General features: G+C 65.5%; 94 protein-coding genes and 7 tRNA genes. 64 read left to right on the forward strand and 37 right to left on the reverse strand.

Annotated elements, in window-relative coordinates; genetic code table 11:
- Positions 1-23: 23 nt before the first annotated feature.
- The 10 genes from CAG31_RS07620 to CAG31_RS07665 all read left to right on the forward strand — a co-directional run bounded on the left by CAG31_RS07620 (position 24) and on the right by CAG31_RS07665 (position 7,668).
- A tRNA-Glu gene (locus tag CAG31_RS07620) sits at positions 24-99 on the forward strand.
- A 53-nt stretch (positions 100-152) separates the two neighbouring features.
- A tRNA-Ala gene (locus CAG31_RS07625) sits at positions 153-228 on the forward strand.
- 77 nt (positions 229-305) lie between these two features.
- Positions 306-381, forward strand: a tRNA-Glu gene (locus CAG31_RS07630).
- 181 nt (positions 382-562) lie between these two features.
- A complete protein-coding gene (locus CAG31_RS07635) occupies positions 563-1,102 on the forward strand; it encodes a TetR/AcrR family transcriptional regulator (protein ID WP_085579529.1) in 540 nt (179 codons plus the stop codon).
- A 30-nt stretch (positions 1,103-1,132) separates the two neighbouring features.
- Entirely contained in the window at positions 1,133-1,966 is an 834-nt protein-coding gene (locus CAG31_RS07640) for an alpha/beta fold hydrolase (RefSeq protein WP_085579531.1), read from the forward strand.
- A 48-nt stretch (positions 1,967-2,014) separates the two neighbouring features.
- Positions 2,015-2,464, forward strand: a complete 450-nt coding sequence (locus CAG31_RS07645) for a thioesterase family protein (RefSeq protein WP_085579533.1) — start codon at positions 2,015-2,017, stop codon at positions 2,462-2,464.
- Between the two features lie 91 nt (positions 2,465-2,555).
- A complete protein-coding gene (locus CAG31_RS07650; RefSeq protein WP_085579535.1) occupies positions 2,556-3,515 on the forward strand; it encodes a tRNA-dihydrouridine synthase in 960 nt (319 codons plus the stop codon).
- 119 nt (positions 3,516-3,634) lie between these two features.
- Positions 3,635-4,081 carry an Hsp20 family protein gene (locus CAG31_RS07655; protein WP_085579537.1) on the forward strand — a complete coding sequence of 149 codons (447 nt, stop codon included), beginning with the start codon at positions 3,635-3,637 and terminating at the stop codon, positions 4,079-4,081.
- 186 nt (positions 4,082-4,267) lie between these two features.
- Positions 4,268-4,963 carry a DUF1266 domain-containing protein gene (locus CAG31_RS07660; RefSeq protein WP_085579539.1) on the forward strand — a complete coding sequence of 232 codons (696 nt, stop codon included), beginning with the start codon at positions 4,268-4,270 and terminating at the stop codon, positions 4,961-4,963.
- A complete protein-coding gene (locus CAG31_RS07665) occupies positions 4,960-7,668 on the forward strand; it encodes a DUF805 domain-containing protein (RefSeq protein ID WP_085579541.1) in 2,709 nt (902 codons plus the stop codon). Before CAG31_RS07660 ends, CAG31_RS07665 begins: the two co-directional genes overlap by 4 nt.
- Here the strand turns inward: CAG31_RS07665 and CAG31_RS07670 are convergent.
- From CAG31_RS07670 to CAG31_RS07680, 3 genes are all read right to left on the reverse strand, one after another.
- Complete coding sequence (locus CAG31_RS07670) at positions 7,653-9,344, reverse strand: molecular chaperone HscC (RefSeq protein WP_085579543.1); 1,692 nt, start codon at positions 9,342-9,344, stop codon at positions 7,653-7,655. The two genes, CAG31_RS07665 and CAG31_RS07670, sit on opposite strands and share 16 nt — an antisense overlap.
- A gap of 110 nt (positions 9,345-9,454) precedes the next feature.
- Positions 9,455-12,733, reverse strand: coding sequence for a PAS domain S-box protein (locus tag CAG31_RS07675; RefSeq protein ID WP_085579545.1), 3,279 nt, complete (start codon positions 12,731-12,733; stop codon positions 9,455-9,457).
- Between the two features lie 69 nt (positions 12,734-12,802).
- Complete coding sequence (locus CAG31_RS07680; RefSeq protein ID WP_085579547.1) at positions 12,803-13,693, reverse strand: LysR family transcriptional regulator; 891 nt, start codon at positions 13,691-13,693, stop codon at positions 12,803-12,805.
- 141 nt (positions 13,694-13,834) lie between these two features.
- Between CAG31_RS07680 and leuC the strand changes: the two genes are divergently transcribed.
- The 5 genes from leuC (at position 13,835) to asd (ending at position 19,132) form a co-directional block, all read left to right on the forward strand.
- Positions 13,835-15,265 (forward strand): 3-isopropylmalate dehydratase large subunit, encoded by a 1,431-nt coding sequence (gene leuC / locus CAG31_RS07685; RefSeq protein ID WP_085579549.1) that lies wholly within the window; start codon positions 13,835-13,837, stop codon positions 15,263-15,265.
- A gap of 2 nt (positions 15,266-15,267) precedes the next feature.
- Positions 15,268-15,912 carry a 3-isopropylmalate dehydratase small subunit gene (leuD, locus tag CAG31_RS07690; protein ID WP_085579551.1) on the forward strand — a complete coding sequence of 215 codons (645 nt, stop codon included), beginning with the start codon at positions 15,268-15,270 and terminating at the stop codon, positions 15,910-15,912.
- 133 nt (positions 15,913-16,045) lie between these two features.
- Entirely contained in the window at positions 16,046-16,813 is a 768-nt protein-coding gene (locus CAG31_RS07695; protein WP_085579553.1) for a class I SAM-dependent methyltransferase, read from the forward strand.
- A 57-nt stretch (positions 16,814-16,870) separates the two neighbouring features.
- Positions 16,871-17,953, forward strand: coding sequence for a 3-isopropylmalate dehydrogenase (gene leuB / locus CAG31_RS07700; RefSeq protein ID WP_085579555.1), 1,083 nt, complete (start codon positions 16,871-16,873; stop codon positions 17,951-17,953).
- A 66-nt stretch (positions 17,954-18,019) separates the two neighbouring features.
- Positions 18,020-19,132 carry an aspartate-semialdehyde dehydrogenase gene (asd, locus tag CAG31_RS07705; protein WP_085579557.1) on the forward strand — a complete coding sequence of 371 codons (1,113 nt, stop codon included), beginning with the start codon at positions 18,020-18,022 and terminating at the stop codon, positions 19,130-19,132.
- Positions 19,133-19,195: 63 nt separating this feature from the next.
- Here asd and CAG31_RS07710 read toward each other — a convergent pair whose 3' ends face one another.
- Positions 19,196-20,233 carry a purine nucleoside permease gene (locus tag CAG31_RS07710; RefSeq protein WP_085579559.1) on the reverse strand — a complete coding sequence of 346 codons (1,038 nt, stop codon included), beginning with the start codon at positions 20,231-20,233 and terminating at the stop codon, positions 19,196-19,198.
- Between the two features lie 15 nt (positions 20,234-20,248).
- Positions 20,249-21,208, reverse strand: coding sequence for a nucleoside-specific channel-forming protein Tsx (locus CAG31_RS07715; RefSeq protein ID WP_085579561.1), 960 nt, complete (start codon positions 21,206-21,208; stop codon positions 20,249-20,251).
- A 688-nt stretch (positions 21,209-21,896) separates the two neighbouring features.
- Here CAG31_RS07715 and CAG31_RS07720 point away from each other — a divergent pair.
- The 3 genes from CAG31_RS07720 to mnmH all read left to right on the forward strand — a co-directional run bounded on the left by CAG31_RS07720 (position 21,897) and on the right by mnmH (position 34,747).
- On the forward strand, positions 21,897-32,414 hold the full coding sequence (locus tag CAG31_RS07720; protein WP_085579564.1) for an autotransporter-associated beta strand repeat-containing protein: 10,518 nt from the start codon (positions 21,897-21,899) through the stop codon (positions 32,412-32,414).
- Positions 32,415-32,609: 195 nt separating this feature from the next.
- Positions 32,610-33,644 carry a selenide, water dikinase SelD gene (selD, locus tag CAG31_RS07725; RefSeq protein WP_085579566.1) on the forward strand — a complete coding sequence of 345 codons (1,035 nt, stop codon included), beginning with the start codon at positions 32,610-32,612 and terminating at the stop codon, positions 33,642-33,644.
- A complete protein-coding gene (gene mnmH, locus CAG31_RS07730; RefSeq protein ID WP_085579568.1) occupies positions 33,644-34,747 on the forward strand; it encodes a tRNA 2-selenouridine(34) synthase MnmH in 1,104 nt (367 codons plus the stop codon). The genes selD and mnmH overlap by 1 nt, the downstream gene beginning before the upstream one ends.
- Positions 34,748-34,980: 233 nt before the next feature.
- Here the strand turns inward: mnmH and CAG31_RS07735 are convergent, their stop codons facing one another.
- Complete coding sequence (locus CAG31_RS07735; RefSeq protein WP_085579570.1) at positions 34,981-35,655, reverse strand: histidine phosphatase family protein; 675 nt, start codon at positions 35,653-35,655, stop codon at positions 34,981-34,983.
- Positions 35,656-35,888: 233 nt separating this feature from the next.
- Between CAG31_RS07735 and CAG31_RS07740 the strand changes: the two genes are divergently transcribed.
- Together CAG31_RS07740 and hemB are read left to right on the forward strand one after the other, a co-directional pair.
- Positions 35,889-36,587 carry a glutathione S-transferase family protein gene (locus tag CAG31_RS07740; protein ID WP_085579572.1) on the forward strand — a complete coding sequence of 233 codons (699 nt, stop codon included), beginning with the start codon at positions 35,889-35,891 and terminating at the stop codon, positions 36,585-36,587.
- A 194-nt stretch (positions 36,588-36,781) separates the two neighbouring features.
- A complete protein-coding gene (hemB, locus tag CAG31_RS07745; protein ID WP_085579574.1) occupies positions 36,782-37,756 on the forward strand; it encodes a porphobilinogen synthase in 975 nt (324 codons plus the stop codon).
- Between the two features lie 383 nt (positions 37,757-38,139).
- On the opposite strand, the gene CAG31_RS07750 is transcribed toward hemB, so the two are convergent.
- Positions 38,140-39,669, reverse strand: coding sequence for an FAD-dependent oxidoreductase (locus tag CAG31_RS07750; protein WP_085579576.1), 1,530 nt, complete (start codon positions 39,667-39,669; stop codon positions 38,140-38,142).
- Positions 39,670-39,820: 151 nt separating this feature from the next.
- Between CAG31_RS07750 and CAG31_RS07755 the strand changes: the two genes are divergently transcribed.
- The gene (locus tag CAG31_RS07755) at positions 39,821-40,906 is read left to right on the forward strand and encodes a DUF1615 domain-containing protein (protein ID WP_085579578.1); all 1,086 of its coding nucleotides are present in this window, start codon (positions 39,821-39,823) and stop codon (positions 40,904-40,906) included.
- A 74-nt stretch (positions 40,907-40,980) separates the two neighbouring features.
- Here CAG31_RS07755 and CAG31_RS07760 read toward each other — a convergent pair whose 3' ends face one another.
- Positions 40,981-41,421, reverse strand: coding sequence for a phage infection protein (locus tag CAG31_RS07760; RefSeq protein WP_085579580.1), 441 nt, complete (start codon positions 41,419-41,421; stop codon positions 40,981-40,983).
- A gap of 218 nt (positions 41,422-41,639) precedes the next feature.
- On the opposite strand from CAG31_RS07760, the gene CAG31_RS07765 reads away from it, so the two are divergent.
- Entirely contained in the window at positions 41,640-42,263 is a 624-nt protein-coding gene (locus CAG31_RS07765) for a glutathione S-transferase N-terminal domain-containing protein (protein WP_085579582.1), read from the forward strand.
- A 508-nt stretch (positions 42,264-42,771) separates the two neighbouring features.
- Here CAG31_RS07765 and CAG31_RS07770 read toward each other — a convergent pair.
- Complete coding sequence (locus CAG31_RS07770) at positions 42,772-43,212, reverse strand: CBS domain-containing protein (RefSeq protein WP_085579584.1); 441 nt, start codon at positions 43,210-43,212, stop codon at positions 42,772-42,774.
- Between the two features lie 218 nt (positions 43,213-43,430).
- Here CAG31_RS07770 and CAG31_RS07775 point away from each other — a divergent pair, with 218 nt between their 5' ends.
- A complete protein-coding gene (locus CAG31_RS07775; protein WP_176243864.1) occupies positions 43,431-45,791 on the forward strand; it encodes a DNA polymerase II in 2,361 nt (786 codons plus the stop codon).
- On the opposite strand, the gene CAG31_RS07780 is transcribed toward CAG31_RS07775, so the two are convergent.
- From CAG31_RS07780 to CAG31_RS07790, 3 genes are all read right to left on the reverse strand, one after another.
- A complete protein-coding gene (locus tag CAG31_RS07780) occupies positions 45,756-46,226 on the reverse strand; it encodes a DUF1810 domain-containing protein (RefSeq protein WP_085579588.1) in 471 nt (156 codons plus the stop codon). The two genes, CAG31_RS07775 and CAG31_RS07780, sit on opposite strands and share 36 nt — an antisense overlap.
- Before the next feature lie 29 nt (positions 46,227-46,255).
- Entirely contained in the window at positions 46,256-47,077 is an 822-nt protein-coding gene (locus CAG31_RS07785) for an aldo/keto reductase (RefSeq protein WP_085579590.1), read from the reverse strand.
- A 92-nt stretch (positions 47,078-47,169) separates the two neighbouring features.
- Positions 47,170-48,318 carry an aldose epimerase family protein gene (locus CAG31_RS07790; RefSeq protein WP_085579592.1) on the reverse strand — a complete coding sequence of 383 codons (1,149 nt, stop codon included), beginning with the start codon at positions 48,316-48,318 and terminating at the stop codon, positions 47,170-47,172.
- Positions 48,319-48,591: 273 nt separating this feature from the next.
- On the opposite strand from CAG31_RS07790, the gene CAG31_RS07795 reads away from it, so the two are divergent.
- Entirely contained in the window at positions 48,592-49,329 is a 738-nt protein-coding gene (locus CAG31_RS07795; RefSeq protein ID WP_085579594.1) for a hypothetical protein, read from the forward strand.
- Between the two features lie 201 nt (positions 49,330-49,530).
- On the forward strand, positions 49,531-50,316 hold the full coding sequence (locus tag CAG31_RS07800) for a sulfite exporter TauE/SafE family protein (RefSeq protein WP_085580081.1): 786 nt from the start codon (positions 49,531-49,533) through the stop codon (positions 50,314-50,316).
- A gap of 24 nt (positions 50,317-50,340) precedes the next feature.
- Here the strand turns inward: CAG31_RS07800 and CAG31_RS07805 are convergent, their stop codons facing one another.
- Positions 50,341-50,805 (reverse strand): GNAT family N-acetyltransferase, encoded by a 465-nt coding sequence (locus tag CAG31_RS07805; RefSeq protein ID WP_085579597.1) that lies wholly within the window; start codon positions 50,803-50,805, stop codon positions 50,341-50,343.
- Positions 50,806-51,016: 211 nt separating this feature from the next.
- Between CAG31_RS07805 and CAG31_RS07810 the strand changes: the two genes are divergently transcribed.
- On the forward strand, positions 51,017-51,586 hold the full coding sequence (locus CAG31_RS07810) for a DUF4174 domain-containing protein (protein ID WP_085579599.1): 570 nt from the start codon (positions 51,017-51,019) through the stop codon (positions 51,584-51,586).
- A 69-nt stretch (positions 51,587-51,655) separates the two neighbouring features.
- Here the strand turns inward: CAG31_RS07810 and ampC are convergent, their stop codons facing one another.
- Positions 51,656-52,822, reverse strand: coding sequence for a class C beta-lactamase (gene ampC / locus CAG31_RS07815; RefSeq protein ID WP_085579600.1), 1,167 nt, complete (start codon positions 52,820-52,822; stop codon positions 51,656-51,658).
- A gap of 160 nt (positions 52,823-52,982) precedes the next feature.
- Here ampC and CAG31_RS07820 point away from each other — a divergent pair, with 160 nt between their 5' ends.
- On the forward strand, positions 52,983-53,855 hold the full coding sequence (locus CAG31_RS07820) for a LysR family transcriptional regulator (RefSeq protein WP_085579602.1): 873 nt from the start codon (positions 52,983-52,985) through the stop codon (positions 53,853-53,855).
- Between the two features lie 116 nt (positions 53,856-53,971).
- Here the strand turns inward: CAG31_RS07820 and gudD are convergent, their stop codons facing one another.
- Positions 53,972-55,315, reverse strand: coding sequence for a glucarate dehydratase (gudD, locus tag CAG31_RS07825; RefSeq protein ID WP_085579604.1), 1,344 nt, complete (start codon positions 55,313-55,315; stop codon positions 53,972-53,974).
- Positions 55,316-55,328: 13 nt separating this feature from the next.
- Positions 55,329-56,675: an MFS transporter gene (locus CAG31_RS07830; protein ID WP_085579606.1), complete on the reverse strand. Its 1,347-nt coding sequence runs from the start codon at positions 56,673-56,675 to the stop codon at positions 55,329-55,331.
- Between the two features lie 356 nt (positions 56,676-57,031).
- Here CAG31_RS07830 and CAG31_RS07835 point away from each other — a divergent pair, with 356 nt between their 5' ends.
- Positions 57,032-57,745: a FadR/GntR family transcriptional regulator gene (locus tag CAG31_RS07835; protein ID WP_085579608.1), complete on the forward strand. Its 714-nt coding sequence runs from the start codon at positions 57,032-57,034 to the stop codon at positions 57,743-57,745.
- Positions 57,746-58,204: 459 nt separating this feature from the next.
- Here CAG31_RS07835 and yegQ read toward each other — a convergent pair whose 3' ends face one another.
- Complete coding sequence (yegQ, locus tag CAG31_RS07840) at positions 58,205-59,542, reverse strand: tRNA 5-hydroxyuridine modification protein YegQ (RefSeq protein WP_085579610.1); 1,338 nt, start codon at positions 59,540-59,542, stop codon at positions 58,205-58,207.
- A 158-nt stretch (positions 59,543-59,700) separates the two neighbouring features.
- Between yegQ and CAG31_RS07845 the strand changes: the two genes are divergently transcribed.
- Complete coding sequence (locus tag CAG31_RS07845; protein ID WP_085579612.1) at positions 59,701-60,762, forward strand: AI-2E family transporter; 1,062 nt, start codon at positions 59,701-59,703, stop codon at positions 60,760-60,762.
- On the opposite strand, the gene CAG31_RS07850 is transcribed toward CAG31_RS07845, so the two are convergent.
- From CAG31_RS07850 to CAG31_RS07860, 3 genes are all read right to left on the reverse strand, one after another.
- Positions 60,759-60,941: a hypothetical protein gene (locus CAG31_RS07850; RefSeq protein ID WP_085579614.1), complete on the reverse strand. Its 183-nt coding sequence runs from the start codon at positions 60,939-60,941 to the stop codon at positions 60,759-60,761. The genes CAG31_RS07845 and CAG31_RS07850 overlap by 4 nt on opposite strands.
- 102 nt (positions 60,942-61,043) lie before the next feature.
- The gene (locus tag CAG31_RS07855; RefSeq protein ID WP_085579616.1) at positions 61,044-61,238 is read right to left on the reverse strand and encodes a hypothetical protein; all 195 of its coding nucleotides are present in this window, start codon (positions 61,236-61,238) and stop codon (positions 61,044-61,046) included.
- A 232-nt stretch (positions 61,239-61,470) separates the two neighbouring features.
- On the reverse strand, positions 61,471-61,818 hold the full coding sequence (locus CAG31_RS07860; RefSeq protein ID WP_085579618.1) for a hypothetical protein: 348 nt from the start codon (positions 61,816-61,818) through the stop codon (positions 61,471-61,473).
- A 256-nt stretch (positions 61,819-62,074) separates the two neighbouring features.
- Between CAG31_RS07860 and CAG31_RS07865 the strand changes: the two genes are divergently transcribed.
- Positions 62,075-62,893, forward strand: coding sequence for a shikimate 5-dehydrogenase (locus CAG31_RS07865; protein ID WP_085579620.1), 819 nt, complete (start codon positions 62,075-62,077; stop codon positions 62,891-62,893).
- 369 nt (positions 62,894-63,262) lie between these two features.
- Here the strand turns inward: CAG31_RS07865 and CAG31_RS07870 are convergent, their stop codons facing one another.
- Complete coding sequence (locus tag CAG31_RS07870) at positions 63,263-63,910, reverse strand: YceH family protein (RefSeq protein ID WP_085579622.1); 648 nt, start codon at positions 63,908-63,910, stop codon at positions 63,263-63,265.
- Between the two features lie 125 nt (positions 63,911-64,035).
- On the opposite strand from CAG31_RS07870, the gene CAG31_RS07875 reads away from it, so the two are divergent.
- Positions 64,036-64,545 (forward strand): DUF1993 family protein, encoded by a 510-nt coding sequence (locus CAG31_RS07875; protein WP_085579624.1) that lies wholly within the window; start codon positions 64,036-64,038, stop codon positions 64,543-64,545.
- 156 nt (positions 64,546-64,701) lie between these two features.
- Here CAG31_RS07875 and sstT read toward each other — a convergent pair whose 3' ends face one another.
- A complete protein-coding gene (gene sstT / locus CAG31_RS07880; protein WP_085579626.1) occupies positions 64,702-65,934 on the reverse strand; it encodes a serine/threonine transporter SstT in 1,233 nt (410 codons plus the stop codon).
- Between the two features lie 336 nt (positions 65,935-66,270).
- Between sstT and CAG31_RS07885 the strand changes: the two genes are divergently transcribed.
- A complete protein-coding gene (locus tag CAG31_RS07885) occupies positions 66,271-67,431 on the forward strand; it encodes an MFS transporter (protein WP_085579628.1) in 1,161 nt (386 codons plus the stop codon).
- Here CAG31_RS07885 and nhaR read toward each other — a convergent pair.
- Entirely contained in the window at positions 67,428-68,327 is a 900-nt protein-coding gene (gene nhaR, locus CAG31_RS07890) for a transcriptional activator NhaR (protein ID WP_085579630.1), read from the reverse strand. The two genes, CAG31_RS07885 and nhaR, sit on opposite strands and share 4 nt — an antisense overlap.
- A 150-nt stretch (positions 68,328-68,477) precedes the next feature.
- Between nhaR and CAG31_RS07895 the strand changes: the two genes are divergently transcribed.
- Positions 68,478-68,717, forward strand: coding sequence for a hypothetical protein (locus tag CAG31_RS07895; protein ID WP_085579632.1), 240 nt, complete (start codon positions 68,478-68,480; stop codon positions 68,715-68,717).
- 28 nt (positions 68,718-68,745) lie between these two features.
- Positions 68,746-69,495 (forward strand): TerC family protein, encoded by a 750-nt coding sequence (locus CAG31_RS07900; RefSeq protein ID WP_085579634.1) that lies wholly within the window; start codon positions 68,746-68,748, stop codon positions 69,493-69,495.
- A gap of 77 nt (positions 69,496-69,572) precedes the next feature.
- Here CAG31_RS07900 and CAG31_RS28405 read toward each other — a convergent pair whose 3' ends face one another.
- Positions 69,573-69,743: a hypothetical protein gene (locus CAG31_RS28405; RefSeq protein ID WP_170930378.1), complete on the reverse strand. Its 171-nt coding sequence runs from the start codon at positions 69,741-69,743 to the stop codon at positions 69,573-69,575.
- A 228-nt stretch (positions 69,744-69,971) separates the two neighbouring features.
- Here CAG31_RS28405 and CAG31_RS07905 point away from each other — a divergent pair, with 228 nt between their 5' ends.
- The gene (locus CAG31_RS07905; RefSeq protein WP_085579636.1) at positions 69,972-70,643 is read left to right on the forward strand and encodes a hypothetical protein; all 672 of its coding nucleotides are present in this window, start codon (positions 69,972-69,974) and stop codon (positions 70,641-70,643) included.
- Positions 70,644-70,741: 98 nt separating this feature from the next.
- A complete protein-coding gene (locus tag CAG31_RS07910) occupies positions 70,742-70,945 on the forward strand; it encodes a hypothetical protein (protein WP_085579638.1) in 204 nt (67 codons plus the stop codon).
- 52 nt (positions 70,946-70,997) lie between these two features.
- On the opposite strand, the gene pbpG is transcribed toward CAG31_RS07910, so the two are convergent.
- Positions 70,998-71,936 carry a D-alanyl-D-alanine endopeptidase gene (pbpG, locus tag CAG31_RS07915; protein ID WP_085580083.1) on the reverse strand — a complete coding sequence of 313 codons (939 nt, stop codon included), beginning with the start codon at positions 71,934-71,936 and terminating at the stop codon, positions 70,998-71,000.
- A 228-nt stretch (positions 71,937-72,164) separates the two neighbouring features.
- The gene (folD, locus tag CAG31_RS07920) at positions 72,165-73,019 is read right to left on the reverse strand and encodes a bifunctional methylenetetrahydrofolate dehydrogenase/methenyltetrahydrofolate cyclohydrolase FolD (protein WP_085579640.1); all 855 of its coding nucleotides are present in this window, start codon (positions 73,017-73,019) and stop codon (positions 72,165-72,167) included.
- A 275-nt stretch (positions 73,020-73,294) separates the two neighbouring features.
- Here folD and CAG31_RS07925 point away from each other — a divergent pair.
- From CAG31_RS07925 to CAG31_RS07975, 11 genes are all read left to right on the forward strand, one after another.
- A tRNA-Arg gene (locus CAG31_RS07925) sits at positions 73,295-73,371 on the forward strand.
- Between the two features lie 32 nt (positions 73,372-73,403).
- Positions 73,404-73,479, forward strand: a tRNA-His gene (locus tag CAG31_RS07930).
- Between the two features lie 57 nt (positions 73,480-73,536).
- Positions 73,537-73,621: transfer RNA gene (locus CAG31_RS07935), tRNA-Leu, on the forward strand.
- 77 nt (positions 73,622-73,698) lie between these two features.
- A tRNA-His gene (locus CAG31_RS07940) sits at positions 73,699-73,774 on the forward strand.
- 309 nt (positions 73,775-74,083) lie between these two features.
- Positions 74,084-75,394, forward strand: a complete 1,311-nt coding sequence (gene tig / locus CAG31_RS07945; protein ID WP_085579642.1) for a trigger factor — start codon at positions 74,084-74,086, stop codon at positions 75,392-75,394.
- A 92-nt stretch (positions 75,395-75,486) separates the two neighbouring features.
- Positions 75,487-76,122, forward strand: coding sequence for an ATP-dependent Clp endopeptidase proteolytic subunit ClpP (gene clpP, locus CAG31_RS07950; RefSeq protein WP_085579644.1), 636 nt, complete (start codon positions 75,487-75,489; stop codon positions 76,120-76,122).
- Positions 76,123-76,235: 113 nt separating this feature from the next.
- The gene (gene clpX, locus CAG31_RS07955; protein ID WP_085579646.1) at positions 76,236-77,519 is read left to right on the forward strand and encodes an ATP-dependent Clp protease ATP-binding subunit ClpX; all 1,284 of its coding nucleotides are present in this window, start codon (positions 76,236-76,238) and stop codon (positions 77,517-77,519) included.
- Between the two features lie 242 nt (positions 77,520-77,761).
- Positions 77,762-80,158, forward strand: coding sequence for an endopeptidase La (gene lon / locus CAG31_RS07960; RefSeq protein ID WP_085579648.1), 2,397 nt, complete (start codon positions 77,762-77,764; stop codon positions 80,156-80,158).
- A 148-nt stretch (positions 80,159-80,306) separates the two neighbouring features.
- On the forward strand, positions 80,307-80,579 hold the full coding sequence (locus CAG31_RS07965) for an HU family DNA-binding protein (RefSeq protein WP_008077714.1): 273 nt from the start codon (positions 80,307-80,309) through the stop codon (positions 80,577-80,579).
- Positions 80,580-80,809: 230 nt separating this feature from the next.
- Positions 80,810-82,681 carry a SurA N-terminal domain-containing protein gene (locus tag CAG31_RS07970; protein WP_085579650.1) on the forward strand — a complete coding sequence of 624 codons (1,872 nt, stop codon included), beginning with the start codon at positions 80,810-80,812 and terminating at the stop codon, positions 82,679-82,681.
- Between the two features lie 226 nt (positions 82,682-82,907).
- Positions 82,908-83,783, forward strand: a complete 876-nt coding sequence (locus CAG31_RS07975; protein ID WP_085579652.1) for a DUF2242 domain-containing protein — start codon at positions 82,908-82,910, stop codon at positions 83,781-83,783.
- Between the two features lie 286 nt (positions 83,784-84,069).
- Here CAG31_RS07975 and CAG31_RS07980 read toward each other — a convergent pair whose 3' ends face one another.
- On the reverse strand, positions 84,070-85,110 hold the full coding sequence (locus tag CAG31_RS07980; protein WP_085579654.1) for an AraC family transcriptional regulator: 1,041 nt from the start codon (positions 85,108-85,110) through the stop codon (positions 84,070-84,072).
- 2 nt (positions 85,111-85,112) lie between these two features.
- Positions 85,113-86,243, reverse strand: coding sequence for a nitrilase-related carbon-nitrogen hydrolase (locus CAG31_RS07985; RefSeq protein WP_085580085.1), 1,131 nt, complete (start codon positions 86,241-86,243; stop codon positions 85,113-85,115).
- 206 nt (positions 86,244-86,449) lie between these two features.
- Here CAG31_RS07985 and CAG31_RS07990 point away from each other — a divergent pair, with 206 nt between their 5' ends.
- Positions 86,450-88,489 (forward strand): FAD-dependent oxidoreductase, encoded by a 2,040-nt coding sequence (locus CAG31_RS07990; RefSeq protein ID WP_085579656.1) that lies wholly within the window; start codon positions 86,450-86,452, stop codon positions 88,487-88,489.
- 218 nt (positions 88,490-88,707) lie between these two features.
- Positions 88,708-89,631, forward strand: a complete 924-nt coding sequence (locus CAG31_RS07995; protein WP_085579658.1) for a 1-aminocyclopropane-1-carboxylate deaminase/D-cysteine desulfhydrase — start codon at positions 88,708-88,710, stop codon at positions 89,629-89,631.
- Positions 89,632-89,664: 33 nt separating this feature from the next.
- On the opposite strand, the gene CAG31_RS08000 is transcribed toward CAG31_RS07995, so the two are convergent.
- On the reverse strand, positions 89,665-90,213 hold the full coding sequence (locus CAG31_RS08000) for a cytochrome b (protein ID WP_085579660.1): 549 nt from the start codon (positions 90,211-90,213) through the stop codon (positions 89,665-89,667).
- 322 nt (positions 90,214-90,535) lie between these two features.
- On the opposite strand from CAG31_RS08000, the gene CAG31_RS28095 reads away from it, so the two are divergent.
- On the forward strand, positions 90,536-91,198 hold the full coding sequence (locus CAG31_RS28095; protein ID WP_139831328.1) for a hypothetical protein: 663 nt from the start codon (positions 90,536-90,538) through the stop codon (positions 91,196-91,198).
- A gap of 126 nt (positions 91,199-91,324) precedes the next feature.
- Here the strand turns inward: CAG31_RS28095 and phnX are convergent, their stop codons facing one another.
- Together phnX and CAG31_RS08020 are read right to left on the reverse strand one after the other, a co-directional pair.
- Positions 91,325-92,152 (reverse strand): phosphonoacetaldehyde hydrolase, encoded by an 828-nt coding sequence (gene phnX / locus CAG31_RS08015; protein ID WP_085579666.1) that lies wholly within the window; start codon positions 92,150-92,152, stop codon positions 91,325-91,327.
- Between the two features lie 141 nt (positions 92,153-92,293).
- Positions 92,294-93,403 (reverse strand): 2-aminoethylphosphonate--pyruvate transaminase, encoded by a 1,110-nt coding sequence (locus CAG31_RS08020; RefSeq protein ID WP_085579668.1) that lies wholly within the window; start codon positions 93,401-93,403, stop codon positions 92,294-92,296.
- Positions 93,404-93,515: 112 nt separating this feature from the next.
- On the opposite strand from CAG31_RS08020, the gene CAG31_RS08025 reads away from it, so the two are divergent.
- Positions 93,516-94,376, forward strand: a complete 861-nt coding sequence (locus CAG31_RS08025; RefSeq protein ID WP_085579669.1) for a LysR substrate-binding domain-containing protein — start codon at positions 93,516-93,518, stop codon at positions 94,374-94,376.
- A 19-nt stretch (positions 94,377-94,395) separates the two neighbouring features.
- Here the strand turns inward: CAG31_RS08025 and CAG31_RS08030 are convergent, their stop codons facing one another.
- Entirely contained in the window at positions 94,396-95,799 is a 1,404-nt protein-coding gene (locus CAG31_RS08030; RefSeq protein ID WP_085579671.1) for a type VI secretion system Vgr family protein, read from the reverse strand.
- Between the two features lie 221 nt (positions 95,800-96,020).
- On the opposite strand from CAG31_RS08030, the gene CAG31_RS08035 reads away from it, so the two are divergent.
- The gene (locus tag CAG31_RS08035; RefSeq protein ID WP_085579673.1) at positions 96,021-96,725 is read left to right on the forward strand and encodes a YebC/PmpR family DNA-binding transcriptional regulator; all 705 of its coding nucleotides are present in this window, start codon (positions 96,021-96,023) and stop codon (positions 96,723-96,725) included.
- 111 nt (positions 96,726-96,836) lie between these two features.
- On the opposite strand, the gene CAG31_RS08040 is transcribed toward CAG31_RS08035, so the two are convergent.
- Positions 96,837-98,150, reverse strand: coding sequence for a leucine-rich repeat-containing protein kinase family protein (locus CAG31_RS08040; RefSeq protein WP_085579675.1), 1,314 nt, complete (start codon positions 98,148-98,150; stop codon positions 96,837-96,839).
- Positions 98,151-98,359: 209 nt separating this feature from the next.
- Positions 98,360-99,490 carry a cell division protein ZapE gene (gene zapE / locus CAG31_RS08045; protein WP_085579677.1) on the reverse strand — a complete coding sequence of 377 codons (1,131 nt, stop codon included), beginning with the start codon at positions 99,488-99,490 and terminating at the stop codon, positions 98,360-98,362.
- 279 nt (positions 99,491-99,769) lie between these two features.
- Between zapE and CAG31_RS08050 the strand changes: the two genes are divergently transcribed.
- The 7 genes from CAG31_RS08050 (at position 99,770) to CAG31_RS08080 (ending at position 106,238) form a co-directional block, all read left to right on the forward strand.
- Entirely contained in the window at positions 99,770-100,303 is a 534-nt protein-coding gene (locus CAG31_RS08050) for a spore coat U domain-containing protein (RefSeq protein ID WP_371856104.1), read from the forward strand.
- Positions 100,304-100,419: 116 nt separating this feature from the next.
- Complete coding sequence (locus CAG31_RS08055) at positions 100,420-100,953, forward strand: spore coat U domain-containing protein (RefSeq protein WP_085579679.1); 534 nt, start codon at positions 100,420-100,422, stop codon at positions 100,951-100,953.
- Between the two features lie 19 nt (positions 100,954-100,972).
- Positions 100,973-101,509: a spore coat protein U domain-containing protein gene (locus CAG31_RS08060; RefSeq protein WP_085579681.1), complete on the forward strand. Its 537-nt coding sequence runs from the start codon at positions 100,973-100,975 to the stop codon at positions 101,507-101,509.
- A gap of 3 nt (positions 101,510-101,512) precedes the next feature.
- Positions 101,513-102,013, forward strand: coding sequence for a spore coat U domain-containing protein (locus CAG31_RS08065; RefSeq protein WP_085579683.1), 501 nt, complete (start codon positions 101,513-101,515; stop codon positions 102,011-102,013).
- 34 nt (positions 102,014-102,047) lie between these two features.
- Positions 102,048-102,830: a molecular chaperone gene (locus CAG31_RS08070; RefSeq protein WP_085579685.1), complete on the forward strand. Its 783-nt coding sequence runs from the start codon at positions 102,048-102,050 to the stop codon at positions 102,828-102,830.
- An 82-nt stretch (positions 102,831-102,912) separates the two neighbouring features.
- Complete coding sequence (locus CAG31_RS08075; RefSeq protein ID WP_085579687.1) at positions 102,913-105,270, forward strand: fimbria/pilus outer membrane usher protein; 2,358 nt, start codon at positions 102,913-102,915, stop codon at positions 105,268-105,270.
- Complete coding sequence (locus CAG31_RS08080) at positions 105,267-106,238, forward strand: spore coat U domain-containing protein (RefSeq protein ID WP_085579689.1); 972 nt, start codon at positions 105,267-105,269, stop codon at positions 106,236-106,238. Before CAG31_RS08075 ends, CAG31_RS08080 begins: the two co-directional genes overlap by 4 nt.
- Positions 106,239-106,418: 180 nt before the next feature.
- Here the strand turns inward: CAG31_RS08080 and CAG31_RS08085 are convergent, their stop codons facing one another.
- Positions 106,419-107,171 (reverse strand): anti-sigma factor, encoded by a 753-nt coding sequence (locus CAG31_RS08085; protein ID WP_085579691.1) that lies wholly within the window; start codon positions 107,169-107,171, stop codon positions 106,419-106,421.
- Positions 107,168-107,674, reverse strand: a complete 507-nt coding sequence (locus tag CAG31_RS08090; protein WP_085579693.1) for an RNA polymerase sigma factor — start codon at positions 107,672-107,674, stop codon at positions 107,168-107,170. The genes CAG31_RS08085 and CAG31_RS08090 overlap by 4 nt, the downstream gene beginning before the upstream one ends.
- Before the next feature lie 232 nt (positions 107,675-107,906).
- Here CAG31_RS08090 and CAG31_RS08095 point away from each other — a divergent pair, with 232 nt between their 5' ends.
- The 5 genes from CAG31_RS08095 (at position 107,907) to CAG31_RS08115 (ending at position 113,424) form a co-directional block, all read left to right on the forward strand.
- Positions 107,907-109,502, forward strand: coding sequence for an amino acid adenylation domain-containing protein (locus tag CAG31_RS08095; RefSeq protein ID WP_085580089.1), 1,596 nt, complete (start codon positions 107,907-107,909; stop codon positions 109,500-109,502).
- Entirely contained in the window at positions 109,499-110,824 is a 1,326-nt protein-coding gene (locus CAG31_RS08100; protein WP_085579695.1) for a hypothetical protein, read from the forward strand. The genes CAG31_RS08095 and CAG31_RS08100 overlap by 4 nt, the downstream gene beginning before the upstream one ends.
- 54 nt (positions 110,825-110,878) lie before the next feature.
- A complete protein-coding gene (locus CAG31_RS08105; RefSeq protein WP_085580091.1) occupies positions 110,879-111,643 on the forward strand; it encodes an enoyl-CoA hydratase-related protein in 765 nt (254 codons plus the stop codon).
- 120 nt (positions 111,644-111,763) lie between these two features.
- The gene (locus CAG31_RS08110) at positions 111,764-112,882 is read left to right on the forward strand and encodes a catalase family peroxidase (protein ID WP_085579697.1); all 1,119 of its coding nucleotides are present in this window, start codon (positions 111,764-111,766) and stop codon (positions 112,880-112,882) included.
- Complete coding sequence (locus CAG31_RS08115) at positions 112,879-113,424, forward strand: cytochrome b (protein WP_085579699.1); 546 nt, start codon at positions 112,879-112,881, stop codon at positions 113,422-113,424. The genes CAG31_RS08110 and CAG31_RS08115 overlap by 4 nt, the downstream gene beginning before the upstream one ends.
- A gap of 74 nt (positions 113,425-113,498) precedes the next feature.
- Here CAG31_RS08115 and CAG31_RS08120 read toward each other — a convergent pair whose 3' ends face one another.
- Complete coding sequence (locus tag CAG31_RS08120; protein WP_085579701.1) at positions 113,499-114,650, reverse strand: M14-type cytosolic carboxypeptidase; 1,152 nt, start codon at positions 114,648-114,650, stop codon at positions 113,499-113,501.
- Positions 114,651-114,704: the final 54 nt, after the last annotated feature.

The raw sequence follows: 114,704 nt of genomic DNA on the forward strand, positions 1-114,704 counted from the left end.
ATCAGATGTACAGAAGGGTTTGCGTCCCCTTCGTCTAGTGGCCTAGGACACCGCCCTTTCACGGCGGTAACAGGGGTTCGAGTCCCCTAGGGGACGCCAGTTTCACAGAAGCGATGTCGCAAGATGCCGCTCCGCCGCGAGGCGAAAAATCTGGGGCTATAGCTCAGCTGGGAGAGCGCTTGCATGGCATGCAAGAGGTCGACGGTTCGATCCCGTCTAGCTCCACCAATTTACACTTCAAGGTCTGGCCACTCCGGCCTTGAAGCGATCAGCACTCAGCACTGATCAGTTGTAGAAGGGTTTGCGTCCCCTTCGTCTAGTGGCCTAGGACACCGCCCTTTCACGGCGGTAACAGGGGTTCGAGTCCCCTAGGGGACGCCACGATTACCCGCCTTGCGGGATTTTTAAGGGTCATTCAATCATTGAATGGCCCTTTTGTTTGTCTGGCGTTTGGCCATTTCTCCTTTTTCCTTACACTGTGCTTCAGACCAGCGGTCATATCTGTGACTTGCAGAATATTATTATGAGAATAATATTCTAATCGTAATATTCGGAGGCGACGATGAACGACAAGAAAGCTCAAACCCGCGAACGCATCCTCAAGGCTGCCAGCGCCGCACTGATCCAGCGCGGCCCGGCGGAACCGAGCGTGGGTGAAGTGATGGGCGCGGCCGGCCTGACCGTCGGTGGCTTCTACGCCCACTTCGAAAGCAAGGACGCCATGATGCTCGAAGCGTTCAAGCAACTCCTGGGGCGGCGCCGTGACCTGATCGACGACATGGACGCCGAGTTGACCGGCGAAGAACGCCGCGCCCTGGTCGCCGCCTTCTATCTGTCGCGCAAGCACCGCGATTCCAGCGAGGCAGCGTGCCCGATCCCGGCCTCCATCGGCGAGTTGGGACGGTTGCCGGAGGCTTTCCGGATCGCACTGAACGAACACATGGAGTTGATGGTGGCGCAGTTGGCCTCAAGCCCTGAAGACACCGACAAGGCCTTGGCCGACATGGCCCTGATGGTCGGCGGCCTCGCGCTGGCGAGGGCCTTGGGGCCGGGGGACTTATCCGATCGATTGCTGCGCGCCGCCAAGTCGGCGGTGCGTTGACCTGAAGGCGACAGGCCTGAGGAGAGAGCGATGAACGCGTTGAAGTGGGTTCGCGGCGTTAACGGCACCTTGGGCTGGTTCGCACCGAAACTGGTGGCGAACAAAATGCGTCTGGCGTTCATGACGCCACGGGAACATCCGCCGCGGGACTGGGAATTGCCGCTGCTGGCGAAGTCCGAACGGATCACGCTGCGCTTCGGCCTGTCGGCCTTGCGCTGGGGCCAAGGCCCGACCGTGCTGCTGATGCACGGTTGGGAAGGGCGGCCGACTCAGTTCGCGTCATTGATCAACGCGCTGGTCGATGCCGGCTACACGGTGGTCGCACTGGACGGCCCGGCCCACGGCCGTTCGCCGGGACGTGAAGCCAACGTCGTGCTGTTCGCCCGGGCCATGCTCGAAGCCGCCGCCGAACTGCCGCCGCTGCAGGCCGTCATCGGCCACTCGATGGGCGGCGCCAGCGCCATGCTCGCGGTGCAGCTGGGCTTGCGCACCGAGACGCTGGTGAGCATCGCCGCCCCGGCGCGGATCCTGGGGGTGCTGCGCGGCTTCGCCCGTTACGTCGGCATGCCGCCCAGGGCCCGCTCGGCGTTCATCCGTCAGGTCGAGCGGGACGTCGGCATGCGCGCCGCCACCCTCGATGTCGCCCACTATCAACTGGACATGCCGGGCCTGATCGTCCATGCCGAGGACGACACGTTTGTCCCGGTCAAGGAATCGCAGATGATCCACGAAGCCTGGTTCGACAGCCGCCTGTTGCGCCTTACGGACGGCGGCCATCAGCGCGTGCTGGCCGACCCCCGGGTGATTGATGGGGTGCTATCACTGCTGGCCGGGCGCAGCCTTCAGGCGCGGCAATCGGCCTAGGCATCCGTTACACTGCCCCGGTCGAACACATCTGACCGGGAGAGGGGCATGGGCTGGGATCGGGCAACGCCGTTTACGATTGATCTGCAAGTGGGCGCCGAGGACATCGACGGGCTGGGGCACGCAAACAACGCGGTGTACGTGACCTGGCTCGAACGTTGCGCCTGGCGCCACTCGCAGCGGCTGGGGCTGGATCTGGTCGAGTACCGGCGCCTGGACCGGGCGATGGCGGTGGTGCGGCATGAGATCGACTACCTGGCCGCCGCCTACGAAGGCGACGAACTGCAATTGGCGACCTGGATCGTCGATTGGGACCAGCGCCTGAGGATGACCCGGCAGTTCCAGTTGATCCGCCCCAGCGACAACACCACGCTGCTGCGGGCCCGCACCACGTTCGCCTGCATCGAACTGTCCACCGGTCGGCCCAAGCGCATGCCGGCGGAGTTCATCGAAGGCTACGGCCCGGCGATCCAGGCGTCGGAAAGCCTGCAAAGCTGATGCTTTGCGGGAGCGAGCGTGCTCCCGCACCTGCAGAACCCTTCGATAATCCAGTAAACTGCCGCACGTTTTTCCTTGAGTGTGTTTTTCCATGCAAATTGCCCTGGCGCCGATGGAAGGGTTGGTCGACGACATCCTGCGCGATGTGTTGACCCGTGTCGGCGGTATCGACTGGTGCGTGACCGAGTTCATCCGGGTCAACGACCAACTGCTCACACCGGCCTATTTCCACAAGTTCGGCCCTGAACTGCTCAACGGCGCGCGCACCGCGGCCGGTGTGCCGCTGCGCGTCCAACTGCTGGGTTCCGACCCGGTGTGCCTGGCGGAAAACGCCGCGCTGGCCTGTGAGCTGGGCTCGGAGGTGATCGACCTCAACTTCGGCTGCCCGGCCAAGACCGTCAACAAGTCCCGGGGCGGGGCGGTGCTGCTCAAGGAGCCGGAACTGCTCAACCAGATCGTCGAGCATGTCCGCCGCGCGGTGCCGGCGCACATTCCGGTCACCGCCAAGATGCGCCTGGGCTTCGACAGCCCGGACGGTTCGCTGGTGTGCGCCACGGCGCTGGCCGAAGGCGGCGCCGAACACATCGTCGTCCACGCGCGCACCAAGACCGACGGCTACAAGCCGCCGGCCCACTGGGAGTGGATCCCCCGCGTGCAGGACGTGGTCAAGGTGCCGGTGTTCGCCAACGGCGACATCTGGAGCGTCGAGGACTGGCGCCGTTGCCGCGAAATCAGCGGCGTGGAAGACATCATGCTCGGCCGCGGCCTGGTCTCGCGCCCGGACCTGGCCAAGCAGATCGCCGCCGCCCGGGCTGGTGAGGAGGTCGTCGAGATGACCTGGGCCGAGCTGATGCCGCTGATCCAGGACTTCTGGCTGCAGGCCAAGGCGCAGATGACGCCCCGCCAGTCGCCGGGCCGGCTCAAGCAGTGGCTGGCCATGCTCACGCGCAATTACCCCGAGGCGGTGGAGCTGTTTTCCGTCCTGCGCCGCGAGACCGACGTGGACCAGGTCTCGCGCCTGCTGGGTCTGCCGGTGGCCGAGGCGGCCTGAAAAAATCTTCGCAAGTTCTCTTGAAATGCAAACGGCGGTCCCTATCTAAGGGTTACGCGATGCCGAATTCGGGTCGCGGAGTCAAAAAACTTGCTGATTGTTTTCAGGAGATTTGAACCATGAGTACTGCATTTTCCCTTGCCCCGCTGTTCCGTTCCTCGGTGGGTTTCGACCGTTTCAACGACCTGTTCGAAACCGCCCTGCGCAACGAGCCCGGCAGCACCTACCCGCCCTACAACGTCGAAAAGCACGGTGACGACCAATACCGCATCGTCGTGGCCGCCGCCGGCTTCCAGGAAGAAGACCTGGATCTGCAGGTCGAGAAGGGCGTGCTGACCATCAGCGGCGGCAAGCGTGACGCCAACGAAGGCGTTACCTTCCTGCACCAGGGCATCGCCCAGCGTGCGTTCAAGCTGTCGTTCCGGTTGGCCGACCACATCGAGATCAAGGCCGCCGGCCTGAGCAACGGTCTGCTGAGCATCGACCTGCTGCGCGTGATCCCGGAAGAGGCGAAAGCCAAGCGCATCCCGATCAACGGCGCGCAGAAGCCGGCCCTGCAGCACTGATTCATGTGCTGACACACATTCGTCCAGACGGACGATAAGCCGTGCGATGAAGGCCCCGACACTGTCGGGGCCTTTTTGCATGCGCACGAAAGATCTGCGCACGCTTTGCCGCCTCCCGGCGGTTTCTCTACAATCCGCGCAGTTTTGCCGACCCCATTCCTTACGGTCGGTCTGGAGCCTCTTTTCATGGACGAGATTCAACAGCGCTGGCTGTTCGCCCTTTCAGCGCCGATGGCGGCGCTCAACCCCGGTGCCGGGTACGCGGATCCCGCGTTCTGCGACGATCAATACATCGACCTGCAACGCAGTTGGAGGATCAACGACCGCGCACAATTGCTGGACATGCTCGACGGCATGACCGACGGCGGCCATGCGCGGCATCTCGCCCCGGCCTACCGTGCCTGGCAACGTTGCCTGCCGAGCGAATGGCAGGCGCTGCTCGACACCCTTGAGCCCCGTGAACGCATTCTTCACGAGTTCGCCAGCCGCACGTTCGGCAGTTGCGGGCCGGGCGGGATCCTGTCCTGGGATTACGGGCGCATGGGCTTCCTGCTGCGCTGCGGCGTGCGCAACCTCTGGATCGACGAGGCCGAGAGCCTCTGGCTGCACAGTCGGCTGGCGGTGCGGGCGCAGTTTCACTACGGCAGCTGGTTGGCCTATTTCAACGGTTTCATGGTCGGGCGCTCGTTCTGGGGCTGCCTCGACAACCCTGACGATGAACTGGCCCACGAGCTGGACCGGCAGGGGCAGAACGCCAATACCGCATTGATCGCCAAGGGCCTGGGGCAAAACATGCCGGTCTTCCTCGCGGATTTGCCCTGGCACCTGGATCTGGACTTGCCGCCACGCCCGGCATCGCTTGAGGCATTCGACTGGTCATGAGTTGCTGGATACGTTTGGGCATCGATCCCACCACCGATGAAACGCTGATTCGCAATGCGTACCGGGCACGCCTGCCGGCCCATCATCCGGAAACCGATCCGGAGGGTTTCCAGGCCCTGCGCCAGGCCTACGAAAGCGCGATCCGGCTGGCCCGCGATGATGAGCCGGAAGATGTCGAGGACACGACACCGGACACGACGCCGGATTCGTCACTCGTACGGCAGGTGTTCATCGACTTCGACGGGTTGCTCAAGGATCCGGCGCGACGCTTCAACGCCGATGCCTGGCAAGCCTTTGTCCAAAGCCTGGACCGGTTGCCGCTGGGCGAACTGGACGACCTGCGTTGGGGCCTGTTCCGCAAGCTGAGGGAAAACGGTCCGTTCTCCGCCTCCGGCGCAGGGCTGTTGGCCCGGCGCATGGCCTGGGATCGGCATTTGCTGGAGCTGGGCTTCGATCATGCCCGGGACGTCGAGGATTACCTGGTGCGGCTCGACGATCCCGCGCCGTTCGATACCACAGTCATGGACACCTGGTCGGCGCCCGCGCAGATCGAAAGCCTCTGGTACGCGCGCACCCTCGACTTCATTTTCAACCAGCGTCCGCTCCATGAGTTCGAGTATTTCGCCCGTCAGCACACCTGCCTGCCGCTGCCCAACGACCCTGGGTTCATCCGGCGCCTGCTGGTGCAGTTCACCCAGGCGGGCATCGGCGGCGCGGATTTGCTGCAGATGTGCCTCGAACACTGGCGCGCAGCGCCGGATGACGTGGACGGGCTGTATCTGCTCGCCTGCCAGCACACCCTGCTGGGGCAGGACGATCAGGCATTGCCCCATTGGGTGCGGCTGTGGCGGGAACATCGTCATCCCAAGGCGGAGAGCCAGTTGCTGGCGCTGTGCGCCAAGCGCCAGCCGGATGTCTTGCCGCTGTTGATCCAGGGCTTTGACCGGCTGGGGGATTTCAGCGCATGGTCGGCCGACCTCGGTCACGTCAGCCAGGAATACGGCAGCCCGTCCCAACGCCCCGAAACCCTGGCGCGCTGGATGGGCGCGGGTCGGCTGCCGCTGCAAGGGTTGGCCCAGTGCTTCGTCGACTGGCGCACGGGCGGCGATGAGTGGCCGCTGCTGGCGCTGTTGCTCGGCCATCAAGACGACGCCCGGCTGCAACGCCTGTACCGGCACGCCTGGGCGCTGCACCGGGGTGACGTTGCGTTGCTGCGCCAGGTGCTGGATGAACCGGAACCCATCGATGCCCTTGAAGGGCTGGTGCTGAACGGGTTGCAGCATCAGGCCGAACAGCACGTGCGCTGGCTGACCCGGGCGCCCGTGCCGTTGGCGATGGAACGCTTCGTCGATGGGAACGGGGCGCCCGGCCCGCTGCCGGCCGCGCTCGAAAAAGGCGAAGCGCACAAGATCTGCCGGGTGTGGCTGCGGCGTTGGCGTCCGTACAGCCGCGTCGGCCTGGAGCGCATCGCCCAGGCGTTCAAGTTCAATGACCCGAAGGCCGACAGCGATCTGTCGACCTTGAGCCTGTTGCTGGAACTGAGCGAGAGCGATGTCCTGTTGCCGGCGTCGGGGCAGGGCGAGGCCGTGTGGCAGTGGCACGCCCAAACGGCGTTCCTGTTGGCGCTGCTGGAGCAGCCGGAGCGTTGGCTGGGCATGGTCGATGCGCCGTGCCTGGACCGCCTGGCGTTCGACCCCGCCCACCCGGTCAGCCGGGTGCAGCCGTTGCTGAGCCGCCTGAAGCGCGAGCACGGCGACCTGAGCGCGCTGTTCGCCTGGCTGCAGCCGTCGGATCCGGTGCACGCCGCGCTCGCCCGGCGGTTGCTGGGTGTCCGGCAGGCGCTGGGCAGCCCCCGGTTGCTGGGCAACGACCGTTTGCTCGAATGCCTGCGCAGTGACATCCATGCTTTCGACGATGACTTGCTCGGGCGCATGCTGCTCACCGCCGTGCTGTACCACGACCCGTTGTTCGATGCGCAGCAGCGCCGGTTCCTGCTCGACAGGATCACCGAAGTGGTGAACCCCCAGGACTGGTTCGACGAATTCCGCCACGGCCTGATCAAGGGCGAGCCGCCGCGTCCGCCACGTCAGGCGCTGGAAGACGAAGGGGTCGCCAGCGACGCGTTCTATCTGGCGCTCGATGCGCTCAAGGGATTGGTGCGATACGGCGGCGCGGGCGTGCCGCGCCAGAAAACCCTGCTGCGCCTGCAACAGGCCAAGGACAACCCGGCGCTCGGGCTCGGCCTGCGGTTTGCCTTCAGTGCGTTGCTGTCCCGGTGCGAATGCCTGCTGCTGGCCAAGGGCGACAGCCGTCCGGTGCCCGCCGGCGCCTTCTGGCGGTTGGGTACCCGGTTGGGGCGTGGGGCGTTCATCGGGCAGGTGATCGGTACGCTGCTGGTCACGCCGTTGGCCGCGCTGTTCAGCGGTGTGGCGCTGACCGGGATCGCCGTGTCGCTGCTGGGCCTGGCCTTTCTGGTCGGCGCCGTGCTCCGGCGCCTGCACGACATCGGGCGTGGCATTCCGACATTGCTGGTGCTCGCGTGCCTGTCGCCGTTCTTTCCGTTCCTGCCGCTGATCCTGTTTGCCTTCCCCGGCGACAAGTTGCCCAACCGTTACGGCGTTGCGCCGGACAGCGCGGGTGACGACGCACTGGCCGGCGGTCTGCAAGCCGCGTTACGGCAGCTGGGCGGTCAGAGGCACAACTGATCCAGCGCTTGGTTGAGCCGGTTGCGCTGGCTGGCGATCTCTGACGGTCGCTGGCCGGCGAGCACGGTGGTGAAGGCGTCCAGCCAATCGGCGATCCGTTGGCGCTCGTCCCCCAGGCTTTGCGCCCAGGCCCGCTCCAGGCGGGCCAGCAGCGTCCGGTTGGGCAGCGTGTCGCGGGGGTGAGTCTTGAGGGCGGTCAACCGTTCATGGCTGGCCTGCCTGGCCTGTTCGTCGAGCCCGGTGGGGCTGCGGTCGATGCTGTGGCTGTGGCGCTCGCCGGTGGCGAGCAGGGTCACGTCCACTTCCAGCAGGCCGTTGATGTCGTAGCTGAAGCGCACATCCAGTTCCTGGCTCTGTTCGCTGGGTGCCAGTTCCACATCGAAGGTGTCGATGAAAATGTTGTCGCGCACCCATGGCCGTTCCCCTTGGTACACCTCGATGCGGATCGCGCTCTGATACGCATGGGTGGTGTGGAACCTCTGCACCCGGGACGTCGGGATCACCGTGTTGCGCTCGATGATCGGCGCGAAGGCGCCGGTGATTTCGTCGCTGCGGCGGGTGGAGATGCCCAGGGTGTAAGGGCAGACGTCGGTCAGGATCAGCTCTTCGATGGCGCCGTCGCGGGCCTTGCAGGCCGCCTGCGTGGCGGCGCCCAGGGCGACGATGGTGTCCGGGTCCAGGTGGCGGTGGGGCAGGCGGCCGAACAGCGTCGCCACCATCTGCTGCACCGCCGGCATGCGCGTCGCGCCGCCCACCAGTACCAGGCTGTCGAGGTCGCGGGGCTTGAGGCGGGCGTCGCGCAGGGCCTGTTCGATGGGGGCGCGCAAGCGGGCCAGCAGCGGCTCCCAGATTTTCAGTGCGCCGGCTTCGTCCAGCGTCCATTCGTACGGTGTGTCGCCATGGCGCCAGCTCAGTGACTGCGGGCCGTCGGCGAGTTTGCGCTTGAGCTGTTCCAGGGCGTCGCCGAGGCTGGCCATGGCCTGGGCGTCGATCTGCGCCGGCGTGAGCTGCCAGTCCTTGAGGCAGGCCTGCCGCAACGCTTCGGTGAAGTCTTCGCCGCCCAGGAAGTTGTCGCCGGTGGAGGCGTGGACTTCGATCAGCGGCAGCGCGTATTCCAGCACCGTCACGTCGAACGTGCCGCCGCCCAGGTCGAAGATCAGCGTGCGCTCGAACGCCTGCTCATGCAGGCCGTAGGCCATGGCGGCGGCCGTGGGTTCGTTGATCAACCGCGACACTTTCAGGCCGGCCAGTTCGGCGGCAAACAGCGTGCGTTTGCGTTGTTCGTCGCTGAAGTACGCCGGCACCGAAATCACCGCTTCGTCAACGGGATGGCCGAGCCAGGCTTCGGCGTCCTGCTTGAGCGCGCCGATCACCAGGGCCGAGAGCTCCTCGGGGCTGAACGAGCGGTCGCCCAATTCGAGGCGCTTTTCGCTGCCCATGAAGCGCTTGAAGGCCGCCGCCGTGCGCTGCGGATGGGTGGTCAGGCGGGCGCGGGCGGCCTTGCCCACCAGGACGCTGTCGTCCTCGTCGAGGCTGACCACCGACGGGGTCAGCACATCGCCCAGGGCATTGGGGATCAGCCGGGCCTGGCCGTCCTGCCAGACGGCGATGAGGCTGTTGGTGGTGCCAAGGTCAATGCCCAGCATGGCCGGGCGGGGGAGGGTTGCATCCTGCATGATCGATCTCGTTGGAGCCGGGTGAAAGACCGCGACCCTACAGGTTGCGGCAGGCACTGGCAAATGCCGGCCCGGCACAGACGCAGGCGGTTACAAAACGCTCCCGAACCTCACTTGAGCAACGTCTTCAGCGCCTCCAGCGGCAACGGCCGGCTGTACAGGTAACCCTGATACAGGTGGCAACCCAAGCCTTGCAGGAACTCCAGCTGTTCCGGGGTCTCGACGCCCTCGGCGATGATCTCCAGCGCCAGGCTGCGGGCCATGGCGACGATGGCGCGGATGATCTCGGCGTCGTTGGGGTCGCTGGTGGCGTCGCGGATGAACGACTGGTCGATCTTCAGCGTGTCCACCGGCAGGCGCTTGAGGTAGGTCAGGGACGAATAGCCGGTGCCGAAGTCGTCCATGGCGAAGGTCACGCCGAGCTTCTTGAGGCGGCGCATCTTGCTGATGGTGTCTTCCAGGTTCTGGATCACGATGCCTTCGGTGATCTCCAGCTTCAGCAGCGAGCAGGGCAGGCCGTGGCCGGTCATGCTCTGTTCGATGCGTTCGACGAAGTCGTTCTGGCGGAACTGGCGCGGGCTGATGTTCACGCACAGGGTGAAATTGAGCGGGTCGATCAGGGTTTCGGCGATCAGTTGCTTGAAGGCGTCGCAGGCCTCGTCGAGGATCCAGGTGCCGACCTCAAGGATCAGCCCGCTGTCCTCCAGCACCTTGATGAATTCGGCGGGGGACTGCGCGCCGAGCTCCGGGTGGCTCCAGCGCACCAGGGCCTCGGCGCCGATGATGCGGTTGTCCTTGGCGTCGATCTGCGGCTGGTAGTGCATGGTGAATTCGTTGCGCGACAGCGCCAGGCGCAGGTCGGTTTCCATGCGCTGGCGCTCGCTGGCCGCCTTCTGCATGGTGTTGTGGTACATCTGCGTGGTGTTGCGGCCGGAGTCCTTGGCCCGGTACAGCGCGATGTCGGCACGCTTGAGCAGGTCGGTCGGGGTCGAGCCGTGGTCGGGGATCAGCGCCACGCCGATGCTCGGCGTCACTTGCAGGCGCTGGCCGTCGAGGAACATGGGCTCCGACAGCAGCTCGCGGATGGTGTCGGACAGCTCCCGCACCTGGCTGCTGACTTCGTTGCGCGTGCCTTCCAGGCCGCTGAGCAGCACCACGAACTCGTCGCCGCCCAGGCGCGCGACAGTGTCTTCCATGCGCACGCTGGCCTCCAGGCGTGCGGTGATGATCTTGAGCACCGTGTCGCCGACCGGGTGCCCGAGGGAATCGTTGATGTGCTTGAAGTGGTCAAGGTCCAGGAACAGCAGCGCGCCGCGCAGGTTGTGGCGCTTGAGCAGGGCGATCTGCTGGCTCAGGCGATCCATCAGCAGCGCGCGGTTGGGCAGGTTGGTCAGCGGGTCGTGGTAGGCCAGGTGGCGGATCTGCGCCTCGGCGTTCTTGAGCAGGCTGACGTCCCGGGCGGTCAGCAGCAGGCAGGCGGTTTCGTTGAGGGTGATCGGCTCCACCGAGACCTCCACCGTCAGCAGTTCGCCGCGCTTGTTGCGCCCGAGCATTTCCTGGTGGTGCACGCGGCCCTTGATCTGCAGTTCGGCCAACAGGGCCGAGCGCTGTTTCTCTTCGGCCCAGATGCCCACCTGGTACATGGTCTTGCCGATCACTTCGTCGGCGCGGTAGCCGGTGAGGCGGCAGAAGCCGTCGTTGACCTCCAGGTAGCGCCCGGTGTCGCGCTCGCTGATGGTGATGGCGTCGGGGCTGGAGTGGAACGCCTTGGCGAATTTCTCTTCGCTGGCCTTGAGCGCCGCTTCAGAGCGCTGCTGCTGGGTGATGTCGCGCAGGGTGGTGACGATGCAGGGCTGGTTGCCGACGCTGATCTGGCGGCTGGAGATCACGCAGGTCAGGGACTGGCCGTCCTTGTGCTGGACGATGATCGCCACGTTGCTCAGGCCCTGCTCGCGGATCACCCGCTCGATGCGTTGCAGGCTTTTCGCCGAGGCGTCCCACAGGCCGATGTCCTCGGCGGTGCGGCCGATCACGTCGGCGGCGCTCCAGCCGAAGGTCTGGCTGAAGCTGGAGTTGATCTCGATGAATTCCCCGGTTTCCTGGCGGGTCACGCAGATCGGGTCGGGGCTGACCTGGAACAGCGTGGCGAATTTCTCCTCGGACGCCACCAGGCGCTGTTCCCGTTCGACCTGGTCGGTGATGTCCAGCAGGGTGCCGGCCATGCGCAGGGGCACGCCGTTCTCGTCGCGGTAGAGGCGGGCGCGGCTTTCCAGGTAGCGGGAGCTGCCGTCGGGCAACTGCACGCGGTAGGTCAGCTGGTAATTGCCGGCCGGGCCTTCGCGCAGGCTGCGGTAGGCGTCGCGCATGCTGTCGCGCTCTTCGCCGGGCACGCCTTCGAAGAATTCCTCGAACGATTCGTGGAAAGGCTTGGGCTCCAGGCCGTGCAGTTGCGCCGCCCGGGCGGAGCCGTAGAGCATGCCGGTGGGGATGTCCCAGTCCCAGGTGCCCAGCTGCGCGGAGTCCAGGGCCAGGTCCAGGCGTTCCTGGCTGTCCTTGAGGGCGTGCTCGGCGGCTTTGCGTTCGGTGGTGTCGAGGAAGGTGCTGAGCAGGTACGGCTGGCCTTCGAGCTCGACCTTCTGCGCGCTGAGGATGCCGTCGTGGATCTGGCCGTTGCTGGCGCGGAACTGCACCTCGCGGCTGACCAGCTCGCCCTTGGCCTTGGTGGCCTTGACCAGCTCCGCCCGCTGCTCCGGGTGCACCCACAGGCCCAGTTCCAGGGTGGTGCGGCCGATGGCGTCCTGCACCGGCCAGCCGAACAGGCTTTCGAAATACTGGTTGGCCTCGCTGATCAGGCCGTCTTCCTGGCGGGTCAGCAGCACCATGTTGGGGCACAGGTGAAACAGTGTGGCGAAACGTTTCTCGGAACTGGTGAGGGCCTGTTCCCGCTGGCGCTGGTGGGTGATTTCGCGGATCACCCCGATCATTCGGGGCCGGCCGTGCTTGTCCGGCAGCAGGCTGCCGTTGATCTCCAGCCAGTGCAGGCTGCCGTCGGGCCAGCGGATGCGGTGGTGCATGGCCTGTTCCAGCGGCGCGCCGGCGATCACGGCGTGGAAGGCGCGGACGGTCTTGGCCCGGTCCTCCGGCGGCAGCAGGTCGAGGTATTCCAGGTCTTCGGGCAGCGGTTGCCGCGGATCGAAGCCGAACAGCGCCTGGGTGCCGCGCGACCAGCTGATCTTGCCGCGCTCGATGTCCCAGTACCAGGCGCCCAGCCGCGCGCCGTTGAGCGCCGCCAACAGCTGCGGCGCGCTTTCCCAGCTCTGCTCGGAACGCCGCGGGTCAATGGCCTGAATGCGTGGCATTGGCGGAATACGGTCGACAGATTTCGGCATTGTTGACGGGCCTTGAGCTGATTTGGGCGTTAGGCACAGGGAAAGGCGGCTCTATAGGAGTAGCACAAGTTAGCCGTGAGTCCCTGGCAGATCGATTTGTGCATCCAGCAGGGCCATGAAGGCCCGCGCGGCGTTCGACAGCGTCCGTTCGGTGTGCAGGATATAGCCTAGCTGGCGACTGAGCTGTATGCCCGGCAAAGGTATGCGCGCCACCTGATCGTCGAGCATGGTGCGCGGCAGCACGCTCCAGGCCAGGCCGATGGAAACCATCATCTTGATGGTTTCCAGGTAGTTGGTGCTCATGGCGATGTTCGGCGTCAGGCCCTGGGCCTCGAACAGCTTCTGCACGATGTGGTGGGTGAAGGTGTTGCCGCCGGGGAACACCGCCGGGTGGCCGGCGATGTCCGCCAGATTGACGGCGCCGTTGCCGAGCAACGAATGCTCCGGGGCGACCACGAAATCCAGGGGGTCGTCCCACACCGGCGTGGCCTTGACCAGCGCGTGGGGCTCCGGCGCCAGGGTGATGACCGCCAGTTCCGCCCGGCCGTGGAGGATTTCCTCGTAGGCCACTTCTGAATCCAGGAACTGAATGTCCAGCGCGACCTGCGGGTAGCGGCGGGTGAATTCGCGCAGCAGCGGCGGCAGGCGGTGCAGGCCGATGTGGTGACTGGTGGCCAGGGTCAGGCGGCCGCCGACCTCGCCGGTCAGGTTAGTCAGGGCCCGGCGGGTGTCGTCCAGCACATTGAGGATCTGGTAGGCCCGCGGCAGCAGGGCCCGGCCGGCCTCGGTCAGGCCGACTTCGCGGCCCAGCCGGTCGAACAGGCGCACCTTCAATTGCTGTTCAAGGCCGGCGATGCGTTTGCTGACCGCCGGTTGCGTCAGGTGCAGGCGTTCCCCGGCGCCGGAGAAGCTGCCGGTCTCGGCGATCGCGATAAAGGCGTTGAGGTTGGCCAGGTCCATTTTAGTATTCCAGTTGGTTATTCAAAGCATAAAAAATATGAATTTGAGTTATTCAATCTAACGCCATAGGATCGGCCTCACAAGCCAAAGGGTTATCGATAAGCCCAGGGCATAGAAACAAGCTGATGAGGAAACCGTCTGATGGCCGGCAAAACGCTCTACGACAAGCTCTGGGATTCGCATTTGGTCAAGCAGCGCGACGATGGTTCGGCGCTGATCTACATCGACCGTCACATCATCCATGAAGTGACCTCGCCGCAAGCCTTCGAAGGCCTGCGTCTGGCCGGGCGCAAGCCGTGGCGCATCGATGCCAACATCGCGACCCCGGACCACAACGTACCGACCACGCCGGAGCGCAAGGGCGGCATCGCCGCCATCGCCGACCAGGTCTCGCGCCTGCAGGTCCAGACCCTCGACGACAACTGCGACGAATATGGCATCGTCGAATTCAAGATGAATGACGTGCGTCAGGGCATCGTGCATGTGATCAGCCCCGAGCAGGGCGCGACCTTGCCGGGCATGACCGTGGTCTGCGGCGACTCCCACACCTCCACCCACGGCGCGTTCGGCGCGCTGGCCCACGGCATCGGCACCTCCGAGGTCGAGCACGTGCTCGCCACCCAGTGCCTGGTCGCCAAGAAAATGAAGAACATGCTGGTGCGCGTCGACGGCCGATTGCCGTTCGGCGTGACCGCCAAGGACATCGTCCTGGCCGTGATCGGCAAGATCGGCACCGCCGGCGGCAACGGCCACGCCATCGAGTTCGCCGGCAGCGCCATCCGCGACCTGTCCATCGAAGGCCGCATGACCATCTGCAACATGTCCATCGAAGCCGGCGCCCGCGTGGGCCTGGTGGCAGCGGACGAAAAGACCGTCGAATACGTCAAAGGCCGCCCGTTCGCGCCCAAGGGCACGCAGTGGGAGCAGGCGGTCGAGGCGTGGAAGGACCTGGTGTCCGACGCCGACGCCCGTTTCGACACGGTGGTCGAGCTCGACGCCGCGCAGATCAAGCCGCAGGTCAGCTGGGGCACATCGCCGGAAATGGTGCTGGCCGTTGACCAGAACGTGCCGGACCCGGCCAAGGAAGCGGATCCTGTCAAGCGCGACTCCATCGTCCGCGCCTTGAAATACATGGGCTTGACCGCCAACCAGGCGATCACCGACATCCAGCTCGACCGCGTGTTCATTGGTTCCTGCACCAACTCGCGGATCGAAGACCTGCGCGCGGCGGCCGAGATCGCCAAGGGCCGCAAGGTGGCCTCGACCATCAAGCAGGCCATCGTGGTGCCGGGCTCGGGCCTGGTGAAGGCCCAGGCCGAAGCCGAAGGCCTGGACAAGATCTTCCTGGAGGCCGGTTTCGAATGGCGCGAGCCGGGCTGCTCGATGTGCCTGGCGATGAACCCGGACCGGCTGGAGTCCGGCGAGCACTGCGCCTCGACCTCCAACCGCAACTTCGAAGGCCGTCAGGGCGCCGGTGGCCGCACCCACCTCGTCAGCCCGGCCATGGCCGCTGCGGCGGCGGTGAACGGTCGTTTCATCGACGTTCGTGAATTGATCCAGGGAGCACAGTAACCATGAAGGCTTTCACTCAACACCAGGGACTCGTCGCGCCGCTGGACCGTGCCAACGTCGACACCGACCAGATCATCCCCAAGCAATTCCTCAAGTCGATCAAGCGCACCGGCTTCGGCCCGAACCTGTTCGACGAATGGCGCTACCTCGACGTGGGCCAGCCGTACCAGGACAACTCCAAGCGGCCGCTGAACAAGGACTTCGTGCTCAACGCCGAGCGCTACCAGGGCGCCAGCGTGCTGTTGGCCCGGGAGAACTTCGGCTGCGGCTCCAGCCGCGAGCACGCGCCATGGGCGCTGGACGAGTACGGTTTCCGCAGCATCATCGCGCCGAGCTACGCCGACATCTTCTTCAACAACAGCTTCAAGAACGGCTTGCTGCCGATCATCCTGAGCGAGGAAGAGGTCGATGAGCTGTTCAAGCAAGTCGAGGCCGAACCGGGCTACCAGCTGAAGATCGACCTGCAGGCGCAGACCGTGACCCGTCCGGACGGCAAGGTGCACCGCTTCGAGATCGACGCGTTCCGCAAGCATTGCCTGCTCAACGGTCTGGACGACATCGGCCTGACCCTGCAGGACGGCGACGCCATCGCCTCGTTCGAAGCGGCGCATCGCAAGAGCCAGCCGTGGTTGTTCCGCGACGCCTGATTTCGAACAGGGCGGATGACGCCATCGCGAGCAGGCTCGCTCCTACATTGAACCGCGTTCCCCTGTAGGAGCGAGCCTGCTCGCGATGGGGCCCAGAAGACAACACAAGGCTCACCCAAAAAGGAAGTCCACCATGAGCACCACCGCCCAGCACACCCAGGTCGTACAGAAGCAGTTCGGTGAACAGGCCGCCGCTTACCTGAGCAGCGCCGTTCACGCCCAAGGCGCCGAGTTCGCGCTGCTGCAGGCCGAACTGGTCGGGCAGGGCGGGGCGCGGGTGCTGGATCTGGGCTGCGGCGCGGGCCATGTGAGCTTTCACGTCGCCGCCCTGGCCAAAGAAGTGGTGGCCTACGACCTGTCGCAGCAGATGCTCGACGTGGTCGCGGCCGCCGCCGTCGACCGGGGCCTGGGCAACATCGTCACGGTGAACGGCGCCGCCGAGCGCCTGCCGTTCGCCGACGGCGAATTCGATTTCGTGTTCAGCCGCTATTCGGCGCACCATTGGAGCGACCTCGGGCTGGCCCTGCGCGAAGTCCGGCGGGTGCTCAAGCCCGGTGGCGTGGCGGCGTTCATCGATGTGCTGTCGCCCGGCAGTCCGCTGTTCGACACGTACCTGCAAAGCGTCGAAGTGCTGCGCGACACCAGCCATGTGCGCGACTATTCGGCCGGCGAGTGGCTGCGCCAGGTCAGCGAGGCCGGTCTGCACACCCGTAGCACCGCGCGTCAGCGCCTGCGTCTGGAATACAACAGCTGGGTCGAGCGCATGCGCACCCCTGAGGTGATGCGCGCCGCGATCCGCGAGCTGCAGCGCTCGATGGGCGACGAAGTGCGCGAATATTTTGAGATTGAGGCCGACGGTTCGTTCAGTACAGATGTACTGGTGCTGATGGCCGAACGCTGAATACATTTTTCCGGGCGCGCCGGTCAGCGGCGCACCGACTGAAGACATGAGGAAAGCATGAGCAAGCAGATTCTGATTCTCCCGGGTGACGGCATCGGTCCGGAAATCATGGCCGAGGCGGTCAAGGTGCTGGAACTGGCCAACGACAAGTACGGCCTGGGCTTCGAGCTGAGCCACGACGTGATCGGCGGCGCCGCCATCGACAAGCACGGCGTGCCGCTGGCCGACGAGACCCTGGAGCGCGCCCGTGCCGCCGACGCGGTGCTGCTGGGCGCCGTGGGCGGCCCGAAGTGGGACACCATCGAGCGTGACATCCGCCCTGAGCGCGGCCTGCTGAAGATCCGCGCGCAACTGGGCCTGTTCGGCAACCTGCGCCCGGCGATCCTCTACCCGCAACTGGCCGACGCGTCGAGCCTGAAGCCTGAGATCGTCGCCGGCCTGGACATCCTGATCGTCCGCGAGCTGACCGGCGGCATCTACTTCGGCGCTCCGCGTGGCACCCGTGAACTGGAGAACGGCGAGCGTCAGTCCTACGACACCCTGCCGTACAGCGAAAGCGAGATCCGCCGCATCGCCCGCGTCGGCTTCGACATGGCCCGCGTGCGCGGCAAGAAACTGTGCTCGGTGGACAAGGCCAACGTCCTGGCCTCCAGCCAGCTGTGGCGCGAAGTGGTCGAGCAGGTGGCCAAGGACTACCCGGACGTCGAGCTGAGCCACATGTACGTCGACAACGCCGCCATGCAGCTGGTGCGCGCACCGAAGCAGTTCGACGTGATCGTCACCGACAACATGTTCGGCGACATCCTGTCCGACGAAGCGTCGATGCTCACCGGCTCCATCGGCATGCTGCCGTCGGCCTCGCTGGACGCCAACAACAAGGGCATGTACGAGCCTTGCCACGGTTCGGCGCCGGACATCGCGGGCAAGGGCATCGCCAACCCGCTGGCGACCATCCTGTCGGTGTCGATGATGCTGCGTTACAGCTTCAATCTGCAGGACGCGGCCGATGCGATCGAGAAGGCCGTCAGCGTGGTCCTGGACCAGGGCCTGCGCACCGGCGACATCTTTTCGACCGGTTGCACTAAAGTCGGTACGCAGGAAATGGGTGACGCAGTAGTCGCCGCGCTGCGGAATCTGTAATCTCTCGGGCCCGCTGCGAAATTCAATGCGAAGCAGCGGCCCACTTTTCAATAAGGTGTAGTTGCGATGAAACGTGTAGGTCTGATCGGTTGGCGCGGCATGGTCGGTTCCGTGCTCATGCAGCGGATGCTGGAAGAGCAGGATTTCGATCTTATCGAGCCGGTGTTTTTCACCACTTCCAATGTCGGTGGCCAAGGCCCGTCCGTGGGCAAGGACATTGCTCCGCTCAAGGACGCTTACAGCATTGAAGAGCTCAAGACCCTCGACGTGATCCTGACCTGCCAGGGCGGCGACTACACCAACGAAGTCTTCCCCAAGCTGCGCGAAGCCGGCTGGCAGGGCTACTGGATCGACGCGGCGTCCAGCCTGCGGATGAACGACGACGCGGTGATCATCCTCGACCCGGTCAACCGCAAGGTCATCGACCAGCAGCTCGACGCGGGCACCAAGAACTACATCGGCGGCAACTGCACCGTCAGCCTGATGCTGATGGGCCTGGGCGGCCTGTTCGAGGCCGGCCTGGTGGAGTGGATGAGCGCCATGACCTATCAGGCGGCGTCCGGCGCCGGCGCGCAGAACATGCGTGAGCTGATCAAGCAGATGGGCGCGACCCACGCCGCCGTGGCCGACCAACTGGCCGACCCGGCCAGCGCGATTCTGGACATCGACCGCCGCGTGGCCGAAACCATGCGCAGCGAAGCCTACCCGACCGAGAACTTCGGCGTGCCGCTGGCCGGCAGCCTGATCCCTTGGATCGACAAGGAACTGCCGAACGGCCAGAGCCGCGAAGAGTGGAAGGCCCAGGCCGAGACCAACAAGATCCTGGGCCGCTTCAAGAGCCCGATCCCGGTCGACGGCATCTGCGTGCGCATCGGCGCCATGCGCTGCCACAGCCAGGCGTTGACCATCAAGCTGAACAAGGACGTGCCGATCGCCGACATCGAAGGGCTGATCAGCCAGCACAACCCTTGGGTCAAGCTGGTGCCGAACAACCGCGACATCAGCATGCAGGAGCTGAGCCCGACCAAGGTCACCGGCACCCTGAACATCCCGGTCGGCCGTCTGCGCAAGCTGAACATGGGTTCGCAGTTCGTCGGCGCGTTCACCGTCGGCGACCAACTGCTGTGGGGCGCGGCCGAGCCGCTGCGCCGCATGCTGCGGATCCTGCTGGAGCGTTGATCCGACGTTGAAACGAACGAACCCGCACCTTGCCAAAGGTGCGGGTTTTTTCTTGCCCGGCGATCAAGCGTCCGGCACGCCCTTTTCCCACACCGGCCAGTGTTCGAGGATGTCCTGCACCAACGGATTGCCCGTGCGGTAGAGGTTTTCCAGGGCCGGCGCGAAACCGCCCTGATCGGCGTACTTGAGCAGGTTGTCCACTTCGCTGCCGCCCGGGGCGGGGCGGTCGAAGTCCGAGCCGGCCCGCACCACCGCCAGGCGCTGCACGTCCACCCGGCCTTCGCGGCTGGCGCGCAGCAGGGCCTCGTAGGTGGAGTTGTCCTCCTGCTGGGTGGTGCAGTATTCGCCCTTGCCGTCGGTCAGCAACCGCGTCCAGACCTCGGCCCGCTCGCTCAGGCGAGTGCCGGAGAACCACGTGTTGCCCGCCAGCGTGTCGCATTGCGTCACCGTCGGCGGCTGGTTGGCCGGGGCCTGCGGGTACTTCAGGCGCCAGGCCGCCGACTCTTTGCTTTCGCTGAGCGCGACGTGGCGGCTCAGGGCAAAGGCCTTGGCCTGGAGCCTCGGGTTGAGCTCGAACACTTCGGTCTTGTAGTCCAGCGGCGGCTTTTCGTTGGGGCCGCGGGTGTTGATGCCCAGGTAGCCGGTCGGCCAGTCCTTGGGCGCGTCACGGGCGTCCAGCTCCCACTGGGTGCCGAACTCCACCAGGTAGTGCGCCCACGCGGCGGTGCCGAGGGTGCCGTGCTTGGGGCTGATGCCGGCGATCCCGGCGATCAGGAAGTAGCTCTTGCGCAGGTCGAACTGCGGCGACAGCGCCAAGGCCAGGGTCGAGGCGGCGGCGTTGGTCTGGCCCATGCCGGTGACCATCAGGCACACCTGCCGGGCATTGCAGCGCACCGTCGGGTACTCGGCCGACAGCCCCGGCACGCGGACTTCCTGGGTCAGGTGCAGGCGGTCGATCCAGTGCTGCGCCTCGGGTGCGAACATGGTGATCAGCACCACCTTGGGCCGCAGCGGCTCGGGCTGGGCAGGCGCAGTCGCCGCCCAGGCGGTGGAAGAGAGCAGGGCCGCAGCGGCCAGGGAAACACGCGTCATTGCCTTCATGAAAACCTCCTGTGATCAGAACTGGTAACCGATGCCGGCGTAGTAGCCCCAGCCGTTTGAGCGTGCACGGAAGTCGCCGTCGCCGAAGTTCAGCTCGCTGCCGTCCTCCCAGTTGCCGCCGTTGTGGAAGTAACGGCCCACCAGGGTGAAGCGCAGGTGGGTGAACGAGTACAGCAGCACGTTGGTCGCCACCGTGGCGTTGGCGGTGCGGGCGGGGTTGTCCTTGTGCAGGTCCGAGCCGAAGTCGAAGTTGGTGAAGCCGATGTAGGTCAGCGACGCGCCGTTGCTGAAGCGGTCGATGGGCACGATGTACTTGAGCTGCGCACGGTAGCCGTCCCACGAGTACTCGTTGCTGGCGCCGTAGTTCTCCCACTGGTAGCGGCCGTACAGGTTGGCCGACAGGTTGACCCGCGAATGGGTGTCGATGTCGGTGCCCAGGCCGCTGTAGAGCGTGTTGGCGCGGTTGGCGCTGTTGCTGCCGTGGTCGTAGATCCAGTCGAAGGCCACGTACCACTCCTTGAACGGGCCGATGGCCAGGCTGCGGCCGGCCAGATAGTCGATGGAGATGCGCGGTTCGTGCTCCATGAACACCGGCGAGCCGTGGTCCCACACGCCTTTGTCGTGGCTGTTGCCGATGTTGAAGATCTTCGGGATGTCGATGTAGCCGTACAGCTCGAACGGGCCCTTGCGGCCGAAGTACTCGTATTCCAGGTAGATGTCGTCGGCCGGACGAGGGCCGAAGCTGATGTCCTTGCTGCCGATCAGGGTCAGGTTCTGGTTGTACCAGTCCGACAGGTAGGCGCCTTTTTTCGGCGGGCTGGCTTCGGGGCTGAGGGTTTCGCCCTGGGCCGACTCTTCGCCCTGCGCAGGCTGCGCCAGAAGGCTGTCGCTGAGAAGTCCGGTAACGCCGGCCAGTAGCAGGGAAACGGCAAACGTGCGCGCGCCGCGGGCAGGGCGGCAGGAGGGAACGTGCATTCAAAGTCCTTTTTTGCGGATCCAGGCCCGGAATTCCGGGCTTGTACGGTTCTGGGTCGAAATGGCCGGGATAAACGGCCCGCAAACGTTTGCACAAGCCATACCAGTTTTCAAAGAGCCCGCAGATCTGGCATCCCAACCCGGCATCGCCGGTGCCTGATCCACCGCCATCGCTGGCAAGCCAGCTCCCACAGGTATCCTGGGTGTTTGCAGGATCTACGTTCACCACAAACCTTGTGGGAGCTGGCTTGCCAGCGATAGGGCCGGGACGGCCGACATCTCTGTTGCCTGACACGCCGCCATCGCCAGCAGGCTGGCTCCCACAGGTCTCCGGGGTGCTGGCAGGGTCTGTGCCCACCACAAAAAACCTGTGGGAGCCGGCTTGCCAGCGATGAGGCCGGGACGGCCGACATCTCTGTTGCCTGACATACCGCCATCGCCACCAGGCAGGCTCCCCAAAAAAGGCCCGAACCCCGCGCAGGCCGTGGATCTGGATCCATATTTCAAAAGCATCTAGCGCCAAAGTATTAACACCATTTGAAGAATGCCCCATCGCGGGGCATCAACTAGCGTGTGTCGGGAATGTCACGGTTTTGTGATGACCGTCGCAGTCTTGATTCGCGTGCGGAATAAGCGATGCGCCAGCACGCCCCTCAAGGAAGATTTTGGCCACGACAAGGAGTAGCCCGTGCACGCAAGGTCCGCTATCGCCCTCGTTTCGCGTTTTTCCCCACTGTCCCTTGCCGTGCACCTGAGCGTCGCCGGATTGCTGTTCGGCGGCGTCAGCCAACCGGCGCTCGCCACCTGTTCGGTGGCCGGCTCCACCGTGACCTGCACCGGCGTGCCGAGCCTGCCGCTGTTCCTCAACAACTACGCCAGCGCGGCCAACGGCCTGACGGTCAACGTCAACGCCGGCGCGCAAATGAACGCCACCCTCGGCGGCCGGGTGCTGGACCTGACCGGGGTCAACATCACCCTGAACAACTCCGGCACCCTGGACCCGGCGCTGCTGGGGCTGGTGTCGGTGCTCAGCGGCGGCGCGTTCATCGGCACCGGCGCGGCGAGCACGGTCAACGTCCTCAACAACGCCAGCGGCATCATCCGCGGCACCGGCATGTTGCTGGGCCTGAACCTGACCAGCATCGACGGCCTGGGCATCGGCGTGAACAACGCCGCCGCCGGCACCACCAGCATCACCAACAACGGCACCATCACCTCCACCGGCCTGTCGGTGGGCGGCATCAGCCTGGCCGATACCCCGGTGGTGGGCGTGTACGGCGGCTCGACGGTGAGCATGACCAACAACGGCAGCGTGCAGGGCCGGGTGGCGTTCGAGACGTCCGCCGCCGGCAACACGTTCACCAACACCGGTAGCATCACCGGCAGCGTGTCGATGGGGGCGAACAGCACCAACACCTTCACCGCGGTGACCGGTTCCAGTGTCAACGTCGGCGACGGCGTGCAGGTCACCGTCGGCCTCGGCGGGCTGATCGGGGTCAACCTGACGTTCGCCCCGACCGGGCAGATCGACGGCGGCGCCGGCGGCACCAACGCCTTGGTGCTGCAGAACACCCTCGGCGTAGGCGGCGGCACCAGCGGCAGCGGCACGGTGTCCAGCGCCACCTACGTCAACTTCAACAACCTCACCGTCAACAGCGGCACCTGGACCTTGCAGGGGCCGGTGGTCAGCGGCAGTTCGACCCTCAACGGCGGGGTGGTGCAGTTCAACAACAACGCGGCGTTCGGCAGCGGCGTATTGACCTCGAACGGTGGGATCCTCCAGGCCAGCAGCGCCGGCCTGAGCCTGGGCAACCTGATCACCCTGGGCGCCGGCGGCCTGACGGTGCAGGGCGCCAACGACCTGAGCCTGACCAGCGTGCTGTCCGGCGCCGGCGGCCTGACCAAGTCCGGCGCCGGCCAATTGAGCCTGGGGGCGGCGAACACCTTCACCGGCAACACCACGATCAACGCCGGCAGCGTGCAGGTGGGCAACGATCAGGCGTTCAGCAGCGGCACCGTCACCATCGGCGGCGCAGCGACCCTGACAGCGCCCGGCACCGTCAACCTGGCCAACGCCATCACCCTCAACAGCACCCTGACCGCCAGCGGCGCCGGGGCGCTGACCCTGAGCGGCGCGCTCACCGGCGCCAGCGGCCTGACCAAGACCGGCAGCGGCAGCCTCACCCTCAGCGGCGTCAACACCGGCTACAGCGGCACCACCACCCTGAGCGCCGGCACGTTGCGGGTCGGCAACAACAACGCCTTGGGCAGCGGCACCCTGAACGCGGCCGCCGGCACCAGCCTGGACAGCACCGCCAACGTCACCCTGAACAACAACGTCGGCCTGACCGGCAGCCTCACCGTGCTGGGCAGCAACAACCTGACCCTGGGCGGCGTGCTCTCCGGCACGGGCGGCCTCACCAAGAGCGGCGCGGCCAGCCTGACCCTGACCGGCAACAACACCCAGAGCGGCGCGACCGCCCTCAACGCCGGCACGCTGTTCGTGGGCAGCAACACCGCCCTGGGCACCGGCGCACTGAACACGGCGGCCGGCACCACACTGGACGCAACCACCGCCGTGAGCCTGGCCAACGCCGTCAACCTGGCGGCGAACCTGGTCATCGGCGGCACCCAGGCCCTGGCCCTCAACGGCGTGGTCAACGGTGCCGGCGGGCTGGTCAAGAACGGCACCGCCGCCCTGACCCTGGGCGGCAGCAACGGGTTCGCCGGCGGCACCTCGCTCAACGCCGGCACGCTGATCGTCGGCGCCAACACGGCGCTGGGCAGCGGCGGCCTGAGCACGGCGGCGGGCACCACGCTTGACGCCAACACCACGGTGTCGCTGGGCAACGCGGTCACCCTGGGCGGCAACCTGAACGTCGGCGGCAGCGCCAACCTGACCCTCGGCGGGGTGGTCGGCGGCAGCGGCGGGCTGACCAAGAACGGCGCCGCCAACCTGATCCTCAACGGCGCCAACACCTTCCTGGCCGGCACCACCCTGAGCGCCGGCACCCTGACCGTCGGCAACGCCGGCGCGCTGGGCAGCGGCGATCTGACGGTCACCGGCGCCGCGACCCTGGACAGCAGCACCAGCGTGGCACTGGCCAACAACGTGGTGCTCAACGCCGACCTGAGCATCGGCGGCAGCAACGGGCTGACCCTGGACGGCGTGGTCAGCGGCGCCAACCGGCTGATCAAGAACGGCACGGCCAACCTGACCCTCAACGGCAGCAACACCTACGGCGGCGGCACCACCCTCAACGCCGGCAGCCTGACCGTCGGCAACGGGGCGGCGCTGGGCAGCGGCGCCCTGACCGTGGGCGGGGCGAGCACCCTCAACAGCAGCGGTGCGGTCACTCTGGGCAACGCCATCACCCTCAACGCCAACCTCTCGGCCGGCGGCAGCAACGCGCTCACCCTGGGCGGCGTCATCGACGGTGCCGGCGGGCTGATCAAGACCGGCACTTCCAGCCTGACCCTGACCGGCAACAACACCTACACCGGCTCCACCTCGCTCAACGCCGGCACGCTGATCGTCGGCTCCGCCACGGCGCTGGGCGTCGGCAACCTGAACGCGGCGGCCGGCACCACGCTGGACGCCAGCACGGCCACGAGCCTGGCCAACAACGTCAGCCTGGGCGGCAACCTGACCGTCGCCGGCAGCAATGCGCTGACCCTCACCGGCACGGTGTCCGGCGTCGGCGGGCTGATCAAGAACGGCGCCGCCGACCTGATCCTCAACGGCGCCAACACCTACTTCGGCAACACCGCGCTCAACGCCGGCAAACTGATCGTCGGCAACAGCACCGCGCTGGGCAGCGGCACGCTGAACGCAGCGGCCAACACCACGCTGGACACCAACACCGCCGTCAGTCTGGGCAACGCCGTGAACGTGGCCGGCGCCCTGAACATCGGCGGCACCGCGGATCTGACCCTGGGCGGTGCGGTGAACGGCGTCGGCAGCCTGGTGAAGAACGGCACGGCCAACCTGACCCTCAACGGCACCAACGCCTACGCGGGCGGCACCACGCTGAACGCCGGCACGCTCACCGTCGGCAACAGCTCGGCGCTGGGCAGCGGCGCGTTGACCGTCGCCGGGGCCGCGACCCTGGACAACAGTTCGGCGCTGGTCAACCTGAACAACGCCGTCACCCTCAACGCCGCCCTGACCGTGGCCGGTTCGCAGAACCTGGCCCTGGGCGGCGTGATCAGCGGCACGGGCTCGCTGGTGAAGAACGGCACGGCCAACCTGACGCTCAACGGCATCAACACCTACCAGGGCGGCACCACCCTCAATGCCGGCACGCTGACCCTCGGCACCCCGGCGGCGCTGGGCAGCGGAGCGCTCACCGTCGGCGGGGCGGCGACGCTGGACAACAGCTCGGCCCTGGTGCTGGGCAACGACATCACCCTCAACGCCGGGCTGACCGTGGCCGGCAACAACAGCCTGGTGCTCAGCGGCGTGGTCAGCGGCGCCGGCGACCTCATCAAGAGCGGCCTCGACGACCTGACGCTGATGGGCAGCAACACCTTCACCGGTGCGCTGAACATCCTCGCCGGCAGTGTCTCGACCCTGAGCAGCGGCGCGCTGGGCAACACCTCGGGCGCGGCCATCAGCGCCGGGGCCAGCCTCAACCTGGGCAGCGACGCGAGCGTGGGCGGCCTGAGCGGCAGCGGCAGCGTGCAGGTCGGCGCCGGCAGCACCCTGACCGTGGGCGGGGTGAGCACCACCAGCACCTTCGACGGCGACGTCAGCGGCAGCGGCGGCCTGACCAAGGTCGGCACCGGCACCCTGAACCTCACCGGGATCAGCGGGCTGACCGGCAACACCCTGGTGAGCGGCGGCACCCTGAACCTCAGCGGCTCGCTGGCCAGCGCCCAGGTGGATGTCGGCAGCGGCGCCACCTTCACCGGCAACGGCACAGTCCTCGGCCAGCTGAACGTCGCCAACGGCGGCCACCTGGCCCTGTCTTCGGGCAACCAACTGTCGGCGAGCGGCTTGATCCTCGGCGCCAGCGGCAACCTCGACGTGGCCCTGGCCGCGCCGTCGACCACCTCGCTGATCGACGTCGGCGGCAACCTGACCCTGAACGGCAACCTCAACGTCACCGACGCCGGCGGTTTCGGCGTCGGCGTGTACCGCCTGATCAACTACACCGGCAGCCTGACGGACCTGGGCCTGGACGTGGCCAGCGTGCCGGTCGGCTTCGGCCTCGGCGACCTGGTGGTGCAGACCTCGGTCGGCAACCAGGTCAACCTGCTGGTGTCGGCGCCGAACGCCAACATCCGCTTCTGGGACGGCAGCCAGACCGTGCCCAACGGCTCGGTGGACGGCGGCAGCGGCACCTGGAACGCCGCCGGCTCCAACTGGACCAACGTCAACGGCACCCTGAACCAGACCTGGGCCGGCGATTTCGGCGTGTTCCAGGGCACGGCCGGCACCGTGACGGTGGACGGCACGCAACTGTTCACCGGCCTGCAGTTCACCACCGACGGCTACAGCCTGGTCAACGGCACGGCGGGGCAACTGACCGCCGTCAACGGCACCGGCGGCACCACGGCGGTGCGGGTCGATCCGGGCGTGACCGCGACAGTCGGCGTCGGCATCAACGGCAGCGGCATCCTCAACAAGCTCGACAGCGGCACCCTCGTCCTCAACGGCGCCAACAGCTACAGCGGCGGCACCGCGCTGGACGGCGGCAAACTGGTGGTCGGCAGCAACACCGCGCTGGGCACCGGCACGCTGACGGCGGCGACCGGCACGCAGTTGGACAGCAACGCGGCGGTCACCCTGGGCAACGCCGTGACCCTCAACGGCAACCTGACCGTGGCGGGCAGCAATGCGCTGACGCTCAACGGTGTGATCGGCGGCACCGGCGGCCTGATCAAGAACGGCGCGGCCAACCTGACCCTCGGCGGCAACAACGCCTTCCTGGGGCCGGTGGCGCTGAACGCCGGGGGGCTGATCCTGGCGTCCAACGCGGCGCTCGGTTCCGCCACCCTCAACGCGGCCGGCGGCACCACGCTGGATGCGGCCAGCGCCGTTTCGGTGAACAACGCGGTGAACCTGGCCGGCAACCTCGCCGTCACCGGCAGCAACAACCTGACGCTGGCCGGGGCCATCAACGGCGCCGGCAGCCTGACCAAGAACGGCACGGCCAACCTGACGCTGTCCGGCGCCAACGGTTTCCTCGGCGGCACCACGCTCAACGCCGGCACCCTGACCGTCGGCAGCGCCACCGCCCTGGGCCTGGGCAACCTGACCGTGGCCGGCGCTTCGAGCCTCGACAGCAGCGGCGCGTTCGCCCTGGGCAACGCGTTGGTGCTCAACGCCAACCTGACGGTGGCCGGCAGCAACAACCTGACCCTGGGCGGCGCCATCAGCGGCACGGGCGGGCTGGTGAAAAACGGCGCGGCCAACCTGACCCTCAACGGCACCGGCACCTACAGCGGCGGCACCACGCTCAACGCCGGCACCCTGACCCTCGGCACCGCCGGCGCACTGGGTTCCGGTGCGTTGACCGTGGCGGGCGCCTCGACTCTCGACAACACCTCGACACTGGTGCTGGGCAACGACGTCAACGTCAACGCCAACCTGACCGTGGCCGGCAGCAACGACCTGACCCTGGGCGGCGTGCTCGCCGGGGCCGGCACGCTGACCAAGAACGGCGCGTCCGACCTGACCCTGACCGGCGCCAACACCTTCAGCGGCACCTTCGACGTGCAGGCCGGCAGCCTCACTACCGTCGGCAACGCGGCGCTGGGCAACAACGCCGGGGTCAACCTCGCGGGCGGCAGCACCCTCAACCTCGGCGGCTCGGCGGCCATCGCCAGTCTCACCGGCAGCGGCACCGCCGACGTCGGCGCCGGCCAGTCGCTGAGCATCGGCGGCAACAACCTGAGCAGCACCTTCGACGGCCTCCTCACCGGCAGCGGCGCCCTGAACAAACTGGGCACCGGCACCCTGACCCTGAGCGGCGCCAGCACCCTGACCGGCGACACCACGGTCGGCGCCGGCACCCTGCGGGTCAACGGTTCGCTGGACAGCGCCAATGTGCAGGTCAACAGCGGCGGCACCCTGGGCGGCTCCGGCAGCCTGGCGGGCGCGGTCACCGTGGCCGACGGCGGGCACCTGGCCCTGGCCACCGGCAGCGCACTGTCGGTGGGCTCGCTGGCGCTCAGCGGCAACTCGAACCTGGATGTCGGCCTCGGCGCGCCGGTGTCCGGCGGCGGCAGCGCGCTGCTCAACGTCAACGGCAACCTGACCCTGGACGGCACCCTCAACGTCAGCGACCTGGGCGGCTTCGGCAGCGGGGTCTACCGGATCATCAACTACACCGGCGGCCTGACCGACAACGGCCTGCTGTTCGGCACCTTGCCGGGCAGCGTCACCCCGGGCGACCTGCAATTGCAGACCAGCGTCGGCAACCAGATCAACCTGCTGGTCACAGCACCAGGCGTCACCGTGCAGTTCTGGGACGGCAGCCAGTTGACCGGCAACGGCACCATCGAAGGCGGCAGCGGCACCTGGGGCAGCGGCACCACCAACTGGACCGACGTCAACGGCACCGTCAACCAGGCCTGGGGCAACAGCTTCGCGGTGTTCCAGGGCAGTGCGGGCACCGTGACGGTCAACGGCGCGCAGACCGTCACCGGCCTGCAGTTCGTCACCGACGGCTACAGCCTGCAGAACGGCACGGCGGGTTCGCTGAATCTGGTCAACGGTTCCTTGGGCAACGCCACCGTGCGGGTCGACCCGAACGCCACCGCCACCCTCGGCGTGGCGCTCAACGGCAGCGGCACCCTGGGCAAATACGACGCCGGCACCCTGGTGCTCAACGCCGCCAACGGCTACACCGGCGGCACCGCCCTCAGCGGCGGCAAACTGGTGGTGGGCAACGACGCGGCCCTCGGCACGGGCACATTGACCGCCGCAGGCGGCACGGCGCTGGACAACAACACCGCCGTCACCCTGGCCAACGCCGTGGTGCTCAACGGCGGGCTGGCCATCGCCGGCAGCAACGCCCTGACCCTCGACGGCACGGTGAGCGGCAGCGGCAGCCTGTCCAAGGCCGGCGCCGCCAGCCTGACCCTCAACGGCAACAACACCTACAGCGGCGGCACGCAACTGTCCGGCGGTTCGCTGATCCTGGGCAACAACAGCGCACTCGGCAGCGGCGCGCTCAGCGTCCTGGGCAACGCCACCCTCGACAGCGCCAGCGCACTGCAACTGGCCAACGCCATCGGCCTGGGCGCGCAGCTCACCCTGGCCGGCAACCAGAACACCAGCCTGATCGGCGCCATCAGCGGCAACGGCAGCCTGGTGAAGAACGGCAGCGGCGACCTGGTGCTCAGCGGCGCCAACAGCTACACCGGCGGCACCACGCTCAATGGCGGCAGCACCCGGGGCGACACCAGCAGCCTGCAAGGGGCCATCGTCAACAACGCGGCGTTGACCTTTGAGCAGAACAGCGACGGCACCTACACCGGCAACCTCACCGGTGCCGGCACCTTGACCAAGACCGGCACCGGCGCGCTGCTGCTGACCGGCACCAACGGCTTCACCGGCAACACCGACGTGCAGGCCGGCACGCTGCGGGTCAACGGCGTGCTCAACAGCGCCAGCGTGAATGTCGCCAGCGGGGCGAAGATCGGCGGCGGCGGGCAGTTCGGCGGCAACGTGCAACTGGCCAACGGCGCGACCCTGCTGGGCGGCGGCACGGCGACGCCGCTGTCGGTCGGATCGCTGGCGCTGTCCTCCGGCAGCGTGCTGGACTTCACCCTCGGCTCGGCCGCCAGTTCCACCACGGTGGTCAACGTCGCCGGCAACCTCACGCTGGACGGCACCCTCAACATCACCAACGCCGGCGGCTTCGGCACGGGGATCTATCAACTGTTCAGCTACGGTGGCACCCTCACCGACAACGGCCTGACCTACGGCAGCCTGCCGGTGCCGACGGGCAACCTGTCGCTGCAGACCGCCTTCGCCAACCAGATCAACCTGCTGGTGCAGGGCTCGCCGGGCGAAGTGCAGTTCTGGAACGGCGGCAAGACCAACCCCGACGGCAGCATCGGCGGCGGCAGCGGCGTGTGGGGCCCGGGCACCAACTGGACCGACCCCACCGGCACCCAGGCGCTGGGCGCCAACGGCCAGTTCGCGGTGTTCGGCGGGCAGGGCGGCACGGTCAGCGTGGTCGGCAACCAAGCCTTCACCGGCCTGCAGTTCCTGGTCGGCGGCTACAGCCTGACGCCGGGTGCCGGCGGCAGCCTGACCCCGGTCAACGGGCCGGACGGCAGCCTGGCGCCGGTGCGGGTCAATGCCGGGGGCAGCGCGGAAATCTCCGCGCCGCTGGTGGGCACCGGCGGCATCGAAAAACTCGACGCCGGCACGCTGGTGCTCAGCGGCGCCAACACCTACAGCGGTGGCACCACGGTCAGCGGCGGCACGTTGATCGGCAACAGCACCAGCCTGCAAGGCAACATCCTCGACAACGCTTCGCTGGTGTTCCAGCAGAACGTCGATGGCCAGTTCAGCGGCCGGCTCAGCGGCATCGGCGCGCTGGCCAAGCGCGGCACCGGCCGCTTGCTGCTGACCGGTGACCAGCCGTTCAGCGGCGCGGTGTCGGTGGATCAAGGCGTGCTGCAGGTCGGCAGCCGCGCGGCACGCGCCTCGCTGGCCGGGCAAGTCACCGTGGCCAACGGCGCAGCGCTGAGCGGCAACGGCAGCGTCGGCGCGATCGTGAACCATGGTGTGGTGGCTTCCGGCGGCACCGACGGCACCTTGAGCGTCACCGGCAACCTGACCAACGCCGCCGACGGCCTACTGGCGCTGACGGTCAGCTCGCCGACCGCAACGCCCCTGGCCGTCGGCGGCACCGCGACCCTCGGCGGCGGCCTGCTGGTCAACAGCCTGGCGCCGTTCTCCGGCAGCACCGTGTATTCGCTGATCACGGCGGGCGGCGGCGTCACCGGCACCTTCAGCTCGGCGGACCTGCCGCAGTACGCGTTCCTCAACACCAGCCTGGTGTACAGCGCCAATGCGGTGAACCTGGCGGTCAGCCGCAACGGCAATTCGTTCGCCGATGTGGCGGCCACCGGCAACCAGCGCAGCACGGCATCGGCCCTGTCGCGCAACGGTGCGGCGGGGGCGGCGTTGCAGAACGAGATCGTCAACCTCAGCGTGGCCGGTGCGCGCAACGCGTTCGACAGCCTGTCCGGGGAGATCCACGCCAGCACCGCCAGCGCCGTGCTGGAGGATTCGCGCTATGTGCGCGACGCGGTCAACGACCGCATGCGCCAGCCGTCGTGCAGCGCAGCGGACGATCCGCGCCGGGCCCTGGCGCCGAGCGACAACCAGTTGAGCAGCAACGGCTGCCACGGCGAGATGGTCGGCTGGATCCGCGCGCTCGGCGCGTGGGGCGAGTCGGACGGCGACAGCAACAGCGCCAAGCTCGACCGCAACCTCTCGGGCTTCCTGCTCGGCACCGACAAGCAGCTCGACGACCAGTGGCGCGCAGGCATGGCCGCCGGTTACACCCGCAGCGACCTCGACGCCCACGACCGGCGCTCGGACGCCACGGTCGAGAGCTACCACTTGGCGGCGTACCTGAGCTCGCAGTTCGATGCCCTGGCGGTGCGCCTCGGCGCGGCTTACAGCTGGCACGACATCGAAACCAAGCGCGACGTCAGCGTCGGCAACTACAACGACCGGTTGAAGGCCCATTACGACGCGCGCAGCGCCCAGGTGTTCGGCGAAGTCGGCTACACGCTTGAGGCCGCCGGCATTGCGCTGGAGCCGTTCGCCGGGCTGGCCTACGTCAACTACGACAGCGACTCGGCCAAGGAAAAGGGCGGGGTGGGGCGGCTTAAGGCCGATGCCGACCAGGACATCACCTTCTCCACCCTCGGCGTGCGCGCCGGCAAGCTGATCACCCTGGCCAATGGCGGGCAGTTCACGCCGCGGGCGGCCATCGGCTGGCGGCATGCCTTCGGCGACACCCAGCCCGACGCCGACCTGACCTTCATCGACGGCGGCGCCTCGTTCAGCACCCAGGGCGTGCCGATCGCCGAGGACAGCGCCATCGTCGAGGCCGGCGTGGACTTCCAGATCAGCCCGACCGGCAAACTGGGGATCGGCTACTCCGGGCAACTGTCCGGCGACGGCAACGACCATGCGATGACCATCAGCTTCAGCCTAGGCTTCTGACTTTCATGGCCGGAGCGCTTCAGCCGCCCGCAAGGGCGGCTTTTTTTTGCCTGTTTCTGGCTGATGTGGCGAGGGAGCTTGCTCCCGCCGGGGCGCGGAGCGGCCCTGAGCCGAGCACAGGTCGGGCAGCGCGTGAAACATTTGCGGCGGGCGCCTCTGCTAGAATCCGCCCCATCCACAGCCTGAGAATTGTCCATGAGCGAGCCGATTCGTCTGACCCAATACAGCCACGGCGCCGGTTGCGGCTGCAAGATTTCCCCCCAGGTGCTGGAAGTGATCCTGGCGGGCAGCGGGGCGCAGAACCTCGATCCGAAACTGTGGGTCGGCAACGCCTCGCGCGACGACGCGGCAGTGTATGAGATCGACGCCGAGCGCGGCGTGGTCTCGACCACCGACTTCTTCATGCCGATCGTCGACGACCCGTTCGACTTCGGCCGCATCGCCGCCACCAATGCCATCAGCGACATCTACGCCATGGGCGGCGACCCGCTGATGGCCATCGCCATCCTGGGCTGGCCGGTCAATGTGCTGGCGGCGGAAGTGGCGCGGGAAGTGATCCGCGGCGGGCGCGCGGTGTGCGACGCGGCGGGCATCCCGCTGGCCGGCGGGCACTCCATCGACGCGCCGGAGCCGATCTTCGGCCTGGCCGTCACCGGCCTGGTGGAAAAGCGCCACATGAAGCGCAACGACACCGCCACCGCCGGCTGCCGGCTGTACCTGACCAAACCCCTGGGCATCGGCATCCTCACCACGGCCGAGAAGAAGGGCAAGCTGCGCCACGCCGACATCGGCCTGGCCCGCGACTGGATGTGCACCCTGAACAAGCCCGGCAGCCGCTTCGGCAAACTGGCCGGCGTCACGGCCATGACCGACGTCACCGGTTTCGGCCTGCTCGGGCACCTGGTGGAAATGGCCGACGGCAGCCACCTGACGGCGCGCATCGCCTATGACCGGGTGCCGCGCCTGGCCGGCATCGAGCATTACCTGGAGCAGGGCTGCGTGCCCGGCGGCACCTTGCGCAACTTCGACAGCTATTCGAGCAAGATCGGCCGCTTGCAGGAGTTGCACAAGCGCGTGCTGTGCGATCCGCAGACCAGCGGTGGCCTGCTGATCGCCGTCACCCCCGAAGGCGACGCCGAGTTCCTCGCGGTGGCGGCGGAACTGGGCCTGAGCCTTGAGCCGATCGGCGAACTGGTCGAGCGACAGACCTACGCGGTCGAGGTGGTTTGATGCGCTTCGACTGCACCGATTACCGCGACATCTTCCTCAACGACCGGCCCCTGATGGATGCGCGCGCGCCGGTCGAGTTTCTCAAGGGCTCGTTCCCGGGCGCGGTCAACCGGCCGCTGATGAACGACCACGAGCGCCAACGGATCGGCACCTGCTACAAGCAGCACGGCCAGCAGGCCGCCATCGAACTGGGTTACCGCCTGGTGTCCGGCGCGGTCAAGGCCGAACGCATCCAGGGCTGGGCCGACTTCGCCCGGGCCCACCCCGATGGCTTGCTGTATTGCTTTCGTGGCGGTCTGCGTTCGCAGATCACTCAGCAATGGCTGCGGGACGAGGCCGGCATCGACTACCCCCGGGTCGGCGGCGGCTACAAGGCGATGCGTACCTTTCTGATCGACACCCTCGAACAGGCCGTGGCCCAGTGCGATTTCGTGCTGCTGGGCGGCATGACCGGCACCGGCAAGACCGAAGCGCTGGCGCGGCTCGACAACGGCCTGGACCTGGAAGGCCACGCCAATCACCGGGGATCGAGCTTCGGCAAGCGCGCCACCGGCCAGCCGTCGAACATCGATTTCGAGAACCGCCTGGCCATCGACATCCTCAAGAAGCGCGACGCCGGCATCGGCCAGTTCGTGCTGGAGGACGAGAGCCGGGTGGTCGGCAGTTGCGCGCTGCCGTTGCCGCTGTACCAGGGCATGCAGCAGTACCCGATGGTCTGGCTGGAGGACCGTTTCGACCACCGAGTGGAGCGCATCCTGCGCGATTACGTGGTGGATCTGTCGGCGGAGTTCACGGCGGTGCACGGCGAGGCGGGGTTCGCGCTGTTCTCGCAACGCCTGCTGGACAGCCTCAACAACGTGCACAAACGCCTGGGCGGCGAGCGGCACCGGCGGATGCTGGAACTGATGGAGCAGGCCCTGGCCGAGCAGGGCCGCAGCGGCGCGGTGGAACTGCACCGCGGCTGGATCGAGGGCTTGCTGCGCGAGTACTACGATCCGATGTACGTGTTCCAGCGCGAGAAGAAGGGCGCACGGATCGAGTTCGCGGGGGAGCGGGAGGCGGTGGTTGAGTACTTGAAGGCGCGGGCGAGTCAGCGGCGCTGATGGTGTGGCCGCCCCATCGCCAGCAGGCTGGCTCCCACCCAGATCGGTGTCGCAGGCAAGAACTGTAGGAGCCAGCCTGCTGGCGATAGCGTCAGTGAGGGAACCGCAGAGCAAGATCAAGACAGCTGACCCCACAGGTTCTGGGGTGACTGCAGACCCTTCATTCACCCGGATCCCTGTGGGAGCCAGCCTGCTGGCGATGGCGTCAGTGGGGGCGCCGCAGATCCGCGAACTCAGGTCGGGCAGGTGGCCTTGCCGTTGTCCAGCCCCTGCTTGTAGCTGTGGCTCTGCAGGCTGGCCTTGCCGTTGTGCCAGGTCAGGGTCAGCACGTACAGCGAGTCGAAGTCCCCGGCGTCCCAGTCGTCGGTGATGGTCTGCCGCTCGCCCACGGCCTTGCCGGCCACCTTGTTGATCAGCTCCGGCAGGTAGCCGTGGGACCAGGCGGTGTAGATGGTCGCGTTGTGGTACTTGTCGTCGATCAGCTCCCGGGCCAGGTCGCTGGTGTCGTTGGCGGAAAACTCGATGTTCACCGGCAGGCCGAGCCGGATCGCGGCGGGGCTGATGGTCATCAGCGGGCGGATGTAGCTGTAGGTGTTGTCCAGCTCGCCTTCCTCGACGTTGCGCGTGGGGTTGGCGGCGAACACGTAGTCGGCCTTGCCGAACTTCTCCGGCAGCAGGGTCGACAGTTCGAGCGCCCGGTTCAGGCCCTGGCAGTTGAGCTGCCCCAGGCCGCCGGCGGGCTTTTCGGCGTGGCGCAGGAACACCAGCGTCTGTGTGCCGTCCACCGGTTGCGCGCGGCTTTCGCTGGACTCAAGCGAAAGGAACAGCGCACTGGCCGCCAGCAGGGAGGGCAGGGCCACGTAGGGGCGGTGCTTGAAGCGTTTGGCGAAGCTCATCAGGTTCGTCATGGGCAAAGGATTCTTCAGCGGATTCGGTCAAGGCGGACAAGCCTGTGCACCTCGGGCTTCCAGCGCCGGGTGTGTTCCCTGTCTTCAATGGCGTTCCTTGCGAAGTGTGTGCGCTCAGAGTCCCCTGAGGCCCGGTTGGTTCGATCCGTGCCCTGGCAGCCTAACCACAAGATGTTACGGTTCGGCGGAGCCTCCATTATGATCGGGGCTTCAATTGTGACTGGATGCTTCCCATGACCGATCTGTCCGCGTTCCCGATCACCCGCAAATGGCCGGCGCAATGCCCCGACTGGATTCAGCTGTACTCCCTGCCGACCCCCAACGGCGTCAAGGTGTCGATCATGCTTGAAGAGATCGGCCTGCCTTACGAGCCGCACCGTGTGGGGTTCGACACCCAGGACCAGATGTCCCCGGAATTCCTGTCGCTGAACCCGAACAACAAGATCCCGGCGATCATCGACCCGCACGGGCCGGATGACCAGCCGCTGCCGCTGTTCGAGTCCGGGGCGATCCTGATCTACCTGGCCGACAAGAGCGGCCAGCTGCTGGCCCACGAAGGCGCGTTGCGTTACGAGACGATCCAGTGGCTGATGTTCCAGATGGGCGGCATCGGCCCGATGTTCGGCCAGCTCGGCTTCTTCAACAAATTCGCCGGCAAGGACTACGAGGACAAGCGCCCCCGCGACCGCTACGTCGAAGAGAGCCGGCGCCTGCTCAGCGTCCTCAATCAGCGGCTCGAAGGCCGCGACTGGATCATGGGCGAGCGCTACACCATCGCCGACATCGCCACGTTCCCGTGGGTGCGCAACCTGATCGGTTTCTACGAGGCGGGGGACCTGGTGGGCATCGGCAATTTCCCCAACGTCACCCGGGTGCTGGAGCGTTTCCTGGCGCGGCCGGCGGTAGTGCGGGGCCTCACGATTCCTTCTTGACGGTCGCCCTGTAGGAGCGAGCCTGCTCACGATGACGGCCCTGACGTCACCGCAACGGGTTCACTCCCGCAGCCCATTGTTGCGCACGCGGTAACGCACTCTTGATTGATCCAGGTTTGTACGCCGCCCTGCGCAAGGCATAAGCTTCGCCCCCTACGACTTTCGTCTCATCCGCCGTTTTCAGGAAAGGCCCCATGTCCAGTCAGTTCCCCGAAGCACGTCCACGCCGTCTGCGCCGCAATGCGAGCCTGCGCAGCCTGTTCCAGGAAACCGAATTCACCCTCAACGATCTGGTGCTGCCGATTTTCGTCGAGGAAGAGATCGACGACTTCGTGCCGATCAAGAGCATGCCCGGCGTGATGCGCATTCCCGAGCGCAAGCTGGCCGGCGAGATCGAGCGTTACGCCCGCGCCGGGATCAAGTCGGTGATGACGTTCGGCGTGTCCCACCACCTGGACGCCAACGGCAGCGACACCTGGCGCGAGAACGGGCTGGTGTCGCGCATGTCGCGGATCGCCAAGGATGCCGTGCCGGAAATGATCGTGATGTCCGACACCTGCTTCTGCGAGTACACCGATCACGGCCATTGCGGCGTGATGCACAACCATGAGGTGGACAACGACCAGACCCTGATCAACCTCGGCAAGCAAGCCGTGGCCGCCGCCCGCGCCGGGGCCGACGTGATCGCGCCGTCGGCGGCGATGGACGGCCAGGTGCAGGCGATCCGCCGGGCGCTGGATGAGGCCGGGTTCGCCCAGACCGCGATCATGGCCTATTCGACCAAGTTCGCCTCGGCCCTCTACGGCCCGTTCCGCGAGGCCGGCGGCAGCGCGCTCAAGGGCGACCGCAAGAGCTACCAGATGAACCCGATGAACCGCCGCGAAGCCCTGCGCGAGTCGCTGCTGGACGAACAGGAAGGCGCCGATGCGCTGATGGTCAAGCCGGCCGGCGCGTACCTGGACATCATCCGCGACATCCGCCAAGCCTCGAACCTGCCGCTGTCGGCGTACCAGGTCAGCGGCGAGTACGCGATGATCAAGTTCGGCGCCCAGGCCGGCGCCATCGACGAAGACCGCGTGGTGCGCGAAAGCCTCGGCGCGATCAAACGGGCCGGTGCGGACCTGATCTTCACCTACTTCGCGATGGATCTGGCCCTGGCCGGGATCTGACCGACCCCTCCATCTTGGATGTGGGAGCCGGCCTGCGGGCGATGGCGGTGGGTCAGGCGACAGAGGTGTCGGCAGTGCCGGCCTCATCGCTTGCAGGCAAGCTCCTACAGGGTTTTGTGGTGGATCCAGATCCTGCAAACACCCGTGATACCTGTGGGAGATCCTGCAAACATCCGGGGTACCTGTGGGAGCTGGCTTGCCAGCGATGGCGGTAGGTCAGGCAACAGAGATGTCGGCTGAACTGGCCTCATCGCTGGCAAGCCAGCTCCCACAAGTTTTGTGGTGTACCTGGATCCTGCAAACACCCGGGGTACCTGTGGGAGCTGCGGTGCGACGATTCGACTTGCCAGCGATGGCGTCAGTCCGGGCGCCGCAAGGCCGGGTCAGTTGAAGAACGGCCGGATCCCGTGATCGCGCAGGTAGCGTTCGATCACTTTCGGGTCGGCGCTGTTGTCGGCAACCGCGACGTAGGTGTCCGGGCGCAGCAGGTAGAAGCCGTTGCGCCCCAGGCCCGCCGCCTCGAAGGCCGGGCGCCAGTCGAACACGTGCAGCGGCAGGTTGTGGGCGTGGCACCAGGCGATCATCTCGTCGCTGGTGTCGCCGTACACATGCACCTGCCAGCCGGGGTGACGCAGCGGTTCGTAGTTGTCGCCTTCGCCGTCGTGGGCCCACGGCAGGCGGTCGCCGCCGTGCACATGGCCGGCCAGCCCTTCGCTCAGCGGCATGCCGCGGTAGTTGAGGGTGATCTGCGACACGGTACGGAACAGGAACTCGCGGCTGGCCTCGAACGACGCCATTTTCGGGATCAGGAACGGCGCCAGCCGCGTGCGCAGCAAGTCGGCCATGCGCCCTTCGGCGGTGACGAAGCTGAACACCTTGTCGGTGGTCGACACCAGGCGCCGGGCGAAGGCGATGCGCTCGGTCTCGTAGCTGTCGAGCAGCTTGGGCGTGGCGCCGCCGCTGAGCACCGCCGCCAGTTTCCAGGCCAGGTTGATCGCATCGCCGATGCCGGTGTTCATGCCCTGGCCGCCGGCGGGGCTGTGCACGTGTGCCGCGTCGCCGAGCAGGAAGGCCCGGCCGCTGCGGAAGAACTCGGCCACCCGGTGGTGGACCCGGTAGGTGGAGAACCAGTGGACGTCGTCGATGTGCACCTTGAGGTGTTCGATGGCACGGCTGCTGACATCGGAGAACTGCAGGGTCTCGGCGCGCTCCGCACGCTCGTCGCGCACGGTGCCGATCAGCCGTGCACGGCCTTCGCCGGCCAGCGGGAACACGGCGAGGAAGTCCGCTTCGTCCAGGTCCAGGTGCAACTCACCATTGAGCGCAGGGCCGCTGGCCTGGACATCGGCGACATAGAAAATCTGCTGATAGGTGCCGCCGGGGAACCCGCTGTCCAGGTTCTTGCGCACCACCGAACGGGCGCCGTCGCACCCGGCCAGGTAGCAGGCCTGGCAGGTTTCCTGTTCGCCGTCGGGCAGGCGCAGGTGGGCGCTGATGCCGTCGCCGGTCTCCTCGAAGCTTTCCAGGGTGGTGTTGCGTTCGACGGTCACGCCGTAGTCTTCCAGGCGCTCGATCAGCAGCCGTTCGTGTTCGTCCTGCGGGTAGATCTCCAGGAACGCATACGGCGTCAGCCCTTCGCCGATGCGGTGCAGCGGCAACTGCGCCACGGGCTTGCCCTTGACCCAGAAATTGGCCGCCTGCACCCGGTGGCCGCTGCGCACCACGGCGTCGGCCAGGTCCAGTTGCCGGTACAGCTCCAGGGTGCGCGCCTGCACCGCCAGCGCCCGGGAGGTGGTGCCGGGGGCGGAGGCCTTGTCGATGATGCGCACGCGGATCGACAGCTTGCTCAGCCACAGGGCCAGCACCAGACCGGTGGGGCCGGCGCCGATGATCAGTACGTCGCTGCGGTTCATGGCGGTTCTCCCAGGCAGGTGCAACGGCAAGTATGGATCAGCCGGGGAGGGTGGCCAGTCGGGCTGCTCAACGGAATCCGGGCAGTCCCGCCACGGAACAGGGCAGAATGCCGGGAGTCATAGCCAGCACCGGATCCTTGGACAGAACCTTATGCCCACCTTTCGAATGCTCATCGGTCTTGCCGTCTTGGCGGTGCTTGCCGGTTGCGCCGGCCAGCGCGGCGAAGGGCCGGCACGCCCGCCGGCCGAGGTCAAGGCGCAGATCGTGCGGCTGTTGCCGGCCGGCACGGCCGACCGTCAGGGCTGGGCCACCGACATCTATGCTGCGTTCGCCGCCCAGAACCTTGACCCGAGTACCGCCAATCTGTGCTCGGTGCTGGCCGTGGCCGAGCAGGAGTCGACCTTCCAGGCGGATCCGCCGGTGCCGGGCCTGGGCAAGATCGCCCGTGACGAAATCGACCGCCGTGCCGCCAAGGCCCACATTCCGGGACTCTTGGTCAGCGGTGCGCTGGCGTTGCGTTCGCCCAACGGCAAGTCCTACAGCGACCGCTTGAGCGCCGCCCGCAGCGAAAAGGAGCTGAGCGGGATCTTCGATGACTTCATCGGCATGGTGCCGATGGGCCGCACGCTGTTCGGCGGCTTCAACCCGGTGCACACCGGCGGGCCCATGCAGGTCAGCATCGAATTCGCCGAGCGGCACGCCAAGGACTATCCCTATCCGGTGGACGGGACGATCCGCCGCGAAGTGTTCAGTCGCCGGGGCGGCATGTATTTCGGCATCGCCCATTTGCTGGGGTATCCGGTGAGCTACCGCGAGCCGCTGTACCGCTTCGCCGATTTCAACGCCGGTTGGTACGCCAGCCGTAACGCGGCGTTCCAGAATGCGGTAAGCCGCGCGTCAGGCATCCCGCTGGCGCTGGACGGCGACCTGATCCGGCCGGGTGCGATCATGCCCGGCAGCACGGAGCTGGCCGTGCGGGCGTTGGGCAAGTCCCTGGGCCTGCGCAATCCGGCGATCCGCGAGCAACTGGAGAAGGGCGACACGCTGGCTTTTGAGGACACCCGGCTGTACCGAAAGGTGTTCGAGTTGGCGGAGCGGGCCGAGGGCAAGCCGCTGCCCCGTGCGGTGTTGCCGGGGATCGTGCTGCAGAGCCCGAAGATCACCCGCAAACTGACCACCGCCTGGTTCGCCAAACGGGTGGACGGGCGCTACCGGCGCTGCATGGCCAAGCAATGAAGAACTGAAAGGCATAAAAAAACCCGGCTGACGGGAGCCGGGTTTTTCCTGGGCTGTTGCGGTGAGGCGAGGCATCAGGCCACGCGACGTTCGATCAGACGGTCCGAGCCACCTTCGGCGACGCGGCGTTCCAGCAGACGGTCCGAGCCGCCTTCGGCGACGCGGCGCTCCAGCAGACGATCCGAGCCACCTTCGGCGACGCGGCGTTCCAGCAGACGGTCCGAGCCGCCTTCGGCGACGCGGCGCTCCAGCAGACGATCCGAGCCGCCTTCGGCGACGCGGCGCTCCAGCAGACGATCCGAGCCACCTTCGGCGACGCGGCGTTCCAGCAGACGGTCAGAACCACCTTCGGCGACGCGGCGTTCCATCAGACGGTCGGAACCGCCTTCGGCCAAACGGCTTTCGATCAGTTTGTCCGAGCCGCCTTCGGCGATCATCGTGTGGGCGGAAGGGGCTGCAAAAGCGTTCAGCGCAAGTACCGAGAAAGCGATGCCGAGGATGGTTTGGCGTTTCATGATCGTGTGCTCCAGAGGGTGTTGTCGGTTGGTATGGAGCAGATGTTACGCCCGGGATTTTTTAAGAGAACTTCATTGCCGTGATGGTGAACATCGACGCCGATGATGGTTTGGCGCACGGGCCGTCGGTCAGCGTGATGGGGCCGCGAGGGCGGCGTTATTCGCCTGGCCTTCTACACTGCAAGCGTGAAGCGGAACCGGCAGCCGGAGGAGGGCGCATGTATCAACTGTACGGGCACAGGAATTCGGGCGCGGCGGCCATCGAGGCGGCGCTGGAGCTGTGCCAGATCGCTTACCGTTTCATCGACGTGGAGGCCAGCAGCGAAGCGGCGCAGGAGCTGGCCCGGCTCAACCCGTTGAAGCAGATCCCGACCCTGCAACTGCCTGACGGTCGCGTCATCACCGAGAGCGCGGCGATCCTGGTGCACCTGGGCCTGAGCTTTCCGGAATCCGGCCTGCTGCCGGCCGATGCCGCCGACCGCGATCAGGCGATCCGCGGCATGGTGTACATCGTCAGCAATTGCTACGCGGCCATCGGCGTCATCGACTACCCGGAACGCTGGCTGGTGATGCCGGACGAGGCCTCGCGGCAGAACCTGATGGCCGGCGCCCGCGAACGGCTGCACTGGATGTGGGAAGTGTTCGCCGACCTGTTTTCCGCCGAGCTGTACCTGGACGACGAAAAGCCGGGGGCGCTGGATCTGCTGGCGGCGGTGGTGACCCGCTGGGCCGGCTCCCGCGAGCATCTGCGCCAGACCCGCCCCGGATTCCATGCCTGGCTGGCGCGCATCGACCGCCACCCCGTGCTGGCGCCGGTGTTTGCGCGGCACTGGCCGGCCTGAACGGGCGGGATTGCCTGCCGACGACTGCGGTGGCTGACCCAACGCCATCGCGGGCAAGCCCGCTCCCACAGGTATCCCGGGTGTTTGCTGGATCCAGGTACACCACAAAACCCTGTGGGAGCTGCGGTGCGACGATTCGACTTGCCAGCGATGAGGCCGGCACTGCCGGTATCAGTGGTGGCTGATCCACCGCCATCGCCAGCAGGCTGGCTCCCACAGGTATCCCGGGTGTTTGCAGGATCTAGGCACACCACAAAATCCTGTGGGAGCTGCGGTGCGACGATTCGACTTGCCAGCGATGAGGCCATCACAGCCGACATCTCTGTTGTCTAATCCACCGCCATCGCTGGCAAGCCAGCTCCCACAGGTATCGCCGGTATCCCCACGATGCAGGCACACCACAAAACCTTGTGGGAGCTTGCCTGCAAGCGATGAGGCCGGCACTGCCGGTATCAGTGGTGGCTGATCCACTGCCATCGCCAGCAGGCTGGCTCTCACAGTGGAGGGCTCATTCCCCGCGGATGTAGCTCTCCAGCTGCCGGATCAGATCCGCCTGTTCGGCCAGGGCTTCCTTGACCAGGTCGCCGATCGACAGCAGGCCGATCAGTTGGCCGTTCTCCACCACGGGCAAGTGGCGCAGGCGCTTGTCGGACATGATGCCCAGGCAGGTGTCGACGGTCTGGTGGGTGTCCACCGTGATCACCGGCGACACCATGATGTCGCGCACCGGCGTGCCCACCGACGAGCGTCCCTTGAGCACCAGCTTGCGCGCGTAGTCGCGCTCGCTGATGATCCCCTCGACCCGGCCGTCCTTGACCACCAGCAACGCACCGACGTTCTTCGCGGCCATGTCCATCAGGGCCTGCAGCACCATGTCGTCCGGCGAGATGGTGTGCACTTTCTGGTTTTTCTCATCTTTGAGCTTGAGCAGCTGGGCGACGGTCTTCATGGCGGTTACTCAGGGGTTGTCGTTGTTCCTGAAGCATCGTAGACGCCGGCGCGCAGGGCAAGGCCGCAAAACGGCAGATAACACGCAAAAAACGTCATCCGGCAAAAAAACGGCCGGTTCTGCCGGTGTGACGGGGCCGTCCCGGGAAACGGGAGCAAGCTCCTGCGCCCCGGCCCGGGTAGAATGGCCGCCAGATTCCGTTTCCCGAGGTTGCAGTGGTGGATGTACAGCAGGGCTTCGTCCTGACCCGGCATTGGCGCGACACCCCGGCCGGCACCGAAGTCGAGTTCTGGCTGGCGACCGATGCCGGCCCGCGCCGCGTGCGCCTGCCGCACCAGCCGTCGGTGGCGTTCATCCCGGCCGAACAGCGGGGGCCGGCCGAGCGCGTGCTGGCGGACGAAAAGAACGTCGAACTGCGCCCCTTGGCCCTGCAGGATTTCGAACACCGCCCGGTGCTGGGGCTGTACTGCCAGCAGCACGGCCAGCTGATGCGCCTGGAGACCGCGCTCAACCGCGCCGGCGTCGACGTGTTCGAAGCCGACGTGCGCCCGCCCGAACGCTACCTGATGGAGCGCTTCATCACCGCACCGGTGCGGTTCGGCGGCACGCCGGACGCCGATGGCGTGCTGACCGACGCCCACCTCAAACCCGCCCCCGGCTATCGGCCCACGCTGCGGTTGGTGTCGCTGGACATCGAGACCACCGAACAGGGCGAGCTGTATTCCATCGCCCTGGAAGGCTGCGGCGAACGGCAGGTGTACATGCTCGGCGCGGCGAACGGCGACGGCAGCGCCGTCGACTTCGACCTCGAATACTGCGACTCGCGCACCCTGATCCTGAAGAGACTCAACGACTGGTTCGCCCGCCACGACCCCGACGCGATCATCGGCTGGAACCTGGTGCAGTTCGACCTGCGCATCCTCCACGAACACGCGCGGCGCCTGGGCGTGCCGCTCAAGCTGGGGCGCGGCGGGGAAGAGATGCAATGGCGCGAGCACGGCAGCCGCACCCATTTCTTCGCCTCGGCGGCGGGGCGGCTGATCATCGACGGCATCGAGTCGTTGCGCTCGGCGACCTGGAGCTTTCCTTCGTTCAGTCTTGAGAACGTCGCCCAGACCCTGCTCGGCGAAGGCAAGTCCATCGACAACCCGTACCAACGCATGGACGAAATCAACCGCATGTTCGCCGAGGACAAGCCGTCGCTGGCCAAGTACAACCTCAAGGACTGCGAGCTGGTGACGCGGATCTTCGCCAAGACCGACCTGCTGGACTTTCTGCTGGAGCGCGCCAGCGTCACCGGCCTGCCGGCCGACCGCAGCGGCGGCTCGGTGGCGGCGTTCACCCATCTGTACATGCCGCTGATGCACCGCCAAGGCTTCGTGGCGCCGAACCTGGGCACCAACCCGCCCCAGGCCAGCCCCGGCGGATTCGTCATGGACTCGCGGCCGGGGCTGTACGAATCGGTGCTGGTGCTGGACTACAAGAGCCTGTACCCGTCGATCATCCGCACGTTCCTGATCGACCCGGTGGGCCTGATCGAAGGCCTGCGTCAGCCCGGCGACGCCGAGTCCGTGCCGGGCTTTCGCGGTGCGCGGTTTTCCCGTACGCGGCATTGCCTGCCGTCCATCGTGGCGCGTGTTGCCGAGGGCCGGGAACAGGCCAAGCGCGAACGCAACGCGCCGCTGTCCCAGGCGCTGAAGATCATCATGAACGCCTTCTACGGCGTGCTCGGCTCCAGCGGCTGCCGGTTCTTCGATACGCGGCTGGCGTCGTCGATCACCCTGCGCGGCCACGAAATCATGCTGCGCACCCGCCAGTTGATCGAAGCCCAAGGCCACGCGGTGATCTACGGCGACACCGATTCCACCTTCGTCTGGCTGCGCCGGCCCCATGGCCAGGAAGAGGTGGCGCAGATCGGCCGGGCGCTGGTGCAGTCGGTCAACGACTGGTGGCGCGGGCACGTGCGTGAGCAGTACGGGCTGGAGAGCGCCCTGGAGCTGCAGTTCGAGACCCATTACAAGCGCTTCCTGATGCCGACCATCCGCGGCGCCGAGGAGGGCAGCAAAAAGCGTTACGCCGGCCTGGTGACCCGGCCCGACGGCCGCGAGGAAATGGTCTACAAGGGCCTGGAGACCGTGCGCACCGACTGGTCGCCGCTGGCCCGGCAGTTCCAGCAGGAACTGTACGAACGGATCTTCCGGCGCGAGCCCTATCAGGATTACGTGCGCGAATACGTGCGCCAGACCCTGGCCGGCGCGTTCGACGACCGGCTGGTCTACCGCAAGCGCCTGCGCCGCACCCTCGACGACTACGAGCGCAACGTCCCGCCCCATGTGCGCGCCGCGCGCCTGGCCGACGACTACAACGCGCAGCACGGCCGGCCCCGGCAATACCAGAACGGCGGCTGGATCAGCTACGTCATCACCCTGGCCGGCCCCGAGCCGCTGGAGGCGCGCCGGGCGGCCATCGATTACGACCATTACCTCACCCGTCAGCTGCAACCGGTGGCGGATGCGATCCTGCCGTTTGTCGACGACGACTTCTCAACCCTGGTCGGGGGGCAGATGGGCCTGTTTTGAGTCCAGCAGCTGCAGCGTCCATTCGTCCTGGATGCCATGGAAATAGCGCTCCAAGGCCTGATGGAACACGCTGCCGGCGTCGGCGAACTGGGCGAAGAGGGTGGTCGAGGAATGGAATTTCAGGTCGTCCGGATGCCCGAAGATCTGCGCCACCGAGCGCTGCGGAACGTTGAGCACCAGTTGCGTGCAGGTGCGCAGCCGGGCGCCGAGCAGGTCATGGGCCAGATAGGCCCGGGCCTCGGCCGCCGAACCGATGGCGAAGCGCCGGGACATTTCGCTGCCGCCGAGCCCGGCGAACTGCGGGAAGACGAACCACATCCAGTGGCTGCGCTTGTGGCCGTCGTCGAGCTCGCGCTGCACCCGCTCGAACACCGGATCCTGGGCCTGGACGAAACGTTGCAGGTTGAACGGGTCGTACTGATCTGTGCTTCTCATGCCGAAGCCCTCGGCCAGTCGGCGGTGGCTCAGACCATGGCCAGCCGCCGCTTGCGGTGTGGCGCCTGAAACACCCGGTCCAGCGCCGCCAGATCCCCGGCGTCCAGTTGAAGCTGCGCCGCCTGTGCATTGAGTCGCACATGCTCGGGGCGCACGGCCTTGGGGATCGCAATCACGCCATCCTGACGCAGAATCCACGCCAGCGAAACCTGTGCGGGGGTGACGCCGTGACGAGCGGCGATCTCTTGCAGCGCGGGCGCCGCCAGCAGCGCGCCGCCCTGGCCGATCGGACAATACGCCATCAACGGCATGCGCTGATGCTGGCACCACGGCAGCAGATCGAATTCGATGCCGCGCTCCTCCAGGTTGTACAGCACCTGATTGGTGGCGCAGGCCGGCACCGACAGCTCTTCGAGGTCATCGACATCGAAGTTCGACACGCCCCAGCGGCCGATCTTGCCGTCCTCGCGCAGGCGCTCGAAGGCCTCGACGGTTTCCTCCAGCGGATACTGGCCGCGCCAATGCAGCAGATAGAGGTCGATGCGCTCGGTGCCGAGGCGGCGCAGGCTGCGTTCGCAGGCTTGGGGAATGCCTTGGCGGCTGGCGTTGTGCGGGTAGACCTTGCTGACCAGGAACACGTGGTCGCGCAGGCCGGCGATGGCTTCGCCGACCACGGTTTCGGCGCCGCCTTCGCCGTACATTTCGGCGGTGTCGATCAGGTTCATGCCCAGCTCGACCCCCAAACGCAGCGCCGCCACCTCGCTGCGGTGCGCCGAGCGGTCTTCGCCCATGCGCCAGGTGCCTTGGCCGATCACCGGCACCTGTACGCCGGCAAGTTCGAGTGTACGCATGCAAACCTCCTGTTCTTGAGCGGTCGGGACTTTGGTTGGTCAGCAGGATAGCCCAACCTGATCCGGCAGGAGGTCTGCGGCGGGAATCGGCCTTACTGCGCCGAGAACCGGAACACGACGGATTGGGTGTAGGTCTGGCCGGGATCCAGCCGCGTGCTGGGGAAGCCTTTCTGGTTCGGCGAGTCCGGATAGTGCTGGGTCTCCAGGGTGAAAGCGCCCCAGTGCGGGTACACCTTGCCGCCCTTGCCCTTGACGGTGCCGTCGAGGAAGTTGCCGGTGTAGAACTGCACCCCCGGCTCGCTGGTGTACAGCTGCAAGCGGCGGCCGGAGTGCGGGTCGCTGACTTCGGCCGCCGGTTTGGCCACATCGCCCTTGGCGTCCAGCACCCAGTTGAAATCGAAGCCGCCCTGCTTGGGTTCGGCGAACTTGAGCTGCGGATGATCGTCCTTGATGCGCTGGCCGATGGCGGTGGCCCGGGTGAAGTCCATGGGCGTGCCCGCCACCGGCGCCAGTTCGCCGGTGGGGATGAGCTTGGCGTCGATCGGGGTGTAATGGCCGGCATGCAGGGTGGCGAGTTGCTTGAGGACGTCGCCGTTGCCCGCGCCGGCCAGGTTGAAGTAGCTGTGGTTGGTCAGGTTGAGCACCGTGGGTTTGTCGGTGCTGGCCTTGTAGTCGATGCGCAGTTCGTTGGCGTCGGTGAGGCGGTAGGTCACCTCGGTGGTGAGGTTGCCGGGGAAGCCCATTTCGCCGTCCGCCGACAGGTAGGTCAGGGTCACGCCCACCGAATCCTTGTCTTTCGTCTCGCGGGCCTTCCAGACCTTCTTGTCGAACCCCTGGGGGCCGCCGTGGAGGGCGTTGGTCTTGTCGTTCTGCGGCACCTGGTAGCGCTGGCCGTCGAGTTCGAACGCACCGTCGGCCAAACGATTGCCGAAGCGGCCGATGGTCGCGCCGAAGTACGCGGTGCCGCGCTGGTAGCCCTGCACGTCGTCGAAACCGAGCACGATGTCATCGAGCTTGCCGTGGCGGTCCGGCACCCGCAGCGCCTGCAGGGTGGCGCCGTAGGTGATCACCGTCGCCTGCATGCCGTGGCGGTTGCGCAGGATGTATTGCTCGACAGGGGTGCCGTCATCGGTCTTGCCGAAGGCTTTGTGTTCGCCGGAAAGGCTGGCGGCGTGGGCGGGCAGGGTCGAGAGCATGAGGGACAGTCCGAGGCCGGGGAGCAGGTGACGGGATTGAAGCATGGTGACCTTCCTTTTTGTTGTTTTGGCGGTGGCGTCAAACGGTGAAGGTTTTCGGTGAACTCGCTTATTTAGTAATACTAAATAAGCGAGAAGTTAAATTTATAGCCGTAAAACTGCGTTAGTCCAATTAAAAGTATGACTAGAATGTGTGGCGCGACATGCCAAAGGTCGGCTGGGCAATGCTGGCATCGCACTTTTGCCCGATCCCCGGCTCTATCCATGGTCAGGTTGCGGCGAGCCCCGTCGCGCAGGAATGAGACTGCCGAAGCATTGATGACCCGTTTGTTCGCCCATATTCAACGCCCGTGCCTGTTGCTGGCCTGCCTGGCGGCGCTGCCGCTCGGCGGTTGCAGCCACCAGGACGGCAACGGTTTCATCAGCCAGATCCGCGATGGCCAACCCCAGGAGTTCCTCCAGACCAGCGTCGACCGCATGGCCTCCCTGGCCATGCGCGACAACCTCAACAGCCTCTACCGGTTGATGGGCAAGCTGTACCTGCGCAACCCCGACGAGCTGCGCAAATCGGGATTCCTGAACATCGGCGTCGCCGTCAAACAGGTGCGCCTGGCCATCGAACAGCAACAACCGCTGCCGGTGCTCGGCGGCCGCAAGGATCTGGCGGCGCTGAGCTATGCCATGAGTCCGGAGTTTCTCGGCGACCGGGTCGGCGCGTTCATCTACGCCATCGGCAGCATGCTGGTCACCGCCCACGGCAACCGCACCGAGTTCTACATGACGGACGCGATCAACCCGACCTTCGTCCACAACGCCGCGCGCAACATCGAGAAAGCCACCTGGATCCTGGCCCAACGGCAGAACAAGGAAGGCCAGCCGCTGCTGTTCTCCAACGAGATCTCGGAGGAGGGCAGCAACCTGAGCTTCGCCACCGAGTTCGGCAAGATCGTGGCGCGCCTGGACCTGCTGACCCAGATGCTCGACGAGCGTTACCGGCGCATCGGCCTGAACTACGCCCAGAGCCTGTTGTTCCTGAACTTCCTGCCGGTGCAATAGGAACGCCTGCGCCCGCAGGCGCGAGCCTGCCCGGTCAGAGGCGATGATTTGGCTGGCACGGCCTCATTGCGGGCAGGCTTGCTCCTTCGGGCAAAGGGTGAAATGAAATGGCATAACGATAGATCCCATCGATATAGGGAGTTATAAGAAAACTCGCTATGCTGCGGGCCATATTTTCCTGTGGCTTTTCTGGGCGTCTTCATGGAATTGGCAAATTTCGGCCTGGTGGTTGCCGGGCTGGTGGTGGGGTTCATCGTCGGCATGACCGGCGTCGGCGGCGGTTCGCTGATGACGCCGATCCTGCTGTGGTTCGGCATCAACCCGGCCACGGCGGTGGGCACCGACCTGCTGTACGCCGCCATCACCAAGTCCAGCGGCGTGCTGGTGCACAAGAAGAACAACAACATCGACTGGGCCATCACCGGATGGCTGACCCTCGGCAGCGTGCCGGCGGTGGCGATGACGCTGTGGTTCCTCAGCACCCTCCACGCCGCGCCGGACGCGATGAACGCCATCATCAAGCAGGCCCTGGGCTTCGTGCTGTTCGCCACGGCGCTGGCGATCCTGTTCAAGAAACGCCTGCTGGACTTCGCCCACAAGCGTGCCGGCGGCAACTACAACCCAAGCGGTGCGCGCCTCAATGCCATGACCGTGGTCACCGGGCTGATCCTCGGCACCATGGTCGCGCTGACCTCCATCGGCGCCGGCGCCCTGGGCACCGTCGCGCTGTTCATCCTCTATCCGCTGCTGCCGACCCGTCGCCTGGTCGGCACCGAAATCGCCCATGCCGTGCCGCTGACCCTGGTCGCGGGCCTGGGCCACGCCAGCATGGGCAACATGGACTGGGGCGTGCTGGGCTTTCTGCTGATGGGCTCGCTGCCGGGCATCTGGCTGGGCAGCCACCTGACCGGCCGCGTCTCCGATGAACTGCTGCGTCCGTGCCTGGCGACCATGCTGGTGCTGATCGGCTACAAGCTGGCGTTCTGAGCCCGCCGCGAAGCCGCGGCGGGCTCAGCGGGTGAGGGCGTACTTCATCAGCGTCACCGGCAACCCCTCATAGTCCAGCTCCTCGACCACCTCCCAGCCCAGCCGCGCGTACAGCGATTGCGAGGCGTCGGTGTACAGGAACAGTTCCGGCACGCCCAGCGCGGCGGCCTCTTCGACGATGCGGTTGACCAGCAGCGAAGCGATGCCGCGGCCCCGGTGCTCGGCCTTCACGTAGACCCCGGCCAGCCAGGGCGTCAGGTGCGGGCGCAGGTCCAGGTCGCTGTCGATCAGCAGGGCGCCGCCGAGCAAAATCCCGTCTTCGATGGCCACCACCACGCTGGGCACCGCGCCTTTGCCGCAGGCCGCCCGCATGCGTTCGGTGCGGGCTTCGAGCGTGTCGCCGGGCCGGTAGTGGCCCCATTCCTTGAAATTGAGCTCGGCCAGTTCCCCGATCAGTTGGGGGTGGTCGCACAGGTAATCGATCTGCATGCCGCTTGAACTCCTTTTCGTTGGGGGCAGCGGACACCCTAATGGGGACACGCCCGGTAATCAAATTCGCATCGGGGCTGGCGCCGTGCGGTTGCGCAATGTCGGCCCTGTCCTAAGCTTGGGACATGGCGAAACACTTTTACCGGGGCCGACCCGGAACGATCGCCATGGTGCGCAATCAGTAGAGCGTGGATATCAAAAGGAGATGCGCATGCTCATCAGGTCACTGACCCTGACAACCTTGCTGGCGTTCGCCGGCCCCCTGTTCGCCGCCGCCGACAGCGATTCCCCGTTGGACATCGACAAGGGGCGCGCCCGGCCACTGATCGTGATCACTTCCAGCACCGTCGACTCCGAATGGCTGCGCCTGAAGAAGTCCCTGGAGGATCCGGCCAACAAGCAAGGCGTCAGCGACCGCAACATCCGCGTCTACACCGTGCTGAACATGTCCGGCCAGCTCGACGGCAAGGATCTCGGCCAGCAGGACACCATGGCCCTGATCCGCGCGCTCAAGCTAGGGGCCGGCGCGTTGCCCAAGGTGATCCTGGTGGGCAAGGACGGCGAGAAGAAGCTGGAGAGTTCGGGGGATGACACCAAGACGGTGGACCTGAAGAAGATCTTCGACACCATCGACGCCCTGCCGGCCGCCGAGAAGGAAATGACCGCGACGGTGGTCACCGCACCGACCGCCACGGAACCGGCCCCGGCCAAAGGCGCCAAGGGCACCAAACCTGCGAAACCCGCCAAGCCGACGAAACCGCCGGAGCAGCCGGATGATTGAGGGCGTCCTGTGATGCCGAAACGAAAACGGGCGACCTTAAGAGGTCGCCCGTTTTTTTTGCCTGTGGCGTTACTCGGTCAGCGCACCAAGGATCTTGTGCGCCATTTTCACCCGCTCCGGAATCGGGTAATTCCGGTTCGCCAGGATCACGATCCCGACCTTCTTCGACGGCACGAACGCGACATAGGCGCCGTAGCCGCCGGTGGAGCCGGTCTTGTTGATCAGCACGTTTTCCGGTTCCGGCTGCGGCGGGTTGAGCCAGTTGACCTTGTGCGCCTCCATGGCCATCGGCGTCGAGTTGCCGGCCAGCAGGCGGTCGAGGCTGATCGGGTAGGTGTAGCGTTCCCAGCCCAGGCCCTGGGTCATGTCGCCGACGGTGTAGTAGCCGGTGTGGGTGAGGGCGATGGCCTTTTGCAGAGGCGTTTCGAGCTTGGCCGTGTCGAGGTTGGCTTCGACGTAGTGCAAAAGGTCCGCGGCGCTGGTTTTCACGCCGTAGGCTTCGGCGTCGAGCGCGCCGGGGGTGACCCGAACGGGTTGGTCGTTCTTGTCGTAGCCCTGGGCGTAGAGCTTCTGTTCAGACGCAGGCACCGAAAGGAAGGTGTGCTTGAGCCCGAGCTTGGGCAGCAGGGTATCGGTCATGAGCTGGTTGAACGGCTGGCCGAGGCTTTTCGCCGCCAGATAGCCGAACAGGCCGATGCTCGGGTTGGAGTACAGGCGATGGCTGCCGGCAGGATAGGTGGGTTTCCACTGTCGGTAATAGCCGAGCATCCTGTCGGAAGCGTCTGCGGCGGCCGGGAATTGCAGCGGCAGGCCGCCGGCGCTGTAGGTGCCCAGTTGCAGCAGGCTGATGGTGTCGAAGGCGCTGCCTTTGAGTTCCGGCCAGTGCTGGCTGGCCTTGTCGGAGAAGTCCAGTTTGCCGTTGGCCTGTGCGTAGGCGGCGAGGGTGGCGGTGAACGTCTTGCTCACCGATCCGACCTCGAACAGGGTGTTTTCGCTCACCGGTTGCCCGGTCTTCTTGTCGGCGACACCGTAGTTAAAGTAATGCGCCTTGCCATCGACGGTCACGGCGACGGCCAGACCCGCGATGTTCTCCAACTGCATGACCGGCGTCACGGTGGCCTTGACCAGCGACTGCAGCTGATCGTCGGTCTGAGGGGCTGCCAGGCAACTGGCGGCGCTGAAGAAAAGTCCGAAAGCGCTGAAAGACTTGAGTTTGTTCAGGTTGATCGAAAGCATGGTTGAGCCACTCTCCATGAGTGCTGATGGTGTAATCCCGCTACACTGCGAGCGTTTTCCGTCGGGCCGGCTGATCGGCGCCGCCAAATCTAGGCAGTCCGGCGGTATTCGGCAAACGATGAAAACTCGGACGAGCCATTAGAAAAATTTGGGACATGGCATGATTCGACCTCAATTGCCTTTGAATGCGCTGCGCGCCTTCGAAGCCTCCGCGCGTCATTTGAGCTTCACCCGCGCCGCCGTGGAGCTGTGCGTGACCCAGGCCGCCGTCAGCCATCAGGTGAAAAGCCTGGAGGCGCAACTCGGCGTGATCCTGTTCAAGCGTCTGCCCCGTGGCTTGATGCTGACCGGCGAAGGCGAAACCCTGCTGCCGGTGTTGACCACGTCTTTCGATCATATCGCGCAGATGCTGGAGCGTCTGGCGGGCGGACAGTACCGGGAGACGCTGACGGTCGGGGCGGTGGGCACCTTCGCCGTGGGCTGGCTGCTGCCCAGGCTTGCGGACTTTCAGGCGAAGCATCCGCTGATCGATCTGCGCCTGTCGACCCACAACAACCGGGTGGACGTGGCCGCCGAAGGGCTGGATTACGCGATCCGCTTCGGCGCGGGGGCGTGGCACGGGATCGAAGCGACCCGTCTGCTGGAGGCGCCGCTGTCGGTGCTGTGCGTGCCGGAGATCGCCCGGCAACTGCACGCGCCGGGGGATTTGCTGCAACAGCGTCTGCTGCGTTCCTACCGCAGCGATGAATGGCCGCAATGGTTCCAGGCGGCGGGTCTGGCGACTCACGCGGCACCGCCCCAAAGCATCGTGTTCGACTCATCGCTGGCGATGATGGACGCGGCCTTGCAGGGGAGCGGGGTGGCGCTGGCGCCGCCGTTGATGTTTGCCCGGCAATTGGCGACGGAGGCGATCTGTCAGCCGTTCGCGATCGAGATCACCACGGGGAGCTACTGGCTGACGCGGTTGCAGTCGAAGCCGCAAACCCCGGCGATGGCGGCGTTCAGGCACTGGTTGCTGCAGATGTCCGCCTGACGCCGAATGTAGGGGTCAGCCTGCTGGCGATGGTGGTCGACACCTCAATGCCGGATTTGCCGCCGTCATCGCGAGCAGGCTCGCTCCCACAGAGGGGCTGTGATCCGGTCAGGGATTCAGCGCACCAGGCACGGCTTCTTGTTATCGAACGCCCAGCCGGGGATCAGGTACTGCATCGCCACGCTGTCGTCCCGCGCGCCCAGCCCCATGCCTTTGTACAGTTCATGGGCCTTGGCCACCTGATCCATGTCCAGTTCCACGCCCAGCCCCGACTTGTGCGGCACCTTCACGCAACCGTCGACGATCTGCAGCGGTGCTTTGGTCAGGCGCTGGCCGTCCTGCCAGATCCAGTGGGTGTCGATGGCGGTGATGTCGCCCGGCGCGGCGGCGGCCACGTGGGTGAACATCGCCAGGGAAATGTCGAAGTGGTTGTTGGAGTGCGAGCCCCAGGTCAGCCCCCATTCGTGGCACATCTGCGCCACGCGCACCGAGCCCTGCATCGTCCAGAAATGCGGGTCGGCCAGGGGGATGTCCACCGACTGCAACTGGATCGCGTGGCCCATTTCGCGCCAGTCGGTGGCGATCATGTTGGTGGCGGTCTTGAGTCCCGTGGCGCGGCGGAATTCGGCCATCACTTCGCGGCCCGAGTAGCCGTTCTCCGCGCCGCACGGGTCTTCCGCGTAGGCCAGCACATGATGCTGGTCACGGCACAGGCGGATGGCTTCCTTGAGCGACCAGGCACCGTTCGGGTCGAGGGTGATGCGCGCCTCGGGGAAGCGTTCGGCCAGGGCGGTCACGGCCTCGATTTCCGCATCGCCGCTCAGCACGCCGCCCTTGAGTTTGAAGTCCTGGAAGCCGTAGCGGTCGTGGGCGGCTTCGGCCAGGCGCACCACGGCGTCGGCGGTCATGGCTTGCTCATGGCGCACGCGGAACCAGTCGTTGTCGGCGTCCGGTTCGCTGCGGTAGGCCAGGTCGGTCTGCCGACGGTCGCCGACGTAGAACAGGTAACCGAGCATCTTCACTTCGTCGCGCTGCTGGCCTTCGCCGAGCAATGCGGCCACCGGCACGTCGAGGTGCTGGCCGAGGAGGTCGAGCAGGGCGGCTTCCAGGGCGGTGACCGCGTGGATGGTGATGCGCAGGTCGAAGGTCTGTAGGCCGCGTCCGCCGGCGTCGCGTTCGGCGAAGGTCCGGCGCACCTGGTTGAGGATCTTCTGGTAGGTGCCGATCGGGCTGCCGACCACCAGGCTGCGGGCGTCTTCGAGGGTCTGGCGGATGCGTTCGCCGCCGGGCACTTCGCCGACGCCGGTGTGGCCGGCGTTGTCCTTGAGGATGACGATATTGCGGGTGAAGAACGGCCCGTGGGCGCCGCTCAGGTTGAGCAGCATGCCGTCGTGGCCGGCCACCGGGATGACCTGCATGTCGGTGATGATCGGGGCTTTGGCGGTGTCGTGTACGGTCATTTCGGGTGTCCTTTCAGGCGTGTTTCGGCGCAGCGTCGGCGGTGACGGCGTCGGGCGAGGATTGGGGGGCGGTGCGGGCGGCGAACACGATGACGGCAGCGATGATCGACGTCGCGGCCAGGCCGTAGAGCCCGCCCTGGATGGAGCCGGTGTGTTCTTCCAGCAGGCCGAAGGTGGTCGGCGCCACGAAGCCGCCCAGGTTGCCCACCGAGTTGATCAGGGCGATCACGGCTGCGGCGATGCGCGCATCGAGGTACGCCTGGGGAATCGGCCAGAACAGCGACGACGCGGACTTGAACCCCAGCGCGGCGAAGCAGATCGCGACGAAGGCGAAGACCGGCCCGCCGGTGGTGGACAGGAACATCCCCGCCGCCGCGATCAGCAGGGCTGCGGCGACCCAGGCCTGCTGGTGTTTCCACTTGGCCGAGAACGAAGCGAACGCGTACATGCCGATGATCGACAGCAACCACGGGATCGAGTTGAACAGGCCGACCTGGAAGTCGCTCATTTCGCCCATCTTCTTGATGATGCTCGGCAGCCAGAAGGTCGCGGCGTAGATGGTCAGCTGGATGAAGAAGTAGATCAGGCAGAACAGGATGATCTGGCGGTCCTTGAGCAGCTTGCCCAGCGACGGCCTGACGGTGGTCGCCGCTTCCCGCGCCCGTTGCTCGTCGTCGATGGCCTTGACCAGCGCGTCCTGCTCGGCGCGGCTCAGCCATTGGGCGTCGTGGGGCTTGGCGTCGAGCCAGAACCAGACGAAGACGCACAGGCCCACCGAGAACATCCCTTCGATGAAGTACATCCACTGCCAGCCGTGCAGGCCCAGGCCGCTGATCTGCAGGAGCAGGCCGGACAGCGGGCCGGATATCAACGAGGCCACCGCCGAACCGCTGAGGAAGATCGCGATGGCCTTGCCGCGTTCGGCGGCCGGCAGCCAGCGGGTGAAGTAGTAGATCACCCCCGGAAAGAACCCGGCCTCGGCCACGCCGAGCAGGAAACGCAGGATGTAGAAGTGGGTTTCGTTCTGGATGAACGCCATGCCGGCGGCCACCAGGCCCCAGGTGAGCATGATGCGGGTCAGCCAGATCCGTGCGCCGACCCTTTGCAGCAGCAGGTTGGAGGGGACTTCGAACAGCGCGTAGCCGATGAAGAACAGGCCGGCGCCGAACCCGTAGGCTGCGGCGCCGATGCCCAGGTCGTGTTCCATGTGGGTGCGGACGAAGCCGATGTTCACCCGGTCGATGTAGTTGACGATGAACATGATCACGAACAGCGGCAGGACGTGGCGTTTGACTTTGGCGATGGCCGAGGACAGCGCCGTATCGGCGCCCTCGTTCATCCCGGCGATGGATGGTTTCACTTGGTTTTCTCCCACTCGTTATTTTTATGCGGGGTATGTCTGGGTGTTGCGTTGTTGATAGACATCATACAACTAGATTTTTTTGTCCGACAAGCTGTGAGTACCAACGAAATGATTTGATGCAGGCGTGCCTTTATTCGATTTGTGGGTTTTGTCCTGTGGTTGCTGAGTTTTTGTGTGGCTTTGCGGCCGGTTTTGTCTGGTGGGTTGTGGGAGGTGGGGAGTGAGGTTTTGGCTCGGATGAATGAATTATTTGAGTGTTGTCATACAAGTTGGGTCGTGTGGTGAGCTAAAATTCGCTCAATGCCCCTCCATGGCAGTGCTACGATCCGCAAGCCCCGCCACCGGAACCGACCATGCAAGACGAACTCGACGCCCCCGCCCGCAAGCGCGCCCACAACCTGGCCCATGACCTGGTCGAAAAGCTGACCCAGGGCATCCTGCTCGGCCAGATGCTGCCCGGCGACAAGCTGCCGTCCGAGAATTCCATCGTCCGGGAGCATGGCGTCAGCCGCACGGTGGTGCGCGAGGCCATTTCCAAGTTGCAGGCGTCGGGGTTGGTGGAGACGCGTCACGGCATCGGCACGTTCGTGATCGAGCGGGCGCCGGAGCAGGGCTTGCGACTCAATGTCGAAACCGCGCTGGGGGTACGCGGCATCCTCGAACTGCGCATGGGCCTGGAGACCCAGGCTGCGGCGCTGGCGGCGCAGCGCCGCAGCGAGCAGCAACTGGCGCAGATGCGTCAGGCCCTGGACGATTACCGGCGCCTGCTGGCCAACAACGACAGTTGCGTCGAGGCCGACCGGCGCTTCCACCTGCTGATCGCCGAGGCCACCGGCAACGTGTGCTTCACCGAAATCATGCAGCAGCTGGGGAGCGCGATGATCCCGCGCACCCGGGTCAACGCCGCCGAACGCGGCGCGGTGGACCTGAGCAAGCTGGGGGAACTGGCCAGCCAGGAGCATGAGGCGATCCTCAATGCAATCAGGCGCCAGGATCCGGACGCGGCCCGGGCGGCGATGTGGCTGCACCTGACCAACAGCCGGGACCGGTTTTTGGCTCAGGGCTGAACCGGGGAAGAGGTACGGCTGACATCTTCGTTGCCCGACATACCGCCATCGCTGGCAAGTCGAATCGTCGCACCGCAGCTCCCACAGGGCTCAGTGGTGTTCGCAGAAATGGCAGGCCACCACAGATTCTGTGGGAGCTAGCTTGCTAGCGATGAGGCCGGTCCAGTCGACATCTCTGTTGTCTGTTCCGCCGCCATCGCTGGCAAGTCGAATCGTCGCACCGCAGCTCCCACAGGGTTCGGCGTTGTTCGCGGAAATGGCGGGCCACCGCAGATTCTGTGGGAGCTAGCTTGCTAGCGATGAGGCCGGTCCAGTCGACATCTCTGTTGTCTGTTCCGCCGCCATCGCTGGCAAGCCAGCTCCCACAGGGCTCAGTGGCGTTCGCAGAAATGGCAGGCCACCGCAGCTCCTGTGGGAGCCAGCCTGCTGGCGATGGCGTCGGTGAGGGCGCCGTCAGGCTCAGGCCGTGCCGATGTCCCGCATCAACAGCCCGAAGCGCAGGTCCACCGCATCCGGAATCGGCAGGTAAACGGTGTGCCCGTCCCCTGGCGCCACGTCGATGGCTTCGTCCTTGAGGTTGTGCAACTGGTGCAGGTCGAAATGGAAGTTGCCCTTGGGCGTCATCAGTTCCAGGTGATCGCCCAGGGCAAAGCGGTTCTTCACCTTGACTTCGGCCAGCCGGCCCCGGCGTTCGCCGGTCAGTTCGCCCACGAACTGCTGGCGCTCGGAGACCGAGCTGCCGTTCTGGTAGTTCTGGTACTCGTCATGCACATGGCGGCGCAGGAAACCCTCGGTGTAGCCGCGTTGGGCCAACGACTCCAGGTCGTTCATCAGGCTGCGGTCGAACTCGCGGCCGGCCACCGCGTCGTCGATGGCCCGGCGATAGACCTGGGTGGTGCGCGCGCAGTAGAAGTGCGACTTGGTGCGCCCCTCGATCTTCAGCGAATGCACGCCCATGCGGGTCAGGCGCTCGACGTGCTGCACCGCGCGCAGGTCCTTGGCGTTCATGATGTAGGTGCCGTGTTCGTCTTCGAACGCTGGCATCAGTTCGCCGGGACGGTTGGCCTCCTGCAGCAGGAACACCTGTTCGGTGGGGGCACCCAGGCCGAGGGTCGGCTGCGGTTCGCAGGTCTGCACGATTTCGCCCAGTTGGTTTTGCGTGGCCTCCTGTGCCGAGTACTTCCAGCGGCAGGCGTTGGTGCAGGTGCCTTGGTTGGCGTCGCGTTTGTTCATGTACCCCGAGAGCAGGCAGCGGCCGGAGTAGGCCATGCACAGGGCGCCGTGGACGAACACCTCCAACTCCATGCCCGGCACCTGTTCGCGGATTTCGCCGATCTCCTCCAGGGAAAGTTCGCGGGACAGGATGATCCGGCTCAGGCCCTGCTGCTGCCAGAACTCCACGCTCGCCCAGTTCACCGTGTTGGCCTGCACCGACAGGTGGATGGGCATCTGCGGGAAGTGCCGGCGCACCAGCATGATCAGGCCCGGGTCGGACATGATCAGCGCGTCCGGCGCCATTTCGATCACCGGCGCCAGATCCTTGAGGAAGGTCTTGAGCTTGGCGTTGTGCGGGGCGATGTTGACCACCACATAGAAGCGCTTGCCCATGGCCTGGGCCTCGCGGATGCCGAGGGCGAGGTTGGCGTGGTCGAATTCGTTGTTGCGCACCCGCAGGCTGTAGCGCGGCTGGCCGGCGTACACCGCGTCGGCGCCGTAGGCGAAGGCGTAGCGCATGTTCTTCAGGGTGCCGGCGGGGGCCAGCAGTTCCGGGGCGGTAAGGGGCAGGGTGGCGGTCATGGCGGCATCGCTGGCAAAAGCGCGGGAGGGTAAGGCAACGGCGGCGAGGATTCATTGATCTGGATCTATGCTCCATGAACAAAAAGGGCACTTGTGCCGCAGCGGGCTGACCAAGTCCGGGTGGGCGCACGGGGCGCCCCGGCCGACGTGGATCGCACATGAACCGAAAGAGCCTGCAATTCAAATCCCTCACGGTGCTGCTGGCGCTGGTGACCGTCGCCTTCATCTGGATCCTGCTGCCATTCTACGGCGCGGTGTTCTGGGCGGTGATCCTCGGCATCCTGTTCGCACCGATGCAGCGGCGCCTGCAGTTGCGGTTCGCCTGGCCGCGCAACCTGACGGCGTTGTGCACCTTGGGCATCTGCCTGGTCGTCGCGATTTTGCCGGTGATCGTCATCGGGGGGCTGCTGGTGCAGGAAGGGGCGATGCTCTACAAGGGCATCGACAGCGGCGAGATCGACATCGGCGCCTACCTTGCACAGTTCAAGCACAGCCTGCCGCCGTACTTCCAGCACCTGCTCGACCGCTTGGGCGTCGGTGAGCTCAACGCCTTGCGCGAGAAGATCGTCAAGGCCGCGCTGCAAGGCAGCCAGGCGCTGGCGACACAGGCGTTCAGTGTCGGTCAGGGCACGTTCGAGTTCGTGGCGGGTTTTTTCATCATGCTGTACTTGCTGTTCTTCTTTTTGCGCGACGGCGCCGAACTGGCGCGCAAGGTACGCGCGGCGGTGCCGCTGGAGGAGCAGCACAAGCGCCGTCTGCAACTGAAGTTCAACCGCGTGGTGCGCGCCACGGTGAAGGGCAATCTGCTGGTGGCGATCACGCAAGGGGCGCTGGGCGGGGCGATCTTCTGGTTCCTGGACATCCCCAGCGCGTTGCTGTGGGCGGTGCTGATGGCGTTCCTTTCGCTGTTGCCGGCGGTAGGGGCGGGCCTCGTCTGGGCACCGGTGGCGCTGTATTTCCTGTTGAGCGGAATGATCTGGCAAGGGGTGGTGCTGGGGCTGTTCGGCGTGTTCGTGATCGGGCTGGTGGACAACCTCATGCGTCCGCTGCTGGTGGGCAAGGACACGCGCATGCCGGACTACATGATCCTGATCTCGACGTTAGGCGGCCTGGCGGTCTTCGGCCTCAACGGCTTTGTGATCGGTCCGCTGATCGCGGCGCTGTTCATGTCGAGCTGGGCGCTGTACCTCGAGACCCGGCCCAAGGTGCAATTGCCTTAGGCGCCGAGCGGGCCGTCGAGCATGGCCCGGGACAGCGCCTGGGCGTCCGGCAGCGAGCGCAGCGGGCCGCTCACCGGTTCGCCGTCGCGCACCACGTACCAGCAAGCGAGCAACCCCAAGGCGCGGAGCGAGGCGGGGACGGCGCTGCCGATGACAGACATGATTTGAACCTGAGCCATTGCCGATACCTCCATCAATCGATGGGGCTACCTTATGCAATCGTCGGCCCGGCGGAAAATCAACGCTTTCGATAGTGGACATCGACGCCGGCGGGGGGCTGTTCAGTCGACCACTTGATCGAGCATGTGCACCACTTCCCGCTCGTTGAGCAAGCCCTTGCGCACCAGGTTTTCGGTCAGCAGCGAAAGGAACTTGGCGCTGCGGTGGCCTTCCAGGTGCTTGAGCTCGGTCAGGGCGCTGTAGACCTTGCTTGAGGTGCATAGACCGACGATGCGGTGCGGGTTCTGTGTGGGCATGGCTGTCGTCCTTGTTGTTTTCAACCTTGTTGTTTGCGGACGGATTCAGAGTGCGGCTCCGTCATGACAAAGGGATGACCGTCGGATGACCGGGCGCTCCGGGTCTTGTCCATCATGCCGACTTTAACGGCCATGACTGTCTCCGGAGCGACCTTGACGCGGTGTATCCAGACGCGGCCGACGGACGGTCATAAAAAAGCCCCGCTCAAAAGCGGGGCTCCTTGCAGGGCGGTTACCAGCGCGGGCCGCCGTAGTAGTGCGGGCGACCGTAGTAGCCGCGGGGCGGGCCGTAGTACACAGGGCCCGGCACGTACACCGGCTGTTGCACATACACCGGTGCCGGCTGGTAGTAGACCGGTGGCGGCGGTTGCTGGACGTACACCGGCGCCGGCTGAGCGTAAACAGGCTGTTGGACGTAGACCGGCCGGTCCTGGTTGATGAGCGCCGAGCCGATGATGGCCGAGCCGACGATCGCACCGAACACCGCCGGGCCCTGCCAGCCACCGCCGTGGGCTTCTGCCTGACCTGTGACAGCGAATGCACCAATCAACAAGGCCACGATGGGGAGTTTACGAATCATGATAATTCCTCGGTTCTTCGACCCGGCGTCCGGGCCTGCAGCAGGCACGGGATGGCGCGGGGATACCTCTATGACAACGAATTTCTGAAAATCGGCACGGCCGCTGGGTAAATTTTGTGTAAGGTCTGTACCGGCTCGGTTACCCGGTTTCGCGGCATCGGCTGCGATGCCCGGAACAGACCGGCCCATGATCGTTCAGAACCCGATGGCCTGGCTAATCCCGTCCATCCGAAAGTGCATTCCGAGGAGATTCTTCATGCAGATGAACCCCAACAAAGACACCCAACTGTGCATGTCCCTGTCTGGGCGTCCCGGGAACTTCGGCCTGCGTTTTCATAACCACCTGTACGAGCAGTTGGGCCTGAACTTCTATTACAAGGCGTTCAGCAGCCAGGACCTGCCGGGCGCCGTAGGCGGGATCCGCGCGCTGGGCATCCGCGGCTGCGGCGTGTCGATGCCATTCAAGGAGGCCTGCATCGAACTGGTCGACGAACTGGACGCGTCGGCGGCGGCGATCCAGTCGATCAACACCATCGTCAACACCCAGGGCCACCTCAAGGCCTACAACACCGACTACATCGCCGTCGCGCAACTGTTGCAGACCCATGCGGTGCCCAAGGACTCGACCTTCGCCCTGCGCGGCAGCGGCGGCATGGCCAAGGCCGTGGCCAGCGCCCTGCGCGACGGCGGTTACCGCAACGGCCTGATCGTCGCCCGTAACGAACGCGCCGGGCGGGCGCTGGCCGACTCCCTGGGCTACCGCTGGACGGCGGAGCTGGGCGATGAGCGGCCGCAGATGCTGATCAACGTCACCCCCATCGGCATGACCGGCGGGCCTGAAGCCGATCAACTGGCGTTCGCGCCGCAGGTGATCCAGGCAGCGGACACTGTGTTCGATGTGGTGGCGATCCCGTCAGAAACGCCGCTGATCGTGCGTGGCCGGGCCGAAGGCAAGCGAGTGATCACGGGCCTTGAAGTGATCGCCATTCAGGCGCTGGAACAGTTCGTGCTCTACACCGGCGTGCGGCCGACGACGGAGCAGTTCGAGGCGGCGGTGGCGTTCGCCCGCAGCTGAGATCGGCAGGGATCTTCATCGCCTGACATGCCGCCATCGCTTGCAGGCAAGCTCCCACAGGGTTCGGCGGTGTTCGCGGAAATGGCAGGCCACCGCAGATCCTGTGGGAGCCAGCCTGCTGGCGATGAGGTCGGTACAGCCGACATTTCTGTTGTCTGTACCTCCGTCATCGCTGGCAAGTCGAATCGTCGCACCGCAGCTCCCACAGGGTTCGGCGGTGATCGCGGAAATGTCAGGCCACCGCAGATCCTGTGGGAGCTAGCTTGCTAGCGATGAGGCCGGTACAGCCAACCTCTTCATCGCCTGACCCATCGCCATCGCTGGCAAGTCGAATCGTCGCACCGCAGCTCCCACATGGGCTGGCGGTGTTTATTCGAGGCGGGCCAGGCGTTCTTCCAGTGCGGCGATCCGTGCTTCCAGCTCCTCGATCCGCTCGACCGACACGCCGCCGCCAGAACTGCGCTCGCCGGCGTTCTGCCGCGCCGCGATGATGGCCTCGATGTCCGCCGGGTCGCCCAGGGCATGGGTGTAGCGGTCTTCGCGCTGGCCGGCCTGGCGCGGAATCAGTACCGCCAACCCGCGGGCGATCAGGCGTTCCAGCTGATGCACCACCTGTTCGGCGTCTTCGAAGTCATGCATGCGGCCGCTGCGGGTCAGCAGTTCGTTGACGGTCTGCGGGCCGCGCAGAAACATCAGCCCCGTCAGCACCAGCTGCGCCGGCACCAGTTCCAGCGCCTTGTCGACCTTGTGCTCCCAGCGGTCGGCGCGGCTGCCCATCACCAGTCGGGCCATGCCCTGGCTTTCGAGGGCGCGCAGGCTCTGGCCGATCTGGCCTTGGGTCAGGTTCATCACCGGTTCGCGGCTGGTCTTCTGGTTGCAGGCCAGCACCAGCGCGTTGAGGGTCAGCGGGTAGGTTTCCGGGCTGGTGGCCTGCTTCTCGATCAGCGAGCCCAGAATGCGGATTTCCGTGGCGTTGAGCCGCGGTTCGTCGAAAGTGGTCTCTGATTCGGTGGTCATCGCGGGCTCCCTGTGCAGTCGAAGGCGCCTAGCCTAATCCTTGCGCGACAAAAGACAAGCCGCGCCGGCGCAAGGCATGGCTATAATCGCCCACGTTTGACCACCCGCCACCACGCGAGACTGCCATGACCATTTCCCTGTACGCCGCATCCGTCCCGGTTTTCCAGCAGATGCTCAACGCCCTGAGCGATGTGCTGAAAAAGGCCGAAGCCCACGCCACCGAGAAAAACATCGACCCGAACGCCTTCCTCCAGGCGCGCCTGTACCCGGACATGTTCCCGCTGGTGCGCCAGGTGCAGATCGCCGTGGACTTCGCCAAGGGCGTGTCGGCCCGCCTGGCCGAAGTCGAGCTGCCGAAGTACGACGACAGCGAAACCACCTTCGCCGAGCTGCAAACCCTGCTGAGCAAAGTCCTGGCCTTCATCGGCGAGATCAAGCCGGAGCAGATCAACGGCAAGGAAGGCATCGAGATCGTGACCCGTCCGGGCACGCCGAAAGAGAAGCGCTTCACCGGCCAGGCCTACCTGCTGACCTACGGCCTGCCGCAGTTCTTCTTCCACGTCACCACCGCCTACGCGCTGCTGCGCCACAACGGCGTGGAAGTGGGCAAGCGCGATTACATGGGCGCGTTCTAAGCCGCCCGGCTTCGCAAAACCATTGAAAAAGCCCGCCAAGGCGTCAACCTTGGCGGGCTTTTTCATGCCGTTCTTCTGTAGGAGCGAGCCTGCTCGCGATGTGGCCGTACTGGCCGGAACGCCATCGCGAGCAGGCTCGCTCCTACAGGTTTGGCGTCAGGCCGGGCGCTGGGCCTTCTGTTCTTCGCCCAGGCACGCGGCGGCGGTGAACAGCACGTCGGTGGAAGAGTTCAGCGCGGTCTCGGCCGAGTCCTGCAGCACGCCGATGATGAAGCCCACGGCCACCACCTGCATGGCGATCTCGCTCGGGATGCCGAACAGGCTGCACGCCAGCGGAATCAGCAGCAGCGAACCACCGGCCACGCCCGAGGCGCCGCAAGCGCAGATCGCCGCGACGACGCTGAGCAGGATCGCGGTCGGGATGTCCACGGCGATGCCCAGGGTGTGCACGGCGGCCAGGGTCAGCACGGTGATGGTGATCGACGCGCCGGCCATGTTGATGGTGGCGCCGAGCGGGATCGACACCGAATAGGTGTCTTCGTGCAGGCCCAGGCGCTTGCTCAGTTCCAGGTTGACCGGAATGTTGGCCGCCGAGCTGCGGGTGAAGAACGCGGTGATGCCGCTTTCGCGCAGGCACTTGAGCGTCAGCGGATACGGGTTGCGGCGCAGCTTCCAGAACACGATCAGCGGGTTCATCACCAGCGCCACGAACAGCATGCAGCCCAGCAGCACGGCCAGCAGGTGCGCATAGCCGATCAGCGCGCCGAAGCCCGAGGTGGCCAGGGTCGAGGCCACCAGGCCGAAAATGCCCAGCGCGGCGAAGCGGATCACCACCCGCACGATCAGGGTCACGCCGTTGGACAGGTCGTCCAGCACCTGGCGGGTGGTGTCGCCGGCATGGCGGATCGCCACGCCCATGCCGATGGCCCAGGCCAGGATGCCGATGAAGTTGGCGTTCATCAGGGCGCTGACCGGGTTGTCGACCACGCTCAGCAGCAGGCTCTGCAGCACTTCGCCGATGCCGCCGGGCGCGGTCACCGCGACGTTGTCGGTGGACAGCACCAGGTGGGACGGGAACAGCGTGCTGGCGATCACCGCCACCACGGCGGCGCCGAACGTCCCCAACAGGTACAGGAACAGGATCGGCCGGATGTGGGTTTCCTGGCCGTGCTTGTGGTTGGCGATCGAGGCCATGACCAGCACGAACACCAGAATCGGCGCCACGGCCTTGAGGGCCGAGACGAACACCTTGCCGATGAACGCAGTGCCTTTGGCCGCTTCCGGCGCGAACAGCGCCAGGGCGATGCCGGCCACCAGACCGATCAGGATCTGCGTGACCAGGCTGAGGTTTTTCAGGCGCTGCAATAGAGAAGGGGATGAAGCGGTCATAACGGCATCTCTGAATTTTTATGGGGAGCAGGTCGCATGCGCGGACGACAAGGCGGGGGCAGGCCCGGCGCACGAACCGAAAGTGTCGGCGAGCCAACGACGCCGACAAACGGGTCGCTGAACAGGGTGTACGTTTTGCAGGGCGCGGACTTTACCACAGCACAGGCGCGTTCCTTCAGGCCTGTGACGATCCGCCGCCCGAACGGCCGGCAAGATCGGCAGCTTTGTGCAAGCCTGGGCGCAAACACTTCTGTTAAGATCCGCCATCCTCATTTTCAGATTTGCCGGCGGGCCTTCGGGTCGAACGCCGGTGCCGTCGTTTCGCTGGAGTTTCCCATGCTGTTTCCGATCCTTCTGTTGTCCGCCGCCGGCTTCACGGTGCTGACCACGGAATTCATCATCGTCGGCCTGTTGCCGGCGATCGCCCGAGACCTTGACGTCACCATCCCGCAGGCCGGGTTGCTGGTGACCCTGTTCGCCTTCACCGTGGCGATGTTCGGGCCGTTCCTGACGGCGTTCTTCGCACGGTTCGAGCGGCGCCGGCTGTTCATCACCATCCTGATCATGTTCGGCCTGGCCAACACCCTCGCGGCCCTGGCGCCGAACATCTGGGTGATGGCCGTCGCCCGGCTGATCCCGGCGCTCGGGCTGCCGGTGTTCTGGGCCCTGGCCAGCGAAACGGCGGTGGACATCGTCGGCCCCGACCACGCCGGCCGCGCCATCGCCAAGATCGGCTTCGGCATCGTCTGCGCCACCGTGTTCGGCATTCCGGTCGGCACGCTGATTTCCGACGCGTTCGGCTGGCGCAGCGCGTTCGCCATCCTGGCGGTGATCGCGTTCGCCAAGGCGTTGCTGCTGTTCGTCTACCTGCCCAAGACCCACCTGCACCAGCATCAGGTCAGCTTCGCCTCGCAGTTCAAGATCCTGCGCAGCCCGCTGATGCTGGGCCATGTGCTGCTGTCGATCGTGGTGTTCAGCGGCATGTTCACCGCCTACACCTACCTGGCGGACATCCTGGAGCGGCTGGCCGGGTTCAACGGCACCGTGGTCGGCTGGTGCCTGATGGGCTTCGGCGCGGTGGGGCTGATCGGCAACTCGCTGGGTGGCCGCGCGGTGGACCGTCATCCGCTGGTGGCGTCGATCATGTTCTGCACCTTCATGATCGCCGGCATGGTGGCACTGGTGCCGAACATCCATTCGCCGGTCGGGCTGGCGGCGGCGATGGGCATCTGGGGCGTGACCCAGGCGGCGCTGTTCCTGGTCAGCCACGTGCGCCTGATGAAGGCGGCGCCCGAGGCGCCGGCGTTCGCCGCGTCGCTGAACATCGCCGGGGCCAACCTGGGCATCGGCCTGGGCGCGATGGTCGGCGGCCGGGTGATCGACAGCGCCGGCCTGGGCTTCGTGGGCTTCGCCGCCGCCGGCTTCATCCTGCTGTCGATCGTCCTGGCCATGGTACTGATGGCGCTCAAGCCGCGGGTGGCCTGCGCCGAGGCCTAAAGGGCGGTGAACAGCTCGCGTCGGGCACCTTCGGTGATCGCAACGATGCCGGGGTGCTTGACCTTGCGCTCCACGGAAATCGCGTAGAACGATTCGCTCACCGCGTCGGTCTGGCCGATCGCTTCGACGCCGCACTGACGCTTCACCTCATCGGCGATCACGCTGGGGCCGATGAAGATCCCGCTGCCGGACTGGCCGAACGCCTGCATCAGCGCGCTGTCATCGAACTCGCCGACGATCCTCGGCTGGATCTGCTGTTCGGCGAACCAGCGCTGCAGGCGGCTGCGCACCACGGTTTCCGCGCCGGGAATCAACAGCGGCGCACCGTGCAGGCTGCGCGGGAAGTCGTTTCCGTATTGCGCCGCCAGTTCGGCGGTGGCGAAAAAGCTGATCCCGCATTCCCCCAGTTTCTGGCTGTAGCCCTTGATGTCCAGGTGCGACGGCATCGGACTGTCGGAAATCACCATGTCCAGCCGCTGGATCGCCAGATCCGCCAGCAACCGTTCCAGTTTGTCTTCGCGGCAGGTGATGCGCAGCGGCTCGCTCAGTTCCATGGTCGGCGCGATCAGGCGGTAGACGATGGATTTGGGCACCACATCGGCCACGCCGACGCGGAACAGGATCTGCTGCTCGTTGGGCTGGGTGCGCAGCATCCGTTCCAGCTCGCCGCCCAACTGAAACATCTGTTCGGCATAAGGCAGGGTCTGGCGCCCGGCTTCGGTGAGCTCCAGCTGGCGGCCGACCCGGCGGAACAGTTCGATGCCGTAGGTTTCTTCGAGCAGGGAAATCTGCCCGCTGATGGTCTGCGGGGTCAGGTTCAACTGCTCGCAGGCGCGCACGATGCTGCCGGTCTTGGCCACCACCCAGAAGTAATGCAGTTGTCGGTAATTGAGCATGGCGTTCTTCTGTGAAATGTTTTGTTCGTAAAAACCGAAGTATAGCCGGTAAAAATACGAATTTTTCTGAAGTGTCACCTTCCCTAGAATGCCCAGCCATCGACGGCGGGCCTGTCAGGCCAGATGTCTGATCCATTCGAGGGAAACAAGATGAAACTCAAAACCACGGCGGTGCTGATCGCGTCTTTACTGGTGTTGGCCGGATGCGACCAAGCGGAAAAGAGCGCCCAGCAACTGATGGGGCAAGCGGCGGAAGCCGCCAAGCAGGCCATCGACGACACCCACAAGGCGGCGGAGCAGGCGCTCAGTGATGCCACCGGCAATCTGACCGGCAAGAACGAATCGAAGGATGACGACGGAAAATCCGAATCGTCCTCCCAGGAAATCTAAAACGTCTTACAAGAACCAGGACTGAACCATGGAATATCTGTTGGAACTCGCCGCCAGCCCCACCGCCTGGATTGCGCTCGCCACCCTGGTGGTGATGGAGATCGTGCTCGGCATCGATAACCTGATCTTTATCTCGATCCTGACCAACAAGCTGCCCGAGCAGCACCGTCAGAAGGCGCGGCGCATCGGTATCGGCATGGCGCTGATCCTGCGTCTGGGCCTGCTGAGCACCATCGCGTTCATCGTCCAGCTGACCGAGCCTGTGATCGAGATCTTCGGCCATGCGTTCTCCTGGAAGGACATCATCCTGATCGCCGGCGGCCTGTTCCTGCTGTGGAAAGCCACCACGGAGATCCATCACAGCATGGATCCGGCGCCGGAGGATCCGAAATCCGCCAGCTCCACCGTGACCCTGGGTTTCGCCGCCGCCATCGGGCAGATCCTGATGTTGGACCTGGTGTTCTCCATCGACAGCATCATCACTGCCGTCGGCATGACCGAACACCTGCCGATCATGATCATCGCGGTGCTGGTGTCGGTATTGGTGATGCTGCTGGCGGCTGATCCGCTGGCCAAGTTCATCAACGACAACCCGACGGTGGTGATGCTGGCCCTGGGCTTCCTGATCATGATCGGCATGACGCTGATCGCCGAAGGCTTCGGCGCCCATGTGCCCAAAGGCTATGTGTATGCGGCGATGGCGTTCTCCGCGGCCATCGAGGTGCTGAACATGATGTCGCGCCGGGCCAAGCAAAAGCGTCTGCCGGCTGAAGGCTAAGCGCCGCTGAACGAAAAGGCCGCCCGGGCTCTTGCGAGTCCGGGCGGCCTTTTTCCGTTTGGGCTGTCGGGCGTCAGTCAGTGCGCGGTGGCGTGGCGGGCGCGGTGCCTGGCGGCCTTTTCCGCAGGTTCGGGGCGGGGCGGATGAGGGTGGTGGCGCCGGGCGATGCGCAGCACGCCCCACAACATGGCGGCGGCCACGGCCAGCCAGCCGGCTATCAGCATCATGATGGTCATCGTCAGGCTCATCGGTGCCTCCTCTTTGCCCTGCGTCGGGCGCACGCGTTCTCTGTCTTCAAGCCACAGTCTAGTCGCTGGCGTGTTTCAGGCTATTGACCGAAGGTCGGGGGCGGCCAATCAGTTCGCTCTATGCCGGCGATGCGTCTGCGGATTCGGGCTATACCGCAGCGTTGCGCCGTCCTATGATCGTCGGCCAAGCCGGAACACGACGACCGGCGTCTTTGATAGAGAGTGACGATGGTGCAGGTATTTTCTCGGATCCGCGCGGCGCTGCTGGCGGCAGGTTGCGCGGCCGCCCTGGCGGGGTGCGCGGGCAGTGTGGCGCCGGAGGTTCAGCGTTTGCCGGAGCGGGTCGAGCTCAGCGGCACGTTCTACCGCGGCGAGGCCAATCAGAGCGGGCCGCAGGTGCTGGCCAGCCTGTTGTCGCAGCAGGGCATCGTGATCACGCCGGGCCTGTTGGAGAAGCCGCTGCGCCTGCCCCAAGCGCAAGACCAGTTGCAGCAGAACCTGCAGAATCTCGCCCGGGAATACGGCATGGTGGTCTATCCGCTGGACAGCCGGCTGCCGGCGCTGCTGACCCAGGTCGCCGCAGGCTATCCGGTGATGGTGCGCTTCAGCGAAGGCTCGGCCTTCTGGGCCGAGCCGCGCTACGCGATCCTCTCCGGCTACGACCGGAAAAAGCAGACCGTGCTGTTGCGCGCCGGGATGAACCGGCGCGAGCTGATGGGCTTCGACGCCTTCGAGTCGGCCCTGAACAAGGCCGGCGGCTGGGCAGTGCTGATCCAGAAGCCTTCGCAGGTGCCGGCCTCGGTCGACCGCCAGCGCTGGCTGAAGGCCGCCGACGAGCTGGCCCAGGCCGGGCAGGAGCAGGAAGCGGCCCAGGCGCGCAAGGCGCTGGGGGCGCAGTAAGGCGCCGTTCGTCATTTCTCGGGCACGGCGTGATGCATCGGGTTTCTTATGGTCAGAGGCCCGGTCGTTCCGGGCCGTATCCCGGATGCGAGGTGCACATGAGTACCGATTCGAGCTTCGATGACCATAAACCCGACAGCGTGCCGACCACGGCGGAACCTGAGGTGGATCCGGTGCTGGATCCTGAAAGCCCGCTGCGCGACCCGTTGGCCCGTCCGGCGGTGGTGACGCCGCATACGCGGGATCCCAGCGCCGGCGACGGCATCCCCGACGATGACCAGATGCCGCTGCCCAACGATTGAAACCGCAGACGAAAAAAAGCCCCGAACGTTCGGGGCTTTGTCGTTTCGCGGGTTACTTGGACGCTTCGACCACGTTGCCGGGGCGGTTCTTCAGGTTCTTCGCCGCCTTGTACTGCAGCGCCGCCGCCGGTGCGTTGGTGCTCTTGCCGGTTTCCACCCAACTGCGGATGCGGCTGGCGTCGGCGAAGTGGGTGTACTTGCCGAACGCATCGAGGATCACCAGGGTCACCGGGCGGTTGCCCATGCGGGTCACCAGCACCAGGCAATGCCCGGCGGGGTTGGTGAAGCCGGTCTTGGTGATCTTGATGTCCCAGTCCGCCTTGTTCACCAAGTGGTCGGTGTTGCGAAAGCCCAGGGTGTAGTTGGGCTTGCGGAACGACACGGTCTTTTCCTTGGTGGTGGTCAGTTCGCTGAGGATCGGATGCTTGTGCGCGGCCACCAGCAGTTTGCTCAGGTCGCGGGCGGTGGACACGTTGCGCTCCGACAGGCCGGTCGGTTCGACGAAATGGGTGCTGGTCATGCCCAGGGCCTTGGCCTTGGCGTTCATGGCGGCGATGAACGCTGCGTAGCCGCCCGGGTAGTGGTGGGCCAGGCTGGCGGCCGCCCGGTTTTCCGAGGACATGAGCGCAATCAGCAGCATCTCGCGGCGCGGCAGTTCGCTTCGCAGTTTGACCCGGGAGAACACGCCCTTCATTTCCGGGGTATTGCTGATGTCGACGTCGATCCATTCGTCCATGTTCTGTCGCGCTTCCACAACCACCAGGCCGGTCATCAGCTTGCTCACGGAGGCGATCGGCACGACCACGTCCGGGTTGCTGGAATAGATGACTTTATTGGTCTGCATGTCCATCAGCAGGGCGCTGCCGGAGGCGATCTTCAGTTGCGAGGCGTCTCGGGGGGCAGCGGTGGTTTCGGCGGCATCGGCCGTTGGCGTGAGGAGTGTGCCTGAAAATGCAAAAACCAGGCTCAGGATGGAGAGGCGAATATTCACGCGGGCGAACTCATAAGGGTTGGAAATGCCGCTTTTGTAACGGCTTGTGTCGTAAAAACGACGCATTGTAGGAGTATGGTCGAAGAACTGTCGATGGTTGTTCGAGAGCCATGAAAAAGTCGTGAAAAGCCCTGTGAAAATAGGGGTTTCCGGCGAACGGTAAAGGTTTTTTCGAGGGCATGAAAAACCCCGCGCAAGGCGGGGTTCTCAGGGGGCGGAAAACGCGCCTCAGCCGTGCAGGGTTTCTGCCGCGTAGAGCGTGTTTTCCAGCAGGCAGGCGCGGGTCATCGGGCCTACGCCGCCCGGCACCGGCGTGATCCAGCCGGCGCGGGGCAGGGCGGTCTCGTACACCACGTCGCCCACCAGCTTGCCGTCTTCCTGGCGGTTGATGCCGACGTCGATCACGATCGCGCCTTCCTTGATCCACTCGCCTTTGACCAGGCCCGGCTTGCCAGCGGCGACCACCACCAGGTCGGCGCGGCCGACGTGGCCGGCCAGGTCCTTGGTGAAGCGGTGGGTGACGGTCACGGTGCAGCCGGCCAGCAGCAGTTCCATCGCCATCGGGCGACCGACGATGTTGGAAGCGCCGACGACCACGGCGTGCATGCCGTACAGGTCGACGCCGGTGCTTTCCAGCAGGGTCATGATGCCTTTGGGGGTGCACGGGCGCAGCAGTGGGATGCGCTGGGCCAGACGGCCGACGTTATAAGGGTGGAAACCGTCGACGTCCTTGTCCGGACGGATGCGCTCCAGCAGCTTGGAGGCGTCCAGGTGTTCCGGCAGCGGGAGCTGGAGCAGGACGCCGTCGATCGCCGGGTCGTCGTTCAGGCGGTCGATCAGGTCGGCCAGCGCCTGCTGGGTGGTGTCGGAAGGCAGGTCGTAGGCCTGGGAAAGGAAGCCGACCTCTTCACAGTCTTTACGCTTGTGCGAGACATAAACCTGAGAGGCAGGATCGCTGCCGACCAGGATCACCGCCAGGCCCGGCGTGCGCAGGCCTTGCTCGCGACGCTCTGCGACCCGTTGGGCGATCTGCTGGCGCAGGCTGGCGGCGATGGATTTGCCGTCGATTAGTTGTGCAGTCATTGCGCGTGATTAACCATCGAGAGGGGAAAAAATGAGAACGCATTCTCGCATGTCAGGCGGTGAGGGCAAAGGCGCTTGGTCTGCAAATTCCCCTAACCCCTTTAATTAAATGAATTTTTTTTAAAAAGGATTTGACGGTCTCCGGGTGTCTCTATACTATTCGTCGCACTTGTCGGGCACAGCCTAGCACTGGTTAAGAAAGTCGAGCGGAATCAAGGTTCTGCAAGGCCGGAAAGCACTTAGTTTGTAGTCCTCCAAGGGTACAGATTAACAAGGCGCCCGTAGCTCAGCTGGATAGAGCATCCGCCTTCTAAGCGGATGGTCGCAGGTTCGAGTCCTGCCGGGTGCGCCATTAGGCAGCATTGGCACAAGTAGCGCGATATGGTGGGCGTAGCTCAGTTGGTAGAGCACGGGATTGTGACTCCCGTTGTCGTGGGTTCGATCCCCATCGTCCACCCCATATTCAAAAGGCGCCAGATTTAACGGTCTGGCGCCTTTGCTTTAACCGCTTCAAGTCGCGGATGTGGTGGAATTGGTAGACACACTGGATTTAGGTTCCAGCGCCGCGAGGCGTAAGAGTTCGAGTCTCTTCATCCGCACCAATCAAGGCTTCATTCATGCCGCTGGCTTGGTTGAGGTATCGCAAAGGGGCTGAAAGGCTTTTTTGACACGCAATATGGTGGGCGTAGCTCAGTTGGTAGAGCACGGGATTGTGACTCCCGTTGTCGTGGGTTCGATCCCCATCGTCCACCCCATATTTCGAAAGGCGCCAGATTTAACAGTCTGGCGCCTTTTTTGTTTCGGCGGTCCGTGTTTCGGGCCGGCTGTCAGGGAGATGCTGGCGCGCCTCTTCTATATATAGAATGGTCGGCACGAACCCCTGGCGGGATTGTTGTATTCGCCTGCGGAGCGCGGCGCATCCGTGCGTCCGCACCGGAAAACCGCCTGCTGCGTTTCCATCTGATTTCAGTAGGGTGACTTCTTGGGTTTGACCCACTAGAATGCATGCCCTTGATTCTGGGGTCGGAAACGGCCGGCCAACGTCTGTGCAACGAGGAATATCCATGCAAGTTTCTGTTGAAAATACTACTGCTCTTGAGCGCCGCATGAGCGTCACCGTGCCGGCCGAGCGCATCGAGAGCCAGGTCAACAAGCGTCTGCAGCAGACTGCCCAAAAGGCCAAGATTGCTGGCTTCCGTCCAGGCAAAGTGCCGATGAGCGAAATCAAGCGCCGTTTCGGTGCCGACGCTCGTCAGGAAGCGGTGGGCGACGTGATCCAGTCCTCCTTCTATGAAGCGGTGGTCGAGCAGAAGCTGAACCCTGCCGGTTCGCCTTCGATCGAGCCGAAATCCCTGGAAGCCGGCAAGGACCTGGAATACGTAGCCGTATTCGAAGTGTTCCCTGAGTTCACCGTCGCCGGTTTCGACGGCATCACCGTCGAGCGCCTGAGCGCCGACGTGGCTGACGCCGACCTGGACAAGATGCTGGACATCCTGCGCAAGCAGAACACCCGTTTCGAAGTGGCCGAGCGCGCTGCCCAGAACGAAGACCAGCTGAACATCGATTTCGTCGGCAAGGTCGACGGCGAAGCGTTCGCCGGCGGTTCCGCCAAGGGCACCCAGCTGGTGCTGGGCTCCGGCCGCATGATCCCGGGCTTCGAAGAAGGCCTGGTCGGCGCCAAGGCCGGTGAAGAGCGCGTTCTGAACCTGACCTTCCCTGAGGACTATCAGAACCTGGACCTGGCCGGCAAGACCGCCGAGTTCACCGTGACCGTCAACACCGTATCCGAGCCTCAGCTGCCTGAGCTGAACGAAGCGTTCTTCGCCCAGTTCGGCATCAAGGAATCGGGCCTGGAAGGTTTCCGCACCGAAGTTCGCAAGAACATGGAGCGTGAGCTGCGTCAGGCGATCAAGTCCAAGGTGAAGAACCAGGTCATGGACGGTCTGCTGGCCACCAACCCGATCGAAGTGCCGAAGGCGCTGCTGTCCAACGAAGTCGACCGTCTGCGCGTGCAGGCCGTCCAGCAGTTCGGCGGCAACATCAAGCCTGACCAACTGCCGGCCGAGCTGTTCGAAGAGCAAGCCAAGCGCCGTGTGGTGCTGGGCCTGATCGTGGCTGAAGTGGTCAAGCAGAACGACCTCAAGCCTGACGAAGCGCGCGTTCGCGAAATGATCCAGGAAATGGCCTCGGCTTACCAAGAGCCTGAGCAAGTGGTGTCCTGGTACTACAAGAACGAGCAGCAACTGAACGAAGTCCGTTCGGTTGTGCTGGAAGAACAAGTTGTGGATACTGTTCTGCAGAAAGCTAGCGTGACCGACAAATCGGTCTCTTACGAAGAAGCGGTCAAGCCGGTAGAAGCTCCAAAAGCCGACTGATTGTTCCTGCGTTAAGAAGTACACACATAAGCCAGCCTTCGCGCTGGCTTATGTGCATTCAAGACATAACTATTTGGGAGTGACTGCAGAGCATGTTCCGAAATTCTTATATTCAGCAGAACTCTGATGTCCAGGCCGCCGGCGGCCTGGTCCCGATGGTTGTCGAGCAATCCGCTCGCGGCGAGCGCGCCTATGACATCTACTCGCGTCTTCTCAAGGAGCGGGTGATCTTCCTGGTCGGTCCTGTCGAAGACTACATGGCCAACCTGATCTGCGCGCAACTGCTGTTCCTTGAGGCGGAAAACCCGGACAAGGACATCCATCTCTATATCAACTCGCCGGGTGGTTCGGTGACCGCGGGCATGTCGATCTACGACACCATGCAGTTCATCAAGCCGAACGTGTCGACGACCTGCATCGGTCAGGCGTGCAGCATGGGCGCTTTCCTGCTGACCGCCGGTGCGCCGGGCAAGCGCTACTGCCTGCCGAACTCGCGCGTGATGATTCACCAGCCGCTGGGCGGTTTCCAGGGTCAGGCCTCGGACATCGAGATCCACGCCAAGGAAATCCTGTTCATCCGCGAGCGCCTCAACACGCTGATGGCCAAGCACAGCGGGCGCACGCTCGAGGAAATCGAGCGCGACACCAACCGCGACAACTTCATGAGCGCCCACGCTGCGCGCGAGTACGGCTTGATCGATGAAGTGATCGAGCAGCGTCCCGCTTAAAACAAGCAGCCCGAAAACAAGGCAGGTCGGCAGGTCCGATCACCTGCGGGCTTGAAAAAGCCCGCAATAGCCTTCATCTTGTGTTGCAAGCCTATCGGATTTGGATCGATCGAATGACTGACACCCGCAACGGCGAGGACAACGGCAAGCTGCTTTATTGCTCCTTCTGTGGCAAAAGCCAGCATGAAGTACGCAAATTGATTGCCGGCCCCTCGGTCTTTATCTGCGACGAGTGCGTCGACCTGTGCAATGACATCATCCGCGAGGAGGTGCAGGAGGCACAGGCCGAAAGCAGCGCGCATAAACTGCCTTCGCCCAAAGAAATCAGCGGCATCCTTGATCAGTACGTGATCGGTCAGGAGCGTGCCAAGAAGGTTCTGGCGGTAGCGGTGTACAACCACTACAAGCGTCTGAACCAGCGTGACAAGAAAAGTGACGATGTCGAGCTCGGCAAGAGCAACATCCTGCTGATCGGCCCGACCGGCTCGGGCAAGACCCTGCTGGCCGAAACCCTGGCCCGCCTGCTGAACGTTCCGTTCACCATCGCTGACGCGACCACCCTCACCGAGGCGGGGTACGTGGGCGAGGACGTCGAGAACATCATTCAGAAGCTGCTGCAGAAGTGCGACTACGATGTGGAAAAGGCCCAGATGGGCATTGTCTACATCGACGAAATCGACAAGATCTCGCGCAAGTCCGACAACCCGTCGATCACCCGCGACGTGTCGGGCGAGGGCGTGCAGCAGGCCTTGCTCAAGCTGATCGAAGGCACCGTCGCCTCCGTTCCGCCGCAGGGTGGCCGCAAGCATCCGCAGCAGGAGTTCCTGCAGGTCGACACCCGCAACATCCTGTTCATCTGCGGCGGTGCGTTCTCCGGCCTGGAAAAGGTCATCCAGAACCGCTCCACCAAGGGCGGCATCGGCTTCAACGCCGAAGTGCGCAGCAAGGAAGAGGGCAAGAAGGTCGGTGAATCCCTGCGTGAGGTCGAGCCTGACGATCTGGTCAAGTTCGGTCTGATCCCGGAATTCGTCGGTCGTCTGCCGGTGCTGGCGACCCTGGACGAGCTGGACGAGGCTGCTCTGATGCAGATCCTCACCGAGCCGAAGAACGCGTTGACCAAACAGTACGCCAAGCTGTTCGAGATGGAAGGCGTGGATCTGGAGTTCCGCTCCGATGCGCTGAAGTCCGTCGCCAAGCGTGCGCTGGAGCGCAAGACCGGTGCCCGCGGCCTGCGTTCGATCCTCGAAGGCGTGCTGCTCGACACGATGTACGAAATCCCGTCGCAGTCCGACGTGAGTAAAGTCGTGATCGACGAAAGCGTCATTGAAGGCAAGTCCAAGCCACTGTACATCTACGAGAACAGTGAGCCGACCGCCAAGGCAGCGCCGGACGCGTAAGCGTCCACCGTGCCGGATCAGGAAGGGGCCTTCGGGCCCCTTTGCTTTTTCGGGTGCAGGCGATCCGGCGCAAGCGGGCCGGGCTGTTCCCCACGGCACTCAATCCCTGCGTGCGCATGCGTAAGTCGTGATTTTTCAAGCCGATCCTTTATCCGCTTGTATTTTTCGGATGCAGCCCCCATCTTGGTTTCAAGCTTACTTCCATCCTTTTACGGCCATCTGGCCGACGCAGAGGCGAAATCATGAAGACAACCATCGAATTGCCTCTCCTGCCATTGCGTGATGTCGTGGTCTATCCGCACATGGTTATCCCACTGTTCGTGGGGCGCGAGAAGTCCATCGAAGCCCTCGAGGCAGCGATGGCGGGCGACAAGCAGATCCTGCTGCTGGCCCAGAGAAACCCGGCCGACGACGATCCCGGCGAAGAGGCTCTCTACCGCGTAGGCACCATCGCCACCGTTCTGCAATTGCTCAAGCTGCCTGACGGCACGGTCAAGGTGCTGGTCGAAGGCGAGCAGCGCGGCACCGTCGAGCGTTTCAGCGAAGTCGACGGTCACTGCCGCGCCGAAGTGTCGCTCATCGAAGAGACCGACGCCGCCGAGCGTGAATCCGAAGTGTTCGTGCGCAGCCTGCTGTCGCAGTTCGAACAATATGTGCAGTTGGGCAAGAAAGTCCCAGCCGAAGTCCTGTCGTCGCTCAACAGCATCGACGAGCCGGGCCGCCTGGTGGACACCATGGCCGCGCACATGGCGCTCAAGATCGAGCAGAAGCAGGAGATCCTGGAGATCGTCGACCTGTCGGCCCGGGTCGAGCACGTCCTGGCGCTGCTGGACGCCGAAATCGACCTGCTGCAGGTCGAGAAGCGCATCCGCGGCCGGGTCAAGAAACAGATGGAGCGCAGTCAGCGCGAGTACTACTTGAATGAGCAAATGAAGGCCATTCAGAAAGAGCTCGGCGACAGCGACGAAGGCCACAACGAAGTCGAGGACCTGAAGAAGCGCATCGACGCCGCTGGCTTGCCGAAAGACGCCCTGGCCAAGGCGACCGCCGAGCTGAACAAGCTCAAGCAGATGTCGCCGATGTCCGCCGAAGCCACGGTGGTGCGCTCGTACATCGACTGGCTGGTGCAGGTGCCGTGGAAGGCCCAGAGCAAGGTACGCCTGGATCTGGCCCGCGCCGAAGACATTCTTGATGCCGACCACTACGGCCTCGAAGAGGTCAAGGAACGCATCCTCGAATACCTCGCCGTGCAGAAGCGCGTGAAGAAGATCCGTGGCCCGGTGCTGTGCCTGGTCGGTCCTCCGGGCGTGGGCAAGACCTCGCTGGCGGAGTCGATCGCCCATGCCACCAACCGCAAGTTCGTGCGCATGGCCTTGGGCGGTGTGCGTGACGAAGCGGAAATCCGTGGTCACCGTCGGACCTACATCGGTTCGATGCCAGGAAGATTGATTCAAAAGATGACAAAGGTGGGTGTCCGCAACCCGCTGTTCCTGCTCGATGAAATCGACAAGATGGGCAGCGACATGCGGGGCGACCCGGCGTCGGCGTTGCTGGAAGTGCTCGATCCGGAGCAGAACCACAACTTCAACGACCACTATCTGGAAGTCGACTACGACCTCTCCGACGTAATGTTCCTGTGCACCTCCAACTCGATGAACATCCCGCCGGCGCTGCTGGACCGGATGGAAGTGATCCGTCTGCCGGGCTACACCGAGGACGAGAAGATCAACATCGCGGTCAAATACCTGTCGCCGAAGCAGATCCAGGCCAACGGCCTGAAGAAGGGCGAGCTGGAGTTCGACGAGGAAGCGATCCGCGACATCATCCGTTACTACACCCGTGAAGCCGGTGTGCGCGGTCTGGAACGCCAGATCGCCAAGGTCTGCCGCAAGGCGGTCAAGGAGCACGCGCTGGAAAAACGTTTCTCGGTGAAAGTGACAGCTGACCTGCTGGAGCATTTCTTGGGCGTGCGCAAGTTCCGCTACGGCCTGGCCGAACAGCAGGATCAGATCGGACAGGTGACTGGCCTGGCCTGGACTCAGGTCGGCGGCGAATTGCTGACCATCGAAGCCGCTGTCGTGCCGGGCAAAGGGCAACTGATCAAGACCGGTTCGCTGGGCGACGTCATGGTCGAATCGATCACCGCGGCCCAGACCGTGGTGCGCAGCCGCGCCAAGAGCCTGGGCATTCCGCTGGACTTCCACGAGAAGCGCGACACCCACATCCACATGCCGGAAGGGGCGACCCCGAAAGACGGCCCGAGCGCCGGTGTAGGCATGTGCACCGCCCTGGTGTCGGCTTTGACGGGCATTCCTGTGCGTGCCGATGTCGCCATGACCGGCGAGATCACCCTGCGCGGCCAGGTGCTGGCCATCGGCGGCCTGAAGGAGAAGCTGCTGGCGGCCCACCGCGGCGGAATCAAGATCGTCATTATCCCGGAAGAGAACGTGCGCGATCTGAAGGAAATTCCGGACAATATCAAGCAGGATCTGCAGATCAAACCGGTTAAATGGATTGACGAAGTCCTGCAAATTGCGCTGCAATACGCGCCGGAGCCCTTGCCGGATGTGGCTCCGGAGATAGTTGCCAAGGACGAAAAACGTGAGTCTGACTCTAAGGAAAGAATTAGCACGCATTAGTACGCATTTGCCTGGGGGGCTTCCTTGACAGCTTTTTAGAGCCCTTGTTATAAAGCGGCTCTTAAGTGTCTGTAGGCCATTCAGCACTCGTTTTTGCTTTCACCAAAAAACTTAGAATCATACTCAAATAGATATAAGGGGACTTAGAGTGAACAAGTCGGAACTGATTGATGCTATCGCTGCATCCGCTGATATCCCGAAAGCTGCTGCTGGCCGTGCGCTGGACGCTGTAATCGAATCCGTCACTGGCGCTCTGAAGGCTGGCGACTCCGTTGTTCTGGTTGGCTTCGGCACTTTCTCCGTGACCGATCGTCCAGCTCGCGTTGGTCGCAACCCACAGACCGGCAAGACGCTGCAAATCGCTGCTGCTAAAAAGCCAGGTTTCAAAGCCGGTAAAGCCCTGAAAGAAGCTGTCAACTGAGTTCGATTCAGGTTTTTACCCATCCGGGTCGGGGTCATGCCTGACTTGGCAGCGGGGCGGTAGGGCAGGCGAGCCGAAGCGTTGCCTGCCACGCCGGGATCGAGGGTTCGAGCCCTGTCCGCTCCGCCAGTTTCGAGAAGGCGCATCCTCGGGTGCGCCTTTCTTCTATCCGGATTCTACCCACGCTCCACGGTTGCCCACTCTGAAGTACAACCGTTTCTGGGGGACGCATGCTGCAGAACATCAGGGACAATTCACAAGGCTGGATTGCCAAGACCATCATCGGAGTCATCGTCGTACTGATGGCTCTGACCGGTTTCGACGCCATTTTCAAGGCTGCCACTCACAAGAATGAGGCAGCCAAGGTCAATGGCGAAGAAATCAGCCAGAACGAGCTGAGCCAAGCCGTCGACATGCAGCGCCGTCAGCTGATGCAACAGCTGGGCAAGGATTTCGACGCTTCTCTGCTCGACGAAAAACTGTTGCGCGATTCGGCCCTCAAGGGCCTGATCGACCGTAAGCTGCTGCTGCAAGGCGCTGAACAGTCGAAGTTCGCGTTTTCGGAAGCTGCGCTGGATCAGGTGATCCTGCAGACGCCTGAGTTCCAGGTGGACGGCAAGTTCAGCTCCGAGCGCTTCGACCAGGTGATCCGCCAGTTGGGTTACAGTCGCATGCAGTTCCGCCAGATGCTGGCCCAGGAAATGCTGATCGGCCAACTGCGCGCCGGCGTCGCCGGCAGCGGCTTCGTCACCGACGCCCAGGTGCTGGCGTTCGCCCGCCTGGAGAAGCAGACCCGCGACTTCGCGGCGCTGAGCGTCAAGGCCGACCCGGCTGCCGTCAAGCTGACCGATGACGAGGTCAAGGCTTACTACGACGAGCACGCCAAGGAATTCATGACCCCGGATCAAGTGGTCATCGATTACCTGGAACTGAAAAAGGCCTCGTTCTTCGACCAGGTGTCCGTCAAGGACGAAGACCTGCAGGCGGCCTATCAGAAAGAGATCGCCAACCTGTCGGAACAGCGTCGTGCGGCGCATATCCTGATCGAAGTCAACGGCAAGACCACCGAGGCCCAGGCCAAGGCGAAGATCGAAGACATTCAGGCACGTCTGGCCAAGGGCGAGAAGTTCGAAGCGCTGGCCAAGGAGTTCTCGCAGGATCCGGGTTCGGCCAACAACGGCGGCGACCTGGGCTATGCAGGTCCCGGCGTCTACGACCCGGCGTTCGAGAAAGCCTTGTACTCGCTGGCCAAGGATCAGGTGTCCGCACCGGTGCGCACCGATTTCGGTTTCCACCTGATCAAGCTGCTGGGCGTCGAGGCGCCGGAAGTGCCGACGCTGGCGAGCCTGAAGGACAAGCTGACCCGCGAGCTGAAGGCCCAGCAGGTCGAGCAGCGTTTCGTCGAGGCGACCAAGCAACTGGAAGACTCTTCGTTCGAATCCTCCGACCTGGCCCAGCCGGCGCAGGATCTGAAGCTGACCGTGCACACCTCCAAGCCATTCGGCCGTGAGGGCGGTGAAGGCGTTGCCGCCAACCGTGCCGTGGTGACGGCTGCGTTCAGCACCGAAGTGCTGGATGACGGCGCCAACAGCACCGCCATCGAGCTGGATCCGGAAACCGTGATCGTGCTGCGCGCCAAGGAGCACCTCAAGCCTGCTCAACTGCCGCTGGAAAGCGTGTCTGCGGCTATCCGCACCCAGTTGGTCAAGGAGCATGCCAGCGCTGCCGCCAAGACCCGTGCCGATCAGTTGATCGCCAGCCTGCGTGACGGCAAGGCACCGGCCGACAAGGCGGTGGACGGTCAGGGCTGGAAAGTGACCGAAGCGGCCACCCGTGCCCAGGAAGGCGTCGATCCGGCGGTGCTGCAAGCGCTGTTCCGCATGCCGAAGCCGGCCGCCAAGGACAAGCCGACCTTCAGCAGCATCACCCTGCCGGACGGCGGCGTGACCATCGTGCGCCTGAACGGCGTGAACGAAGGCGCCGCGCCGACCGAAGAAGAGAAGGCGCAGTACCGCCGCTTCCTCGCCTCGCGCGAGGGTCAGCAAGACTTCGCGGCTTACCGCAAGCAGCTGGAAGGCCAGGCGGACATCAAGCGTTACTGATGTTCGGTTGAGCGCAAAACGTCAGGCCCCGGATGAGAATCCGGGGCCTTTTCGTTTCCGCCGGGCGGCGGATGACAGTTTTTTCATCGTACGTTTGTCGGTGCGACTTTTTCCGGCCACCCATGACCGGTACAGTTGTAACCGATTCAAGACACTAATCCATGCGCCGCGGGGTGGCGATCTGATGCACAATACGCCCCGGACCGTTTTTCCCTCAGGATGTTCAATGTTGAATTCAATACCCGTGCGTTTCTTCGGGTTGGCGCTGTTGCTGACCGCCGCTGCCGGCTGCTCCAAGGACAAGCCCGTTTACGAGCATGAGAACTTCGATGACTCCGGCACGTTCTCGCGCAACTATCCGGTGAGCGACACCGCCAGTTGCGAAGCGGCGCGCCGTGCGTTGCTCAGCCAGGGCTACATCATCACCAGCAGCGACCCGAAACTGGTCAGCGGCCACAAGAGTTTCCAGCAGACCGGCGAGAGCCACCTGGAAATCAGCTTCAACGTCGTGTGCGCCGAAGACAGCAGCGTCGGCCATCACGCGACGGTGTTCGCCAACGCCCTGCAGGACCGCTACGCGCTGAAGAAGACCAACAACTCCGCCAGCCTGGGTGTCGGTGTGCTGGGTTCTGTGTCGATGCCGATCGGCTCTTCGGACGATTCGATGGTGAAGGTGGCCAGCGAGACGGTGTCGTCGCAGAAGTTCTATGAGCGTTTCTTCACGTTGGTCGAGCTGTTCCTGCCGGCGGACGCCAAGAAGGCAGCGCACATCACCGAGAAGCCGAAGACCGACCTGGGCGTGCCTGAGGCCAAAACGACGCCGGCGGCCGAAACGCCTGCACCGGCCGCAGAGCCTGTGGCGGCACCGGCGCCCGCTCCGGCGGTGCAGGCCACGCCGGCTGCGCCTGAGGCGGCGCCAGCACCGGCCGAGGCGACGCCCGTCAGTGCGCAACCGGTGACCCCGACCGCCGAAACGGCACCGGTCACACCGTCGCCGAGCGCGGAACCTGCGCCCGCCACGGAGGCCGTCACGCCGCCGGCCAACCCTGCAAACCTGGCGCCGCCGTCCGAGCCGATTTCGGCGCTGCCCGCCGGCCAGTGACACGGGCAGGAGCGGGTCGGTCCGCTCCTGCAACGGCGCCGCAAAAAACCGCGATAAATTCCCCTCCGGCTGCTACGTTAGTTTCATGAAGGCGGTGTTTCATTTTTCCTTCATGCGGGCACTTTAAGCTCGGCGCACGGGTCTGTTCTTCAGACCATTTTCGGCAAGCGGGGGATCACACGATGGATGACTATCAAGAAGAGCTGCTCGAGTCGCAGGCCTTTGAACTGGACTCGCCGGAGCCGGCCGAAGACGCCACCGAGCTCTGAGGCACCGGCCTGGCGCTTCAGGCCGTCTTGCGGTGACTGCGGCGGAACTCGCCCGGCGTCTGGCCGGTCCAGCGCTTGAACGCGCGCTGGAAGGCTTCGGCTGAGGCGAAGCCCAGCAGGTAGGCGATTTCGCCGAACGCCAGTTCGGTGTCGCGGATGTAGGTCATGGCCAAGTCGCGGCGGGTGTCGTTGAGAATGGCGCGAAACTGCGTGCCTTCCTCGGCCAGCTTGCGGCGCAGGGTCCAGGTCGGCAGCTTCAGGCGTGCCGCCACTTCTTCGAGGTCGGGTTCCCGGCCGCCATTGAGCAACGGCCCCAGCAGTTGCGTGATGCGTTCACGCAGGCTGCGGGTGCGGGTCAGCTGCTCCAACTCCCTTTCGCACAATTGCAGCAGGTGCCGCCAGGTGCTCGGGCAGTGTTCCGGATTGCGTCGGGCGAGGCTGTCCAGGCTCAGGCGCAGCTGATTCTGCTGGGCGCCGAACTGGATCGGACAGTCGCCGAGCTGTGAGTAGGCCTCACGGTAATCCGGCGCGTCGAACTCGATCTCGATCCGCTCCGCATGCAGCGGTTCGGGGCTGACGCTGGAGAGCTGCTGCAGCCATCCGGCGATGATCGAGTCCACCACGAAGCGGTTGTAGGCGTTGTACGGGCTGATCGAGTAGAAGCGCAGCCAGGCGCCGTCGGTGTCTTCGTGGAAGCTCGATTGGCCGCGGTAGTTGGAGCCGTACAGCGCTTCGAAGCGGATCAGGCAGCGGGCGGCTTCGCGCACGGTGGGCGCCTGGGCCGCCGTGACCCCGGCCAGCCCGGCCTGGCTGAGGCGGCTGAGCCGGCCCATGCGCAAGCCGAGCGCCGCATCGCCGGTCAACTGGATCGCCCCGTGGCCCAGGCGCATGTAGCGGGGGATCGACAGGCGCGCGCCGGCCTCGGCGAGGCGGGCGGGATCCAGGCCGTACTGTTCAAGCAGGGGCTGCGGGTCGGTGCCGTGGCTGCGCATGGCGTCGGCCAGGCTGTGGACGAAACCCACCGACAGATCCCCGAGGCGCATCGGCAGCGGCTTCATGGCTACAGCCAGAGGTTGAGCAGGCGCGCGCCGCGGGCGTCGCCGTCGGTGAATTGCTGGCCGTTGCTGCTCAGGAAACTTTGGCCGGTGGCCGGTTTGTCCCAGAACTGGCCGCGCAGGAACACGCTGATGCCGGCCGCCGCACGGCTGCCGGGCGACTGCGCGGTGAGCGTCAGGCGGTGCCAGGCCTGGCCTTCGCTGACCTCGCCGGGCTTGAGAGGCACCGAGTGCGGTGCGTCCGCCCCCTGATAGCCGCGCCAGGGCAGTTCCCAGGCGCCATGGCCGACGACGAAGGCGGGCACCGCCACCAGTTGTGCGCCTTGTTCGTCGAGCCTGCGGTAGTTGTCCGGATACCAGCTGTCGTTGCCGATCAGCACGCCGAGGCGCCCGGCGGGCGTGTCGACCACCGTGACCGGTGACGGGGCCTGCGAGGGTCCGGTTTCGCTCTGCTCGAAGATCGGGCGCATCTGCCGCTGCGGCTGGCCGATCGGCGTGCCGTCGCGGCCGAACACCACGCTGCTGTTGAACAGCGCGCCGCCGCCGGCCTTGAGCTGGCCGTCGATGACGCTGGGTTCCGGCAGCACGATCGAGCCGGCCACCAGGGTGACGCGGAACTCCTTGGCCAGGCCGCCGAACAGGGCCTGGTAGTCCCGGGCCATGGCCCGGGACTTCATGCGCAGGTGGGCGTCGTCCAGCCGGCTGTCGCCCCGGGCGCTGAGCCAGGCGCGGGCGAACTGCAAGGGGTTGCTCGCCGCCAGCCAGTTCATGGCTTCGGGGAGGGTGGCGGCCTGGTACAGCTCGTCTTTCTCGCCGCTGATCATCAGCCAGGTGCCGACGTGCTCGGGCAGCACCACCACAGTCTTCTCGTTGAGCAGGCCTTGGTCCTGGGCCTGTTGCAGATAGGCGGCGAGCTTGCGGTGCAGGCGCTCGGTGCTTTGGTAGTCGGTGGGGAACAGCTCCGGCTGGATCCCCAGCAGGTTGCCCCGGTCGGCGGGGGTGCCCTGGTCGACCGCCAGCCGGATGCGCAGGTCCGACAGGTAATGGCCCATCGGGCGGTCGGCGGTCCACATCGCGTACCAGGCAAGGGCGGCGATGATGACCATGGAAAAAGTCAGGTACAGAAGTTTGCGCATGAAGAACAACGACAGCCGGGTGCAGGGTGTGCGACTAGGGTAGGGCCCGCGCCGGTGCTTGCCAAGGGCCGCTGCGCATTTGGATCAATAACTTGTCAGTTACGGTCATTGAGTGACAGGGATGCGACTCTTAGTCTGTCGAACATGACTGACGGGGGACGCAGAGCTCCCGCACTTTTCCGTGAACGCTCGCTGTGGAGTTACCGATGACCGCCGCTCACTACCCGCACCTGCTGGCCCCGCTGGACCTGGGATTCACCACGTTGCGCAACCGCACCCTCATGGGCTCGATGCACACCGGGCTTGAAGAGAAGCCGGGCGGTTTCGAGCGCATGGCGGCCTATTTCGCCGAGCGTGCCCGTGGCGGCGTGGGCCTGATGGTCACCGGCGGCATCGGCCCGAACGACGAGGGCGGCGTGTACTCCGGCGCGGCCAAGCTGACCACCGAAGAAGAGGCGCTCAAGCACCGCATCGTCACCCGTGCCGTGCACGAGGCGGGCGGCAAGATCTGCATGCAGATCCTCCATGCCGGCCGTTACGCCTACAGCCCCAAGCAGGTCGCGCCGAGCGCGATCCAGGCGCCTATCAACCCGTTCAAGCCCAAAGAGCTGGACGAGGAAGGCATCGAGAAGCAGATCCGCGACTTCGTCACCTGCTCGGTGCTGGCCCAGACCGCCGAATACGACGGCGTGGAAATCATGGGTTCCGAAGGCTACTTCATCAACCAGTTCCTGGCGGCCCACACCAATCACCGCACCGACCGCTGGGGCGGCAGCTACGAGAACCGCATGCGCCTGCCGGTGGAGATCGTGCGCCGGGTGCGTGAGGCGATCGGCCCGAACTTCATCATCATTTTCCGCCTGTCGATGCTCGACCTGGTCGAGGGCGGCAGCACCTGGGAAGAGATCGTCCAACTGGCCAAGGCCATCGAACAGGCCGGTGCGACCATCATCAACACCGGTATCGGCTGGCACGAAGCGCGGATCCCGACCATCGCCACCAAGGTGCCGCGCGCCGCGTTCAGCAAGGTCACGGCCAAGCTGCGCGGGTCGGTGAGCATTCCGCTGATCACCACCAACCGCATCAACACCCCGGAAGTCGCCGAGCAGATCCTCGCCGAGGGCGATGCCGACATGGTGTCGATGGCCCGTCCGTTCCTGGCCGACCCCGACTTCGTCAACAAGGCCGCCGAAGGCCGTGCCGACGAGATCAACACCTGCATCGGCTGCAACCAGGCGTGCCTGGACCACACCTTCGGCGGCAAGCTCACCAGTTGCCTGGTCAACCCGCGCGCCTGCCACGAAACCGAGCTCAACTATGTGCCGGTGCGGCAGGTCAAGAAGATCGCCGTGGTCGGCGCAGGGCCTGCCGGGCTGTCGGCCGCCACGGTGGCCGCCGAGCGCGGGCATCAGGTGACGCTGTTCGATTCGGCCAGCGAGATCGGCGGCCAGTTCAACGTCGCCAAGCGCGTGCCGGGCAAAGAAGAATTCTACGAGACCCTGCGCTACTTCAAGCGCAAGCTGCAGACCACGCATGTCGAGCTGTGCCTGAACACCCGCGTCGATGTGGCGCAACTGGTGGACGGCGGCTACGACGAGATCATCCTGGCCACCGGCATTGCGCCGCGGGTGCCGGCGATCCCGGGCGTCGAGAACGGCAAGGTGCTGAGCTACCTGGATGTGCTGCTGGAGCGCAAGCCGGTCGGCAAGCGCGTCGCGGTGATCGGCGCCGGCGGCATCGGTTTCGACGTGTCGGAATTCCTGGTGCACGAAGGCGTGGCCACCAGCCAGGACCGTGCCGCGTTCTGGAAGGAGTGGGGCATCGATGCGCACCTGGAGGCCCGCGGCGGCGTGGCCGGGATCAAGGCTGCGCCCCATGCGCCGGCCCGTGAGGTGTTCCTGCTGCAACGCAAGAAATCCAAGGTCGGCGACGGCCTGGGCAAGACCACCGGCTGGATTCACCGCACCGGTCTGAAGAACAAGCAGGTGCAGATGCTCAATAGCGTCGAGTACCTGAAGATCGACGACGAAGGCCTGCACATCCGCATCGGCGAGACCGGCGAGCCGCAGGTGCTGGCAGTGGACAACGTGGTGATCTGCGCGGGCCAGGATCCGCTGCGCGAGCTGCACGACGGTCTGGTCGAGGCGGGGCAGAGCGTGCACCTGATCGGCGGCGCCGATGTGGCGGCTGAGCTGGACGCCAAGCGGGCGATCAACCAGGGTTCGCGCCTGGCGGCCGAGATCTGACCGACGCGGCGCTGGCCTTGTGGGAGCGAGCCTGCTCGCGATAGCGGTCTGAGGGTCAGCGCAAAGGTTGATCGGACTGACGCCATCGCCAGCAGGCTGGCTCCCACAGGGATTGGGGTTGAATGCAGCCGCTGTGTTCACCTCAAGGCCATGTGGGCGCGCGGCAGGACCGTGACAGTTGCTTTAAGATGCCGGCTCTTTCTCCGGAACCGGCACCGATGTTTCTTCCCCCCTCCCACTGGCTCGCCCAGGCCCCGCTCCAAAGGCTGCAGCTCGACTGGCTCGCCCGCGCCGGCATCGAGGCGGCGATCCTGCGCCTGGACCGCATCGACCCGCTGATCAGCGGCAACAAGTGGTTCAAGCTCATCGAACACCTCAAGGCCGCCGACCGGGCCGGTGCCGAAGGCATCATCAGCCTCGGCGGTGCCCACTCCAATCATCTGCATGCCTTGGCCGCTGCGGGCAAGCGCCTGGGGTTCGCCACGGTCGGCCTGTTGCGCGGGCATCCGCAGGACACGCCCACCGTGACCGATCTGAAGGCCTTCGGCATGCAACTGCACTGGCTCGGCTATGGCGGTTACCGGGCGCGGCATGAGCCGGGGTTCTGGGCGCCATGGCGGGCGCAGTATCCGACGCTGCAGGCGGTGCCGGAGGGCGGCGGAGGGCTGGCGGGCGCGCGGGGCTGCGCAGCGTTGAAGGAACAGGTGGACGCGCAGCTCGGCGCGCTCGGTTGGGACGGCTTCGACGGGTGGTGGCTGGCCTGCGGCACCGGCACTACCCTGGCCGGGCTGGTGCTGGCCGAGGCGGGTGCCCGACCGGTGCACGGCGCGCTGGCGGTACCGGACGATCACGGCGTGGCGCCGCAGGTCGAGGCGATCGTCCGCGAGGCCGGGCTGGACAGTCCGCTCTACGCGTTGATCGACGCCAGCCGCGGCGGGTTCGCCAAGGTCGATGCGGCCTTGCTGGCGTTCATCGAACGCACGGAGCAGGCCTGCGGCGTTCCGCTGGAACCGCTGTACACCGGCAAGGCGTTGTTCGCGCTTGAACAGTCCGTTGAGGCCGGCCGGTTTCCCGCCGGCGCGCGGCTGGTGTTCGTGCATACCGGCGGATTGCAGGGGCGCAGGGGATTCGCGGTGCGCTGAGCGCTTTCGAACGAAGCAATCGCCCGGCGGCGATCACCCGCGCTTGGGCATCATCCGCAGCAGCGTGTTGTCGCCCACCACGTAGTGGTGATAAAGCCCCGCCAGCGCATGCACCCCGATCAGCCCGTAGCCGATGTTGCCGATCAGCACATGCCAGTGCTCCACCTGTTTGGCGAACGTCTTGTCTTCATGCACCAGCAGCGGCAGGTCGAAACCGTAGAACATCACTTGATGGCCCTCGGCGCTGGTGATCAGCCAGCCGAGGATCGGCATGGCGATCATGAACAGGTACAGCAACCAGTGCATCAGCCGGGCGAGGGCGGTCTGCCATTGCGGCGACGCGGGAAAGATCTTCGGTGCCGGGCCCAGGCTGCGGGCCAGCAGGCGGAACCACACCAGCACGAACACGGTGAGGCCGAGCATGTAGTGCACTTCTCGGATCAGCGTGCGGCCGCCGCTGCCCTTGGGAAAGAAACCGCGCAATTCCATGCTGGCGTAGACCAGCACCAACAGCGCGAGCATCAACCAGTGCAACAGGACTGACACAGTGCTGTAGCGTGATTCGGAACTTGTCCAGGGCATACCTTGTTTCCTCACGGTCAGGGCCAACGCGCGCCGTTTTCTGTGACGGCATGCCTTAACTGTAATCGCGTCGGCGTGGTTTCGCCTGAGATTGTTTAAGGTTTTTGTCATAAGCCCGGCAGGAGGAAGTGTCAGTTGTAGGGGGCAGTTATATTAGGATGATGTTGGATGTAACAGGTTGTTGGTCATGTTTTGTATATGGGGAGATTTGAACGATGCCGGCCAAGCGATTAAGTTGTGCTCAGTCGTCGGTGCAAGTTGTTTGGCACTGATTGGATTGACGCCAGCGTAGACGCCATTAATCAAATAAAGGGATTTTAAAATGACTGTCAGTATCTTTCTCGATAAGAAACAAAAGGAACTTCTGCATAAAAGAGCGATGGCCAAGCCACCGCTGTCGCGGCCCAAGCCGACGGGCTCTGCACCCAAGCCCCCAGTGACGTCGCCCAGCAAGCCGGTGGTCAAGCCACCTGTGTCCCCGACGAAGCCGCCGGTCAAGCCGCCTGTGCCACCGACGAAGCCGCCGGTCAAACCCACCCCCGTGAAACCCGCCCCCGTCAAGCCGGCGCCGCCGGTCAAGCCTCCCGCCAAACCTGCGGCGCCGGTCAAGCCTGGGGCACCGGGCGGCAAGCCGCCAGTGGCGCCGGTCAATGCCAGGCCACCGATGCCGTGGCCGACACTGAATGTCAATGTGGATCCGGTGGCCGTGATCAATTTGATCAACGCCCTTGGCAGCCGGAAAAACCAAGATGGCTCGGTGACGCTGACCGACGGCAGTGTGGTCAACGCGCAACAGAGTGCAGTGACTCGTCCGGACGGGATCGTTCAGCACGCGGACGGACGGGTCGAGTATCCTGACGGACGAATCGTCTGGCCGGACGATACGGTTGAATATCCCGATGGACGCATTGTCTGGGCTGATGGAACAGAGCAACTTGCCGATGGCTCCATCAAATATCCGGAGGGTCTTGGTTATGACGGCTGAGGCAACTTGCTGGTTTGATTGAGCCTCTCTTTAGAGTGAATCGAAATCACAAGATACTTGGCTTTAAACCAACTAACGAGCACCGCCCGATGTAAGTTTCGGGTGGTGCTTCTTGCTTTTTGAGGCTTATTGGCCCTGCGGCATCTCGCCTTTGGCCAGGCGCCGGTTGATGTCGGCGATCACCGGGGGCAGGTCGTTGATGGTGTCGATCAGGTAGTGCGGGCGCGAACCCTCGAACAGGGCGTGGATGCGCTTGCGTTCGCTGGCGAGCGTCTGGCTGTCCAGGGCGCGGAAGCCTGCGTAGTCCAGCCCCAGCGCGTTGCCGGAGCAGGTCAGCGCCACGGTCCACATCCCGGCGCGGCGGCCCTCGAGGATGCCCGGCACGGTGTCGTCGATCTTCACGCAGGCGGCGACGTCCTCGATGCCCAGCGCGATCACGTTGGCCAGGGCCTGTGCCGGCCAAGGACGGCCGTTGGGCACTTCGTCGGTGGCCACCACGTGGTCGGCGACGTAGCCGTTGGCGGCGGCCAGGGCCGCGACCTTGTCCATCACCTGCTTCGGATAGCCGGAGCAGGAGCCGATCCGGATCCCTTGCCCGCGCAAGTGGGTGATGGTATCCAGCGCGCCGGGGATCAGCGCCGAGTGTTCGGCGATCTTCTCGATCTGCAACGGCATGAAGCGGTTGTAGATGGCGGTCACGTCGTCGTCGGTCGGGACGCGGCCGAACGCTTTGCGATAGCGCTCGGCGACCTGCGGCAGGTCGCACAGGGTGCGGATGTGATCCCACTTGCCCATGCCCATCGGCCCGCGGGCCTCTTCGATGGAGACCTGGACGTCGAACTCGGCGAAGGCCTCGACGAAGATCTGGGTGGGGGCGAAGGAGCCGAAGTCGACCACGGTGCCGGCCCAGTCGAGGATGGCGGCTTGCAGGCGGGTTGGGGCGGTGTAGTTCATGGTGGGATTCCTGTGCTGGCGATGCGATTCAAAGGTAGGCGCGGAACCGCTCGCGATGGGGCCGGGTCAGTCGGCACCGACGGCGGATGTCGGGCCGCCATCGCGAGCAGGCTCGTGCCTGCAAGGGCGGTGGGGTGAGGGTCAGATGTCGAAGACTTCCATTTCGCGCAGCGCTTCGTCCACGGCGGCAACGGCCTCGCGCATCTGCGCCGGGGTGACATGGCCGATGCAGCCGACGCGGAACGTCTCGACCTGGGTCAGCTTGCCGGGATAGAGGATGAAACCTTTGGCCTTGACTCGTTCATAGAACGCCTGGAACCGGTAGCGCGGATCCTTCGGCGCGTGGAAGGTGGCGATGACCGGGGCCTGGATCGCGGCGGGCAGGAAACTGCGCAGGCCCAGCCCGGCCATCCCGTCCAGCAGCGCCCGGCAGTTGGCGGCGTAACGCGCATGGCGCGCCGGCAGACCGCCTTCTTCGTTGTATTGCAGCAGCGCTTCGTGCAGCGCCGCGACCACATGGGTCGGCGGGGTGAAGCGCCACTGGCCGGTTTTCATCCTGTAAGCGTGCTGGTCGGCCAGATCCATCGCCAGAGAGTGGGAATTGCCGGCGGCAGCGCTCAGGGATTCCTTGCGGACGAACACAAAACCCATGCCCGGCACGCCCTCCAGGCATTTGCCGGAGGCGGCGATCAGTGCGTCGAACGGCACCTGCTGCGCGTCCACCGGCAGGGCGCCGAACGAACTCATGGCATCGACGATCAGGCGTTTGCCGTGGCGGTGCACGACGTCGGCGATGTCCGCGAGCGGGTTGAGGATGCCGGTGCTGGTTTCGCAGTGGATCAGCGCCACGTGGGTGATGGCGCCGTCGGCGCGCAGCAGGCGGTCGACGTCGGCGGCGGTGGTCGGTTCGTCTTCGGCGGTTTCGAAGGTGCTGAACGGGCGGCCGAGGACTTCGCAGATCTTCGCCAGACGTTTGCCGTAGGCGCCGTTGATCAGCACCAGCACTTTGCCGTCGCGGGGCACCAGCGTGCCGATGGCGGCTTCGACGGCGAACGTGCCGCTGCCTTGCAGGGGCACGCAGTGATGCGTGTCGGCACCGTTGACGATCGCCAGCAACTGTTCGCAGAGGCTGGCGGTCAGCCGGTTGAAGCCTTCGTCCCACGAACCCCAGTCCACCAGCAGGGCCTGGCGGGTGCGGGCCGAAGTGGTCAACGGGCCTGGGGTGAGCAGGATCGGGGCGGCGGTACTCATGGGGTGTCCTCGCGCGGGTGCTGTGGGCTGAAGCTACGGGGCATACGTTGCAATTCGGCGGCCCATCAATCAAATTGTTTGTTGTTATGTCAGTCATCAGCGAGGGTTATCCATGAACCTGTTCCAGCTCCGGGCCTTCGACGCTGTGGCCCGGGAAGGCAGTTTCACCCGGGCCGCCGCACGGCTGTTCATCAGTCAGCCGGCGGTCACCGGGCACATCAAGGCGCTGGAGGAGCACTACCAGATCACCCTGGTGCGGCGCACTGCGCGGCGGGTCGAACTGACCGAAGAGGGCACCCGGCTGGCGGCGATCACCCGGGCCATGTTCAGCCTCGCCGAGGAGGCCCAGGTGATGCTCGAAGCCAACCGCCAGTTGCTCACCGGCCGGCTGGAAGTGGCGGCGGACGGCCCGCACCTGGTCATGCCGATGCTGGCCAGGCTGCGGGAGCGGTATCCGGGGATCACGGTGAACCTGCGCTTGGGCAACGCGCAGGAAACCCTGGCCGCGTTGCTGTCCGAGCATGCCGACGTGGCGGTGCTGACCGAGGTCGAACCGCGCAAGGGCCTGCATTTGCAGGCGTTGAGCGAGTCTCGGATCTGTGCGCTGGTGCCGGCGGGGCACCCTTGGTCGGTGCGTTCGGGCGCCGTGACGCTCAAGGAGTTGGATCAGGTCATCATGGTGCTGCGGGAGCCGGGCTCGATCACCCGGCGCACTTTCGACGGCGCGTGCGCGCAGGCCTCGGTTCAGCCGCGGGTGCTGCTGGAACTGGACAGCCGCGAAGCGGTGACCGAGGCGGTGGCGGCGAACCTGGGCGTCGGCGTGGTCTCGTCGGTGGAGGTCAGCCATGACCCGCGGGTGGTGGCGCTGCCGCTGGCCGGGGACGGGCTGGAGAACCGGCACATGATCGGCTGCCTGGAGCGGCGGCGGGAACTGCGTCTGATCCAGGCGTTTCTGGCGCTCGCGCCGGCCTGAGAGAAAGCGTCGGCACCGTTCAAGAAGGCGCCGCGCGGTTGAGCAGCCAATCCAGCAGCAATCCGTCGGCCGGCGCAGGCGTCACGCAAGGCGCAGGCCGGGTGTGGCAGGCGTCCAGAAACACAATCGGCCGGTCCGGGTCGCTGTCCAGGAAACTCACCCAAACCCGGCTGCCGGCGCAGGGCAAATGTTCGCAGGCAATCTGGCCCGCGGCCGTGGCCGAAGCGATCGCCAGCCACAGGACGCCGGGTTCGGCGCCGTGGCATTGCTCAGGCCACAGGTGCACGGCCATGCACCCCTGTTCGTCCAGCTGCGCAGGCGCTCCGGGCGCACCGACGACTTGCGCCGGCTGAAACCCCGGGATACGGGGGCGGGGCCGGGTCTGGGGCGGGCGGTATTCGGTCGACCAGGGTTGCGCGGTGAAATCGTTGCGGTAATGACGGGGGAGCGACGCCGGTTGCAGGATCGACGGCTGCCGGCCTTGGTGGCGCAGTTCCGTGATGAGCCACTGTTCGTTGAAGGTGCTCATCGGGTGATCCGCCACCAGCAGCAGATGGCCGCTGCGCAGTTCGGTCGCATCGCTTTGGCCCTGGATGCAGCGGTTTGCGCAACGTTGGCGCTGCAGATGGCGACGGCTGCGTTGATCGGCATGGAGGGCCTCGGCAGACCGAGTGCCCGGCGCTGTCGGCAGGGGCGGCACCGTATGGTTGGCGGCTGCACCGTCTGAATTGCCGTGCCCCCGTTCGAGAACAGTGGGCGGCATGGGCGGGCAGACCGCGTCATGGCGTTGGAACAGAACGCGGATGGCAGAAGGGGGCGCACCGGCCTGTGCGCCGAACGCAACGGTCGCCGGCGCCGGCGGCAGGCTCAGGCTGTCGTCGGCGAACACGGCGACATGGCCGTCGCACCGGTGTTCGAAGTGAAAGTGAATGCCTTCTTCCTCGCACAGGCGCTGCAACAGCGCCAGGTCGGTTTCCTCGTACTGGATGCAGAACGGGCGCGGCGGGTACTGCCCCACCGTCATTTCCAGGCGGTAACCGGCGGCCGGCAGGCGATGCTCGGCCAACAGCCGCTCGATGATCGCCGGCACGCTGTGGTTCACGAAGACCCGACGGCGGGCCGCCTGGTCGAGCCGTTGCAGGTGCGGCACCAGCACCAGCCGATAACCGGTCTGATGGACGGCCCGGTGTTCGCAGCCGACGCTGTGTATCGTGCCATGGATGCCGTGGTGGTCATTGAGCCTCAGAAAGGCCGGCTGGTGCAGCAGGGCGTCGGGCGCCAGGGCCGATGTCACGCCGATGGCTTCCACCTCGAAGCGGTAGGGTTGGTTCAGCGCTTCCCGGCCGCTGAACCGCAAGACCGGCAGCGTCAGGGCGCCATCGGCCAATGTCAGGGTGAAGGGACTTTCCTTGTCGTTGTGCATGGGCGGCGATTCTGTCGAACGGTACGGGCGTGAAAGGGTACGAAACCGTGGTGCTGAATGGACATGGCAAACCGGCTTTTCCGAATCGCCCTACAAGCAGTGGTGAAGATGTCGATTCCGCCGATGGATTTTTTGGTCGATTGCCGACTTTAGGCCGTATAAACTTGGCCCCCTGCGTCGGCCAATAGATGTCTCGGCGCCACAGATCAAGAGAGTGAGTAATGGGCGCACAGTGGAAGGTTAAACACAAAGAAGCGGCAGCCAACGCCAAGGGCAAGATCTTCGGCAAACTGGTGAAGGAAATCACCATCGCTGCCCGCAACGGTGCCGATACCGCCACCAACGCACACCTGCGTCTGGTGGTCGAACAGGCCAAGAAAGCCTCGATGCCCAAGGAAACCCTGGACCGCGCCATCAAGAAAGGCGCAGGCCTGCTGGGCGAGACCGTGCAGTACCACCGCGTGACCTACGAAGGTTTCGCCCCGCACCAGGTGCCGCTGATCGTCGAGTGCGTCACCGACAACGTCAACCGCACCGTCGCGGAAATCCGCGTGGCCTTCCGCAAGGGTCAACTGGGCGCTTCCGGTTCGGTGTCGTGGGACTTCAACCATGTCGGCATGATCGAAGCGTCGCCGGACACCCCGGACGCCGATCCGGAAATGGCCGCCATCGAGGCCGGTGCCCAGGATTTCGAGCCGGCTGAAGAGGGCGCGACCCTGTTCCTGACCGATCCGACCGACCTCGACGCCGTGCAGAAAGCCCTGCCGGAGCAAGGCTTCACCGTGCTGTCGGCCAAGCTGGGCTACCAGCCGAAGAACCCGGTCAGCGGCCTGAGCGCCGAGCAGATGGCCGAAGTCGAAGCGTTCCTGGAAGGCCTCGACAACCACGACGACGTGCAGGACATGTTCGTCGGCCTGGCCGGCTGATCAGCCTGTGGCGCGGGAGCTTGCTCCCGCTCGACTGCGCAGCGGTCGCCTCTTTCCGGGACGGCCTCGCCGTTCGACGGGAGCTAGTTCCCTCGCCACACGATCAAGTGTTCACAGTTTGTCGAGCAGCGCCGTCACTTCGCTGAAGCCTGGCCGCGACAGCACGTCCGGCTGGCAGCAGCGCTGCTCCAGCACCTGAAGCGCCGCGCGCCGTTCATCGCTCAACCCCGAGTCGATCCGCTCCAGCAATTCACCTAGCAGGATCCCGAACGCACGCACTTCGATGCGTTGCAGCGCGCGGGTCTCCAGGTTGTCCTCGGTGGCATGGAACGACGCCGCACCGAAGTCCCCCAGCAGGCAATCGCCCTGACCGTTCAACAGAATGTTGTGCCCGTAGAGGTCGCCATGGGTGATGCCGTGCCCGTGCAGATGCTCGGCCACCGATGCGATGCCGCGGGCGACCCGCAGGGCGGCGTCGGCATGGAATCGGCAGTCGTCGGCATACACGTCCCGCGAGCAGGACGCCAGGCTCGGCAAGGCGGCCAGGTTGCGGTAGTGCGGATCGATCAGTTGCATCACCAGCCCTTGCGCACCTTCCGGATGGTGGCCGATACGCCCTTCGACGCGGATCAGGTTCGGGTGTCGGCCGGCGGTGATGCAGGCGTTCATCTCATGCAGCGGCGAGCCGTCGCTGGTCATTTCCCCTTTGTAGAGCTTGACCGCCACCGGCGTGTCCGACTGACCGTCACGTTGCCAGAGCGCCCGTGAGATGACCCCTGAAGCGCCTTCGCCGAGCTTGTGCTCAAGGCGCAGCGCCGACCAGTCGATCACCGGCGTTGCGTCGAGCGCGGCCGAGTCCGCCTCGGTCTCCAGCGGATTGCCGGCGTAGGCCAGCCAGGTCAGGGCCGGCAGGGTCAGCAGCCATTGCGGCAGTTCGGTGAAGCGGTTGGCGGCGATGCGAATCAGCTCCAGCCGATGGCAGGCCTGCATGCTCGACGGCAGTCGGGTGAGGCGGTTGCCGGCCAGCAACAGTTTCTGCAGCGCGGGCCGCTCGCCCAGCTCGTCCGGCAGGGTCTCGATGCGGTTGTCGGTGAGGATCAGCCAGCGCAGGTTCGGCGGCAGCGCCGCGCCCGGCACATGGGTGATGCGGTTGGCCTTGAAGCCGACCATCGACAGGGTGTCGCAGCGGCCGACGCAGGCCGGCAGCTCGGTGAAGCGGTTGTCGGAGCAGAACAGGATCCGCAGGCGGTGCAGGCGGTGCAGGTCGTCCGGCAGGCTGCTCAAGGCATTGCCGCTGAGGTTGAGCACCTCCAGGCTGTCCGCCAGCTCGAAGATCTCGCGGGGAAATTCGGTCAGGCCTTCGCAAAGATCCAGCCGGGTGATGCCCGACAACTCGCCGGCGCGCAATTGAGCAAGGGTGTGCATGAACAGTTCCGCTTTGAGAGGGAAGGCGCGCGGGGCACCGGAAATGGGCGACATGATAACGGCAGATCGGAACCGGCGCAGTGTTGTGGCTCATGAAGCTTCCCTGTGGGAGCCAGCCTGCTGGCGATGGCGACCTGTCTGGCGCATCGATGCCGAACTTGTCGCCGTTTTCGCGGGCAAGTCCGCTCATGCAAGGGAACCTGCTCCGCTCAGGCGGGATCGTGCACTTCCGACAGCTGCCCCAGCCGGCTGCGGGTGCGGGCCAGGTCGGTGGCGTGGCCGCCGAGGCTTTCGCGCAGGGGCAGGCTTCCCAGCAGCGTCAGGTGCTTGTCTTGGTCGTAGAGCACGTCGATCAGGTTGATGAAGCGCTGCTGGGCTGCGATGGAGCATTCGCCCAGCTCCGGCAGGTCGTCGATGATCCAGTGGTCGAAGCGCCGGCACAGCTCCAGGTAGTCCATGACCGCCGTGGGCTGTTCGCACAGGTCGCTGAAGGTGAAGCCGACGCGGCGCCGGTCCAGCAGCCAGGCCCGGACGTGCCGGCTGCCCACCGCCAATGGCTGCGGCTTGGCGTCGCGCGGCGGCAGGCCCAGGCGTTCGCGCTGCGCCGGGGTCGCCGGCCAGACGTAATGGCCTTGGGTGAATATCTGATGCGCGTGCTGACGGGCCTGGCTGCGGTAATCATGGGGGCCGCCGACTTCCATGACCTGCATGCGCGCGTTGATCAGATCGATCACCGGCTTGAACCGGGCGTGGTACAGCGGGTTGGGCAGCAAGCCTTCGGGCGGGTAGTTGGACGTCACCAGCAGCACGGTGCCGCGTTCGAACAGGGCCTTGAACAAACGGGCGATGAGCATCGCATCGCCGATGTCGTGCACATGGAATTCGTCGAAGCACACCACCCGGCAACCGTGCAGCAGGTCGTCCAGGGTGGCGGCCAGGGCGTCGTCCTGCGCGCGGTGGCTGAACATGCCTTGATGCAGTTGCGCGAAGAATTCATGGAAGTGCAGGCGCCGCTTGCGTTCGGTCGGCAGCGCCTGGAAGAAACCGTCGAGCAGCCAGCTCTTGCCGCGCCCCACGGCGCCGTGGAGGTACAGGCTGGGCGGGGTCTGCGCGGTCGCGCCGAGCAACAGGCCCGCTTGCCGCGCCATGCAGTCGATGACCCGCTGCTGGCTGTGGCTGAGGGTATAGCCCTGGCCGTGGGCCTTGTGCCGGAAGTAGTCGCGGATCGCCTGGGCACCGGCGCAATGGCCGGCACCGGCCGGGGCACCCTTGCCGAACAAGCGGCGCAGCGCCGACCAGCGATGGGTCAGGCGCGGGCGTTCGGGCGGTTGGGCGGACACTGTGGGGGCTCTCCGTGGTCAGGCCGGCTCCCCGAGCTCGGCGGCGTAGTGTAACCAGACGGGTAGTTTGCCTTCCACCACGGTTCATCGGCGCAACGCCGATGTTGGACAGCATCTTGCGGCGGGTACAGGTTTTCATAGCGGCAACTGTCAACCGTTCGCCAATCTTTCGAAACAAATCCCGTCAGAACGCTGGATCCAATCGACTGGCGGAATCGTCGTCCATTGCTAACCTTCAACACAGTTGCGACGCACAGGTCGCGTACAGGGATCAGGGCCGTGAAGGCAGCACTGAAGACGGCATGGCAAACGATCGCGTTGTGGGCACTGGCGGCGCCGCTGCCAGCCGCCGACCTGCAGGTCGAGGTGCGGGTCGACGTGCAGCGCGGTTGCCGCCTGATCGGCCAGCCACGCGAGGCAGGCATCGGCCAAGCGGGTGTGCTGGACTTCGGCAGCACCGCACGCCTGGACGATCCGGCGGGGCCACTGGGGGCTGCGCTCGCCGACCGGCGATTGCCGCGGCTGGAATGCAACCCGGACACGCCGTACCAGATCCGCATCGACGGAGGGCTCCATGGCGGCGTCGGCGACGTGCGCTACCTGGCAGGGACATCGGGCGGCAAACCCATCCCTTATCGCCTGTACCGGGATGCCGCACGGCAAGTGCCGCTGGGTGTGAACGTGCCGCTCGGCGGGCGGGTGCCGGACAGCGGCACGGTGGAGCTTCCGCTGTATGCGCGGATAGAACGGCTGGCGGAGGTGCCGCGGGTCAGTCGCTATTCGGATCTGATCAAGGTGACGGTCACCTGGTAGGCGAGGGTCCGCAGCAGGACAACCGGTAAAGGGCCCGACGGATTCGGGTGCGAAGGGAAGGGCGCTCAAGGTCGGGCGCGGTGATGAAACCACCTGAAGGAGTAGGGACGCACGCGATGACAAGCAAGCACTGGCTGATGGTGGCCGCAGGCGGGTTGCTGTGGCTCGCCGAGGATGCGCAGGCGGTGGTCAGCGGGCAGATCCATGCGCGGCTGACCCTGATCGCCGGCTGCGAGGTGACCAACGCCGCGAGCCCCGGCAGCCCCGCCGACGGTTTCGGCTCGCTGGACTTCGGCCGGCAGGGGCCGACCTGGGACGCCCCGCTCAAGGCCAGCATCGACCAGCAGGGCAGCGGTCGGCTCAATGTCGCCTGCAACCCCTCGGTGACCGGCTTCACCGTGACCATCGACGGCGGTGCCCACGGCGACGGCAATACCCGGCGCTTGAGCAACGGCCGTCAGACCATTCCCTATCAACTGTTCCTCGATGCCTCGGGCCACCAGAGCTACAGCATCGGCCAACAACACAATTTCGCTGTCACCAGCGGTGCGCAGATACCCATCCCGGTGTTTGGCTCGGTGGTGGCGAACACCCGTGCGCTGCCTTCCGGTGTCTATACCGACACCCTGACGGTGACGCTCGACTGGTAAACCGTAGAGGAAGGACACCATGCGTACGTTTGCATCAAGGATAGGCCTGTCGCTGCTCGGCCTGACGCTGGCCTCCAGCGCCGGCGCCGCCACCACGGTCACCGGTCAGATCACCTCCAGCCTGATCCTGATCAGCAGCTGCCAGGTGAACGGCTCGGGCGGTTCGTCCGGCCTGAACTTCGGCGCCCTGAACTTCGGCACCAGCAACAGCCTGTTCACCACCGCCACCGGGCAGGTGCTGGGCGGCGGGGGCGGTGCGTTGTCGATCCTCTGTTCGGCCGGCACCACGCCGGTGGTCAAGGTGCGGGCCGGCGCCCACGACGGGCAGTCCGCCGGGGGAACGCGGGCGCTGTACGACGGCGTCGCCAACTACGTGCCCTACGACCTGTACACCGACGCGGGGCATTCGCAGTTGCTGGCCATCGACGGCACCATCAACCTCGCCGCCAGCACTGGCGTGGCCCAGACCGTGAACATCTACGGTCAGGCGGTGGGCAAGGCCGGACTGCCGGCGGGCACCTACACCGACACCATTTCCGTCGAACTGACGTTCTAGCCCATGGGCCGGCAGGGCTGGACGGCACTGCTCCTGCTCTGCGGGTGCGGCGTGCCGTTGCCGTTGGCGGCGGTGACCAGCCAGAGCTTCCAGGTCAGCGCCACGGTGACGCCGGGCTGCCTGGTGGTGGGCGGCGTGTCGAACTACGGCGCCTTGAATTTCGGTTCGAGTTCGGCCCTGGCCACCGGCACGGTGCAGGTGGCGCTGACGGGGGGCGTGCAGTTGCAGTGCACGCCGGGGGTGGCGCTGAACATGACCGTCGACGGTGGGCTGTACAGCAGCGGCGGGCGCAACCTGCAGCTCAACAGCGGCAGTGCGCGGGTGGCCTACTCGCTGTTTCGCGATGCCGCCTACAGCCAGAGCCTGGGCATCGGTCAGAGCGTGGCGGTGACCTACAGCGACGCGAACAACATCAGCCTGCCGATCTACGGCCGGGTGCAATTGCCGGGCAATCAGCCTGGGGGGACTTACAGCGACGTGCTGCAGGTGCAGCTGTCGTGGTGACACGGCGTTCGGACGGCCGACAAGGAGCAGTCACATGGGGGCATTCACGTCACGGCATCGGTTTTGGGTGATGCCGCTGCTGGCATTGGCCGCGGCGCTCAAGGCGCAGGCCGCCAGTTCGGTGCTGATCTGGCCCATCGACCCGGTGCTGGAGGCCGATCAGCAGGCCAGCGCGCTGTGGCTGGAAAACCGCGGCAATGAAACCGCCAACCTGCAGATCCGCGTGTTCGGCTGGAGCCAGAGCGGGTTCGAGGAGCAGTACCGCAACCAGCGCGAAGTGATCGGCAGCCCGCCGGTGGCGAAGATCGAACCGGGGCAGAAGCAACTGGTGCGCCTGACCCGCACCCAGGACGTCCCGCCCGGTCAGGAGCTGGCGTACCGGATCATCATCGACGAAATCCCGTCGGCCTTGCCGCCCGCTGCCGAAGACGGCAAGACCGCGGCGGCGATCCGCTTTCAGATGCGTTACTCGGTGCCGCTGTTCGCCTACGGCGCCGGATTGTGGAGCAAGGAGGACAGCACGCGCCAGCGTGACCCCAAGGGCATCGGCGTGCCGCAGTTGAGCTGGCGCACGGTGGCGGTGGACGGCCGGCCTTTCGTGGAGGTGCGCAACCAGGGAGCGGTGCATGCGCGGTTGACCGATGTGGCGTTGCGTCAGGGCGGGCAAAGCAGGCCCTTGGCCGAAGGGCTGTTGGGCTATGTGTTGCCCGGTGCCGTGATGCGCTGGCCGGCACCGGTGCCGCCGGGAGGGGAGGCGGCGTTGCAGGTGCGCGTCAATGGTGCGACGCAGGTGCAGAGCATCGCCCCGACGCGGTAGCGGGCCGGTGGGGTGAGTGAAATCCGTTACGGGATGTGGCGGTATCAGGAGGAACCAGTCCATTGATGGACGTGAAGCGCGAATGAGTCCGGGATGGGCTCGACGTATCCTGCGTCCGTTGTGGCTCATGACCGGCGCGTGTTGCCTGGTGTTCGTTGATCTGGCCGGGGCCGGCGAACTGCCGCCGCCTCCCAGCGGCATGGAGGCCGTGAGCGATGCGCAGCTGTTTCTGGACCTGGTGGTGAACCGGATGAACACCGGACGGGTGGTGGCGGTCGAGCAGCGCGGCGGGCGTTTGTACGTGCCGGTCGCGACGCTGCGCGAGACCGGCATGAACCTGCCGCAAGGGCTGGGCACCGAGGTCGACCTCGACGGCTTGCCGGGGCTGCACAGCGAATACGACAGCGCCGGCCAGCGGTTGCTGCTCGACGTGCCGCCGGACTGGCTGCCGGAGCAGTTCGTGGGCAACCGCCAAGCCTACCCGCGCACCCCGGCGCTGAGCAGTTTCGGGGCGCTGTTCAACTACGACCTGTACCTCAACGACACTGACGACGCCGGCACTTACCTGGCGGCGTGGAACGAAGTGCGGGTGTTCGACAGTTGGGGCACGTTGTCCAACACCGGGCAGTACCGGCGCACGCTGTCGGGCGATGCGGTGGGTTCCCTGGACAACGGTTACCTGCGCTACGACACCGCCTGGCGCTATTCCGACGACGACCGGATGCTGACCTACGAAGCCGGCGACGTGGTCAGCGGCGCGTTGCCCTGGAGCAGTTCCGTGCGCCTGGGCGGCGTTCAGTTCTCCAGGGATTTCGCCGTGCGCCCGGACCTGGTGACCTACCCGCTGCCGCAGTTCGCCGGCGAGGCGGCGGTGCCGTCCTCGGTGGACCTGTTCATCAACGGCTACAAATCCAGCAGCGCCGACCTGCAGCCGGGGCCGTACACCCTGACCAACATTCCGTTCATCAACGGTGCGGGCGAGGCGGTGGTGGTGACCACCGATGCCCTGGGCCGGCAGGTCTCGACCACCGTGCCGTTCTATGTCACCAGCAGCCTGCTGCAGAAGGGCCTCAGTGATTTCTCGGTGTCCGCCGGCACCTTGCGCCGTGATTACGGCCTGAAGGATTTCAGCTACGGGCCGGGCGTGACCTCGGGCAGCCTGCGGTATGGCGTCAGTGACGCGTTCACCCTGGAAAGCCATGCCGAAGCCGCCGAGGCGCTGACGCTGGGCGGCGTCGGCGGCAACCTTCGGCTGGGCAACTTCGGGGTGCTCAACACGGCGGTCAGCCAAAGCCGGTTCGACGGCGACACCGGCCAGCAATTGAGCGTGGGCTACCAGTACAGCAGCCAGCGCTACAGCTTTTCCTGGCAACGGCTGCAACGCCGCGACCGGTACGCCGACCTGAGCGTGATCGACACCCCTTACGCCAGCCTGAGCCGGCGCAGCGAACAGGCGACCCTGAGCGTCAACCTGGAGCGCTGGGGCAGCCTCGGCGCCGGGTATTTCGACATCCGCGCGGCGGACGACACACGTACCCGGTTGCTCAACCTGACGTGGAGCAAGCCGCTGTGGCGCAACAGCAGTTTCTATCTGTCGGCCAACCGCGAGATCGGCGACAGCAACTGGGCGGTGCAGGCGCAATTGGTGATCCCGTTCGACCTGTACGGCAGCCTGGCGGTCAGCAGCGAGCGCAGCAAGACCGGGCAGTCGCAGCAACGGGTCAACTTCAGCCGCGCGGTGCCGATCGAGGGCGGCGTGGGCTTCAACCTCGGCTACGCCAGGGGCGACGGCGCCGATTACCGGCAGGCGGACCTGACCTGGCGCCTGCAGTCGGTGCAGTTGCAGGCCGGGGTCTACGGCACGTCCGAGGCCGAGACCCGCTGGGCCGATGCCAGCGGGTCGCTGGTGTGGATGGACCACCAGGTGTTCGCCGCCAACCGCATCGACGATGCGTTCGTGGTGGTCAGCACCGACGGTTTCGCCGACATTCCGGTGCGCTACGAAAATCAGCAGGTCGGCCGCACCGACCGCAACGGCCACCTGCTGGTGCCGTGGAGCAGCGCCTACTACCGCGGCAAGTACGAAATCGACCCGTTGAACCTGCCGGCCAACGTGCGCAGCCCGAATGTCGAGCAGCGCATCGCCGTACGCCGGGGCAGCGGCTATCTGCTGGAGTTCCCGCTGAGCCGGGTGGTCGCCGCGAGCGTCGTGCTGGTGGACGCGCAGCAGCGCGAGCTGCCGCTGGGCAGCGGCGTGCTGCATGAGCAGAGCGGCGCCCGCACGGTGGTCGGCTGGGACGGGCTGGTGTACCTGGAGAACCTGTCGGCGGAAAACTCGCTGCACGTGACGCTGGCGGGCGGCAAGACCTGCAAGGCGCAGTTCGGCGTGGACGTGAACCAGGATCAGGTGCCGCTGATCGGCCCGCTGGTGTGCCAATGAGCGGCGCGCGGATCTGCCTGTGGCTGGCGCTGATGCTGCCGGGCGTGGCCCACGCGTTGTGTTCGGTGGTCAGCACCGTCCCGGTGGCGTTCGGCACGGTCAGTTCGATTTCCGTGCGCACTACGTCGCAGCCGGGCTCGACCTTGAACGCCGGCCTGAGTTGCACCGGTTCGCTGCTGTCGCTGCTGGCCAGCAACGATCATTTCTGGGCAACGGTCACCTCGACCCAGAGCGGCCTGCTCGGACCCACCGGCGATGTCATCGGCTACACAATCTACGCCAACAACAGCACCAGTTACCCGTTGACCCGCGGCACTGCCTACGACTTCGCCCGCAACGGCATCATCGATGCCCTCGGCCTGCTCAACGGCACGACGCCCAAGACCGTGCCGCTGTATTTCGGCACGACGATCGGCAGCAACGTCGCGGCGGGGACGTACAGCGAGACCCTGAGCATCTTCTGGAGCTGGAACTACTGCTCCGGCATCGGCATCGGCGGCCTCTGCCTGGGGCGCGACATCGCCAGCGGCACCACCACGCTGACGGTGAACATGACCGTGGCCAACGACTGCACCATCACCGCGCCGAACATCGCCTTCGGCAGCGCGCCGGTGGTCAGCGCCTTTGCCCCGGTGACCGGGCAGACCATCAACCTGGCCTGCACCAAGGGCAGCGCCTACACCGTGGGCCTGAGCGACGGGCAGAACCCGGTCAGCGTCGGCGGGCGGCGGCGGATGGTCTCAGGCGGCAACTACCTGGCCTACGACATCTTCAAGAGCGCCGGCACCACCCGCTGGGGCAGCGTCGGCGCCGCCCGCCGGGCCAGCAGCGACGCCGAGGTCAATCCCGGCAACGGGCTGGGCACCGGCAGCCAGGTCTTCAACTACAACGCCAAGGTCTACACCGACCAGACCACGCCGCCGGCCGGGACGTACCTGGACAATGTGGTGCTGGATGTGGGGTTCTGAATCGGGGGGATTTTGCGGGCGTCGGCCGGCGATGGGGCAGGTGCCGGGGTGTCGGGCTCATCGCCAGCAGGCTGGCTCCCACAGGATTTGCGGTGATCTGCCATTTCCTCAGACACCACCAATGCCTGTGGGAGCCAGCCTGCTGGCGATGGCGTCGGTGAAGGCGCCGCCAGGATACGTTCAGAAGGGCAGCGACTGCTTGAGCAACGGCGCCCCCGGTGTGTCGGTCGGGCTGACCATCGCGTAGTTGTAGCCGTCGCCGGACCAATAGTCCGCGCGCAGCTCGCCGTCGCTGCGGCTGCCACGGGGCAGGAACGTGTTTTTCGGGCCCGGCGGGCGCAGGTAGAAACTGACCTTGTGACCGCTGGCGTCCTCGTACATCACCATCGCCGCAGGACCCTCGTCGGTACTGAGCAAGCGGCCGCTGACCGGCCGGAAACCGGCCGCCGACAGATCCGGCAAACGGCTGGCGCGGGCGAAGTAACGGTCGAGCCACTCCTGCATGCTCCTGTCGCCGGCCACGGTGTAGTCCGCCGGCAGCAGGCCTTGCTGGGCGATGAGGCGATAGGCCTGCAAGGCGTCGGTCATGGGCGCGGGGACGTGCACCAGGGTCATTTGCCGGGCCTGCCAGCCGCCGAAGCCGCCTACACCCACAGCGAGCATCAAGACGGCGGCACTGGCCCAGCGGCGCTGGGCGTTGCGCTTGAGCCGCTGGCGGACGGCCAACGGGTCGAGCTGCGCATTGGCCGGTTGCTGCAGCGCGCCGCTCAGGGCCGCCCGCAGGTGCTGGGCATCCGTTTGCCAGGCGCGCACTTGTGCGGCTTCGTCCGGGTGGCTGGCGAGCCAGGTTTCCAGCTGTTGCCGGTCGGCGTCGCTGAGCTGGCGGTCGACATAGGCGTGAAGGTCACGCTCGCTGGGGGGCAGACTGATCATTTGAGTATCCGCAGGGAAGGGCTGCTGATTTCGCCGTCGCTGAGCTGGCGCAAGGCCTGGCGGGCGCGGGACAGGCGGGACATCACGGTGCCGATGGGGACGTCGAGGACTTCGGCGGCCTCCTTGTAGCTCAAGCCCTCCACCGACACCATCAGCAGCAGGGCGCGCTGCTCGGCGGGCAGGCGGTCGAAGGCCTGCAGGGTGGAGCGGGCGATCACCGTGCGCTCCACCGAAGGTTCGGCGTCGTCGCGGCCGGTGAAGAATTCGAGCATGCGGGCATAGCGCCGCGAACGCCGGTGGGCATCGAGAAACTGACGGTAGAGGATCGCGAACAGCCAGGCGCGCAGGTCGCCGTCCGGGCGCTTGTCCCGCCAGCCCGACAGGGCCCGCTCCAGGCTGGCCTGCACCAGGTCGTCGGCGCTGGCGGCTTCATGCGTCAGCGAGACGGCAAAGCGCCGCAATCGGGGGAGCAGTTCGCGCAGCTGTTCGTCGAATGTGTTCATGGAGGGTGCAAGCTCTAGGCCGGAGGCGGCATCGACAGGAAGACGCCGCCCGGGGCCCGTTATTCCATTCCTGTGAAGGATGTTTTTACCAGCTTTGTAGGACAGTTCATCGCGTTTTGTCATCCCTGTAATTGCCCAACGTTTTCCCGCTCAACCCGTTGGAACCGCGCATTCAGGCCAGTCATGCCTGATGCGCCCGGACAACCTGTTGAGTCAGAAGGGGACGTTATACATGCAAACTCTCGCGATAAGCGGTCAGTCGGAATCCCGGTGCGGGCCTGTGGCGAATGCCGACCATGACCGGTGGCGGCGATTCGGCCAAGGCCCGACCGTCACGCCCGACTTTTTCCTGATCCACCGCGCCATCGAAGCGCAGGCGGCGAACCAGCCGGAAGGCATCGCCGCCCGTCATCTCGGGCAGACCGTGACCTACGGCGAGCTGAACCGCCAGGCCAATCGTCTGGCGGCGCACCTGAAGGCGCAGGGTGTGGCGGGCGGGGATCATGTCGCCCTGTTCGTCGAGCGTTCCATTCCCATGCTGGTCGGGATGCTGGCGGTGCTGAAAGTGGGGGCCGCCTACGTCCCGCAGCACGTCGGCATCACACCGGCTGCGCAGTTGAACCACATCCTGTCGGTCGCTTCGATCCGTGTGGTGCTGACGCTGTCGTCGCTGAGCCAGGCGATCCCGCTGACCGGCGAACATCGTTGCATCGAACTGGACACCTTCATGGCGACGCCGGGAGGGGCGGGCGATGACGACAACCCGACGGGCAACGACGTCTCGGCGCAGGCGCTGTGCTTCGTGCTGTTCACCTCCGGCACCACCGGCGTGCCCAACGGCGTGCGCGTCACCCACCGCAACGTCTGCAACATTCTGTTGACCGCTCCCGGCAACCTCGGCCTGCGCCCGGGGCTCAAGGTGGGGCAGATCCTGAACATCGCCTTCGACATGGCGGCCTGGGAGACCCTGGGTTGCCTGGCCCACGGCGCCACCTTGCTGATCCGCGGCAAGGACATCGCCGAAACGGCCGAACAATGCGATGTGCTGATCGCGACGCCGTCGATCCTGGCCCGTCTCGACCCGGCGCGCTGCACGCGGATGCGGGTGGTGGCCCTGGCCGGTGAGCCGTGCCCGCGTCCCCTGGCGGACCGTTGGGCCTCGTTCTGCACCTTTTACAACGCGTGCGGGCCTACCGAGACCACGATCATCAACACCCTGCAGCATTACCGGGGCGAAGGCGCACTGACGATCGGCAAGCCGACGCCGAACAACACAGTGTATGTGCTGAACGAGTCGGGCGAACTGTGCGGGCCGGGCGAAGCGGGCGAAATGTGGGCCGGCGGCGATTGCGTGACGGCCGGCTACCTCGGCAACCCTGAGCTTTCGGCCGAACGCTATCGGCTCGATCCGTTCCTCGGAGGGGGCCGGCTGATGTTCCGCACCCGTGACCTGGGCCGCTGGACGGAGGATGGCGAACTGGAACACCTCGGGCGCGTCGATGACCAGGTCAAGGTGCGCGGGTTTCGGGTGGAGCTCGATGCGGTGTCCGCGGTCCTGGAGTCGTCGGCGGGCTGTGAGCGCGCGGTCACGCTGAAGCTCGACGACCGGAGCCTGGTGGCCTTCGTCTCGCCGGCCGGCACGGACATCGACGCCGCACGGCGACGCTGCGAGGAGCGGCTGGCCTATTACTGCGTCCCGTCCCTGATCCTGGCGCTGGACGACATTCCGCTGACCTCCAGGGGCAAGGCCGACAAGCGTCTGTTGCTGGAACGGGCGCAGGTGCATTTGGCGCAGGGTGCAGGCACCGGGCAGGAGGTGTCGGCATGAAGGGGCTGGATCCGGGCCTCCCGGCGCGGCGCCCGCTTTGGCGCCGCCTGGGAACGCTGCCGCTGTTCTCCCACTACAACCGATTGTTCGCGATGGTGATCGCGGGCAATTGCATGGCGCTGGCGTACGGATTGACGGGTGGGCAGTGGTGGTCGCCGACGGGCATCGCCTTGCAGACGCTGGTGAACCTGGTGGTGGTCAACCTGTCGTTGGCGGTGCTGATCCGCCAGCAGTACCTCATCAACCTGTTGTTCTGGCTGGCGACGCGCGTGCCGACGACGTGGCCGTTGGCGGTGCGCCGCTCGCTGGCCAAGGTCTACCATTTCGGGGGGCTGCACAGCGGCGCGGCGGTGGCGGCAATCGGCTGGTTCGCCGCGTTCTTCGGTTCGCTGGCCTGGCGCAGTAGCGCGGGCGACGGGGTTTCGCTCACGTTGCTGGGGATCAGCGGTACGCTGCTCGGGCTGCTGGCGCTGATCGCGGTGCTGGCGTTGCCGCGGATTCGCTCGCGCTATCACAACGGCTTCGAACGGATGCACCGGTTCGGCGGGTGGACGGCGCTCGGGTTGTTCTGGGCGATGACGCTGGCGTTCGCAGCCGACCGGCATCCGGCCGATCCGCTGGCGCAGGTGCTTGTCGGGTCGCCTCCGTTCTGGGCGCTGCTGGTGGTCACGTGCAGCATCGCGTTGCCGTGGCTGCGCCTGCGCAGAGTCCCGGTGACATGGGTCAGGCCCTCCTCGCATGCGGTGATTGCCCGGTTCACCCATCACACACCGTTCACCGGCTCTTCCATTGCGATCAGCCGTCACCCGCTGTGGGAATGGCACGCCTTCGCCAACATTCCCGCGCCGGGAGAAAACGGCTTTCGCCTGATCATTTCCCGGGCGGGCGACTGGACCGGTTCCTTCATCGAACAGCCGCCGTCCCACGTCTGGGTCAAAGGCATCACCACGGCGGGCGTGGCCCGCATCGAAACACTGTTCAAGTCGGTGGTGTACATCGCCACCGGCAGCGGCATCGGCCCGGTCCTGCCTCACCTGTTGGCCGGACAGGTGCCGGCGCGCCTGGTCTGGTCGGCGCGCAGCCCGAGGGCCACCTACGGCGATGCGCTGGTGGACGAGATTCTCGAAGCTCAGCCCGAGGCACTGATCTGGGATACCCGGGAGTCGGGAAAACCGGATCTGGTGGCTTTGGCGTACGCGGCCGTCCGTTCCTTCGGTGCGGAGGCGGTGATCTGCATCTCCAACCAGCACTTGACCGAGCTGGTGGTCGAGGAGATGGAAGCGCGGGGCATTCCGGCCTACGGCGCGATCTGGGATTCCTGACACGCCGCCGTCGCGGCTGTCGCACATCAATTGAGGAGAATCAGGATGACGAATGTGAATATTTTGGTCGAGCGGTTGGGGCGTGTCGTGTTGGTCCGGCTCAATCGTCCGCAGGCGCGCAATGCGCTGAACACCCCCTTGATGCAGGCGTTGATCGAAACCCTGCAACGTCTGGACAGCGATCCTGCGGTCGGCTGTTTCGTGGTGACCGGAACAAAGGATTTCTTTGCCGCCGGTGCCGACATCAGGGAAATGCACGGCAAGTCTTGCCTGGACATGGTGCAGGAAGACTATTTTTCCGGCTGGGATGCGTTCGCCGGGCTGCGTACGCCGAAAGTCGCCGCCGTCGCCGGCTATGCCTATGGCGGGGGCTGCGAGCTGGCGATGATGTGCGACGTGATCGTCGCGGCCGGATCCGCCCGGTTCGGCCTGCCTGAAATCACCTTGGGCGTGATGCCGGGCATGGGCGGCACCCAACGGTTGACCCGCCTGGTCGGGCGCGCCAAAGCGATGGACATGATTCTGACCGGGCGTTCGATGTCCGCCGATGAGGCGGAGCGGGCCGGCCTGGTCTCTCGGGTGACGGGCGACGAGGACGTGTTGGAGCAGGCCTTGGCGATTGCGCAGCGGATCAGCGGTTTCTCCCGGCCGGCCACGCTGGCTGCCCGGGAGGCGGTGGACCGTGCGCTTGAGGTGGGGATGCGCGAAGGCGTGCTGTCCGAGCGCCGTGCGTTTCATGCCTTGTTCGCCACGCCGGGGCAGAAGGAGGGCATGCAGGCCTTCCTGGAGAAACGCGAGCCTTGCTTCAACCGGAGCTAGACAACTGAGCACCGGCTCGCTCGCGATTAACTGAAAGAAACTACAGTTCAAAGGGAATAATCCTACGAGGCGTTCGTCTCATAGCACCTTTTCCTATGGCCGATGGCCCTGGAGTCTTTCATGGTTGATCGCAGTTCACCGAACCGCTCGCCCGACACTTCACCACCCGGCGGGCCGCAGCTTCCGCCGTTGGGGGCCGCAAGCCTGCTAGTGCGCTTGACCGGCATTGCCGTGGTGGTTGCCGCAGTGGCCGGGGCGTTTGCCTACGTGCACGGCAGCTTCGACCCGCAACGCCTGACGCCCAAGGCGTTGGTCGATGTGCTGGAGAAGAACAACGGCATCCACCCAGGCTTTCGCCGCAACCACGCCAAGGGTGTGTGCGTGATCGGGCATTTCGAAAGCAGCGGCGAGGCGCGGGCGTTTTCCGCCGCGCAAGTGTTCAACGAGCCCGTCACGCCCGTGGTCGGCCGATTCGCCTTGCCGGCGGGCAGTCCCTATGCGCCGGACGGCAGTGTGCCGATCCGCAGCCTGGCCCTGCGCTTCAAGCAAGCCAACGGGCAGCAATGGCGCACCGGCATGAACAGCATGCCGGTGTTCCCGGTGGGCACGCCCGAGGCGTTCTATCAACTGTTGCAGGCGCAGTCGCCGGATCCGGCCACCGGCAAGCCTGACCCGTCGAAGGTGCCGGCGTTCTTCGCCGCCCACCCGGAAACGGTGCCGTTCCTGACTTGGGTGAAGACGGCCAAGCCGTCGGCCAGCTATGCCACGGAAACCTACAACAGTGTGAATGCGTTCTACCTGGTCGACGCCGGCGGGAAAAAGCAGGCGGTGCGCTGGAGCATGGCGCCGCAGGCCCAGGACGCCGCCGGCGCTTCTGCGCCGGAGGGCGCCGACTTTCTGGATAAGGATCTGGTGCAGCGCCTGGCCGCAGGGCCGCTGCGCTTTCAGTTGAACATCACGTTGGCCGACCCGGCCGACCCGGTGAACGATGCGAGCAAGGCCTGGCCCGCCGGCCGCAAGGTGCTGAACGCCGGCACGCTGGTGCTGGAGAAGACGCAACCGCAACTGAGCGGCGAGTGCCGTGACATCAATTACGACCCGCTGGTGCTGCCGGCCGGCATCGAAGGTTCAGACGACCCGCTGTTGGCCGCCCGTTCGGCCGGTTACGCCGATTCCTACCTGCGCCGCACCAGTGAAGTCAGCCAATTGCCCGCCACCCGACAGGAGGCTCGCCCATGAGCAAGCAACCGACCCATTTTGCGTTTCCGGCGCGGCTGCTGCACTGGCTGATGGCGTTGATGATCATCGCGATGCTGTTCATCGGCGCGGGCATGGTCGCTTCGGTGTCGGCGCGGCATGAATGGCTGATCAACCTGCACAAGCCCTTGGGCATCGCGATTCTGGCGCTGGCGGTCGTGCGGCTGCTGGTGCGGTTCTCCACCCGCCAGCCGCCGTTGCCCGAAGACCTGCCGGGCTGGCAGGCGATGGCGGCCAAGGCGTCCCATGTCCTGCTGTACGGGCTGATGCTGGTGCTGCCGCTGCTGGGGTGGGCGATGATCAGCGCGGCGGGCGACCCGGTGATGCTGGGCCGTTCGCTGCAGCTGCCGTCGATCCTGCCGGCCGATGCGCAGGTGTTCGCGCTGTTGCGCAAGGCCCACGGTTATCTGGCGTACCTGCTGTTCGTGACGGTGCTGGTGCATCTGGCGGCCGCGCTGTTCCACGGCTGGGTGCGCCGCGATGGCGTGCTCGACAGCATGTTGCGCGGGCGGGATCGCGGCTGACCGCCTGAGCGCGAATCGCCGTCGCAAAAAAAGATCGCAGCCTGGCTGCGATCTTTTTTTGGTGCAAGGGGAGATCAGCGCAGGCCGTCGACGATCTCGGCGATGGCGGTCAGCACGTCCTTGCCCAGTTGCTTGGAGCGCTTGCCCGACCAGCCGGTGAGGGCGTTCGGGTTGTCGTCGTGATCCTTGAACGGCATCTCCAGGGTCTGCGACAGGCAGTCGAACCGCTGGCCGACGCTGTTGCACGCCAGGTTCATGTTGGCTTGGCCCGGTTCGTCGCGGGTGTAGCCGTGCTTGGTCTGGAAGTCCTTGGTGATGCGCTTGAGGTGGCTGCGGAAATCCTCTTCGAGTTTCTCCAGGCGCGGCGTGAAGCCGGGGTTGCCTTCGCAGCCGGCGGTGAACACGTGCGGGATTTCCTCGTCGCCGTGGATATCCAGGAACAGGTCGACGCCGTACGTTTCCATCTGCTGCTGCACGAACAGGACTTCGGGGCTGATTTCCTGGCTGGCGGTCTGCCAGGCGCGGTTCAGGTCCTGGCCCATGGCGTTGGTGCGCAGGTGCCCGTGGAACGCGCCGTCGGGGTTCATGTTCGGCACCAGGTACAGATCGGCCTTGGCCAGCAGTGCGTTCAAGACCGGATCGTCGTGGCGCTCCAGGCGTTCGATCACCCCCTCCATGAACCATTCGGCCATGTGCTCGCCGGGATGCTGCTGGGCGATGATCCAGACCTTGCGCCGGCCCTCGGCGCCGCTGCCCTTACGCAGCAGCTGGATGTCGCGGCCTTCGACGCTCTTGCCGGTGGCCAGCAGTTCGGTGCCGGCCTTGGTCAGGGCCTGGTCGATCAGCCAGTCGTGACGGCCGCGGCTGTAGGGCTCGAAGTAGGCGAACCAGGCGTGGGTCTGCTCGGCTTCGAGGCAGAAGCGCAGGCTGTCGCCTTCGAATTGGGTCGGAATGCGGAACCAGTTGACGTGGTCATAGGAGGCGACCGCCTGATAGCCGGTCCAGGCTTTGTTGTAGGACGATTGACTGGCGTTGACCAGGCGGAACCAATGCTCCTGGTGGACATGCAGGCCGCTGGCCTTGAAGTGGAACCACTGGAAATGGTTGCTGCGGGTGTCAGGGCGGATCGCCAGCACCGGGTTGAGCGGGTTGCTGATGTCGACAACCTGGATGTTGCCGCTGTCGAAGTTGGCGCTGATGTCGAACGAAGATTTGGCCACGGTCATATCGGTTCCTGAACAGGATTTTTATGGTGGCTACTCTACACGCAAGACAGGGGT

Origin of the sequence: Pseudomonas sp. R25(2017) (assembly GCF_002112565.1) — a bacterium.
Lineage (GTDB): Bacteria > Pseudomonadota > Gammaproteobacteria > Pseudomonadales > Pseudomonadaceae > Aquipseudomonas > Aquipseudomonas ekonensis.

Bases quoted from the DNA above. Each gene is read 5' to 3' on its own strand.
- CAG31_RS08035 (WP_085579673.1), top strand. From the start codon at position 96,021: ATGGGCGCACAGTGGAAGGTTAAACACAAAGAAGCGGCAGCCAACGCC.
- CAG31_RS07715 (WP_085579561.1), bottom strand. From the start codon at position 21,208: ATGCACGTTCCCTCCTGCCGCCCTGCCCGCGGCGCGCGCACGTTTGCC.
- CAG31_RS07740 (WP_085579572.1), top strand. From the start codon at position 35,889: ATGACCGATCTGTCCGCGTTCCCGATCACCCGCAAATGGCCGGCGCAA.
- CAG31_RS08070 (WP_085579685.1), top strand. From the start codon at position 102,048: ATGGGGGCATTCACGTCACGGCATCGGTTTTGGGTGATGCCGCTGCTG.
- CAG31_RS07820 (WP_085579602.1), top strand. From the start codon at position 52,983: ATGATTCGACCTCAATTGCCTTTGAATGCGCTGCGCGCCTTCGAAGCC.
- CAG31_RS07835 (WP_085579608.1), top strand. From the start codon at position 57,032: ATGCAAGACGAACTCGACGCCCCCGCCCGCAAGCGCGCCCACAACCTG.
- CAG31_RS07795 (WP_085579594.1), top strand. From the start codon at position 48,592: ATGACCCGTTTGTTCGCCCATATTCAACGCCCGTGCCTGTTGCTGGCC.
- CAG31_RS08060 (WP_085579681.1), top strand. From the start codon at position 100,973: ATGCGTACGTTTGCATCAAGGATAGGCCTGTCGCTGCTCGGCCTGACG.
- CAG31_RS07850 (WP_085579614.1), bottom strand. From the start codon at position 60,941: ATGGCTCAGGTTCAAATCATGTCTGTCATCGGCAGCGCCGTCCCCGCC.
- CAG31_RS08090 (WP_085579693.1), bottom strand. From the start codon at position 107,674: ATGAACACATTCGACGAACAGCTGCGCGAACTGCTCCCCCGATTGCGG.
- leuD (WP_085579551.1), top strand. From the start codon at position 15,268: ATGAAGGCTTTCACTCAACACCAGGGACTCGTCGCGCCGCTGGACCGT.
- CAG31_RS08000 (WP_085579660.1), bottom strand. From the start codon at position 90,213: ATGCCCTGGACAAGTTCCGAATCACGCTACAGCACTGTGTCAGTCCTG.
- CAG31_RS08115 (WP_085579699.1), top strand. From the start codon at position 112,879: ATGAGCAAGCAACCGACCCATTTTGCGTTTCCGGCGCGGCTGCTGCAC.
- tig (WP_085579642.1), top strand. From the start codon at position 74,084: ATGCAAGTTTCTGTTGAAAATACTACTGCTCTTGAGCGCCGCATGAGC.
- CAG31_RS07885 (WP_085579628.1), top strand. From the start codon at position 66,271: ATGCTGTTTCCGATCCTTCTGTTGTCCGCCGCCGGCTTCACGGTGCTG.
- CAG31_RS07845 (WP_085579612.1), top strand. From the start codon at position 59,701: ATGAACCGAAAGAGCCTGCAATTCAAATCCCTCACGGTGCTGCTGGCG.
- CAG31_RS07980 (WP_085579654.1), bottom strand. From the start codon at position 85,110: ATGAAGCCGCTGCCGATGCGCCTCGGGGATCTGTCGGTGGGTTTCGTC.
- CAG31_RS07995 (WP_085579658.1), top strand. From the start codon at position 88,708: ATGTTTCTTCCCCCCTCCCACTGGCTCGCCCAGGCCCCGCTCCAAAGG.
- CAG31_RS07695 (WP_085579553.1), top strand. From the start codon at position 16,046: ATGAGCACCACCGCCCAGCACACCCAGGTCGTACAGAAGCAGTTCGGT.
- lon (WP_085579648.1), top strand. From the start codon at position 77,762: ATGAAGACAACCATCGAATTGCCTCTCCTGCCATTGCGTGATGTCGTG.
- CAG31_RS07855 (WP_085579616.1), bottom strand. From the start codon at position 61,238: ATGCCCACACAGAACCCGCACCGCATCGTCGGTCTATGCACCTCAAGC.
- CAG31_RS07780 (WP_085579588.1), bottom strand. From the start codon at position 46,226: ATGAGAAGCACAGATCAGTACGACCCGTTCAACCTGCAACGTTTCGTC.
- ampC (WP_085579600.1), bottom strand. From the start codon at position 52,822: ATGCTTTCGATCAACCTGAACAAACTCAAGTCTTTCAGCGCTTTCGGA.
- CAG31_RS07665 (WP_085579541.1), top strand. From the start codon at position 4,960: ATGAGTTGCTGGATACGTTTGGGCATCGATCCCACCACCGATGAAACG.
- CAG31_RS07755 (WP_085579578.1), top strand. From the start codon at position 39,821: ATGCCCACCTTTCGAATGCTCATCGGTCTTGCCGTCTTGGCGGTGCTT.
- asd (WP_085579557.1), top strand. From the start codon at position 18,020: ATGAAACGTGTAGGTCTGATCGGTTGGCGCGGCATGGTCGGTTCCGTG.
- CAG31_RS07905 (WP_085579636.1), top strand. From the start codon at position 69,972: ATGGTGCAGGTATTTTCTCGGATCCGCGCGGCGCTGCTGGCGGCAGGT.
- clpX (WP_085579646.1), top strand. From the start codon at position 76,236: ATGACTGACACCCGCAACGGCGAGGACAACGGCAAGCTGCTTTATTGC.
- CAG31_RS08080 (WP_085579689.1), top strand. From the start codon at position 105,267: ATGAGCGGCGCGCGGATCTGCCTGTGGCTGGCGCTGATGCTGCCGGGC.
- CAG31_RS07675 (WP_085579545.1), bottom strand. From the start codon at position 12,733: ATGCCGAAATCTGTCGACCGTATTCCGCCAATGCCACGCATTCAGGCC.
- phnX (WP_085579666.1), bottom strand. From the start codon at position 92,152: ATGAACTACACCGCCCCAACCCGCCTGCAAGCCGCCATCCTCGACTGG.
- CAG31_RS08120 (WP_085579701.1), bottom strand. From the start codon at position 114,650: ATGACCGTGGCCAAATCTTCGTTCGACATCAGCGCCAACTTCGACAGC.
- CAG31_RS08085 (WP_085579691.1), bottom strand. From the start codon at position 107,171: ATGATCAGTCTGCCCCCCAGCGAGCGTGACCTTCACGCCTATGTCGAC.
- CAG31_RS07760 (WP_085579580.1), bottom strand. From the start codon at position 41,421: ATGAAACGCCAAACCATCCTCGGCATCGCTTTCTCGGTACTTGCGCTG.
- hemB (WP_085579574.1), top strand. From the start codon at position 36,782: ATGTCCAGTCAGTTCCCCGAAGCACGTCCACGCCGTCTGCGCCGCAAT.
- leuC (WP_085579549.1), top strand. From the start codon at position 13,835: ATGGCCGGCAAAACGCTCTACGACAAGCTCTGGGATTCGCATTTGGTC.
- CAG31_RS07770 (WP_085579584.1), bottom strand. From the start codon at position 43,212: ATGAAGACCGTCGCCCAGCTGCTCAAGCTCAAAGATGAGAAAAACCAG.
- CAG31_RS07645 (WP_085579533.1), top strand. From the start codon at position 2,015: ATGGGCTGGGATCGGGCAACGCCGTTTACGATTGATCTGCAAGTGGGC.
- CAG31_RS07635 (WP_085579529.1), top strand. From the start codon at position 563: ATGAACGACAAGAAAGCTCAAACCCGCGAACGCATCCTCAAGGCTGCC.
- nhaR (WP_085579630.1), bottom strand. From the start codon at position 68,327: ATGCTCAATTACCGACAACTGCATTACTTCTGGGTGGTGGCCAAGACC.
- CAG31_RS07970 (WP_085579650.1), top strand. From the start codon at position 80,810: ATGCTGCAGAACATCAGGGACAATTCACAAGGCTGGATTGCCAAGACC.
- CAG31_RS07875 (WP_085579624.1), top strand. From the start codon at position 64,036: ATGACCATTTCCCTGTACGCCGCATCCGTCCCGGTTTTCCAGCAGATG.
- CAG31_RS07765 (WP_085579582.1), top strand. From the start codon at position 41,640: ATGTATCAACTGTACGGGCACAGGAATTCGGGCGCGGCGGCCATCGAG.
- CAG31_RS07910 (WP_085579638.1), top strand. From the start codon at position 70,742: ATGAGTACCGATTCGAGCTTCGATGACCATAAACCCGACAGCGTGCCG.
- CAG31_RS07660 (WP_085579539.1), top strand. From the start codon at position 4,268: ATGGACGAGATTCAACAGCGCTGGCTGTTCGCCCTTTCAGCGCCGATG.
- CAG31_RS07975 (WP_085579652.1), top strand. From the start codon at position 82,908: ATGTTGAATTCAATACCCGTGCGTTTCTTCGGGTTGGCGCTGTTGCTG.
- mnmH (WP_085579568.1), top strand. From the start codon at position 33,644: ATGCGCTTCGACTGCACCGATTACCGCGACATCTTCCTCAACGACCGG.
- yegQ (WP_085579610.1), bottom strand. From the start codon at position 59,542: ATGACCGCCACCCTGCCCCTTACCGCCCCGGAACTGCTGGCCCCCGCC.
- CAG31_RS07990 (WP_085579656.1), top strand. From the start codon at position 86,450: ATGACCGCCGCTCACTACCCGCACCTGCTGGCCCCGCTGGACCTGGGA.
- CAG31_RS07710 (WP_085579559.1), bottom strand. From the start codon at position 20,233: ATGAAGGCAATGACGCGTGTTTCCCTGGCCGCTGCGGCCCTGCTCTCT.
- CAG31_RS07800 (WP_085580081.1), top strand. From the start codon at position 49,531: ATGGAATTGGCAAATTTCGGCCTGGTGGTTGCCGGGCTGGTGGTGGGG.
- gudD (WP_085579604.1), bottom strand. From the start codon at position 55,315: ATGACCGTACACGACACCGCCAAAGCCCCGATCATCACCGACATGCAG.
- clpP (WP_085579644.1), top strand. From the start codon at position 75,487: ATGTTCCGAAATTCTTATATTCAGCAGAACTCTGATGTCCAGGCCGCC.
- CAG31_RS07805 (WP_085579597.1), bottom strand. From the start codon at position 50,805: ATGCAGATCGATTACCTGTGCGACCACCCCCAACTGATCGGGGAACTG.
- CAG31_RS07865 (WP_085579620.1), top strand. From the start codon at position 62,075: ATGCAGATGAACCCCAACAAAGACACCCAACTGTGCATGTCCCTGTCT.
- sstT (WP_085579626.1), bottom strand. From the start codon at position 65,934: ATGACCGCTTCATCCCCTTCTCTATTGCAGCGCCTGAAAAACCTCAGC.
- CAG31_RS07870 (WP_085579622.1), bottom strand. From the start codon at position 63,910: ATGACCACCGAATCAGAGACCACTTTCGACGAACCGCGGCTCAACGCC.
- CAG31_RS07650 (WP_085579535.1), top strand. From the start codon at position 2,556: ATGCAAATTGCCCTGGCGCCGATGGAAGGGTTGGTCGACGACATCCTG.
- CAG31_RS08020 (WP_085579668.1), bottom strand. From the start codon at position 93,403: ATGAGTACCGCCGCCCCGATCCTGCTCACCCCAGGCCCGTTGACCACT.
- CAG31_RS07860 (WP_085579618.1), bottom strand. From the start codon at position 61,818: ATGATTCGTAAACTCCCCATCGTGGCCTTGTTGATTGGTGCATTCGCT.
- CAG31_RS08025 (WP_085579669.1), top strand. From the start codon at position 93,516: ATGAACCTGTTCCAGCTCCGGGCCTTCGACGCTGTGGCCCGGGAAGGC.
- CAG31_RS07640 (WP_085579531.1), top strand. From the start codon at position 1,133: ATGAACGCGTTGAAGTGGGTTCGCGGCGTTAACGGCACCTTGGGCTGG.
- CAG31_RS08065 (WP_085579683.1), top strand. From the start codon at position 101,513: ATGGGCCGGCAGGGCTGGACGGCACTGCTCCTGCTCTGCGGGTGCGGC.
- CAG31_RS07790 (WP_085579592.1), bottom strand. From the start codon at position 48,318: ATGCTTCAATCCCGTCACCTGCTCCCCGGCCTCGGACTGTCCCTCATG.
- CAG31_RS07670 (WP_085579543.1), bottom strand. From the start codon at position 9,344: ATGCAGGATGCAACCCTCCCCCGCCCGGCCATGCTGGGCATTGACCTT.
- selD (WP_085579566.1), top strand. From the start codon at position 32,610: ATGAGCGAGCCGATTCGTCTGACCCAATACAGCCACGGCGCCGGTTGC.
- CAG31_RS28095 (WP_139831328.1), top strand. From the start codon at position 90,536: ATGACTGTCAGTATCTTTCTCGATAAGAAACAAAAGGAACTTCTGCAT.
- CAG31_RS07985 (WP_085580085.1), bottom strand. From the start codon at position 86,243: ATGCGCAAACTTCTGTACCTGACTTTTTCCATGGTCATCATCGCCGCC.
- CAG31_RS08100 (WP_085579695.1), top strand. From the start codon at position 109,499: ATGAAGGGGCTGGATCCGGGCCTCCCGGCGCGGCGCCCGCTTTGGCGC.
- CAG31_RS08030 (WP_085579671.1), bottom strand. From the start codon at position 95,799: ATGCACAACGACAAGGAAAGTCCCTTCACCCTGACATTGGCCGATGGC.
- CAG31_RS08110 (WP_085579697.1), top strand. From the start codon at position 111,764: ATGGTTGATCGCAGTTCACCGAACCGCTCGCCCGACACTTCACCACCC.
- CAG31_RS08040 (WP_085579675.1), bottom strand. From the start codon at position 98,150: ATGCACACCCTTGCTCAATTGCGCGCCGGCGAGTTGTCGGGCATCACC.
- CAG31_RS08095 (WP_085580089.1), top strand. From the start codon at position 107,907: ATGCAAACTCTCGCGATAAGCGGTCAGTCGGAATCCCGGTGCGGGCCT.
- CAG31_RS07735 (WP_085579570.1), bottom strand. From the start codon at position 35,655: ATGACGAACCTGATGAGCTTCGCCAAACGCTTCAAGCACCGCCCCTAC.
- folD (WP_085579640.1), bottom strand. From the start codon at position 73,019: ATGACTGCACAACTAATCGACGGCAAATCCATCGCCGCCAGCCTGCGC.
- CAG31_RS08075 (WP_085579687.1), top strand. From the start codon at position 102,913: ATGAGTCCGGGATGGGCTCGACGTATCCTGCGTCCGTTGTGGCTCATG.
- CAG31_RS07895 (WP_085579632.1), top strand. From the start codon at position 68,478: ATGAAACTCAAAACCACGGCGGTGCTGATCGCGTCTTTACTGGTGTTG.
- CAG31_RS07785 (WP_085579590.1), bottom strand. From the start codon at position 47,077: ATGCGTACACTCGAACTTGCCGGCGTACAGGTGCCGGTGATCGGCCAA.
- leuB (WP_085579555.1), top strand. From the start codon at position 16,871: ATGAGCAAGCAGATTCTGATTCTCCCGGGTGACGGCATCGGTCCGGAA.
- CAG31_RS07750 (WP_085579576.1), bottom strand. From the start codon at position 39,669: ATGAACCGCAGCGACGTACTGATCATCGGCGCCGGCCCCACCGGTCTG.
- CAG31_RS07900 (WP_085579634.1), top strand. From the start codon at position 68,746: ATGGAATATCTGTTGGAACTCGCCGCCAGCCCCACCGCCTGGATTGCG.
- CAG31_RS07680 (WP_085579547.1), bottom strand. From the start codon at position 13,693: ATGGACCTGGCCAACCTCAACGCCTTTATCGCGATCGCCGAGACCGGC.
- CAG31_RS07655 (WP_085579537.1), top strand. From the start codon at position 3,635: ATGAGTACTGCATTTTCCCTTGCCCCGCTGTTCCGTTCCTCGGTGGGT.
- CAG31_RS28405 (WP_170930378.1), bottom strand. From the start codon at position 69,743: ATGAGCCTGACGATGACCATCATGATGCTGATAGCCGGCTGGCTGGCC.
- CAG31_RS07810 (WP_085579599.1), top strand. From the start codon at position 51,017: ATGCTCATCAGGTCACTGACCCTGACAACCTTGCTGGCGTTCGCCGGC.
- CAG31_RS08055 (WP_085579679.1), top strand. From the start codon at position 100,420: ATGACAAGCAAGCACTGGCTGATGGTGGCCGCAGGCGGGTTGCTGTGG.